This window comes from Treponema denticola (genome assembly GCF_024400535.1).
GTDB lineage: Bacteria > Spirochaetota > Spirochaetia > Treponematales > Treponemataceae > Treponema_B > Treponema_B denticola_C.
Genome location: NZ_CP038800.1, coordinates 346,029 through 461,371, shown reverse-complemented (window position 1 = coordinate 461,371; position 115,343 = coordinate 346,029). Strand labels below are relative to the sequence as shown.

General features: G+C 38.0%; 111 protein-coding genes and 6 pseudogenes (1 of these 117 only partly in view). 58 read left to right on the top strand and 59 right to left on the bottom strand.

The features are described from left to right. Both E4N78_RS02120 and fusA read right to left on the bottom strand, forming a co-directional pair. Window positions 1–1,132: the 5' portion of a fibronectin type III domain-containing protein gene (locus E4N78_RS02120; protein ID WP_370644999.1), read on the bottom strand. Its footprint begins 416 nt before the window's first position; the window shows 1,132 of its 1,548 coding nt (coding positions 1–1,132); it begins with the start codon at window positions 1,130–1,132; the stop codon falls past the left edge of the window. Between the two features lie 130 nt (window positions 1,133–1,262). Further along, window positions 1,263–3,314 (bottom strand): elongation factor G, encoded by a 2,052-nt coding sequence (gene fusA, locus E4N78_RS02115; protein ID WP_255811452.1) that lies wholly within the window; start codon window positions 3,312–3,314, stop codon window positions 1,263–1,265. Between the two features lie 340 nt (window positions 3,315–3,654). Between fusA and E4N78_RS02110 the strand changes: the two genes are divergently transcribed. From E4N78_RS02110 to E4N78_RS02090, 5 genes are all read left to right on the top strand, one after another. After that, window positions 3,655–4,827, top strand: a complete 1,173-nt coding sequence (locus E4N78_RS02110) for an OmpA family protein (RefSeq protein ID WP_255811451.1) — start codon at window positions 3,655–3,657, stop codon at window positions 4,825–4,827. Then, window positions 4,824–8,957, top strand: coding sequence for a hypothetical protein (locus E4N78_RS02105; RefSeq protein ID WP_255811450.1), 4,134 nt, complete (start codon window positions 4,824–4,826; stop codon window positions 8,955–8,957). Before E4N78_RS02110 ends, E4N78_RS02105 begins: the two co-directional genes overlap by 4 nt. Window positions 8,958–9,042: 85 nt before the next feature. Beyond that, window positions 9,043–9,261 (top strand): type II toxin-antitoxin system RelE/ParE family toxin, encoded by a 219-nt coding sequence (locus tag E4N78_RS02100; RefSeq protein WP_255812304.1) that lies wholly within the window; start codon window positions 9,043–9,045, stop codon window positions 9,259–9,261. Next, a complete protein-coding gene (locus E4N78_RS02095; RefSeq protein ID WP_255811449.1) occupies window positions 9,258–9,530 on the top strand; it encodes a helix-turn-helix domain-containing protein in 273 nt (90 codons plus the stop codon). Before E4N78_RS02100 ends, E4N78_RS02095 begins: the two co-directional genes overlap by 4 nt. Window positions 9,531–9,619: 89 nt before the next feature. Beyond that, window positions 9,620–11,173, top strand: a complete 1,554-nt coding sequence (locus E4N78_RS02090; RefSeq protein WP_255811448.1) for a hypothetical protein — start codon at window positions 9,620–9,622, stop codon at window positions 11,171–11,173. Between the two features lie 181 nt (window positions 11,174–11,354). Here the strand turns inward: E4N78_RS02090 and ychF are convergent, their stop codons facing one another. Continuing rightward, a complete protein-coding gene (ychF, locus tag E4N78_RS02085) occupies window positions 11,355–12,461 on the bottom strand; it encodes a redox-regulated ATPase YchF (RefSeq protein WP_255811447.1) in 1,107 nt (368 codons plus the stop codon). Window positions 12,462–12,641: 180 nt separating this feature from the next. Continuing rightward, a complete protein-coding gene (sppA, locus tag E4N78_RS02080; protein WP_255811446.1) occupies window positions 12,642–14,471 on the bottom strand; it encodes a signal peptide peptidase SppA in 1,830 nt (609 codons plus the stop codon). Between the two features lie 238 nt (window positions 14,472–14,709). On the opposite strand from sppA, the gene E4N78_RS02075 reads away from it, so the two are divergent. The 12 genes from E4N78_RS02075 (at window position 14,710) to E4N78_RS02020 (ending at window position 30,115) form a co-directional block, all read left to right on the top strand. Beyond that, a complete protein-coding gene (locus tag E4N78_RS02075; protein WP_255811445.1) occupies window positions 14,710–16,083 on the top strand; it encodes an L-cystine transporter in 1,374 nt (457 codons plus the stop codon). A gap of 10 nt (window positions 16,084–16,093) precedes the next feature. Then, window positions 16,094–16,381, top strand: coding sequence for a CC/Se motif family (seleno)protein (locus E4N78_RS13760; protein ID WP_370644997.1), 288 nt, complete (start codon window positions 16,094–16,096; stop codon window positions 16,379–16,381). A gap of 158 nt (window positions 16,382–16,539) precedes the next feature. Beyond that, the gene (locus tag E4N78_RS02065) at window positions 16,540–17,289 is read left to right on the top strand and encodes a FadR/GntR family transcriptional regulator (protein WP_255811443.1); all 750 of its coding nucleotides are present in this window, start codon (window positions 16,540–16,542) and stop codon (window positions 17,287–17,289) included. Then, window positions 17,253–19,007, top strand: a complete 1,755-nt coding sequence (locus E4N78_RS02060; protein ID WP_255811442.1) for an NAD(P)/FAD-dependent oxidoreductase — start codon at window positions 17,253–17,255, stop codon at window positions 19,005–19,007. The genes E4N78_RS02065 and E4N78_RS02060 overlap by 37 nt, the downstream gene beginning before the upstream one ends. After that, window positions 19,004–20,338 carry an NAD(P)/FAD-dependent oxidoreductase gene (locus tag E4N78_RS02055; RefSeq protein ID WP_255811441.1) on the top strand — a complete coding sequence of 445 codons (1,335 nt, stop codon included), beginning with the start codon at window positions 19,004–19,006 and terminating at the stop codon, window positions 20,336–20,338. The genes E4N78_RS02060 and E4N78_RS02055 overlap by 4 nt, the downstream gene beginning before the upstream one ends. Further along, complete coding sequence (locus E4N78_RS02050; protein WP_255803221.1) at window positions 20,328–20,684, top strand: DUF1667 domain-containing protein; 357 nt, start codon at window positions 20,328–20,330, stop codon at window positions 20,682–20,684. The genes E4N78_RS02055 and E4N78_RS02050 overlap by 11 nt, the downstream gene beginning before the upstream one ends. Next, a complete protein-coding gene (locus E4N78_RS02045; RefSeq protein ID WP_255811440.1) occupies window positions 20,681–22,240 on the top strand; it encodes an FGGY-family carbohydrate kinase in 1,560 nt (519 codons plus the stop codon). Before E4N78_RS02050 ends, E4N78_RS02045 begins: the two co-directional genes overlap by 4 nt. A gap of 367 nt (window positions 22,241–22,607) precedes the next feature. Beyond that, complete coding sequence (locus E4N78_RS02040) at window positions 22,608–23,318, top strand: DNA-binding domain-containing protein (protein ID WP_255811439.1); 711 nt, start codon at window positions 22,608–22,610, stop codon at window positions 23,316–23,318. Between the two features lie 272 nt (window positions 23,319–23,590). Beyond that, entirely contained in the window at window positions 23,591–25,693 is a 2,103-nt protein-coding gene (locus E4N78_RS02035; protein WP_255811438.1) for a methyl-accepting chemotaxis protein, read from the top strand. 9 nt (window positions 25,694–25,702) lie between these two features. Next, entirely contained in the window at window positions 25,703–25,840 is a 138-nt protein-coding gene (locus tag E4N78_RS02030) for a hypothetical protein (RefSeq protein WP_255811437.1), read from the top strand. Between the two features lie 363 nt (window positions 25,841–26,203). Beyond that, window positions 26,204–28,294 carry a methyl-accepting chemotaxis protein gene (locus E4N78_RS02025; RefSeq protein WP_255811436.1) on the top strand — a complete coding sequence of 697 codons (2,091 nt, stop codon included), beginning with the start codon at window positions 26,204–26,206 and terminating at the stop codon, window positions 28,292–28,294. Window positions 28,295–28,354: 60 nt separating this feature from the next. Further along, on the top strand, window positions 28,355–30,115 hold the full coding sequence (locus E4N78_RS02020) for an FAD-binding oxidoreductase (RefSeq protein WP_255811435.1): 1,761 nt from the start codon (window positions 28,355–28,357) through the stop codon (window positions 30,113–30,115). 87 nt (window positions 30,116–30,202) lie between these two features. Here the strand turns inward: E4N78_RS02020 and E4N78_RS02015 are convergent, their stop codons facing one another. From E4N78_RS02015 to murD, 9 genes and pseudogenes are all read right to left on the bottom strand, one after another. Then, on the bottom strand, window positions 30,203–31,819 hold the full coding sequence (locus E4N78_RS02015) for an ATP-binding cassette domain-containing protein (protein ID WP_255811434.1): 1,617 nt from the start codon (window positions 31,817–31,819) through the stop codon (window positions 30,203–30,205). Continuing rightward, window positions 31,816–33,501, bottom strand: coding sequence for an ATP-binding cassette domain-containing protein (locus tag E4N78_RS02010; RefSeq protein WP_255811433.1), 1,686 nt, complete (start codon window positions 33,499–33,501; stop codon window positions 31,816–31,818). The genes E4N78_RS02015 and E4N78_RS02010 overlap by 4 nt, the downstream gene beginning before the upstream one ends. 123 nt (window positions 33,502–33,624) lie before the next feature. Beyond that, window positions 33,625–34,200: an SAP domain-containing protein gene (locus E4N78_RS02005; RefSeq protein ID WP_255811432.1), complete on the bottom strand. Its 576-nt coding sequence runs from the start codon at window positions 34,198–34,200 to the stop codon at window positions 33,625–33,627. A gap of 147 nt (window positions 34,201–34,347) precedes the next feature. Continuing rightward, a complete protein-coding gene (locus E4N78_RS02000) occupies window positions 34,348–34,614 on the bottom strand; it encodes a type II toxin-antitoxin system Phd/YefM family antitoxin (RefSeq protein WP_370644996.1) in 267 nt (88 codons plus the stop codon). A 115-nt stretch (window positions 34,615–34,729) separates the two neighbouring features. Then, a complete protein-coding gene (rlmJ, locus tag E4N78_RS01995) occupies window positions 34,730–35,569 on the bottom strand; it encodes a 23S rRNA (adenine(2030)-N(6))-methyltransferase RlmJ (RefSeq protein ID WP_370644994.1) in 840 nt (279 codons plus the stop codon). A 3-nt stretch (window positions 35,570–35,572) separates the two neighbouring features. After that, the gene (locus E4N78_RS01990; protein ID WP_255811429.1) at window positions 35,573–36,976 is read right to left on the bottom strand and encodes an MATE family efflux transporter; all 1,404 of its coding nucleotides are present in this window, start codon (window positions 36,974–36,976) and stop codon (window positions 35,573–35,575) included. A 202-nt stretch (window positions 36,977–37,178) separates the two neighbouring features. After that, complete coding sequence (locus tag E4N78_RS01985) at window positions 37,179–37,616, bottom strand: flavodoxin (RefSeq protein WP_255811428.1); 438 nt, start codon at window positions 37,614–37,616, stop codon at window positions 37,179–37,181. Between the two features lie 35 nt (window positions 37,617–37,651). Then, complete coding sequence (locus E4N78_RS01980) at window positions 37,652–38,236, bottom strand: DUF3793 family protein (RefSeq protein WP_255811427.1); 585 nt, start codon at window positions 38,234–38,236, stop codon at window positions 37,652–37,654. Window positions 38,237–38,370: 134 nt separating this feature from the next. Continuing rightward, window positions 38,371–39,819: pseudogene (gene murD / locus E4N78_RS01975) on the bottom strand (UDP-N-acetylmuramoyl-L-alanine--D-glutamate ligase). 127 nt (window positions 39,820–39,946) lie between these two features. On the opposite strand from murD, the pseudogene E4N78_RS01970 reads away from it, so the two are divergent. Both E4N78_RS01970 and E4N78_RS01965 read left to right on the top strand, forming a co-directional pair. Next, a pseudogene (locus E4N78_RS01970) lies at window positions 39,947–40,126 on the top strand (Sir2 silent information regulator family NAD-dependent deacetylase); the annotation flags it as partial. An 8-nt stretch (window positions 40,127–40,134) separates the two neighbouring features. After that, on the top strand, window positions 40,135–40,554 hold the full coding sequence (locus E4N78_RS01965; RefSeq protein ID WP_255811426.1) for an Rrf2 family transcriptional regulator: 420 nt from the start codon (window positions 40,135–40,137) through the stop codon (window positions 40,552–40,554). Between the two features lie 75 nt (window positions 40,555–40,629). On the opposite strand, the gene E4N78_RS01960 is transcribed toward E4N78_RS01965, so the two are convergent. The 13 genes from E4N78_RS01960 to E4N78_RS01900 all read right to left on the bottom strand — a co-directional run bounded on the left by E4N78_RS01960 (window position 40,630) and on the right by E4N78_RS01900 (window position 56,146). Further along, window positions 40,630–45,297, bottom strand: a complete 4,668-nt coding sequence (locus E4N78_RS01960) for an Ig-like domain-containing protein (protein ID WP_255811425.1) — start codon at window positions 45,295–45,297, stop codon at window positions 40,630–40,632. Between the two features lie 164 nt (window positions 45,298–45,461). Then, on the bottom strand, window positions 45,462–46,280 hold the full coding sequence (gene fliP / locus E4N78_RS01955) for a flagellar type III secretion system pore protein FliP (RefSeq protein WP_255811424.1): 819 nt from the start codon (window positions 46,278–46,280) through the stop codon (window positions 45,462–45,464). Next, window positions 46,277–46,933 (bottom strand): flagellar biosynthetic protein FliO, encoded by a 657-nt coding sequence (fliO, locus tag E4N78_RS01950; RefSeq protein ID WP_255811423.1) that lies wholly within the window; start codon window positions 46,931–46,933, stop codon window positions 46,277–46,279. Before fliO ends, fliP begins: the two co-directional genes overlap by 4 nt. Before the next feature lie 17 nt (window positions 46,934–46,950). Then, window positions 46,951–48,150, bottom strand: a complete 1,200-nt coding sequence (gene fliN, locus E4N78_RS01945) for a flagellar motor switch protein FliN (RefSeq protein WP_255811422.1) — start codon at window positions 48,148–48,150, stop codon at window positions 46,951–46,953. Beyond that, a complete protein-coding gene (gene fliM / locus E4N78_RS01940) occupies window positions 48,143–49,177 on the bottom strand; it encodes a flagellar motor switch protein FliM (RefSeq protein WP_255811421.1) in 1,035 nt (344 codons plus the stop codon). The genes fliN and fliM overlap by 8 nt, the downstream gene beginning before the upstream one ends. 14 nt (window positions 49,178–49,191) lie before the next feature. After that, window positions 49,192–49,737 (bottom strand): flagellar basal body-associated FliL family protein, encoded by a 546-nt coding sequence (locus tag E4N78_RS01935; protein WP_255811420.1) that lies wholly within the window; start codon window positions 49,735–49,737, stop codon window positions 49,192–49,194. Between the two features lie 42 nt (window positions 49,738–49,779). Continuing rightward, window positions 49,780–50,499 (bottom strand): flagellar motor protein MotB, encoded by a 720-nt coding sequence (gene motB, locus E4N78_RS01930; RefSeq protein WP_255811419.1) that lies wholly within the window; start codon window positions 50,497–50,499, stop codon window positions 49,780–49,782. 1 nt (window position 50,500) lies between these two features. Then, window positions 50,501–51,280 (bottom strand): motility protein A, encoded by a 780-nt coding sequence (locus tag E4N78_RS01925; RefSeq protein ID WP_255811418.1) that lies wholly within the window; start codon window positions 51,278–51,280, stop codon window positions 50,501–50,503. A gap of 21 nt (window positions 51,281–51,301) precedes the next feature. Continuing rightward, window positions 51,302–51,499: a flagellar FlbD family protein gene (locus tag E4N78_RS01920; RefSeq protein ID WP_253682773.1), complete on the bottom strand. Its 198-nt coding sequence runs from the start codon at window positions 51,497–51,499 to the stop codon at window positions 51,302–51,304. 25 nt (window positions 51,500–51,524) lie between these two features. Next, complete coding sequence (flgE, locus tag E4N78_RS01915) at window positions 51,525–52,916, bottom strand: flagellar hook protein FlgE (protein ID WP_255811417.1); 1,392 nt, start codon at window positions 52,914–52,916, stop codon at window positions 51,525–51,527. Window positions 52,917–52,928: 12 nt separating this feature from the next. Then, window positions 52,929–53,438, bottom strand: coding sequence for a flagellar hook assembly protein FlgD (gene flgD, locus E4N78_RS01910; RefSeq protein WP_255803453.1), 510 nt, complete (start codon window positions 53,436–53,438; stop codon window positions 52,929–52,931). Window positions 53,439–53,449: 11 nt separating this feature from the next. Further along, window positions 53,450–54,820, bottom strand: coding sequence for a flagellar hook-length control protein FliK (locus E4N78_RS01905; protein ID WP_255811416.1), 1,371 nt, complete (start codon window positions 54,818–54,820; stop codon window positions 53,450–53,452). 255 nt (window positions 54,821–55,075) lie between these two features. Then, window positions 55,076–56,146: a DUF2871 domain-containing protein gene (locus tag E4N78_RS01900; protein ID WP_255811415.1), complete on the bottom strand. Its 1,071-nt coding sequence runs from the start codon at window positions 56,144–56,146 to the stop codon at window positions 55,076–55,078. 211 nt (window positions 56,147–56,357) lie between these two features. Here E4N78_RS01900 and E4N78_RS01895 point away from each other — a divergent pair, with 211 nt between their 5' ends. From E4N78_RS01895 to E4N78_RS01885, 3 genes are all read left to right on the top strand, one after another. Continuing rightward, complete coding sequence (locus tag E4N78_RS01895) at window positions 56,358–57,218, top strand: DUF4300 family protein (protein WP_255811414.1); 861 nt, start codon at window positions 56,358–56,360, stop codon at window positions 57,216–57,218. Between the two features lie 99 nt (window positions 57,219–57,317). Next, the gene (gene fliS / locus E4N78_RS01890; RefSeq protein ID WP_255811413.1) at window positions 57,318–57,758 is read left to right on the top strand and encodes a flagellar export chaperone FliS; all 441 of its coding nucleotides are present in this window, start codon (window positions 57,318–57,320) and stop codon (window positions 57,756–57,758) included. Window positions 57,759–57,769: 11 nt separating this feature from the next. Continuing rightward, window positions 57,770–58,243 (top strand): flagellar biosynthesis protein FlgN, encoded by a 474-nt coding sequence (locus E4N78_RS01885; RefSeq protein ID WP_255811412.1) that lies wholly within the window; start codon window positions 57,770–57,772, stop codon window positions 58,241–58,243. On the opposite strand, the gene E4N78_RS01880 is transcribed toward E4N78_RS01885, so the two are convergent. The 3 genes from E4N78_RS01880 to E4N78_RS01870 are packed head-to-tail and all read right to left on the bottom strand — an operon-like array spanning window position 58,240 to window position 60,699. After that, the gene (locus E4N78_RS01880; RefSeq protein ID WP_255811411.1) at window positions 58,240–59,154 is read right to left on the bottom strand and encodes a tetratricopeptide repeat protein; all 915 of its coding nucleotides are present in this window, start codon (window positions 59,152–59,154) and stop codon (window positions 58,240–58,242) included. The two genes, E4N78_RS01885 and E4N78_RS01880, sit on opposite strands and share 4 nt — an antisense overlap. Before the next feature lie 16 nt (window positions 59,155–59,170). Beyond that, complete coding sequence (locus tag E4N78_RS01875; RefSeq protein WP_255811410.1) at window positions 59,171–60,040, bottom strand: nickel/cobalt transporter; 870 nt, start codon at window positions 60,038–60,040, stop codon at window positions 59,171–59,173. An 8-nt stretch (window positions 60,041–60,048) separates the two neighbouring features. Continuing rightward, window positions 60,049–60,699: a DUF1007 family protein gene (locus E4N78_RS01870; RefSeq protein WP_255811409.1), complete on the bottom strand. Its 651-nt coding sequence runs from the start codon at window positions 60,697–60,699 to the stop codon at window positions 60,049–60,051. Between the two features lie 88 nt (window positions 60,700–60,787). On the opposite strand from E4N78_RS01870, the gene E4N78_RS01865 reads away from it, so the two are divergent. Next, window positions 60,788–61,207: a metal-dependent transcriptional regulator gene (locus E4N78_RS01865; protein WP_255811408.1), complete on the top strand. Its 420-nt coding sequence runs from the start codon at window positions 60,788–60,790 to the stop codon at window positions 61,205–61,207. Between the two features lie 4 nt (window positions 61,208–61,211). On the opposite strand, the gene E4N78_RS01860 is transcribed toward E4N78_RS01865, so the two are convergent. From E4N78_RS01860 to gltX, 5 genes are all read right to left on the bottom strand, one after another. Then, entirely contained in the window at window positions 61,212–62,123 is a 912-nt protein-coding gene (locus E4N78_RS01860) for a PSP1 domain-containing protein (protein WP_255811407.1), read from the bottom strand. Window positions 62,124–62,133: 10 nt separating this feature from the next. Further along, the gene (locus tag E4N78_RS01855) at window positions 62,134–62,694 is read right to left on the bottom strand and encodes a YaaR family protein (protein ID WP_255811406.1); all 561 of its coding nucleotides are present in this window, start codon (window positions 62,692–62,694) and stop codon (window positions 62,134–62,136) included. 9 nt (window positions 62,695–62,703) lie between these two features. Further along, complete coding sequence (locus E4N78_RS01850) at window positions 62,704–63,123, bottom strand: bactofilin family protein (RefSeq protein ID WP_255811405.1); 420 nt, start codon at window positions 63,121–63,123, stop codon at window positions 62,704–62,706. A gap of 2 nt (window positions 63,124–63,125) precedes the next feature. Beyond that, window positions 63,126–64,157, bottom strand: coding sequence for a M23 family metallopeptidase (locus tag E4N78_RS01845; RefSeq protein ID WP_255811404.1), 1,032 nt, complete (start codon window positions 64,155–64,157; stop codon window positions 63,126–63,128). Between the two features lie 196 nt (window positions 64,158–64,353). Beyond that, window positions 64,354–65,874, bottom strand: a complete 1,521-nt coding sequence (gene gltX / locus E4N78_RS01840) for a glutamate--tRNA ligase (protein ID WP_255811403.1) — start codon at window positions 65,872–65,874, stop codon at window positions 64,354–64,356. Window positions 65,875–66,060: 186 nt separating this feature from the next. Between gltX and ftsH the strand changes: the two genes are divergently transcribed. Together ftsH and E4N78_RS01830 are read left to right on the top strand one after the other, a co-directional pair. Further along, on the top strand, window positions 66,061–68,052 hold the full coding sequence (gene ftsH, locus E4N78_RS01835) for an ATP-dependent zinc metalloprotease FtsH (protein ID WP_255811402.1): 1,992 nt from the start codon (window positions 66,061–66,063) through the stop codon (window positions 68,050–68,052). Window positions 68,053–68,199: 147 nt separating this feature from the next. Beyond that, a complete protein-coding gene (locus E4N78_RS01830; RefSeq protein ID WP_255811401.1) occupies window positions 68,200–69,630 on the top strand; it encodes a cysteinylglycinase in 1,431 nt (476 codons plus the stop codon). 25 nt (window positions 69,631–69,655) lie between these two features. Here the strand turns inward: E4N78_RS01830 and E4N78_RS01825 are convergent, their stop codons facing one another. From E4N78_RS01825 to E4N78_RS01795, 7 genes are all read right to left on the bottom strand, one after another. Then, complete coding sequence (locus E4N78_RS01825) at window positions 69,656–70,669, bottom strand: hypothetical protein (protein ID WP_255811400.1); 1,014 nt, start codon at window positions 70,667–70,669, stop codon at window positions 69,656–69,658. A gap of 250 nt (window positions 70,670–70,919) precedes the next feature. Further along, the gene (locus tag E4N78_RS01820) at window positions 70,920–71,600 is read right to left on the bottom strand and encodes a DUF6966 domain-containing protein (RefSeq protein ID WP_255811399.1); all 681 of its coding nucleotides are present in this window, start codon (window positions 71,598–71,600) and stop codon (window positions 70,920–70,922) included. Window positions 71,601–71,634: 34 nt separating this feature from the next. After that, on the bottom strand, window positions 71,635–71,817 hold the full coding sequence (locus E4N78_RS01815) for a hypothetical protein (RefSeq protein WP_255811398.1): 183 nt from the start codon (window positions 71,815–71,817) through the stop codon (window positions 71,635–71,637). A gap of 33 nt (window positions 71,818–71,850) precedes the next feature. Beyond that, the gene (locus tag E4N78_RS01810) at window positions 71,851–72,501 is read right to left on the bottom strand and encodes a DUF4304 domain-containing protein (protein WP_255811397.1); all 651 of its coding nucleotides are present in this window, start codon (window positions 72,499–72,501) and stop codon (window positions 71,851–71,853) included. Window positions 72,502–72,770: 269 nt separating this feature from the next. Continuing rightward, a complete protein-coding gene (locus E4N78_RS01805) occupies window positions 72,771–73,268 on the bottom strand; it encodes a YfbM family protein (protein ID WP_255811396.1) in 498 nt (165 codons plus the stop codon). Between the two features lie 232 nt (window positions 73,269–73,500). Further along, window positions 73,501–74,076 (bottom strand): hypothetical protein, encoded by a 576-nt coding sequence (locus E4N78_RS01800; RefSeq protein WP_255811395.1) that lies wholly within the window; start codon window positions 74,074–74,076, stop codon window positions 73,501–73,503. Window positions 74,077–74,086: 10 nt separating this feature from the next. Next, the gene (locus E4N78_RS01795) at window positions 74,087–74,719 is read right to left on the bottom strand and encodes a hypothetical protein (RefSeq protein WP_255811394.1); all 633 of its coding nucleotides are present in this window, start codon (window positions 74,717–74,719) and stop codon (window positions 74,087–74,089) included. Between the two features lie 180 nt (window positions 74,720–74,899). Between E4N78_RS01795 and E4N78_RS01790 the strand changes: the two genes are divergently transcribed. The 11 genes and pseudogenes from E4N78_RS01790 to E4N78_RS01740 all read left to right on the top strand — a co-directional run bounded on the left by E4N78_RS01790 (window position 74,900) and on the right by E4N78_RS01740 (window position 84,223). After that, window positions 74,900–76,123, top strand: coding sequence for an ISAs1 family transposase (locus E4N78_RS01790; RefSeq protein ID WP_255811393.1), 1,224 nt, complete (start codon window positions 74,900–74,902; stop codon window positions 76,121–76,123). Further along, window positions 76,089–76,611, top strand: a pseudogene (locus E4N78_RS01785) (hypothetical protein). The gene E4N78_RS01790 and the pseudogene E4N78_RS01785 overlap by 35 nt, the downstream one beginning before the upstream one ends. Window positions 76,612–76,664: 53 nt before the next feature. Further along, window positions 76,665–77,214: pseudogene (locus E4N78_RS01780) on the top strand (hypothetical protein). Between the two features lie 15 nt (window positions 77,215–77,229). Continuing rightward, the gene (locus tag E4N78_RS01775) at window positions 77,230–77,769 is read left to right on the top strand and encodes a hypothetical protein (protein WP_255811391.1); all 540 of its coding nucleotides are present in this window, start codon (window positions 77,230–77,232) and stop codon (window positions 77,767–77,769) included. A 160-nt stretch (window positions 77,770–77,929) separates the two neighbouring features. After that, entirely contained in the window at window positions 77,930–78,391 is a 462-nt protein-coding gene (locus E4N78_RS01770; protein WP_255811390.1) for an ATP-binding protein, read from the top strand. 159 nt (window positions 78,392–78,550) lie between these two features. Then, entirely contained in the window at window positions 78,551–79,825 is a 1,275-nt protein-coding gene (locus E4N78_RS01765; RefSeq protein ID WP_255811389.1) for an ATP-binding protein, read from the top strand. A 78-nt stretch (window positions 79,826–79,903) separates the two neighbouring features. Then, entirely contained in the window at window positions 79,904–80,803 is a 900-nt protein-coding gene (locus tag E4N78_RS01760; protein WP_255811388.1) for a DUF4261 domain-containing protein, read from the top strand. A gap of 14 nt (window positions 80,804–80,817) precedes the next feature. Further along, window positions 80,818–81,882 carry an ankyrin repeat domain-containing protein gene (locus E4N78_RS01755; protein ID WP_255811387.1) on the top strand — a complete coding sequence of 355 codons (1,065 nt, stop codon included), beginning with the start codon at window positions 80,818–80,820 and terminating at the stop codon, window positions 81,880–81,882. Between the two features lie 55 nt (window positions 81,883–81,937). Continuing rightward, window positions 81,938–82,468 (top strand): hypothetical protein, encoded by a 531-nt coding sequence (locus E4N78_RS01750; protein ID WP_255811386.1) that lies wholly within the window; start codon window positions 81,938–81,940, stop codon window positions 82,466–82,468. Between the two features lie 101 nt (window positions 82,469–82,569). Further along, complete coding sequence (locus tag E4N78_RS01745; protein WP_255811385.1) at window positions 82,570–83,178, top strand: hypothetical protein; 609 nt, start codon at window positions 82,570–82,572, stop codon at window positions 83,176–83,178. Continuing rightward, a complete protein-coding gene (locus E4N78_RS01740; protein ID WP_370645022.1) occupies window positions 83,141–84,223 on the top strand; it encodes a hypothetical protein in 1,083 nt (360 codons plus the stop codon). The genes E4N78_RS01745 and E4N78_RS01740 overlap by 38 nt, the downstream gene beginning before the upstream one ends. Window positions 84,224–84,279: 56 nt before the next feature. Here E4N78_RS01740 and E4N78_RS01735 read toward each other — a convergent pair whose 3' ends face one another. The 15 genes and pseudogenes from E4N78_RS01735 to E4N78_RS01670 all read right to left on the bottom strand — a co-directional run bounded on the left by E4N78_RS01735 (window position 84,280) and on the right by E4N78_RS01670 (window position 96,813). After that, entirely contained in the window at window positions 84,280–84,762 is a 483-nt protein-coding gene (locus E4N78_RS01735; RefSeq protein ID WP_255811383.1) for a GNAT family N-acetyltransferase, read from the bottom strand. Between the two features lie 23 nt (window positions 84,763–84,785). After that, the gene (locus E4N78_RS01730; protein WP_255811382.1) at window positions 84,786–85,877 is read right to left on the bottom strand and encodes a DUF6892 domain-containing protein; all 1,092 of its coding nucleotides are present in this window, start codon (window positions 85,875–85,877) and stop codon (window positions 84,786–84,788) included. 176 nt (window positions 85,878–86,053) lie between these two features. Continuing rightward, a complete protein-coding gene (locus E4N78_RS01725; protein ID WP_255811381.1) occupies window positions 86,054–87,037 on the bottom strand; it encodes a DUF6630 family protein in 984 nt (327 codons plus the stop codon). Between the two features lie 171 nt (window positions 87,038–87,208). Beyond that, window positions 87,209–87,325, bottom strand: a pseudogene (locus E4N78_RS13755) (GNAT family N-acetyltransferase); the annotation flags it as partial. Window positions 87,326–87,333: 8 nt separating this feature from the next. Beyond that, entirely contained in the window at window positions 87,334–88,527 is a 1,194-nt protein-coding gene (locus E4N78_RS01720) for an ABC transporter permease (RefSeq protein ID WP_255811380.1), read from the bottom strand. 4 nt (window positions 88,528–88,531) lie between these two features. Continuing rightward, window positions 88,532–89,269, bottom strand: a complete 738-nt coding sequence (locus E4N78_RS01715; protein ID WP_255811379.1) for an ABC transporter ATP-binding protein — start codon at window positions 89,267–89,269, stop codon at window positions 88,532–88,534. A gap of 48 nt (window positions 89,270–89,317) precedes the next feature. Next, window positions 89,318–90,382, bottom strand: a complete 1,065-nt coding sequence (locus E4N78_RS01710) for an efflux RND transporter periplasmic adaptor subunit (protein ID WP_255811378.1) — start codon at window positions 90,380–90,382, stop codon at window positions 89,318–89,320. A gap of 15 nt (window positions 90,383–90,397) precedes the next feature. After that, window positions 90,398–91,747: a hypothetical protein gene (locus E4N78_RS01705; RefSeq protein ID WP_255811377.1), complete on the bottom strand. Its 1,350-nt coding sequence runs from the start codon at window positions 91,745–91,747 to the stop codon at window positions 90,398–90,400. 157 nt (window positions 91,748–91,904) lie between these two features. Continuing rightward, window positions 91,905–92,753, bottom strand: a complete 849-nt coding sequence (locus tag E4N78_RS01700; protein ID WP_255811376.1) for a BRO family protein — start codon at window positions 92,751–92,753, stop codon at window positions 91,905–91,907. Window positions 92,754–92,782: 29 nt separating this feature from the next. After that, window positions 92,783–93,085: a hypothetical protein gene (locus tag E4N78_RS01695; RefSeq protein WP_255811375.1), complete on the bottom strand. Its 303-nt coding sequence runs from the start codon at window positions 93,083–93,085 to the stop codon at window positions 92,783–92,785. Window positions 93,086–93,268: 183 nt separating this feature from the next. Further along, a complete protein-coding gene (locus E4N78_RS01690) occupies window positions 93,269–94,003 on the bottom strand; it encodes a hypothetical protein (RefSeq protein ID WP_255811374.1) in 735 nt (244 codons plus the stop codon). Between the two features lie 4 nt (window positions 94,004–94,007). Continuing rightward, the gene (locus E4N78_RS01685; RefSeq protein WP_255811373.1) at window positions 94,008–94,505 is read right to left on the bottom strand and encodes a hypothetical protein; all 498 of its coding nucleotides are present in this window, start codon (window positions 94,503–94,505) and stop codon (window positions 94,008–94,010) included. Between the two features lie 56 nt (window positions 94,506–94,561). After that, complete coding sequence (locus tag E4N78_RS01680) at window positions 94,562–95,356, bottom strand: hypothetical protein (RefSeq protein ID WP_255811372.1); 795 nt, start codon at window positions 95,354–95,356, stop codon at window positions 94,562–94,564. Window positions 95,357–95,392: 36 nt separating this feature from the next. Next, window positions 95,393–96,164: pseudogene (locus E4N78_RS01675) on the bottom strand (hypothetical protein). A gap of 193 nt (window positions 96,165–96,357) precedes the next feature. Next, complete coding sequence (locus tag E4N78_RS01670; protein WP_255811371.1) at window positions 96,358–96,813, bottom strand: DUF2004 domain-containing protein; 456 nt, start codon at window positions 96,811–96,813, stop codon at window positions 96,358–96,360. A 109-nt stretch (window positions 96,814–96,922) separates the two neighbouring features. Between E4N78_RS01670 and E4N78_RS01665 the strand changes: the two genes are divergently transcribed. Continuing rightward, window positions 96,923–97,636 (top strand): DUF4241 domain-containing protein, encoded by a 714-nt coding sequence (locus E4N78_RS01665; RefSeq protein ID WP_370645021.1) that lies wholly within the window; start codon window positions 96,923–96,925, stop codon window positions 97,634–97,636. Window positions 97,637–97,659: 23 nt separating this feature from the next. Here E4N78_RS01665 and E4N78_RS01660 read toward each other — a convergent pair whose 3' ends face one another. Then, complete coding sequence (locus E4N78_RS01660; protein ID WP_255811369.1) at window positions 97,660–98,325, bottom strand: DUF4272 domain-containing protein; 666 nt, start codon at window positions 98,323–98,325, stop codon at window positions 97,660–97,662. A 136-nt stretch (window positions 98,326–98,461) separates the two neighbouring features. On the opposite strand from E4N78_RS01660, the gene E4N78_RS01655 reads away from it, so the two are divergent. The 20 genes from E4N78_RS01655 to E4N78_RS01565 all read left to right on the top strand — a co-directional run bounded on the left by E4N78_RS01655 (window position 98,462) and on the right by E4N78_RS01565 (window position 112,927). Beyond that, complete coding sequence (locus tag E4N78_RS01655; RefSeq protein WP_255811368.1) at window positions 98,462–99,958, top strand: carboxylesterase family protein; 1,497 nt, start codon at window positions 98,462–98,464, stop codon at window positions 99,956–99,958. Window positions 99,959–100,052: 94 nt separating this feature from the next. Next, a complete protein-coding gene (locus E4N78_RS01650; RefSeq protein WP_255811367.1) occupies window positions 100,053–100,640 on the top strand; it encodes an SMI1/KNR4 family protein in 588 nt (195 codons plus the stop codon). 88 nt (window positions 100,641–100,728) lie between these two features. Further along, window positions 100,729–101,400 (top strand): hypothetical protein, encoded by a 672-nt coding sequence (locus E4N78_RS01645; RefSeq protein ID WP_255811366.1) that lies wholly within the window; start codon window positions 100,729–100,731, stop codon window positions 101,398–101,400. Window positions 101,401–101,455: 55 nt separating this feature from the next. Further along, a complete protein-coding gene (locus tag E4N78_RS01640) occupies window positions 101,456–102,025 on the top strand; it encodes a hypothetical protein (RefSeq protein ID WP_255811365.1) in 570 nt (189 codons plus the stop codon). A gap of 4 nt (window positions 102,026–102,029) precedes the next feature. Then, window positions 102,030–102,224 (top strand): hypothetical protein, encoded by a 195-nt coding sequence (locus E4N78_RS01635; RefSeq protein ID WP_255811364.1) that lies wholly within the window; start codon window positions 102,030–102,032, stop codon window positions 102,222–102,224. 36 nt (window positions 102,225–102,260) lie between these two features. After that, on the top strand, window positions 102,261–102,602 hold the full coding sequence (locus tag E4N78_RS01630; RefSeq protein ID WP_255811363.1) for a hypothetical protein: 342 nt from the start codon (window positions 102,261–102,263) through the stop codon (window positions 102,600–102,602). Next, window positions 102,602–103,453: a DUF2262 domain-containing protein gene (locus E4N78_RS01625; protein WP_255811362.1), complete on the top strand. Its 852-nt coding sequence runs from the start codon at window positions 102,602–102,604 to the stop codon at window positions 103,451–103,453. Before E4N78_RS01630 ends, E4N78_RS01625 begins: the two co-directional genes overlap by 1 nt. A 19-nt stretch (window positions 103,454–103,472) precedes the next feature. Continuing rightward, a complete protein-coding gene (locus E4N78_RS01620) occupies window positions 103,473–103,880 on the top strand; it encodes a hypothetical protein (protein ID WP_255811361.1) in 408 nt (135 codons plus the stop codon). 92 nt (window positions 103,881–103,972) lie between these two features. Then, entirely contained in the window at window positions 103,973–105,037 is a 1,065-nt protein-coding gene (locus E4N78_RS01615; RefSeq protein ID WP_255811360.1) for an ankyrin repeat domain-containing protein, read from the top strand. A 182-nt stretch (window positions 105,038–105,219) separates the two neighbouring features. Next, window positions 105,220–106,347: a hypothetical protein gene (locus E4N78_RS01610; RefSeq protein ID WP_255811359.1), complete on the top strand. Its 1,128-nt coding sequence runs from the start codon at window positions 105,220–105,222 to the stop codon at window positions 106,345–106,347. A gap of 104 nt (window positions 106,348–106,451) precedes the next feature. Beyond that, window positions 106,452–106,841 carry a hypothetical protein gene (locus tag E4N78_RS13750; RefSeq protein WP_370644993.1) on the top strand — a complete coding sequence of 130 codons (390 nt, stop codon included), beginning with the start codon at window positions 106,452–106,454 and terminating at the stop codon, window positions 106,839–106,841. A gap of 99 nt (window positions 106,842–106,940) precedes the next feature. Further along, window positions 106,941–107,669 carry a transglutaminase-like domain-containing protein gene (locus tag E4N78_RS01605; protein ID WP_255811358.1) on the top strand — a complete coding sequence of 243 codons (729 nt, stop codon included), beginning with the start codon at window positions 106,941–106,943 and terminating at the stop codon, window positions 107,667–107,669. Window positions 107,670–107,771: 102 nt separating this feature from the next. Then, entirely contained in the window at window positions 107,772–108,056 is a 285-nt protein-coding gene (locus E4N78_RS01600; RefSeq protein ID WP_255811357.1) for an ATP-binding protein, read from the top strand. A gap of 88 nt (window positions 108,057–108,144) precedes the next feature. Further along, window positions 108,145–108,693: a hypothetical protein gene (locus E4N78_RS01595; protein ID WP_255811356.1), complete on the top strand. Its 549-nt coding sequence runs from the start codon at window positions 108,145–108,147 to the stop codon at window positions 108,691–108,693. Between the two features lie 143 nt (window positions 108,694–108,836). Next, entirely contained in the window at window positions 108,837–109,055 is a 219-nt protein-coding gene (locus tag E4N78_RS01590; protein ID WP_255802903.1) for a helix-turn-helix transcriptional regulator, read from the top strand. 129 nt (window positions 109,056–109,184) lie between these two features. Continuing rightward, entirely contained in the window at window positions 109,185–109,514 is a 330-nt protein-coding gene (locus E4N78_RS01585; RefSeq protein ID WP_255811355.1) for a HipA N-terminal domain-containing protein, read from the top strand. Continuing rightward, window positions 109,511–110,461: a HipA domain-containing protein gene (locus E4N78_RS01580; RefSeq protein ID WP_255811354.1), complete on the top strand. Its 951-nt coding sequence runs from the start codon at window positions 109,511–109,513 to the stop codon at window positions 110,459–110,461. The genes E4N78_RS01585 and E4N78_RS01580 overlap by 4 nt, the downstream gene beginning before the upstream one ends. Before the next feature lie 114 nt (window positions 110,462–110,575). After that, entirely contained in the window at window positions 110,576–111,094 is a 519-nt protein-coding gene (locus tag E4N78_RS01575) for a PadR family transcriptional regulator (protein ID WP_002672603.1), read from the top strand. After that, window positions 111,091–112,068 carry a BtrH N-terminal domain-containing protein gene (locus tag E4N78_RS01570; protein WP_255811353.1) on the top strand — a complete coding sequence of 326 codons (978 nt, stop codon included), beginning with the start codon at window positions 111,091–111,093 and terminating at the stop codon, window positions 112,066–112,068. Before E4N78_RS01575 ends, E4N78_RS01570 begins: the two co-directional genes overlap by 4 nt. A gap of 97 nt (window positions 112,069–112,165) precedes the next feature. After that, window positions 112,166–112,927: a class I SAM-dependent methyltransferase gene (locus E4N78_RS01565; RefSeq protein WP_255811352.1), complete on the top strand. Its 762-nt coding sequence runs from the start codon at window positions 112,166–112,168 to the stop codon at window positions 112,925–112,927. On the opposite strand, the gene E4N78_RS01560 is transcribed toward E4N78_RS01565, so the two are convergent. Both E4N78_RS01560 and E4N78_RS01555 read right to left on the bottom strand, forming a co-directional pair. Continuing rightward, complete coding sequence (locus tag E4N78_RS01560; RefSeq protein ID WP_255811351.1) at window positions 112,881–113,990, bottom strand: sensor histidine kinase; 1,110 nt, start codon at window positions 113,988–113,990, stop codon at window positions 112,881–112,883. The genes E4N78_RS01565 and E4N78_RS01560 overlap by 47 nt on opposite strands. Further along, the gene (locus E4N78_RS01555) at window positions 113,990–114,556 is read right to left on the bottom strand and encodes a hypothetical protein (RefSeq protein WP_255811350.1); all 567 of its coding nucleotides are present in this window, start codon (window positions 114,554–114,556) and stop codon (window positions 113,990–113,992) included. The genes E4N78_RS01560 and E4N78_RS01555 overlap by 1 nt, the downstream gene beginning before the upstream one ends. A gap of 158 nt (window positions 114,557–114,714) precedes the next feature. On the opposite strand from E4N78_RS01555, the gene E4N78_RS01550 reads away from it, so the two are divergent. After that, window positions 114,715–115,236, top strand: a complete 522-nt coding sequence (locus E4N78_RS01550) for a hypothetical protein (RefSeq protein ID WP_255811349.1) — start codon at window positions 114,715–114,717, stop codon at window positions 115,234–115,236. The last annotated feature ends 107 nt before the right edge of the window (window positions 115,237–115,343 follow it).

Sequence of the window (115,343 nt, the reverse complement as noted above, 5' to 3'; positions counted from 1 at the left end):
TTCCGGAGATATTTTTTATCGGAGTATTAGGTTTTATGCTCTTCCATTCCGGATATGTCCCACTCCAATTAAAAGGACTATCGGCCGCTCTGATAAAAAACTCCGTATCGGTTTGCTCAGGCTGTTCATAATGGGCTTTTAAAATAAGAGGCCGCGACTTATTCCCGCCGGTATCTATTATGTTGGTTTCAATTCGTCCGCCCTCAGCCGGATATTTTTCAAATAGGGAAGAAATTTCCCAAGGCATCCCGAATTTGGAAAAAAAGTTAGTTACTTTAAGTTCATCCAGTAATCCGGAATAATTTAAGCCTACTAGAACATCGGAAGATGTCCCTAAAACCGAATATAGGATTTGATTGCTCTCCCTGCCCGTATCGGTCATATAAATAATACCTTCCGATCTTCCATTCATTCTATATTCTAAAAGGCCTGTGCTATCATCATATGTAATAAGATGATGACTCCAAATTTCCGGGATTATATTCGATTTTCCTGAGAGCCTGACATCTATTCCTTTATTATTTTTATCTTGCCATATATTTAAAAATGACCACTCCATTTTATTGTTAAAAATACCGGCAGCAATATTTTGGTACATAGTTTTTCTGCCGTCAACCAGGGATGTCCACCACCGTAAGATAGTGCTTCCGCTCTCGGTAGTTTGTGGGCATAGCCAGAATTCTATAGTAAATGATTTTAATATTTTTGATCCTGCAAAAAAAGCTCCCTTTGCCGGCTTTAAGATAAGACTTTCCTTGTTTGAATTATAAGTACAAAGGGCTGCCCCTTCTCCGAATTTTGCTTTATCGGCATCAAGATGAACAATGGAAGATTTTACTACACTGTAAGCTCCGGTTTCTTCAATAACATCTTTAGAATCAAAGCTTAAATACATATCCGTCATTTCGGTAATTTGTTGAGCAGAGGATGAAAGCCCTAAAGATCTAAAACCGAATTTGCCGTCCCTTTCTTCCACATTATTGGTATAAACTAAATTATTCCAACCTGATACCCCTCCAAAATTCAATGAACTTTCTTCAGAAACAAGGGTGCCCAAGAGAATATTTAAAAATATAAAACCTGATAAATAGCTTTTTCGCAAATTTAATTTAAATTTATACATAATCTGCACCTATTATCGGCAAAAAGTCTTCAATCGTCAATAAAATAAAGCCCTTTTTATAGTAAAAAACGGTAAAAGAGGCTTTATCGGTTAAAAAAATCGTTAATATCTTTTTTAGAATGAACGGCCTATCCTAAAACTAGCGCTTAATTTCAAAATGGCTGAAGCTCATGGTAAAGGAAGCCCTTCCTTGTGTGGCTGAACGGAGGTCGGTGGAAAAGCCGAACATCTTTGCCATGGGGGCTTGAGCGTGTACAATGTCGGTACTTGCCTTTGAATCCATGCTTGAGATTAAGCCTCCCCTCTGAGTGATTTGGCTCATTGCATCTCCGACGAATTCTTTGGGACTCATAATGTCCACAGCCATTACCGGCTCCAAGAGCACGGGGTCTGCTGCACTGCAAGCATCATCAAAGCATTTTGCGGCGGCGGCTTCGTAGGCGAAGGGGGTTGCCGTAAGTTCATTGTATTTTACCGAAACAAGTTCTACTTCGATATCGGTACAAGGATAACCTACCTTGATGCCGGAACTAAAGCAGCCTTCAATAGAACGCTTAACGGCTTCTAAAAGCTCTTCGGGGAGAGCATTGGTGCCGCCCGAACCGGACTTCTGGAAGGTTTTAACTTTTGAAACAAAGCGGTTTCCGCTTCCTCTTTCAAGGGGACGGACAGTAAGGGTAAGTTCAGCTTCATTGTCTTTTCCGCCCAGCTGCTTGCTGTATTTTTCGGTTTGAGTTTTTTCGGTAGTGATAGATTCCCTGTAAGTAACCTGCGGGTTTCCGACTCTGGCTTCTACCTTAAAATCATCCAACATTCGGCGGGTTAGAACATCTATATGAAGTTCTCCCATGCCGGAAATTATAAGCTGTCCCGTTTCACTGTCTTCGCGGCTTGTAAAGGTCGGATCCTCCTTTGAAAGAATTTCCAAAACTTCTTTTAAGCGGTCGCTTTCCGATAAGCTTTTAGGTTCTACCGAAACGGAAATAACAGGTTCGGGGAATTGCATGGATTCAAGTAAGAGAGGCTGTCCCTCGGAGCCCAGAGTATCTCCTGTCTGAGAGATTTTTAAACCGATAAAAACGGCAATATCCCCGGCTTGAACGGAATCCATTTGTTCCGACTTATTTGAATGCATACGCAGGATTCTGTTTACGCGTTCTCTTTTCTTTTTCCCCGTATTAAAAACTTGATCGCCCGATTTGATTTTACCCGAGTACATTCGGACATAGCAAAGGCTTCCTGCATCCTTATCATATTGAATTTTAAATACAAGGCCTAAGGGAGCCCCTTCCACCTTACACGGAACAGAAAGCTTTTCTTCCTTCTTGGGATTAAAGGCCTCTGCCGGAAGAACCTCATCGGGGGCGGGCAAAAAGTCGACGACTGCATCGATTAAAGGCTGAACTCCGATATTCTTTCGTGCAGATCCGCACAAAAACGGAATATAGTTTTGATTTAAAACCGCCTTTCTTATTTCTTTTTTGATAAGCTCTTCGGGAACATCTTTTCCTTCAAGGATGAGCTCGGTGATTTCGTCCGAGGCTGAAGAAATAGTATCGAGCATTTTTTCGCGCCATTCTTCCGCCAAGGCAAGGCGGTCTTGGGCTATTGCGGTATACTCGTATTTTTCGCCCTCGGTTGCGGCATCCCAGTGAATTTCTTTCATTGCAATAAGATCGATAACTCCTTCAAAGCTGTCGCTTGCTCCGATAGGAATTTGAACGGGCACGACTTCAACGCCGAATTTTTCGTGTACGTCTTTTAAAACTGCAAAAAAGTCGGCCCCGATTCTGTCCATCTTGTTTACAAAGCAAATGCGGGGAACCTTGTACCGGTCTGCCTGATGCCAAACTGTTTCGGTCTGGGGCTGAACTCCTCCGACTGCACAGAGAACTGCAACGGCTCCGTCCAAGACACGCAAGGAGCGTTCTACCTCGGCCGTAAAGTCTACGTGCCCGGGAGTGTCGATTATATTTATCTGAAAGTTTTTCCAATAAGTAGTGGTGGCGGCACTTTGGATAGTGATTCCCCTGTCCTGTTCTTGTGCCATCCAGTCCATGGTTGCTTGACCGTCATCTATTTCGCCTATCTTATGAATTTTTCCCGTATAAAACAAAATACGCTCGGTCGTGGTGGTTTTTCCAGCGTCTATGTGAGCCATTATTCCTATGTTACGCATCTTATCAAGCATTTTCACATTCTCCAAAATCTTATTTAAGCAAAAATAATAGCAAAAAATTCAAAAAAAAACAATCGGGAGAACAAATTTATAGCTTGACAAATCCTATCTTTTATTTTAATATGGTCAAATGTGTAACTTCTTAAGGACTTGTGTTATGTTTAATTTTTATCAAAATAACATCTCAATAGAAAAGGACTTTTACCCCCCCCCGAAGAAATTTAATAAATTAAAAAATATTTTAATAAATATTTTTTCTCTTTATTTCTTTAATCTTACTGTGAATCGGGTTTGCAGTAAGATTTTTTATTTTCAATACAAGATAGTTAAATACTTATTTATATTCCTCTTTATGCTTTGTATAAGACTTGCAGCACAGGATATGCAAAGCATACAAAACTCGCAGGATATACAAAATACCGAACAAGGCAGCAATAACCCCGCAGCAGATATTTCCGAAAAATGGTATTCCAACCTTTTTGCTTCAGCCGGCTTTCAAACCTTTATACCCATTTCCCTTTTAAAAGATTATACCAAACCTAAACCCGGCTACAGGGCGGCTTTCGGATACACTTTTTTCCGCTCAAAACAGCACACAATGCCGGTGTATCTGGAAACGGGGCACAGTGTTATCTTGGGTACAAACCCTCTGGTGCGAAGCTTTGACGCCGTGCCCATCACGGTAAACACCGCCTATGATTACTTTCCAATACGGCATCTTTCCGTTGGAGCATTTGCCGGCATCGGGCTGTATGTTTTGCAAATTCAGCACTATCAGACGGCTGTTGACCTTTTAACGGACAAAATGAAAATATCACAAGACGTAGACGGAGTTTTCAGTACAGGCATTAGTATCGGATCTAACATTTTAAACCGCAGCATCGAATTTAAAGCTGCTTTTTCTATCGATTTACTTTTGGAAAAAAGCCGTGCCGTTCCTCTGCCGTCTTTTCAAATATATGTGCGTGTTTACCCTGCTGATGTGTATGCCTACGCACGGCGTAAAAACAAGCCTGTACCGGTAATAATCGAAAAAGAGATTGAAGTTCCTGCTGAAAAACAGCTTGCACAATTTGATGCAATCTACGTGTATTTTACACCTGAAAGCGCAGAACTCGATGTAAATGCCAAAGGAGACATTAAAAAAGCGGCAGCCATCCTTAAAGAAAACAAAGATATATACATCTTGTTCGAAAGCTCTGCAGCACCTTTCGGTTCGCAAAGCGGCAGACTAAAAATAGAAGCGGAACGCATTGAGGCTGTGTCCGGCTATCTGCAAAAAAACGGCATCACACAAGACAGAATTATCTATAACGAGCCGAAAGACAAAAACCACAAAAAGGAAGACATGCCTGAAGAAGAGTTTTATACCCGATACCGGTATGTAAAAATACGCTTTGTACGGCTTCAATTTAACCCCAATGAGGGAGCAAACCTCTATCAACCGGTACATGAACAACCGGACGAAATAAACGGCCAAACTAATACCATAACAATAGAAACAACAAAGGGAGAAAACAAATGAAAAAACGAACATCTTTTTTGCGGACGGTGCTTGCATCACTAATCATCTTACCTACATTACTCTCTTGCAAAAACGTGATTAACGATCTTATTCCATCTAACGAACAGAAGCTTCTCGGATTGCAGCTAAAAAATGTTGAGAGGCATGTGTGCAGTACGGACACGGTTATCAGCGGTCATGCCGTTACCATAACCGTTCCGAAAGGAACCGATGTAACAAAGCTTTTGCCCGAAGCCGCCGTATCTCCTCAGGCTACATTTTTTCCCGTAACGCTGCGGTACTTACAGGAAGCCTTTCCCAGTACCGATGTACTCAAGCTCTCGCTGACCGTCGGAAGCTTTGAAAACATAGAAGCAATCGACCGCTGGTTCTTCGAGATGTATGAAGAAAACCCCGGCTTTAACATTCCGCAGCTTGTCTATCCCATTAATTTTTTAAGCCCCGTACCGCTTGCCGTTATAGGCGGACAGGGGAAAATAGAGCTGTATACCGTTAAAGTCCTCTATGATGACGGCACCGATCCGGCTACAGGTATACTGCCTCCGGGCGTACACGCCGAGAAAAACATCCTTTCGTTCAGCGTAGGCGAGCCTCAGCTGGGACAAAGCCTTATCGGTACAAATACCGTAGACTTTGAAGTAAAGGCAGGAACGGAAGTGCGCTCTCTTAATGTAACGGCAAGCGTTTCGCCGAATGCCGTTTTAATACCTCTTACCGAGCCATATTTGGTGCCGCTTTTGACAAGTTTAGGAATGGACCATTTAAGCGTGCTTTCCGGTTTTATTACTGCGGCGGACAAGGAAGCTTATTTACGCGCTCTTTTTGCTCCTGTTGATATATCGCATTTGAGTGTACCGCTTAATAAGCCTATAGATTTTACCAATCCCGTACAGTTTGCCGTACTGGGAAAGGATAAGGATGTAAAGCTGTACAAGGCAACCTGTGCACAGACGGTAACGGAAGCGGTGCTAAAAAACTTCGGCTTTTCAAAATTGAAAAACCCTGCATTGGTAAAAGACGGAGCAGTGCATATAGACCATGCAGCAAAAACCGTAACTGCGGAGCTCTTTTACCCGGTAGAATACTCAAATACCGGCTATGGTGCTTTTTCGCTGTATTGCGATGCAGTATACGCAGGAGATAAAGCAAAAATAGAATATAAGGGCGGGCGGTATAATACAACCAGAAAAATCCCATTTACGCCTGAAAACCCGTCAGGAGCACAGTATCACCTCGGTACAGCCGAAGCAAAGATTATCATTACCTTTGGAACCGAAAAAACGGAATACAGCCTCTTTATCTCGTTTAAAGAAGACCCCGATACGGTTCGCAGCATTACCGACTTCCGCTTTACCAAAGAAAAAAATAGTGAACTAAAAACGCTTTCGACTGCGGCTATCATAAACGATGGGCACGAAGGCACAATCACTGCAACAGTTCTGTACACCGGCAGTACAAAACCCGAAAACCTTATCCCTACCTTTATTACTCCCGGTACGGTAAAAGTAGACGGAACCGTGCAGGCATCGGGCAGTACCGCACAGGATTTTAGAAAAACACTTACCTATGTCTGTACCTCCCGCGACGGACAGTACACAAGGCGGTATACCGTCAAGATACGGTTCGTCTATGCAGAGCCTTCCCTGTCGGTTTTAAAAACTTTCCGTTTTCCTGCGGGCATCAACCCTCTTACCAAAGATTGCGAAGGCAGAATTGACCAAACGGCACGCACCGTACACATTACCGCCTGCTATGCCGGTCAAAAACCCGAAAAACTGATACCCGAATTTTCCGCGACGGGCGAGGTAACGGTAGACTCTCTTACACAGACCAGCGGTTCCAGTGTACAGGACTTTGAATACCCCGTGTACTATAAAGTAACGGCAACAGATGACCCTTCCGTATATACGGTATATCAGGTAATAGTAAACTTTGAATATTCGGCAGATTCGGGCTGCGAATTGACTGAGTTTAAGCTGTTGATGCAGGATAATCCTTCGCTGACGCAGGATGTAACAGCCTCTATCAGCGCACATTCGGGTACCGTTTATGCACTTTTGCCGCGCGGAGCGGATGTTACCAATCTTATACCTCGCTTTACCGCAAGAGGACGGGTAACGGTAGACGGCGTTGAACAGACCAGCGGAGAAACGGCTGCCGATTTTTCTTCGGTGATAGAATACAAAGTAACAAGCGAAAACGGCCTTTATACCAAAATCTACCGCGTAACCTTACAGCAGGCAGGCGGTATTATCTACGTTGACCCCAAGGCGACGGGCAGAAACAACGGCTCTACATGGGAAGACGCATTTACAAACCTTGAAGCGGCCATACAAAAGGCGAACGAGCTGCCCGACGGCGTAACCGCCGAAATATGGCTGAGTAAAGACTGTACCCTCAATAACAAACGGTACGAACTAAAGCGCACGCTCACCCTGCGCGGCGGGTTTACGGGCATCGAAACCAATGCCGACCAGCGGAACAAGGATAATAAGACCGTATTTCTTCGCGAAAGAAATGCCCACCCTGACGACATATTTTTCTCCGATACGGTAATACACGGAACGCTCACCTTTGACGGCATTGAGTTTAATAAGAACGGCTATGGACTGGTGTCCCCTCTTTACTATATTAAATGGGACAGCGCCGGAGAAAACTCCCTAGTTATCCAAAACTGTACTGTCCGCAGGACTACGGATTTTAATACCCGCATCTCCTCCCGTTTGGCCTCGGTTACGATAAAAGATTCGGAGGCTTCTAGCGACATTAGACTACCGAAATGCGATACCGTTACGGTACAAAATGTAAACATCGTCGGTACCAGTAACACGTACTTGTCCATAAGATGCGATACCGCTGCCGTCGATAATTACAGAGGCACCCTTCACATTTATAGCTCCTATGACGCTGAATCTCCGGCGCAAAAAGTAGTTATCAAAAACAGCCACTGCGACCTCGAAATTTCCGCAAAGGACATTGACGTTAGCAATTCGACGATATACGGTAAGTACAAGAACTTTGATGTTATCAGTCTTTACCGACTATTAGGATACTACAACATGGAGCTGTCTCCCGCCGCTTCTGCCTCCATTAAGATGAAAAACTGCGGCTTCGGCAATATATCGATTAAGAACGATAAAAGCGAAGTGCTGAAATTAAAAAATGTCGATATTACCGCTGTAACCATAGCCGATCTCTCTGTATCCAGCGGAAAGGTAATAACCGAACGGCTTAGCTGCTCAAATAAGCGGTATAACGACGACACGATAGGATCCTTAAAACTTCCTGCCTGTTCGGTAACAATGAAGAATTATACCTGTAGGGACACCATCGATGTTTCCTGCAATGAAAAGGACTTTAAGGCTATTATGGAAACCGTACCGGTACACACGGACATAGAGAATGTAACGGCGAAGACCTTAAAGTGCGGGTATATAACCAAAGACTTACGGACTATCAAAAGGGAGTACAGCTGCCCCCCGTATGTAGTCAAAGAAGGCGACTGGAAACAGATATATGCAGAACCGGTACCCTTTGCAAGCGGAGGCGCCCATACCCTAAAAGATGTTAAGGCGGAAGACCTCTATGTATCTTCAGGCGATTCCATTACGTTAAAAGGCGGCAGCGGGTATCAACCATTCCGGCTAAAAGGGCAGTTAAAAGGCGCTCTGTCGTTCTTTGGACGATGGAGTGAGGAGCAACAGTCGGATATAATATATAATGCCTGCGATTATTCGTCAGTCGTGTTAAATAACGAAACGACGCCGAACAGTACCATCAATATAGACAATATCGATATGGATGGAGAGTGGTTTAGGGCTCGGACGAATACCCTTTCCGTACGCAAAATGGAGCACTACTGGTTGCAGATGGGCTGTGTGGAACTGCAAGGACATAATAGCGTAACCGTCACAGACAGCAACTTCTTCAATTTAGTGCCGTTTTACGCATACTGCGACCAAAGGCCTACCCAAATACACCCCAGCTTCCTTGCCGTAGGCGGGACAGTGACGGTAAGCATGACAAACGCCCCCTTTGACGAGAACTTTGTCCAAGTGGCATCCGGCACCTGCTTCGATACCCATCTTAACCGTTGGTTACAGTGTACGGTTGCCGTCTGGAAAAAGTAAGTGTCCCGGAATAATTTCATCAAAACAAGATATGGTACTTAACATTATTGATTAAGTACCATATCTATATAATTCATATAGTAAAATATACCCTCTTGGTTTACCATTAGTTAGAAAAATTAATGCTAATTTATGGGAAATTAGAAGCTGCATTTCAAGCGGTATTGTAAGAATCTTTTTTACTATCGAAGACGCTTCTTTAGTTTTGCTTCATGGATTTATAAAAAAAACACAAAAAACACCGTACAAAGAATTAACGCTAGCTATCTCTCGATTGAGGGAATTTAAGGAGATGAATAAATGAAAGGAAAAGGACAATCATTTGGTGAATTTATGGTCGAACAAGGATTATATGAAGAAGCTCAAGAATTAGCAGCAAAAAAAATTCTTATATATCAATTAGAAGCTGAAATGAAAAATCAAAATATAAGCAAAAATGAAATGGCAAAACGATTAAATACTTCCCGAAGTGCTATAAATAATATTCTGGATACGGCGTATAACTCATCAATAGGCTCGTTAGAAAAAATGGCTTATGCGCTAGGTAAGCGTATATCGATAACATTGCAGTGAAATAAGCGATGTTTTTAAAAAATAAGTATTTTATAGAATAACGTTTTCATCTCTTTGAAAATTAACCTTAAATAGTATATAATGCAGTTATGAATCAAGATAGGGTTAAAGAAATTTTGCTTGAGACGGCGGATACGGAGCTTGAGTTTTCGGTTGTTTTTACGGGGAAGAGCAGCAAAAAGGTAAACGGGCTTTATAAGCCGGACACGCACGAAATTATTCTTCATAATAAGAATTTTGCGAATGATAATGAACTTATTTACACGGCTGTGCATGAATATACTCACCACAAGCAGTGTGAAAAAGAAGGCGGTTTTTATTCGACGCGGGTACACAGCCCCAAGTTTTGGACTCTCTTTCACAGCCTTTTGGCTGAGGCCGAAAAAAAAGGCTTTTATAAAATCACTCTTGAGGAGTCGCCCGAGCTTTTAGAATTAACCGATGAAATCAGACAAGTTATAATGGTAGAAGACGGTAAACTTATGAAAGAACTCGGCCGCCTGCTGGGAAAGGCCCGGCCTCTTTGCAAAAAAGCCGGCGTAAGATATGAGGATTATGTCGATAGGGTGCTCTGCCTTCCGAGGGCATCCGCAACTACTATCGAAAAAATCAGTGCCTACGATGTAAACCCAGCCATTGGTTACGAGGCGATGAAGTTTGTGGCCAATATAGGCAATGCGGAAAAAAGAGCTGAGGCAGAAGAAATGTTTTTAAATAAGACAAGCCCTGCAACAGTCCGGGGCACGATTTCTAAAAAGAAAGAAGAAGACCCGCGGCGAACCTTAGAAAAGGAAAAACGGCGTTTGGAAAAAACTATTTTAAGTCTTCAGGCAAAACTTGAAACAGTTGAAAGCCGGCTTGCCAATATGCCGATAAGCCCCTTTATAATCGCAGTGATTTTTTCTATCTTTATGTCCCTGCCTACGATTGCACAAAACTCTAATCCGATTCCTATTCCGTCCGTTCCTCCTATCCCCGGTATGCCGGAAATTCCTAAACCGAATACAATAAACCCTGTAATCCCTCAGGTTCCGGCTGCCCCGGAATTTTTAAAAACAACCAATCAGCCTAAGACTGAAAAAACCGTAACAAGAAAAAAAATAAGCCCTGCCGAAATGATAGAACGCTTAAACTCAAGCCAAGGCGGTGCTTTTGCAAAACGGCTGATGAGTACCCTAATCGAAAATGACGATCAGGGCTTTGATGTTCTAAACAAAATTATTGAAGAGCTTTCAAAGGATAATTTACAAGGATTCCCCATTCAAACCGCAGAATCCAAAAATAGAAAAAACGTTTTAATAAAGAATTTTAATTTTAACGGAAAAAATATATTGGAAGAATTCGGCTCCTTTGCCGTGTCCGGAATAACGGCCGATAAAAGTTTTTTTATGGCAGCAGAATCAAAGGCTGCGGCAGCAGGCCAAAAAAACGGAGAGCGGTTGTATATTTTTGCAAAACGGAACATAGCCGGAACCTACAAACTCTTTGTAGAAATAGACCAAGACACCAAAAATCACAGCTCTCTATTTTTTAAGTTTTTTAAAAATTCACCCTTTGATGCAAAGCTTGACCAAAATATTTTATTTTCTCAAATAAAGACCGATAGACTTGACTTGGATGCGGTTTTTGACCTAACCGAATAGTTAAGAAGAAACTATGTAAATTCATGTCAAAAAATAAAATGGAGTAAAAAAAGGAAGACTCGCTCAAAAGGAGGATAATGAGCGAGTCTAGTGAAAAACAGTGTGTATCGTTTGTGTGTGGCTTGAGTATACTTAAAACGGATAAAAATGTCAAGTATTTTTATTCAAAAATATCTAAAATTTACACATTAAATTTAAAGAACATAACATCACCGTCATTTACTACATAGGCTTTCCCTTCTTGACGGTAACGTCCTGCTTCCTTTATCTTTTGTTCACTTCCGTATTTTACAAAGTCATCAAAGCTGTATACTTCAGCCTTTATAAATCCCTTTTCAAAGTCGGTATGTATAACTCCGGCAGCCTTTGGAGCCGTATCCCCTGCATGAATCGTCCATGCACGGCACTCATCTTCTCCGGCCGTAAAAAAGGTTCTAAGCCCGATTAAGTGGTAGGCAGCCCTTGCAAGCTGTGAAAGACCCGATTCTTCTAAGCCTACCTCTGCTAAAAAGCTTAGGCGTTCTTCTTCACTTTCAAGGTCGGCTAATTCGGCTTCAAACTTTCCGCAAATTACAACGGTATCTGCCCCCTCCGATTCTGCAATCTTTTTAACCGCCGCTATATAGGGATTGTTGTCTTGAGCACCTGTTTCATCGACATTGCAAACATACATTTGAGGTTTCATTGTAATTAGATGGGTGTCGTAGATTGCATCTCTTTCATCATCGGTCAAGTCGGCAAGGCGGGCTCCCTTTCCTTCCTGCAAAAGAGGGCGAATTTTTTCGATAGCACGCATTACGACAGCGGCTTCTTTTTGAGCTTCCTTACCCATGCGGCTCGCCTTTTCGGCACGCTCGGCTCTTTTATCCAAACTTGCAAGATCGGCAAGAGCGAGCTCGATATTTATCGCTTCAATATCGGAAGCCGGATCTATTTTCCCCGAAACATGGACTATATCATCATTATCAAAACAGCGTACAACATGGGCAATAACGCCTACTTCTCTTATATGGGACAAAAACTGATTCCCTAAGCCCTCTCCCTTTGAGGCACCCTTTACAAGACCAGCAATATCCACAAATTCTACGGTTGCAGGAATTACCTTTTTTGGATTAAAATGTTCAGCCAATTTTTTTAAACGGGCATCGGGTAAACTTACAATTCCTACATTGGGGTTTATTGTACAAAACGGATAATTAGCAGCCTCAGCCGGTGCACTTGTAAGAGCCGAAAATATAGTCGATTTTCCTACATTGGGTAAACCCACAATTCCGCAATTTATAGCCATATCTCTTCCTCCATAAAAACTTTTTGCAGGAAATATCAATTTCCGAAAAGAGTTTTTTCAAGCGGTTTATTTATAAACCGCATACAAATAGTATGATGTTTGCTTGAAAAGCAAACTCAAAGATAAACAGTGAGGCAGTATTTGTGCCGAACTGTTTATCATACCTCCATTACTGCAAGTTTAGTTTTCCCAAATAAGGTATTCGGGGCTGTAAACATAGATGCCTTTTTTTGATTTTAAATTTAAAAAGTCAGTGAAGGCTTTGATGTCTGCAAAGTTCATCTGCGAAAGCGTCGAAACATCAATATCTTCTAAAATACTTTTTATCAAGGCTTCCGTAAAAGGCAGAGGCTTTTTTATTTCCTTTACGGAATATTGTCCGCTTATGTTTGCAAGCTCTGCAGCATATTTTACCGCCTCGTCCAAAGAGCCTAAAGCATCAACCAATTTTAAATTTAAGGCTTGTTCACCTGAATAGACACGGCCGCCGGCTAATTCTTCAACGGTTTTTTCAGGAAGATTTCTTCCCCTTGCAACGGTTTCGATAAAGGTCTTATATATGTGCATAACTTCCAGCTGCCTTACCTCTTTTTCTTCAGGAGAAGGTTCTTCTAAAACGGAATATGAGGGCTTTTGTCCCGAATAAACCAAATCGCTTGTTATGCCCAGATATTTTTTTACGGCTTCCTTAAAGGATGGAGCTGTAGCCAATACACCGATTGAGCCTGTAATTGTGTAGGGGCTTGCAAAAATATAATCTGCAGAAGAAGAAATCCAATAAGCTCCCGAAGCGGCAACAGACCCCATGGAAACTACAACAGGTAAACCTGATGCTTTAGCTCTGTCTACAGCCCGTCTTATTTCTTCCGAAGCAAAAACCTCTCCTCCGCCTGAATTTATTCTTACAACGATAGCTTTTACGGTCGGGTCATCTTGGGCAATATCAAAAAGTTCTACAATCTTGTAACTTACGGCAGAGTCATCTATACGTCCTGTACCGCTGGAAGAAATCGCTCCGTTCAGATGAATGACACCTATAGAATTTTGAGAGGGCATTTCTGCAAAGTTTGCATTATACGAAGTATAGTCTATCGTATTTACATTTACTGAAAATGTTTTACTATCGGCAAAGCCTACGTTTGCAGCGAACTCATCGACTGAAGCAATATCAGTAACAAAGCCTTCTTCTAAAGCGGCCTTCGCGCCGTTTCCTTCATATTTTTTTATAAGGGCATTATTGTTTTCTGCGAATGCCCTAATTTTTTCGGGCGGCATATTTCGATTTGCTGCAATATCCGAAGTGTACTTGTTCCATAAATCATCGAACATGGATTTTAAATTGGTTCTTACATTTTGAGAAAGGCTGTCCCGCGAATAAGTTTCTGCCATGCCCTTGTAGGTTCCGGCCTGTATCACATTCCACTTGATTCCGAATTTTTCTTCCAAACCTTTAAAAAAGACCGGACGGGAGGCAAAGCCTGCAAAGGAGACTTCTCCCAGCGGATCAATTCCTATTCGGTCTGCATAAGAAGCTAAAAAATAAGAAGGAATGGAATAGCCTACAGCATAGGCATATATTTTCTTACCTGAATTTTTAAAGAGCCTTAAAGCATTTCCTAATTCGCTTAAATGCCCCGATGAGAGGCCTCGCAACTCTGAAAAGTCCAAATAAAGGCTTGTTATACGCCTATCGGAGGCCGCATTTTTTATAGCTTTTACAAGGTCCGAAACGACTACTGCCGATTTTTTCCCGATTGCGGGAATGCCGGCCGAAAAAATATCGGCTTCCTTTTCTGTAAGAATTCCTGAAGGATTTATCATTAGGACGGCCTCATTCGGTACGCGCTCTACTGTTTTTGTGTTAGAGGGTATGCTGCCCATAACCCCCAAAAATGAAAAAAAGAAAAAGAAAAAAATGATGTTTATTATTATCAAACGTAAAATATTTATTCCACGAAAAAACGCCATAAAACAACCCGGCCGTTTTTTTTGTTCTTGGTTTTCCTGCATATTTGTCTCCTAAAAATACAATTTAAGGCATCATCATAGCAAAAAACCGGTTTTTTTTCAACTAAGATAGGTTTTTGCACATGGAAACAATTTTTACTAAAAAAGCGATAATCAACAACCCTCCGCACGAATAAAAGTTAAAACAAATCGGATATTATTTTAAACCCACCTAGTAAAAAATCTTGTATTATGATAAACTCGCTGCGCATTATAAAATACCACTATTTAGGAGTCTTAGATGGATATAATTTGGATATGCGGCATTGTAGCCGCAGCGTTGTTACTCATGTATGGAATTAAATACATGAAAAAACTTAATATGAGCTTTAATGTACGCGTAGTTACAGCTCTTGTTGTAGGTATCATCTTTGGTGCAATCCTACAGCTTACCGTTAAAGATTCGGCTCTGATAAAAAAAGCTATGAGCTGGATTACTTTAGTAGGAAGCGGTTATGTAAGATTGCTTAGAATGATTGTTTACCCTCTAATCATTGTAAGCATTACAAAATCAATTGCTACACAAAAACAAAACATCGGAAAAGCAGCCGGAAGAATTTTAGCTGTTCTTGTGATCACTGTTGCAATAGCAGCTCTTGTAGGAGCCCTTACAACTTCTGCATTCGGCCTATCGGCAGAAAATCTTACAGCCGGTGAAAGTGAAATTGCAAGAGGAAAGGCAATGGAAGGCAGACTTCATGACTTTGAGGCAAAACCGATTCAGCAGCAAATTCTTGAAATTATCCCGACCAATCCCTTCTACGCATTTTCAGGTCAAGGCTCAAATGCAACTTTGGCTACGGTTTTCTTCTCGGCAATGCTTGGCTTCGCAGCCTTATTCTTAAAACGAAGCAATCCCGACAGTGCAGACGTATTTATTAAATGGCTTAATTCTTGCTCCGATGTAGTAATGAGGCTTGTACGAATGGTTCTCCGCATTACGCCTTACGGAGTTTTGGCTCTGATGATTAATATCACCTCAACCTCAAATTTCTCTGAAATTTTAAGGCTTATAGGATTTATAGGAGCAAGCTATATTGCAATTATCATAATGTTTGTTGTACACGGATTATACTTGCTTACGGCAGGATTAAATCCCATAACATTCTTTAAGAAAAGTGTTTCAAACCTTATGTTTGCATTTACATCAAGGTCTTCCGCAGGAGCTCTTCCTCTTACCGTTTCAAACCAAGTAAATAACTTAGGAGTTCCGGAAGGTATCGCTAACCTTGCAGGAAGTTTAGGCACAAGTATCGGACAAAACGGATGTGCAGGAATTTATCCCGCAATGTTGGCAGTTATGATTGCTCCCACTTTAGGAATCAATCCATTGGCACCCGTCTTCCTTGTAAAGCTTATCGTAATTACAGCCTTGGGCAGTTTCGGAATCGTTGGTGTAGGAGGCGGAGCAACATTTGCCGCAATCATAGTTCTATCTTCAATGGGTCTTCCGATAACTCTTGCCGGTCTTCTTGTTGCTATTGAACCCCTCATCGACATGGGACGAACAGCCTTAAACGTAAGCGATTCTCTTCTTTCAGGCGTAATTGCAGCAAAAAGAACAGGCGAGCTGGATGAGGCAATTTATAACAGAAAAGAAATTATTGTTGAATAAGGAGTGATTTATGACAATAAATATTGATGACAAAGTTTTGGATTATTTAAAAAAAATCAATTCTAAGGCCATAACTATTGACCTTATAGGCTGTGCTTCCTGAGGCGTGGGAGAACCCCAGCCGGTCGTGTCACCGGTAGAGCCCAAAAAAGATAAGGAAGAATTCAAATTGATAAAGTCGGGGGATGTAGATGTTTATGTAAAAAATAAAATCAATGCATCAAACGATACTCTTTTTGTAAAATACAAGAAGGTATTATTCTCCGAAAAACTAATCGTTGAAGGCATAGTCTTTTAAAGAACCTTATTAAGTTATAACTAATAGCGGCAAAAAAGTCTTAAGGCTTCTGCCGCTTTTTTTATTTTTCTAAGATTCCGCAAATAAAACTTGACAAATTTTAGCCTCTATGTTAACATGTTGGTGGTAAGACCACAAACCAAGTATCGGGAGCTATTATGGAATCGGAGGAACAGACTTTAAAAAAAGAAAAAATCGCATCTCTTATTCAGGATAAAATTTTAACCGGTTTATTTTCAGCCGGAGAATATCTTCCTTCTGAAAGGGACCTTGCAGAACGCTTTGAAGTATCAAGACCTGTAGTACATGAAGCTCTTCTCAGTCTCCAGTCAAAAGGGCTTATAACGATGCGGCCGCGTCACGGATGTACTGTAAACGACTTTGGTTCTTCCATATCGGTGAGGCTCTTAGCCGAGCTTTATCGAAACAAGCAGATATCGGAACCCGAAAAGATTGAAGCCGGCCTTGTTGAATTTAGGCAGCTTATTTTAACTCATATTATAAAAAAACTTACAAACCGAATTTCAAAATTATCGGTAAAAGAACGCTTCCATTTTTTTCTACCTTTAAAAAATAAAATACACTTTTCTCAACCTGAGAATATTGAAATTTCAGCGATAGAAGACTTTGAATTTTACCGTACCTTAATAGATTTATCGGACAATCCTATTTTTCTACTAAGCTTTGAAACAGCAGAAGAAATTTATAAACACCAATTTAAACAATTTTTATGTGAAAATCTATCCTATGCAGACAGCATCCCTGAATACAAACAGCTTTTTTTTAATGCCCTCATCGAGGCGGACGAAGAAGATTCCATAAAAATAATGATAAAATTAACTCAGCCCGAGACATATAGGGATACGGATCTATGCAGCAAAAAGAAGATTTTAATAAAAAGCTCTTAAGTTTACAAAAAAAATTAAAACGGCTTAATCTCAGCGAAAAGGTTAAAATTTCCCTTGATATAAAATCCGTTGTTTTAGAAGGCGATGTTTCTTCAATGGAAGAAAGAATGGACGCAGGTTATGCGGCTGCCCGCTGCGGTTTTAAGGGGGTTGTAAACGATTTAACTATAAACGGCCGGGGTGAAGAACCTATGCATTTGCCCAAAATCAAGGATTCTCTTTTAGAGGGCAGGGATTTTGATGCGGTAATTATAGGCGGAGGAGTAATAGGCTGTTCTATTGCCCGCGAACTATCCCGCTACGATTTAAAAATAGCCCTTTTGGAAAAAGAAAGCGATGTTGCGATGCAGGCTTCGGGACACAATGACGGAATGATTCATCCGGGCTTTGCAGATAATCCTAAAAAAATAAAGGGAAGGCTTAACACCCGCGGGAATAGAATGTACACAAAGGTTTCAGAAGAGCTGGGCTTTGAAATAAACCGCTGCGGAAGTTTTTTTCTTTTTTACCATCCTATTTTAAAATTGCTCACTCCCCTAATGAAAAGAAGATGCCGCCTCAACATGGCGGACGGAGATTACGGTTACCGCTCCCGAGAAGCAGTAAAAAAAATAGACCCATTTATGACCGATAAAAACTACGGCGGCTTTTGGCTTCCCTCGGCGGGAGTCGCTTCGCCCATGAAGGTTACTATTTGTTATGCAGAAAACGCTTGCGAAAACGGAGCCGAGTTCTTTTTTAACACTGCCCTTATCGGCATCAAAAAAGAAGGCAACACTATTACCGAACTTATAACCAACCGCGGCATTTGCCGGACAAAACTTCTTATAAATGCCGCCGGGGTTTGGGCCGACAAGGTTGCAGGCCTTGCAGGCGACAGATTTTTTTCGATACATGCACGCAAGGGAACGGATGCTATTCTCGATAAGAAACTAAACGGTTTACAAAAAACAAGCTCCGCCATGCCGAGTCTTTTAAGGCTGCGCAAGGGGCACTCAAAGGGAGGCGGCATCATGCCCTGCGTTGAAGGCAATCTTTTAATAGGCCCTAATGCAGTAGAAGTTATGGATAGGGAGGACTTTTCTACAAAACCTGAAGCCCTTGAAGAAATAAAAAAACACTTAACGCTTAACTCAAAAGTTTCGCCTTCAGACATAATAACCTACTACAGCGGAACAAGGGCCTGCACATGGGAAGAAGATTTTATCGTCGAAGCTTCAGAGCGGGTCGACAACTTGGTACACGCTGCAGGAATTCAATCCCCCGGCTTTGCTTCCGCTCCGGCCATTGCGGAGGACATCGTAAAGATTTCCGTTTCAATTTTAAAGAAAAAAATAGATGTAAGTTTAAAAGAAAATTTTTCACCCGTCCGAAAGACTATGAAGCCTGTTTCCGAAATGGAAACTAATGAAAGGAAGGCTCTAATCGAAAAAAATCCCCAATACGGAAAAATCATCTGCCGCTGCGAACAGGTCAGCGAAGGCGAAATAAGGGATGCGGTCAACAATCCCCTAAATGTATTTACCCTTGATGCCGTTAAAAGAAGAGTAAGAGCCGGAGCCGGCAGATGTCACGGAGGCTTTTGTACTCCCCATGTTTTAAAAATTATTGCGGAAGAAAAAGGCATCCCGATAGAAAAGATCACAAAGAAGGGAGAGGGTTCCGAGCTTGTTCAGCCGATAGAAAACTTTGAAGCCTTTAGCGGAGGCGAAAAATGAAAGCACTTGCATTTACCGATTATGATGTCATCGTTATAGGCGGAGGCCCTGCAGGAATGGCCGCGGCTCTGGCTGCCTCAGAAAAAAATCCTAAACTGAAAATTGCCCTTATCGAAAGAGAGGGGCAGATAGGCGGCATCTTAAAACAGTGCATTCATGACGGCTTCGGTCTAATCCGTTTTAAAGAGCGCTTAACCGGCCCCGAATATGCGTGGCGGTATAAAGAAATGGCAGAAGCAAAAGAAAATATAGATATTTTTCTTTTTACCTTTTTAACCAAGCTAAAAAAAGAAGACGAGTTTTTTCTCTTGGAATTTACAAATCCCGAATACGGAATTTTTGAACTTAAAGCAAGGAGTCTTGTTGCAGCTATGGGCTGCCGCGAAAGAACGGACAGGCAGGTAAACATTCACGGGGAAAGGCCCGCAGGTATTTTTACGGCAGGACAGGCACAAGCCCTCATAAACCTGCACGGGTTTATGCCCGGGAAAAAATGCGTAATCTTAGGTTCGGGAGACATAGGTCTTATAATGGCCCGCCGCCTCACTCTTGAGGGGGCTCATGTAGAGGGGGTATACGAAATTAAACCTACCCCCTCAGGACTAAGCCGAAATATCGTGCAATGCCTTGAAGACTACGGCATTCCTCTCCATCTATCCGCGACGGTTACCGAGGTTGAGGGCAGGGAAAGGGTAGAAGCTGTAAAGATTGCCCAAGTAGATAAAAACATGAAGCCTATTGCAGAAACCGAAAAAAGAATCCTCTGCGATACCCTGATTTTAAGCGTAGGCCTAATCCCTGAAAACGATATACTGTCAAGTTTAAATGTTCCTATAGACGGAAGAACAAAGGGGCCCATCGTTGACCAGTTTATGCACACGGAAGCTGCGGGGCTCTTTTCTTGCGGAAATGCCTTGCATGTAAACGACCTTGTCGATTATGTTTCCGAGTCGGGAAAAATCGCAGGAGAAGCAGCCGCCGATTTTGCTTTAAACATGAGGTCCGAGGCTAAAACACTTTTGCCTTTAAATATCATCGGAAAAATTCTCTATGTTGTTCCGCAAAAAATTGATACTGAGGCAGAGGGCTCTATTATCTTTTATTTTAGAGCCGCAGAAGAAATACAAAACACTGACTTAAGCTTAAAAGCAGACGGCAAAACCGTCTTTGAGCGAAAATACGAAGAGCTTAAACCTCCTGAAATGGAACGCTTTATTCTGCCTTGCGAAAAATTACGAGGAGCCGAAAAGCTTGAAATAGTTTTAAGCGAATCTCCACAAAAAGGCATCGATACTTCATCGGAAAAAAAGGAGGCCGATAATGGAAACTAAAAGCTTTATCTGCACAGCCTGCCCCAGAGGCTGCCGCTTGAGCGTAAAAATCGAAAATGAAAACATCAGCGTTTCCGGGAATAAATGCCCCAAGGGTCTTTCCTACGGAAAATCGGAAGCTGTCTGCCCGATGAGAATTCTTACAAGCACGATAACCTCTTCGGTAGAAGGCTTTCCGAGACTTCCAGTAAAAACAAGCGTAGAAGTTCCCTTAAAAAACTTTTCAGAATATATGCATCTTATCCGCAAGCTTAAAGCGGACTCATCAAAAAGACCCGGCGACATCATCGTAAAAAACTTTGCCGAAAGCGGGGCAGATTTAATCGCAGCAGGAGGCTCCCTATGAAGACCATCTTAACGGTCGATTGCGGAACCCAAAGTTTGCGTACAATGCTCTTTGACTTAAAGGGGAATATCTTGGCGGCAAACCGCATTCCGTATAAGCCTCATACAAGCCCTCAACCTGCATGGGCCGAACAAGATGTAAAAGTTTACTGGAATGCTCTAAAAGAAGGCCTTGCTGTTCTTAAAGAAAAAGAGCCTCTTCACTTTAAAAATATTGCCGGAATGGGCATCTCTTCGATGAGGGCTACAACGGTTCTTGTCGGCAAAGACGGAAAGGTGCTGAGGCCCGCAATCGTATGGCTCGACAACAGAACTGCCAGAGGCCCCTATCATCCCAACCGTCTTATACGCACGGCTTTTCATGCTGCGGGAGTTTATGATTCTATAGTTACGGTTCAATCAAATTGTAAGATAAACTGGTTTAGAGAAAACGAGCCTGAAATATGGGATAAAACATGGAAGATGTTTTTTCTTTCGGGATGGTTTATTTATAAGCTGACCGGAAAGGCCTGCGATACCGTTTCCTCGATGGTAGGCTACATTCCCTTTGTAAACCGAAAAAGAACATGGGCAAAAAAATATTCGATCGAAGAAACTCTCATGCCCTTAGAAAACGAAAAAAGGCATGACCTTATAGAAAGCGGAAAAATAATCGGCACTTTAACGGACGAGGTTTCAAAAGAATTGGGACTCCCGCAAGGTATTCCTCTTGTTGCCTGCGGAAGCGACAAGGCTTGCGAAACCATAGGGGCAGGCGTAATAGATTCTTCCATGGCCTCTTTAAGTTTCGGCACAACGGCCACAATTGAAGTCTGCTCGAAAAAATACTTTGAATATAAAAAACTCTTTCCTGCCTACTGCGGCATTCTTCCAGATACATGGCTTTCGGAATTGGAAATCTTCCGAGGTTATTGGATGATAAGCTGGTTTAAAGAAGAATTGGGGAAGGAAGAATGTAAGGCAGCTGAATCTAAAGGAATAATACCTGAAGTTATTTTGGATAAACTTTTACATGCCTCGCCTCCGGGCGGAAGAGGCCTCATGCTCCAGCCTTATTGGGGAGCGAGTATCTTTGACCGCTATGCAAAGGGCAGCATCATAGGCTTCGGCGATGTGCACGGAAGAGATGACTTATACAGGGCTATAATCGAAGGCCTTGCCTACTCTTTGCGTGAAGGTTTGGAATTAATCGAAGCAAAAGGAAATTTAAGATGCGAAAAGGTTGCAGCCTCAGGGGGAGCTTCTCAAAGCAATGCAATCTGCCAAATTACCGCAGACATTTTAAACCGTCCCCTTGTACGGGGAAAAACGCCGGAAGCTTCATCCCTAGGAGCCGCAATCATAACCGCTGCAGGAATCGGAGAGCATGCTTCAATCAAAGATGCCGTAAAGGAAATGGTCTTATACGAAAAGGAATTTATACCGAATCCTGAACACCGCACCCTTTATGACGGCCTTTTCAGCGTATACAAAAAAATATATCCTGCACTAAAAGATATTTATAAGGATATACAAAAAGTAACAAATTATCCCGAAACAAAAAAGATGAACGGGTAAGATAGAATTGAAGATACAATTTTCCCTTGACAGCTCCGCTCTTTTACCCTATAATATTGACCATGATACAACACGGTATTTTATTAGAAAAAAAGTTGGACTTTTATTCAAAAACTACTAGACAAAATAAAAAAAATATGTATACTACCCGAATTTTTGGACAGCGGACAATTACTGCGTTACTTCACAAAAATTAGTCCTCAACTTATCAGAAGCGGCACGGATACCGCCGGTTCCAAGCTGCGGCAAGTTTTTCTTGTGCCTTGTACTTGCCTCGCCTATTTCAAAAAAGGATTTTTACAAACGCATCCTCGAATTTCTTTGCTGCCTTTGCGGTTAAATATAAAAACCTTTTTAGGAGGACTGTATGTTAAAATACGCACTTCGTGAGAATCTTCTCACACCGGATGAAAACGACTACATGGCACAAACAGCCGATGTGCGTTCGTTTTCTTTAGACGAGATCATTGACCTTATGATGGAAAAAGGTTCAACTCTGACCAAGGCGGATATAAAGGCAGCCTTGCAAATTTACGGCGAGGTGGTAAGTGCCCTTATCAAAGACGGAGCGGCCGTCAACACGCCTCTGATGAATACCTCTTTAAGCATATCGGGCGTGTTCAATGGGGCAACCGACAGCTTCGACAAAAAACGCCACTCGGTAAACTTAAATCTTACGGCAGGGCCGCTTCTTAAAGATGCTGCAGCCAAAATCAAGTGCGAAAAAACCGAAGCGGCAGATACAAATCCCTACATCACTGAAGTTACCGACCTCGTTTCCGGCAAGGTAAACGAGGTGCTTACCGCAGGCGGCATTGTGCAGCTGGTCGGTTCCCGGCTCAAGTTTGACCAAAAAGACGAATCTCAAGGCATTTTCTTTGTAGCCGAAACGGGAGAAGCGATACGGGCAACGGTAATCGCCGAGAACAAGCCCGCCCGCCTTATGGCAATAATCCCTGCAGATTTACCGGCAGGTAACCGGTATGTAGAAGTTCGAACAAAATATACTGTAGGCGGCAAGCCCCTTAAAAAAGCTAAAATCGGAAGATTTACAAAACCGCTTACACGGACAATATAAATACGGCCGGTTCACACCTGTAAGAGTGAGAAGCTCATACATATAAGGATGAGAAGCTCACTCCGACAAGGATGAGCGGCTCACTCCGACAAGGATGAGCGGCTCACTCCCATAAGGATGAGCCGCTCACACACATAATAATGAGCTGTTCACACACATAAGAGTGAACTCTTCACTCCGATAAGGATAAAAGGTTCATTCTTTAAACTAAAATGTGTAATAGATAGCAGGTAATTTGATTACACATTACACAAAAGGAGATTTTTTTTAACATGAACAAAATAAAACGTTTTTCAATGCGCAACAAACTGATGATTGTATTCGGACTGCTTATTCTTGCAGTCGGATTTACTCTTGCCCTCATAGCGGTACGTACCGCACGTAAAGCCGTAACCGAAAAGGTAGCGGCACACCTTATCGACAAGGCAACCGATACGGCTGAAATTATCGACGGACGCGTTAATACCTTTTTTCAGGTTTTGGAAGGTATTGCACGAATACCTCAAATTCGGGATGCATCGGTTTCTTATCAACAAAAAATGGATATTCTCATCAATGAAGCAAAATTTAATTCTATTCTGGAAGAGTTATATCTTGTTGATACGGATGGTATCCAATACTATTCTGACGGTACCAGCGATAATTATTCCAACAAAGAATGGTTTAAAGATGCGATGCAGGGAAAAAGAGATGCATCAGAGCCGTATGTCGACGAAACGGCAGATAATAAATTATTCATAACATTTTCTTTGCCTGTTTATGATGACAACAAAAATATAATAGGCGTATTGGGAGCAGATATTGCTGCAAAAGAACTTTCCAACGACATCAGTGATATTGTAGTCGGAAAAACGGGAGAATGTTATATTCTCGGTTTGACAGGAACTACGATTGCCCATAAAAATTTTGAAGCCGTAGAAAAACAGCTGAATATGATAGAAGAAGGCAAAAAGGAAAAAAGTCTTGCTTCTTTAAGTAAATTCTTGGAACATGCCCTTGCAACCGATAAAAGTGAAATCAGATACTATACTTATAAAGGCGAATCCTTCATCGCTTCTTATGCCGCAATGAAAACTACTCGTTGGAAGGTTATCATTAAAGCACCCGTTGAAGAATTTATGAATACGGTTGATGAACTGCACCTTAAAATGATTATCATCGGGTTAATTATTTTAGCCGCCGGTTTGGTTATCGTTTTCTTTGTTACCCGCCAAATGATAAAGCCGATAAAAGTTGTTGTAAACGCTTTAAAGGACATTGCCCAAGGCGAAGGAGACCTTACCGTTCGTCTTCCCGTACACGGCAATGACGAAGTAACCGATTTATCGGAATACTTCAATGAAACCATTTCCAAAATAGGTTCGTCGATTAAGCAAGTAAGTCTTAACAGCATCGATATGGAAAATATCGGCAACGAGCTTGCTTCCAATATGACCGAAACCGCCAGTGCCGTACACCAAATAAGTGCCAACATCGACGGTGTCAAACAGCAGGCTTTGACCCAAGCTGCAAGTGTTACCGAAACGGCTGCAACAGTAGAAGAAATTATCCGCACAATAAAACAGCTTAACGGCAGTATCGAAAATCAAGCAGCTTCCGTTGCCGAGTCTTCTTCAGCTATCGAGCAGATGGTCGGCAATATCGCTTCAATCACTCAAACTTTGGGTAAAACAAACAATGTAGTAAAAGATCTTGCAAGTGCTACCGCCGACGGTAAGGAAACGGTAACCAGTGCAAACAGCGCAACCCAGCGCATTGCAGAAGAGTCCGGCGGTCTATTGGAGGCTTCAAGTGTTATTCAGCACATCGCCAGCCAGACCAACTTGCTCGCAATGAACGCCGCCATAGAAGCCGCCCACGCAGGAGAAGCGGGCAAAGGTTTTGCCGTTGTTGCCGACGAAATCCGTAAGCTCGCAGAAGAATCAAGCACTCAAGGCAAAACAATCACGGCGACCCTAAAAGTTCTTTCGGGCGAGATTGAGGCTCTTTCTGCCTCTTCAAAAACGGCAGAAGAAAAGTTCAATGCCATTTTCGCTCTTTCCGAGCAGGTAAAAACGATGAGCCAAAACCTAATGGACGCTATGCGTGAACAAGAAAACGGCAGTAAGGAAGTTTTATCAGCTATCCGCGACATAAACATGGTAACGAACCAAGTAAACGACGGCTCCGCCGAGATGCTCCGCGGCGGCGAAAATGTAGCTCAGGAGATGCAAAAGCTCGATGAGCTTACGCGCGTCATCACCGACAGCATGAATGAGATGGCTTCCGGTGCCGTGCAAATCAGCAATGCCGTACAAGAAGTAAACGCAATAAGTCAAAAAAATAAGCAAAGTATTGAGAATTTGGCAAACGAGGTTTCTAAATTTAAGGTGTAAGTTAGGATTATGAAGAAAAAGAAACTTAAAACAAACCTTACGGGAAGGCACAAAACAAAGGTCTTAACCGATCTGATTGACCTAACCGTTAAGGCTATTCAAACTTCGATAGAAGAAACAAAAAGCCTCCTTAAAAAGCACCATTAAGAGGCCTGCGGATGTTTTTTGTATGCTCCTAGCATCTACCTCACCTATTTGCAAAAAGGCTGGTTACATTTGGCAAACAGCACAACTTTTTTACAAACAATCAACTATCTCATAAAACACGGAAAAAGATATTCCGTTTTATATACCAAAATGTCCTTTTCGGATTGGGACTCGCCAATCCAAACAAAACTAAACCCTTCCCTTTGAAAACCGGGGTTCTTAGGGGCGTAAGCCCCTAAGCCGCACTTTTCTTTTTTCGGGGTCATAGGGGTGCTTCTTTCTTTTGTCGGAAAAAAGAAAAAAGCACCCCTAATTGGGAGGATTTTTAAGGGGGACATCCCCCTTAAACTACAGGAGATTAATATGAAAAAACGTTTTTCACTACGAAACAAATTGATGATTGTGTTCGGCCTTCTTATTCTTACGGTCGGTCTTATACTCAGCGTTTTAGCAATCAGAACCGCCCGCAAAGCCGTAACCGAAAAGGTCGAGGCGCACCTAATAGACAAGGCTACCGATACGGCGGAGATTATTGACGGACGCGTAACTGCTTTTTGGCAGTTTCTTGAAGGTATTGCCCGTATGCCGATACTCCGAGACAGCACTCTTTCATATCAAGAGAAAACGGCGTATTTGATGAAAGAAGCGGCTTTTAATGAAAGAATAAAAGAACTGGATATAACCGATAAAAACGGAAACTTTTACTATGCAGGAGGTTCCGTTCAAGTAAGTGACAGGGAATGGTTTCAAAAGGCTCTTTCCGGAGAAAAATTCGTTACCGAACCGTACATAGAAAGAGCGACTGGAACACTTGTAATAACTTTTGCAGTTCCCGTTTTCGATTCCACCCATACCGTCGTCGGGGTTTTATCCGCCGATGTTGATGGTTTATGGCTTTCCGAGCAAATTAAAGACCTTGTTGTCGGGGAAACGGGAGAATGCTATATCATAGGTTTAACCGGCATAACGATTGCCGATCCCGACCCTGAAGTCGTAAAAACCCAAGAAAATAGCACGGAAAAAGCACAAACAGATGCTTCATATTCGAGTATTGCGGCATTTGAAAAACGGGCAATGACGGAAGTAGAACCCGATACGGGATATTTTTATTGGTACAAGCGGCTTGATATAGCAGCTTTTGCTCCAATAAAGTCTACCGGTTGGCTAGTCATAATTTCTGCCCCATCCGTTGAATTTATGGGGACGGTCAACTCCCTTCGCACTACAATGATTATTATCGGGGTAATCATCCTGGCGATAAGCCTCATCATCGTCTACTTTGTTGCCCGCGCCATGGTCAAACCGATAAAGATTGTCGTTACCGCGCTTAAAGACATCGCACAAGGCGAGGGAGACTTAACCGTGCGCCTTCCCGTGCACGGCAACGACGAGGTAACCGACCTCTCCAACTACTTCAATCAAACCATTGCCAAAATCGGCTCTTCGATTAAATCCGTCGGTGGAAGCAGTGAAGATATGACTAATATCGGTAACGAGCTTGCTTCCAATATGACCGAAACCGCCAGTGCCGTACACCAAATAAGTGCCAACATCGACGGTGTCAAACAGCAGGCTTTGACCCAAGCTGCAAGTGTTACCGAAACGGCTGCAACAGTAGAAGAAATTATCCGCACAATAAAACAGCTTAACGGCAGTATCGAAAATCAAGCAGCTTCCGTTGCCGAGTCTTCTTCAGCTATCGAGCAAATGGTCGGCAATATCGCTTCAATCACTCAAACTTTGGGTAAAACAAACAATGTAGTAAAAGATCTTGCAAGTGCTACCGCCGAAGGCAAGGAGACTATAGCTTCGGCCGGTGCTGTTACGCAAAAAGTAGCTGAAGACTCAGACGGCCTTTTAGAAGCCTCAAATGTTATTCAGCACATCGCCAGCCAGACCAACTTGCTCGCAATGAACGCCGCCATAGAAGCCGCCCACGCAGGAGAAGCGGGCAAAGGTTTTGCCGTTGTTGCCGACGAAATCCGTAAGCTCGCAGAAGAATCAAGCACTCAGGGTAAAACCATCACTTCAACACTCAAAGTATTGTCGGGCGAGATTGAGGCTCTTTCAGCCTCTTCAAAAACCGCAGAAGAAAAGTTTAACGCCATTTTCGCCCTTTCCGAGCAGGTAAAAATGATGAGCCAAAACCTGATGGAAGCCATGCATGAACAGGAAAACGGCAGTAAGGAAGTACTCACCGCTATCCGCGACATCAACATGGTAACCAACCAAGTAAACGACGGCTCTGCCGAAATGCTTCGCGGCGGCGAAAATGTTGCACAAGAAATGCAAAAGCTCGATGAGCTTACGCGCGTCATCACCGACAGTATGAATGAGATGGCTTCCGGTGCCGTGCAAATCAGCAATGCCGTACAAGAAGTAAACGCAATAAGTCAAAAGAATAAACACAGCATTGAAAACCTTTCTAAAGAGGTAGGAAATTTCAAGGTGTAATTTGACTTGCATTATTTTTCAAATAGGTTTAATATAGCTTTATAAAGGAAGAATAGACTTATGGGAAAAAGATATGAGTACAAGGATTTTAAACCGGTTTGGGAACAGGTACCGCCTCCAAAGGACTCTTTTAGAGAAGCTGCGAAGTGGGGAGACCCAAATGAATTTAAGGAGCCTAACGAAAGACTTTATAAATATATGAAAACGGTCTTCGGAATAGGGGATGAGATTTTTAAACAAAAGAGGTTTGAAGGACTTGAAGCTTTGCCTGAAAGCCTTCCCGTAAACCTTGACCAAAAACACATTGAGGCCTTAAAAGAAATTTTCGGAGAGACGGATGTCAGCACAGCCGTTAAGGACAGGGTATCGGTTGCTTACGGAAAAACCATGTACGATGCCTACCGCCTCCGTGAGGGCATCTTAGAAAACATAGCCGATGTTGTAGTATACCCCTCAAGCCATGACCAAATAGTTAAACTCGTAACATACGCAAATGAGCATATAATTCCCCTCTATGTGTACGGAGGCGGTTCTTCCGTTACCAGAGGCGTTGAGGCCGTAAGGGGCGGCATATCCCTCGATATGCGTAAAAACTTTAACAAGGTTTTAGCCTTTAACGAAACTGACCAGACAATTACGGTTCAAGCCGGAATGTCGGGGCCCCAACTTGAAGCTCACTTAAACAATGCTCAAAAAGAATTCGATGCAAAGATGGCCTACACTTGCGGACACTTCCCGCAATCCTTTGAATATTCCTCCGTGGGAGGCTGGGTAGTTACCAGAGGCGCAGGCCAAAATTCCACATACTACGGGAACATAAAAGACATAGTTTTTCAACAAACTTATGTAACTCCTGCGGGCATCGTTAAAAGCTACGGGCTTCCCGCCCATGCGGTCGGACCGGACATCGACGAGCTTATGATGGGGAGCGAGGGCTCTTTTGGAATTCTTACAAATGTTACCTTGCGCTTCTTTAAATACAGGCCGGAAACCCGCAAAAAGTTCAGCTTTATATTTAAAACTTGGGAAGACGGAATGAAGGCATGCCGTGAGATTATGCAAAACGAATCGGGCTTTCCCTCGGTGTTTAGACTTTCGGATGCGGAAGAAACCGACATGGCTTTAAAGCTCTACGGAGTTGAAGGCACAATAGCCGAAACTGCGATGAACCTAATGGGATATAAACCGATGAAACGCTGCCTCTTTTTAGGCTGGAGCGAAGGAGCTAAAGAATTTTCAAAGCAGCTTTACAAAAAGGTAAAGCGGATATGTAAACAAAACGGCGGACTTTTTTTAACGGGCAAGCCTGTAGACGGCTGGGAGCACGGCCGCTTTACGGATCCGTATCTAAGGGAATCATTACAAGATTACGGAGTAATAATAGACACAATGGAATGCAGCGTAACATGGGATATGATGCCGAGAGTTCACGAAGAGGTAAGAAGATTTGCAAAATCCCGCCCTCACACGGTATGCATGACCCATCTTTCTCATGCCTATCCGCAAGGGGCAAACCTGTACTTTATCTTTATAGGCCTTTTTAAAAACAAGGAAGAATATGTGGAATACCAGTACGGCATCTTCGATAATATAATGAAGGCAGGAGCGGCCATGAGCCACCACCACGGTGTCGGCAAGATGACGGCAGCTTGGGTGGAAGAATCCATAGGACAAACCAATTTTGAAATCTTTAAGGCCTTAAAAAAACACTTCGACCCGAACAATATAATGAATCCGGGCGGAACCCTTGGCCTCGATATGACGGAAGACCAAAAGAGAAAACCTAAATACGCCGGAAAAACTTGGGAGGAAGGCGTTTAAAAAACATTATAGGGAACCTCTAAAAACTTCAGCTTTTTAGAGGTTTTTCTTAAAGTTATTTTTAAATTTTAAACTTGTCTACAATTACTACCTTGTATCTTTTATTCTTTCCTCTATTTCGTCTTCATCGATTTCAGTGATACTTCCATCCTGTTTTGAAACGAATAAAATTTTCTGAAAGCGTTTTGCAGTCGAGATATTATTTGTAACGGCAGCGATTGCAGACTTTTTAGTAAAAATTAAATTAAACATCAAGTCTTCTATTTCCGTATTCACATTACGGGAAAACTCATCCAAAAGAACAACGGGACAATCGGAAGTCAAAAGCAAAATTCTAGCTAATGCAATTCTGCTGCGTTCTCCATCCGATACGGTTAAGTTATTCATATCCATAACAGTATCCAATCCCTCCGGTAAGGAGTTTACAAAATGAGATAATTTAAGTGCATTCAATATTTCCATTATATCGGAATCGGGAATAGCTTTGCCGAATACAAGATTGTCCCGCAATGAAATATTAAAAATATGTGGATGACTCCAAAGACAAGGAATTGTATTTGCACCTAAGGCTTTTAAATTATATGTAAGCGAACCTGAAAACTCCGCTTCATTCATAGTAAGGATTCGTAATAAGCTTGTCTTTCCCGAACCGTTTTGTCCTACAACGGCAATTCTATCCCCTTCATTTAGTTTAAAATCAATATTATTAAATATAAGTTTATCATTTTTAGCAAGCGAAACATTCTTTGCGTTAATCAGAGCTCCATCGCCATGAATGTTTTTCTTGTGATTGTTTTCACATTCTTCAATATAATTAAAATATTTTTTTGCTATAGGAACCGATCTTTTTATTTGTCTTGCCGCTAAAAAAATAGTTGACATGTTTTGATTAGCCAACGAAATAATAAAGATTATGTATAAAAGATTTGCCAAATTAACACCGGGCAATGTAAAAAGGCAGAAAACACTTATGACAATAGGAATAAAATAATTTTGGCCTTCAAAAAAAATATTTTTTACGGCTTCCAGTTTTTGAATCCTATTTCCGATTTTTAAAAGCTCTTCGTCTTTTTGTAAAATAGATTTTTCGCATTCCGATTTAATCGAATTATTTAATGTTAAAAAAATAGATTGAAATGTAGTTTTAACAATACCGCCGTAACTTATGCCCTCATCATCAAGTAAGTCGTAAGCTCCGTTTATTTGCTTATCCAAGTAAGTAATAAAGATATTAGCCGATATAATTATTACCAATAGAATAACCGGAAGAAATATGGATATTGACAATAAAAAAGCATTAAGAATAATAATATTAAAACAAGCAGCCGTAAATTGAAAACAAAAAGGAATAAGAACATTTATGTCTTGAGTATAGGACATTGTATAAAAGCCCTCTTCCTCTGCCTTACGGTTACTGTTTACCAAACTATGATGAAAGGCAGTTTTCATCATAGGCGGCAATGCACGATAAGTAATGGAATTATTTAAAATGAGCTCATAAATACTTTGGACTATAGCATACACTACAACGGATATCGACATAGCTAAAAGAGAAGCAAAGGGAAATCCGTCCAATATTTTATTAAGATTCATCCTTCCTAAAACAAGAAATATGGAATTACACACATTTAGAGCAAGTAAAAAAATAAGAAGAAATGTTAAACTCTTATAAAATTTTTTGTATAAAGTATAAACGGTTTTCATAAGTTCTCTCCTTTTTGCATATTCTGATATACCGAATTGTAAAAATCTTTTATCGGCGGATTCGTTAAAGCATATTTTGCTTTTATATCTACACGAATATTTCCGGCTTGAAAATAAAGCACCCGTTCAAAGTATTGAACATGTTCTTTTTTATGAGAAATCATAATTACTGTACTATCGGTTGACATTAGGTATTTTAAAAAGCTGTCTTCAACCGCAACATCCAGAGAGCTGAAAGTTTCATCAAGAAAAAATATTTGAGGCTTTTTAATAAGCTCTCTTAAAAGCGAAACCGTAACTCTTTCCCCGTCAGATAAAGTATCGGGATCAAGAACCGTATCAAGGTCATGTAAAAACGGAATAAATTCTGCAATACCCACAGAACGAATAAGAAACTTTAAGGTATCATCGCTAATTTTTTCAAGACTATTTAAAAGCAGGTTGTATCTTAATGTACCGGGCAAAACCAATCCTTTTAGATCAAGGAATGAAGTGTTTTGCAAAAAACTTTCAGAAGAGAATTCTTTTACTTCCGTAGTGCCGTAGTTTACTTGCCCTCTTTGATTATAGTCTGCACCCATAAGACAGTTTAAAAATACGGATTTTCCCGAGCCGGAGTCTCCTATGATTAAAACTTTTTCACATTGTTTAATATTTAGATTGATATTATTAAGAAGATATTGGTTGCGTAAGTTCACGGTTAATGAATTAACATTGATAACATCATAATTAAATAAAGCATTTCCTCTTTTAGCTTCTTCTTTTTGTAAAAGCTCTTCAATGGGTTCAATCATTGTTTTTAGATTTTTAATATGTTCAAATATGGAAATCGTACTCAAAGGATTCGGCAATAAAATAAAAAGCATATAGAAAGGCATTATCGTGTTCCCTACGCTCTTATTTTTAAAAAGAAACAAGGCAATCAGAAGAGAAAAAAGAGGTAAAACTTTTTGAATAATGCGTTCCAAATTATTCCGGCTTATCGCTATACCTTCCTTCTTTTTAAAAAACTCGTTACAAAGTTTATCCATTTTTGAAAAGATACCTTGTTCAAAATATTTATGCGAGTTTACCGAGCGGATATCCAATCGTCCGGAAACGGAATCTCCGAGTTCCTTGTACAAGGAGGGAGCGGTTTTTATTCTCAGCTTATCTATGTTCCGAATAAGGCGTAAAAAGAACCTATCTATTAAGAAAAATATAAATAATAATCCCAGTGATAAGACAGACAGCATCGCACTTACATAAAAAAGTTTTATAAAAATCAAAACACAAATTACAGCATTAAAAAAAAGCCTGTATATTTTTAAAACATCATTTATAAAAAACTCGGGATAACTTTGTAATGAATCTAAAACCTGAGCATAGTTTACATCATAATAATAAGTAAAGGGAAGTCTTAAATATTTTTCTACCATATCTTTTTTTATCTGCAATCTTCTACGCCCAAAACGGATAATTACAAAGCGCGCAAGTATATTGATAAGTAAAAGACCTGCAATTAAAACAAGAGTTTCTACAAGCGGTCTTGCTTGAATAGTTTTAAGGTTTAATAAATTTTCTTGAAATGCAAATAAGCGGGAAGAATATAAATCTAAAAGAATATATTGAACCCCGAGTAAAACAAGAAAAACAAAACACATATAAAAAGAGAAAACTTTTAACTTTGGTTTATTTGACATTAAAACCTCCTTATATAATTACTACACTTATTATTCTATTATATATATATATATATATATATTGTCAAGTTATATTTATAAGTTCAACTCCCTAAGTTATTATAATTCTTGTATCTGACAAATTTATTTATGGATGTTTATTTTTTTCCATGTTATATAATCTTTTTTTACCTTCATATCTTTTAGCATAGTCCATGCTTCCAAAGCGTTTTTTCTTGTTGCATTTTTTTCATTTGCCAGATAATCGCTTATAAAGTTATTAAATTTACAGGATGGAATTTGCGGAAGTTTTTCTTCAGTTTTATTTAATCGAATATATTCGCAAACGACATCATTATAAGTTATTTTTTCGCCATTAGAAAGCTTATTTTCAATCCAACGATTAAGCCAATATTTTGCGCCTGATTTCGGTTTTAATCCCGGAACTCGTTTATCCATTTCACTATTGATGAATTCCCATGTTTCTTTTTTGTTTCTAAAATTTTTAACATAACTATGATTATTCAATATGTCTATATTCCGGTTTTTAATCCGAAAACTATTCTTTTTATTTACCGTTCCGATTTCCAAAAATTGAATAATCATGTCTTCAAGCTGATCCTTTCGTGTTCTTGAATCAAAAGGAATTTTAAGCGACTTTGCTAGTGCTTTGAGTTCACTCATATACCAATATTTATTCTCAAATTCTTTTATTGTCATAGAATCTTTTGCTTATGTGCAGTAATTATTGTGTAACTGTATGCATTAACGGTTATAATAATTTTCCATAATCACATTTTGCATAAAATATATGCATTATAGTAACTATTTTTTTATTATCATCTTGCCTTATCAGTGATTTGAACATTATAAATCATATCGACTTTTTATTTCCTCTATAGCCTCATCAATACCGGACACCCTGCCGTTTTGTAAATCCATTTCTGCTTCTTCCAAATTACCATAAAGATTATTTAAAAAAGCATTTCCTTCATATGTTTCCATACTCATAATAACCATATCACCATAGCCATTTTTTGTTATAAAAATCGGCTCATTTGTTTTATGACAAAGATTTGAAATCGCACTCGTATTTTTTAAGTCGCGAATTGGTAGTATTTGCGGCATAAACACCTCCTAAAGGTATCATTATACCATAATGATACCTTTATGCCTATAGTAAATACTTTTTTATTTCACTATGAATTTTCACATAATCATAGGGAGAAAAATTAAAACTTATAGTTCTTCAATCTAAGCCGGCACTCACTTTCTCAATATATCCGCATATTTCTTTCAGTTTTTCTTCCAAACCCCATGGCGGATTTGTGATTAAAAAGCCTGAACCTTGCAGGCCGTACTCACTTTCAGAATCTATCTTGTTTGAAAAATGCTTGACTTCAATGTTTAATATTTTATTGTTCATGACCTTACTGATTCGGCTTTTTAAAGTTCGGCACTCTTCGGTTTTGTGATTCAATATAGGGTACCAAATTATAAAGATGCCTATAGGCCATTTTTTACAGACCTTTTCGACAGCCTCTGCAATCGCTGTATAGTCAGAATCGACTTCGTAGCTGGGATCAAATAAGGCAAAGCCCCGGATAGGAATAGGCGGCGTAAGTGCCTTGACAGCCTCATAGCAATCCCTTTTGTGTACATGAACATTTTCTGCACGCTTATAAAGTTCTTTTAATTTTTCAGCTTCGGCAGAATGTAAATCGCATAAAATCAAATTGGATTCTTTTTGTAAAAATGAACGGATGATTTCAGGAGAGCCGGCATAAGAGGAATTTTCATCATAATTTTTTAGGCAAAAATCCAGATAGACCTTAAGGTCCTCAGGTATTGGAAGAGGCAGTTTTTCTTTTTTATATAAATCTAAAAACCGGATTATCCCTTCTTCCGCTTCGCCGGTTTTTAAACTCCATTCGCTTAAAAGATTATAGGAAGCACTTCCTGCATTTAAATCGAAGGCAGTAAACGGCTTTTGCTTTTGGGTGTAGAGTTTTAAAAAAGAAAAGAGAGCCGAGTGCTTAAAAACATCGGCCTGATTTCCTGCATGAAAGCCGTGACGATAACTCAACAAATTTTAAACCCTCTTATTACACCAAGCCCCTTTGCGGTAGTGATATAGAATAACCATAAATTCGGATGCCTCCGCAAAAATATAAGAGGCCCAAACGGCAAATAAGGGAAGGTGTAAAATATTTACAACCAAAAACAAAAACGGGATTTGTACAAACCAGCGGGAACCCAAGCTGGAGTAAAGTATTGGCCTTGTATGCCCCGAACCCGAAAAGACCACAGCTAGCCCCAATCCCATAGATAAAATTATAAAGGACGGATAAAATATGCGGAGCATTAAACTTCCCTGTAAAAGCATTGACGGATCATTTGGGAAGAAAGACCGCAAAAAAGTTTGCGGCGTTCCCATAATTATGACTGCAAAGATTCCTACCACAGAGGCTGACATAAAAGCATTTATCTTAGAAGTAAGCCTTGCTTCCTTAACATTATCTCGGCCAAGGCTTTGCCCAACCAAAGTTGCTCCTCCCATATTAAATCCGAAAATAGGCATAAAGGCAAACTGTGAAAGCTTTCCGCCGACGCCTGCAAGAGCAACTGCATCGGCACCGTATACCGTTACGAATTTCATAATCGTTACCTGAGCAAAGCTGCGGACAAGTGAGTTAATGCCTGAAGGAAGACCTATGAGTAAAAGGTCGGTATCTATTTTTTTGTCAAGTCTAAAAAGACCTTTAAAGCTTATTTTTACCTTGCGCCTTCCGCTTAAGAGAATCAAAAATCCGTATAAGAAACTTATAGTTCGGGCTGTTACCGTTGCAAGGGCTGCACCAAAAACACCCATACCTAGGCCCGGGATATTTGTTCCGGGAATTATATCGAACATAAAAACAGGATCTAAAACCAAGTTTATGATGGTGGATATTATCATAATGTGCAAGGGAGTTTTTGCATCTCCGGTACATCTAAAAATCGTATTTACCGAATATGAAGAAAACATTACAGGAATAAAAAAGATTCTCAGCCATCCGTATTCTAAAGCGGAATTTAAAACTTTTTGATCCGGAAGAAAAAACCATAAAATCGGTTTTAAAAAAATGGCTAAAAGGAAAGCAGACATTATTGCAAGCACAATTTTAAAACTGATAGTCTGTTCGGCAATACGCTGAGTCTTTTCCATATCGCCTCGGCCGTAGTTTTGCGAAATCATCGACACGGAACTGGCCCCTGCGACCTCATTTAAAATGGTAAAAAGCATGTATATGGAAGAAAAAAGGGTAACACCTGAAAGAGCCGTTTTGGATATCTGTCCTACCCAAACCATATCGACAATGTCATAAAAGTTTTGCAAGCCTGCAGAAATCATCGTAGGATAGGCCAGCTTCCATAAATTTTTTGATATTTTTTTAGGTTTTAATTGAAAAGGTTCTTTTTCATACGGCAGTTCCGATTCGGGTAAATCATCCATAATTGCATACTCCATGATAGGTCTTCAAACTATAAAAGCAGTATACAAAAAAATAAAAAACAAGACAAGACGGACGAGAACCCCGTAGACTTTAAGGCTGTAAATATTCTTAAAAAGGCTTAATGCCATAATTAAACATTATGTATCAAGCCTTTTTAATTTTAAATTGATGTTTATATTAAATTCTAAAACATATCAATCTTTACTTTGCAAATCTCTCGCCGAATTCTTTGCATTTGTCTTTTCCGGCGGCAGTAGGAGCATCATAGATAATCAAGCCTTCTTCAAATAAGTCGGCCCCCTTATCTTTAGACCTTGCTTCCCAATTTCTCATCCATTCTCCGCCCGAACCTTCACCGGCCCATTCATACGAACCGAACAAGGCAATTTTTTTACCGGACAGTTTTCCTTCAATAGAAGCAAAGAAGGGCTCAAATTCATCCGGTTCAAGCTCTTCGGAACCCATTGCAGGGCATCCGAATGCAATCTTGTCATAATCATCAATACTCTTCGATCCGAATTCCGAAACGGTAAAAAGAGAAGCCTCTGCTCCGCCGGCTTTTAAGCCTTCCATAATGGACTCTGCCATAGACTGGGTGTTTCCAGTTCCGCTCCAATAAATAACAGCAATTTTTGCCATAAAAAACCTCCAATGGTTAAAAAATTAATCAAGGCTTAAGCACTCAACAAATCGTAAAGCCTTAAACCCTTTTCTATCTGCAAAGCAAAATGCTTTTTGCATTCATTATATTGCTCAAAGGTTTCAGCCGCCTTTTCAGCATCTGAATAAACCTTCCAGTAACCCGAAAAAATACAGCCCTCTCCATTCCGTCTATAATACTCCAAAACATCGTATACGGGATAACCTAAAAAAAGTCCTATCTCATGCGGAAAAGTACAGCATCTTTTACAATGCCTGTCTGTCTGTGAACTGTACATTCTGGATGCTAAAAGAGCCAGCATATCTTCTAAACTCATCTCCGGCGCATAACCGAACATTAAAAGAGCCCTTTTTACTTCTTCACTTCTAATCAAAGCTTCGAGAATATCTTTTTTATATAAAAGAATCTGTGCACCTCGCTCACAAGCACACACAACTTTAAGATAGAACCCCTTAGATTCAAGTAAATCCTTATCAAGCAAAAAAAATTGCTTAAAATCTTCCGCAGATACTGAAATCAAATTAGAAGGTTTAAGACCGGCCAAACAAGGGGCGCAAGAATAAGCTAAATTGTACTCGATGTTAGCAATATTCAACATAAAGATATTTAAGCACAAATTTCAAATAATGTCAACTATTGTTTACTAAATTTAAAAATAAAACCGTTCCATAGCCTATTCTACCTTTTAGTATATAATCTTCATTTCTCGGTATCAAGGCTTAATCAAAGCTATCAGCAAAATACTTCTTTTACCTTTTCTTTAAATTTATTTCCTCGGTCGAATTCGTTTTTAAACATGCCGAAGGAGGCCGCACCCGGCGATAGAATTACGACATCGCCTTTTTCTGCATTTTCTTTTAATGAAAACAAAAGAGAATCCAAGCTGTCAAAGGGGCCATTATATCCAATAACCTTTTCTTTAAGGAGAGGAATTAAAAGGTCCGTTCCGGTTCCTGCAAGAAGATATAGGCTTTTGGCAAGATTTGCTTTTTCGGCAAGCGGAATAAAATTTAAGTTTTTATTTGTTCCGCCGCAAATTAAGACGGGAGGCTTATCAAAGGCTTCTAAGGCGGCAGCAGATGCTTCGGGAATTGTAGCGGCCGTATCATTATAAAATTTTATTCCGTTTTTTTCATAAAAGAATTCCAATCGATGTTCAATACCCGAATACTCGTCCATAAATTTACGGATAAATTCGGATTGCTCTTTGATGTTATTATCTTTTAAGATGTCGTTGCCTTTTAAATTTTCAGGCTTATGAATTTTTTGATAAAGCAGAAGAGCAAGACCTGCATTCAAGACATTTTGTTTAAGTTTAAGCCCGGGAACTTTTGCATCCTTTGAAAGTAAAAGCCTTTCTCCATCACTTAAATTGCAAAGGCCTTCTTGGTTCTTATTAAAAAAAACACCTCGATATTTTTTAGCCGGCTTTTTTTCACTGTACCAAAAAACATTTGCCCTTGTTTCTTCTGCAAAAATTTTCCCCCAGCCGTCATCAAAATTACAGATTAGATAATCCGCTTCATCCATATTTTCATAGATTATTTTTTTATCGTCAACATATTTTTCCATTGTGCCGTACCAGTTTAAGTGGTCGGGCATTATTGGCGTGATAATCGCAATCTTAGGCTTAAGCAGTTTTTAATTTTTTAAATCGGCAAGCTGCCAACTGGAAAGCTCCAGAACTACAGGCGTATCGCAAGAAGTTTCTTCAAAAAAACTTAAAGGACTGACCGTAATATTCCCGCCCAAAAAAGCATTGTATCCTAACTTTTTAAGTCCGTAATAAAGAGCGCTTACCGTAGAGGACTTTCCCTTGCTTCCCGTTACCGCCAAAATCGGAGCCTTTGAAAGGGAAAGAAAAATCGAAACATCCGACTCTATTTGTTTTGCGGCTTCTAAAAAAACATTTCCTTCAAGTTTTACGCCTGGATTTTTGATGACAAGATCGGCTTCCCTAAAATCCTCTATTCTATGTTCACCCAACACAAATCGAATATTCTTAAAAGCGGAAAGTTTTTCGATTGACGGCCTTAATTCTTCCGAAGTTTTTAAATCGGTTACTGTAACCTCGGCTCCATATCGGGCAAAAAATTGAGCAGTCGCAAGCCCGCCCCCATTTAGTCCAAGCCCCATAACGGTTACTTTTTTATTCTTTATATTTTCTAAGCTTATTTGCATATCATCATTATAACAAAAAATTTTAGGAAGTGCCAGATGAGGAGGAATGGGACTTGTCGACAGAAGTGAATTCGTCTAAAATGAGAAGTCCGAAGGCCCTAGCACTGTTATAAAACAGGAGAAGGAAAACTTCGGCGGAAACACACCCGGAATTATAAAGTATCCGTTTTGGCAGATGACTGAAAAAAATCCGAATGCAGGTTATGCCTGCATCAATTTTGGAGAAGCCGCCGTGCCGCTTAAAATAGAAAAGAGATCTATCTGTATCAATGATGATATTGGCGAAGTCTTGAAGAAAATGGTATAATTGGAAATATGAAAATAAGTGTTCGTTTTACGGCAGCGGTCCATACTCTTTTGTGTATCCGGTATTTTGAAAAAGATATGCGCGTTACTTCGGATTTTATTTCTGCAAGTACGGGTGTAAATGCCGTTATCATAAGAAAAATTTTGCTTCAGTTACAAAAAGCGGGACTTGTAGAAACTGCCGCAGGTATTGGCGGATCGCACTTGGCTCAAGCTGCAGATAAAATAACGCTTCTCGATGTTTACAATGCAATCAATGAGGGCGAGGAAGAAAGGGATATTTTTAATTTTCATCCTAAGCCCAATCCTAAATGTCCTGTGGGAAGCAAAATTCATCTTGTGCTTGATGATAAGTTAGATGATGCCCAAAAAGCAATGAAGGATTCGCTTAGCAAAACAACTATTGCCGATTTAAGCAAAGATGTTTAACAATAAAAAACCTCGAAAAACTTCCGCTTTTCGAGGTTTTATTTGATTTTACTTTATCAGCGTTTAATGTTTATACTAAAATATATCAACTCTTATACCGGCCGAGATGTGGGGGGTAATCGACTTGATTACAGATAAATTGCTTGAGTCCACATCCGTAGGTATAAACCATAACTGTCCTTCAGTAAAAAACGAAAGTGAACTAAAGTACTTTTGCTTATAGAATTTTACACGTGGAAACTCAAGCTGCATAAGCAAGGCCGATAATACTTGAGGTCTTCCGCTCTGTGTGTCTGTAAAAAGAGAAAACTCAGCACCTAGAGCTACATCCATGTATAGCCATTTCCAATCGGGTCCAAAATAATAACCGAAGGGCATTTCAAATACATTTGCCAAAAGCTTTAATGAAACTATATGACCGCCATATCTGATTCTCTGGTTACCGTATATTACATTAAATTGACTTTGTAAAAACTGTCCATAATGAACTTGAAGTTTTACATTATCATCAAAGAAGCTCAAACCCATACCCACATTCCAAAGAGATGCACCCCAAAAAGCCGTTTCAAAATGTAAGCCTTGAATAAATTTTGGTAATTCATACCTTGCCTTATCACCTTTTCTCAAAAGAGCATGAACGCTTTCAAGCTCTATATCATCCGAGGATAACCCGCTGAATTCAATCGAATTATTATAGCGGCCTCCTGCACCGGGTGAGATAAGGGTTACATTGGGAATCGTCTTATCTATTTTAACTATTGTACGGCAGACTGCAATCTCCTTATTTTCCATAATAGCTCTTACTAATAGGAAGTGATTTCCTTGAGCCAAATCTTCAGTTTCAAGCCTATACTTCCAGTTAGCCTTAGAATTAATGGGAATAAATGTTTTTCCGTTATCAAAGCTTATTTCTATTTGCTTAAGTTTCTTTTCTTTAAAAGCCCTCTTATCCTCAGATGTTGCTTCTTTTGAGGAAACATGATTTTGTTCTTCCTCAGAAACGGTGTAACCTGCACGGCCTCTAAGGTAGGGTCTTTCAATCGCAAAGTCACCCATTGCAAAATTATCAATAGTAATCCAAGGACCTGATGTTTCATAATTTATAGTATGTATATTTGACGAGAGCACACCTCTTCCAGGCTGATTAGCTCTTAACTCAAGGTTATACTTTCCTTGAGAGATCTTTTCGGAATTCAACTTAAATGCTACATAACCTGTTTTCGATACGGGAGCTTTTTCAATTTCTTTTCCATCAATAAATAAAGAAGCTTCTTCAACTTTTTTGTCAAGGATTAATCTTCCATAAATATTAAACTCGCCCCTCACCGTCTCTCCGTTTAGAGGATATAATAGTTCAATTCTATTTTTATCTTTTTTGCGGTAAACATCGAAATTTATCGAAACATCATTAGTATTGTTAGCCTTATCAACCCCGCTTATCTCCAAGTTATATCTTCCTTCAGGTAAAGAGCTGATATCTATATCTTTTGCAAGAATAATGTCTTTTTCAAGCTTTATTTCTGCAAGTTTTTTAGGCACTGCAGTTCCGTCAAGGCTCTTAATTTTAAGCGTAACACCCTCGAGTGAAATATTATCATAAACATGGCCTGACACAAAAAGATTTGCGTCCAGCTTTGAGCTTGCCAAAGGATATTCAAGCTTTAATACCGGAGGTGTATTATCTATATTTATCAATGTAGAAAACAAAGAAGTCTGATCATAATTATCGGTAGCCCTAACAAATACAACATGAGAACCGTCATTTATAACATTGGTATTTACGCTGTAGTTCCAATTTTCTTTTCCTGTTGCAAAATTAAAAGTCGAACCGTTATCCAAAGATACCTCTATTTGCTTTATTCCGTTTTTATCAAGAGCTGTTCCGGAAATTACAGCTACATCTTTTACTGTATCCGAAATAACAGGACTACTGACACTAACAGCAGGGTTTTCAAGTGATACCCTTATTTTTCGTGTAACAGGCTCGCTTGTAACACCGTATATATCTTCTCCGTAAAGCGTAATCGTATGCTCATTATCGGTTAGGTCTTTTAACAAAATAGGAATCGAGAAGCTGTTCTTTATATCCATAGATTTATAAGCCCCGTTATCTATTTTGTAGTAAATTTTTGCAGGTGCATCATCATCATATACCATACCCGAAATTTCAAAGTCGTTTAGAATTATTTCATTTTCAGCAGGTAAATGAAGATCAACCCTAGGTGCATCAACCGAATTATCTATTTCAAAATTATAATTGCTAAATGTTTTGGAGTTTCCGGCTAAGTCCGTAAACCTAAACTGCATATCCTTACTTAAAGGTTCTTTTGCCGAACCTATAACGATATGAGGTAGGGTACTGTATTCAAAACTTTGCCATTCAGCACCTCTTCCGGCACCCTTGTATTCGGCCTTTACTCCGGGGAATCTGTCGCTTACCTTAAATGCAGAATAGATTGAACCGTTAACCTTATCTCCATTTGCAGGCAATACCATTACCGTTTCGGGGGCTTCACTATCTTTATAAAAAACCCTGTAAGCCAAGCTTTCCCTTCCTGCCATATCTATGGCTTTTACCGTAAGTAAAATAGGTCCATCAGGCTCATTGCTGATATTTATGATCTCATTAAATGAAGCAGCGAGTTTAACGGGTGCAGAATTACCGTCAAGGATGTATTCTACAGATTTAATTCCCGCACCGTCAGAAACCTTTCCTTTTAAAATTATAGAATTTCTTACAAAAGAAGGAGATTCAGCAGCGTCAAGACTAATTGAAGGTGAAGAAATATCCGAAAGAATATCTATTAAAGGCGAATTATAGGCATTTCCTTCGCTATCGGTAATTTTAAGCCCGGCACCCTTATAGGCTCCATCAACTTTTGCCCTTAATCTAATTAAACTTCCTTCAAATTCGGCTTCAAAGTTCTTATTGCCTATAATTTCTACCGATGCTATCTCTGTCCCATCCTTAGGCTGATAAACAGCAGATAAGGGTTTTTCACCCGTTAAAAGAATTTGATTGCTTTCAGTTATGTTACCGCTTGCCCAAACAAAACCTTCTTCACCGCCTCCGCCTGAAAGGTTTACAACTCTTACAACCAAGGTTTGTTTTGTAGTCCTTTCATACATATCCGTAGCCGTAACTGAGATTGTATAAAGCCCAGGCTCCGATTTTGCATGTACATTCGGCTTAATCACATATTCAGTCTGGCCTGCCTTCAAGGGGATTTCAGTTTCTTCAGCTCCGTTAAAGCCTGCTGAAAGAGATTTTAAACCTGCAGAAGCTCTTACAAAAACCGATGTTGAGCCTCTGGATTGTGCATTGTACATGGGTATAACGGTATCATTATTATCAAATAAGATTGAAGGAGCAGCTCCATCAGCCGTAAATTTTATAGTAATAGAGTCTCCTGCAATTCCTTTTTTATTTATTGCATATATTGTTAAACTGTGAGAACCTGCACTTATACCGCTTTCAAGCACTCCGAATCCTGCATCTGAGGGAGAGATCGATTTTTCTTCCCCTTTGTCTATTCTATATCTTATTTCAGAAGCCCCATATAAGTCATGTACTACGCCTGCAATGAACAAATCTCCGCTAATCCTATTATCAATTACGGGATTAAGCATTTCAAGCACAGGCTTGCCCTTAGACTGATCTATCGTAACGGTTTTTTTAGCGCGGACAATATTTCCTGCAATGTCTTTTGCCGTAATTTCAATTACTGCGGATTTTGCTCCGGTCTTGCTTACATCAAATTCCTTAATCCAATAATTATTTCCGGGGACAAGTTCAAATTCTCCTTTTTCATTATTACACTGCCATGAAAGAGAGGATAGCCCTGCAGAATCTATTACCTTTCCTGCAAATGAAAAAACGGGAGGCAATGCATCTGTGGAATCGGGATATATAAACTCAACTATAGGAGCCGTATTGTCTACAAAGAAGAAAAATGTATAAATTCCCACAGAACCCTGTTTATCTACGGCCTTAAACCAGATTACCTTAGGTCCATCCGGTATATCGTATGTGTCTAATTTTAAATAAAAATCAGATTGCTTTGTTTTCTTATTGTAGTAAAGCTTAACTTCTTCAAAATGCTCACCGTCATCTAAGGAGTATAAAAGCCTTTCTATCCCGTTTCCATCTTGGACTTTTCCCTCGATAGTTATTTTTCCTGAAACGAGCTCACCTACAGCTTTATTGGAAATTTCTGTTTGCGGAAGAAGCCGGTTTAAATAGAAGACGCTTTTTGCAGGTTTTCCTTTTACACCGTTAACATCAACGCCCCATGCTTCTATGGTATGAGCACCTTCTTCAAAATTTTCCGTATTTATAAAATATGACCAGAATTCTTTTCCCTTTGCTCTGTAAATATTTTCTCCGCCGTCAATACTTAATTCGACATAATCTACGGCATCATCGTCTACACATGTTCCAACCACATTTAAATTACTTGAAACGATATCTTCACTTCTCGGATTACTTATCCTAACAACAGGAAGATCGGAATTAGGGTCAATATACATATTAAAAGGGCCTACATAACCTTCATTTCCTGCGATATCGGTAGCCGTTATTATAATATTGTACTTACCCGCTTTTTTTGATGAAATATCAATCGATTGCTGCCAACTCTCTTTTGAAGTCATCTCCAGTTCGTCTATATCTTTTGATCCGCCGGCATAGATGCTTCCGAATAAGCAAGTCATAATTACAAAAAATAGTACATTTTTTTTCATAAATAAGTCTCCTAAAAAATCTTATATAACAACCGCATCATTATCGGTAAATATAACTAAAATCTTTAATATATCTATAAACACGTATAAAAATTAGATGGGTAATTAATTATTATATAATATACATACAAAATGTATAAAATATCAAGACATTTTCTCAAAATTTATAAAAAGGATTCAAATAATTTACCGAAAAGAAGTCCCCAGCCGTCCACCATAACAAAAAGGATTAATTTAAACGGCATGGAAATTTGAATAGGAGGCAGCATTATCATACCCATCGACATAAGTATACTAGCTACAATCATATCTATTATGATAAAGGGCAGGTATAAAAATATACCTATCTGAAAAGCTATCGTAAGTTCATGCAGAATAAAAGCTGCAATAAGAACATAGGTCGGAACATCTGCAAGGGTACTAGGTTTCGGCAGTTTTGCCATAGACATAAAAGTTCGGATATGTTCAGGATTTTTTTGCATCTGCTTATACATAAAGAGCCTAATCGGCTTTTCAGCCTCTCGATAAGCTTCTTCTATACCTATTTTACCTTCGCTCATAGGTTTATAAGCATTATTATATATTTGTGTAAAGGTAGGCCACATTATAAAAAGGGTCAAGAAAAAGGCCAGTCCGTTTAAAACTTGAGTTGGAGGAACCTGCTGAAGAGATAGAGCTCTTTTTACAAAGTCTAAGACGATACTTAAACGCAAAAAACTCGTCATCAACAATAGAATACTAGGAGCTAGAGAAATAAGGGTTATAAACAGCAATAATTGGACAGAAAAAGCGACCTCCTGACTTGTCGAAGGCTCTCTTATCGAAAAATCTATAAAAGGAATGCGTCCTGCCTGCCTATTAGGATCGGCATTTGTTCTTCCGGCTGTAGTTCCTTCAGGAAAATTATTTGCCTGCGAGAAAACCGCCAAGGGTGTAAAAAGAATCATCCCAAAAAATACAAAAATCAAGACCTTTCTTTTCATTCCTCTTCCTCCGTTGACGGAGTCCGGCCGGCATTGCTTAATCTTTCTCTTTGTGCAGCAAAAAAATCCGTATCAATTGTTTGAGGCTTATTAATCTTTGAATTTTTAAAAACCGAAGCAAGCATTGAAGCGAAATCTTGTTTAGGAGAAGAATTTCGGCGTTCTGCTTCAAAATTCATCGTATCAATTAATGTTTTATCTTCAACTTCTCCTATCTTATTTATAGAAGAATCACTGACCCCGACGATATATGCTTTTTCGCCAAGAGTTATTACATGCACGCTTTTACCTTGTGCAAGATTGATTGATGCTACAGTTTTAAGATACGGATCGTTTGCAGGAAAAACATTGGAAGATTTTTTTAAAAATTTTAACACAACATAGGCTAAAATACATACCACAAATAAAGAAATCAAAATTCTCAAAAGGCTTGATACTTGAGATTGAGTTCTTTCTGCAGTACTTAAATCAAATCCTGAATTAGGTTGAAATGCACCATCTTGAGGATTTGCCGTATTTTGATCCCTTGTTGCATCCAATAAAATCCTTGACTCATCGGGTATATCAGTCTTAGATTCGCCCTCATTGTCTGCAAACAAAAAAAATACAAAAAGAAAGAAAAAATTAAAAAAAATCTTTTTTCCCCACCTCATCAATGTCCCCGTCAATCTTACATGTCTGTTATCCGCTCAGCCGGAGATAGAATTTCAGTTATACGCACACCGAAACTTTCTTCTATAACTACAACTTCGCCCTTAGCTATCGGTTTATGGTTTACAAGAACATCTACAGGTTCACCGGCAAGTTTATCAAGCTCAATAATATGGCCTTCTCCCATTCCGAGGATTTCTTTAATCATACGTTTTGTTCGGCCTAATTCTACGGTCATTTCCATGTAAACATCCATGATAAGACCGATATTACCCTGCTCCTCTTGACTTACAAAACCTTGAAGAGGCGGAAATTGAACGGGCTGAACATTAGCACCCATTCCCATTTGAGGCATCATACCCATATTGCCCATAGCTTGCATATTCCCTCCTTGCTGAGGCGATCCTTGGGGCATACCGGAACCGAACATTTGCTGTGCAGAGCCGCCCATATTCTGAATAGTGCCCATTTGCATTCCACCCATCATTCCGTTTTGCATTGCTCCCGCATTTTGCATACCTGTCATATTCTGCATTCCTGCATCCATACCCATCCCTTGAGCTGCAGGATCAGGTCCTGCAATTGCAGATGCAATCTTATCCACAACATCTTCAGGAAGAATTTCCCATAACTGGTATACAGAATTATCTATTTTTATATTATATGTTATGCTTACAAAGTTACGCTGGGGTAATCTCATCATAGCCTTTGGAACATGTGAAGATTCTGAAGGTAATGAAGTAACACCGGCAAGACCTGAACGTTCAAGATAACTCAGCTCAGTACCTACATATTGGGCAACTGTCTCACTTATAACGGAAAGAGCCATATCATCTATTTCTACATTGTCTTCATGATTGACCAAACTGACTATTTTTTTTGCAAGTTCAGGGCTCATCATAAAGGCATGGTCGCCAACCATAGAACCGGAAAAGTCTACAATAGTAGCGACAACCATTTCAGAAACTTTTTTTAAGAAAGTTTCTCTATCCGAAAATTCTATTATCGGCTCAGAAATTTCAACCGTTTTTCCGGTCATTGACTCCAAATTCGAAGACAGCCCCGGAATATTTTCTTTTACAAATTGAAGTAAGGCATTCTTTTTAAAACTTGTCAAATCATCGCCCATACCTGCCGCAGGAGCAGGAGCAATTCCTCCTCCGCCGACTCCGGATAACAAAGCATCTATTTCGTCTTGAGAAATTGAACCATCACTCATACAACTCATCTCCTTCCGATGTTAATTCTTCGAATTCATCACCGCTAATATCTTCTATTTTTTCCAAAATCTGAACTGCCAATTTTTTACCCTTTACACCGGGCTGACAGAAAAACTTAGGTCTATTCCCTACAGTCAGCTTAAAGGGGTCTCCTACTCTGACATTGGGTAAGCGCACAACATCTCCGGCCCTTAAATTAAGAACATCTTTGATTGAAACATCCAATGAGCCTACCTCGGCAACCATATCCACTTCAACCGAAGAAAGTTTATCCTTAATTGCAGCCGCATACTGTCCCGTAGAAGCCCTTCTAACCGAAGAAAACCAAAACTGTGTCGATAACTTTGAGATAATCGGTTCAAGGGTAATGTAGGGAAGACAGATATTCATCATACCTTCTTCTTCTCCAACCTTGGTTTCCAAAGTTACCAAAAGCACCATTTCAGAGGGGGTTACAATCTGAACAAACTGAGGGTTGGTATCTATATTTCCCAAACGGGGACGTAAATCGACTACAGTTGTCCAAGCTTCCCTCATATTTGCGAGAATACGTACTATAACGCCTTCCATAACCGCACTTTCTATTTCGGTCAAGTCCCTCTGAACCTTTGCCCCTTGCCCCTTGCCGCCGAATAAGCGGTCTATAATTGAAAAGGTAACCGAGGGGTCTATCTCCAAAAGAGCGCTGGCCCTTAAAGGGTCCATGTTTATAATCGCCAAGGTAGTCGGCGTAGGTATTGATCTTATAAATTCTTCATACGTAAGCTGTTCTACAGTTGCTACGTGAACATGAGCCATGCTTCGCAGCTGAGCGGAAAGAGAAGTCGTTGTAAGACGGGCAAAGGTTTCATGCATCATCTGTACCGTCCTCATCTGCTCCTTAGAGAATTTATCGGGACGCTTAAAGTCGTAAATTTTTATTTTACGAGTGTCGTTAACGGCTCGAAAGTCCTCTGTATCCGTATCTCCTGAGCTTATTGCGGTGAGAAGCTGATCTATTTCATCCTGCGAAAGAACTTCTGTCATGGCTCTCCTATCCTTTATTGTTCAACAATATCGTATTGCGTGAAGCGAACATCCTTTATTTTATTTTTTGTAAGTACATTATCGTTTATTTCGTGTTTTATTTCAATCTTTATTTTTTCTTCCTGTCTTAATTCCGCAGTAGTTTTGCTCTTAAAATAGGAGCGTAGAAAGTCTATTATTTCTATTTTTCTTGCAGACAGCTCCTGAGGAGTAGTTTTATCATTATTTGTATAGCCTAATGCAACGTCAACTATCACGGTTGCGGGAATCCTGTCTGCAGTATGTACTTTTAGGATACCGATTGCCTGATACCATTGCAGAACATCCCTTGTTTCCCTGTACTCTTCGGAAACCGGTGAAATAGAATGAGAAGAACCTTTTTTATCTCTTATATTCATAGTAATAACTACAACGGTAACAATGAATATTAAAGCGACCAATACAATTGCTACCCATTTTATTAACATCGGTATAAGACCGGCCCCTCTTTTTTTGGTATCTACTGATGAAGTCATGTTTTCCTGAATATCATCGTCATCCATTAAGTCATTATCAGCCATAATTTTCTCCTTACTATTATAATCGGCACATTTTTATTTTTACTAAAAGTGTGCATCATCAAGAATAATTATATCGACCCGCCTATTGTAGGCTCTTCCTTCTGCCGTATCATTTGAAAAGATAGGGCGGGTGTCTGCGTAGCCTGCTACGGAAAATCTGGATTCTTGAGCTCCGAAGTCCGTAAGGCTGTGCAAAATATTTATTGCCCTTGCAGATGAAAGCTCCCAATTACTTTTCCATACATCCGGATCCGTCACACCGGAATCGGTATGCCCTTCAACCCTAAATCTATGAGAAGCCAAATCTTGTGAAGATAAAAACTGAGCAAGGTTTAAAAGCGTATCTCTGGATTCGGCAATATTAAGCTCCGCACTTCCGGGATAAAAGAAAACGTCCGATGCCAAGCTTATTACTATCCCCCTCTCATCGCTTGTAACTGCGATTTTGTTTGTTTTGATTTCGGGAGCAAAAAGTGAAACAGCTTTTTTTAAGGCACTTGCAAGCATCTTCCCTTTTTCCATTGAGGGCATGGAGCTTATTGTGTTTCCGAGGTCTGAAAGCCTGCCTGCAGAAACAGAAAGGCCGCCTCCTGTCGGGTCACCGCTTATTGATGCGGAAAGAGCCATGAGCTGAGTTACATCGACCTCAGACGGCTCAAAAAGCATTACGAAAAAGCAAAGCATGAGTGTAACCATATCTGCATAAGTGGTAAGCCATCCGCTTCCCGCGGAGCTTGCACCGTGTTTCTTTTTCCTTGCCATTTTAATCCTTTAATACTTCCGCCTCAATAGATTTTCGATCGGAAGGCGTCAAATATGTAACAAGCCTTTGAGCCAAGATTCGAGGGTTATCTCCGGCTTGAATTCCAAGTACGCCTTCTATAATCATTTCTTTGGATTTAACTTCCATATTGTTTTGATACATAAGCTTTGTTGCTATAGGAACTAAAAGCCAGTTCTGCATAAGAGAACCGTAAAAGGTTGTAACAAGAGCCGTAGCCATGTTAGGACCAAGAGCACTTTTATCATCCAAGTTTAACAACATACCGATAAGACCTATAACCGTTCCCAACATACCAAAACCGGGGGCGAGGGTTGCCCAAGCGTTTACTAAGGATATCCATGTGTTATGGCGCTCTTCCATTTGATTAAGCTCATTTTCCATAAGGGAGCGGATAGCCTCTCCGTCAATACCGTCAACTACGTTCCTTAAACCGGAGCGCATAAAGGGATCTTCAAAGTCTTCAATTTCTTCTTCCAAGGCAAGAAGACCTGCACGGCGGCTTTTTTCGGATAATGCAACAAAACGTTGAACCAGAGCTTTTTCACCGTAATCGGTTACCTTAAAAACTCTCGCAACAACCTTGAAGATTCCTATCGTATAGGATAAAGGATAGGTTAAAAAAAGACACATGTAGGAGCCGCCAATTGTAATGAACATTGAAGCCGGGTGAATAAGTCCTCCGGCCGAACCTCCGAGGATGGCACCGAATGCAACAACCGCTATACCTCCGAATATTCCTATAAACGACGCTATATCCATATCTACCCCTTTTTGCTTCTACTACAACTCATTTTTAAATACGCCGATTTTACGGCGGTAAGCGACTATGGACTCCAAAATTTCTTCAGGCCTTTCCTTAATTACATAATATTTTCCTGAAAGCATCTGCAAAGTAACATCCGGATTACACTCTATCGTTTCAATTTGATGAGGATTAATCCAATACTTTGTTCCGTTTAGCCGCGTTACCTGTATCATAAATAATACCCTATATTATACCATACTATCGTTTCAAGTTCAAGACTGTTTCAAGCATTGTATCTGAAGTTTGTATTGTTTTAGCTCCTGCCTGAAAGCCTTTTTGAGTTACGATCATGTCTACAAATTGGTCGGTTAAATCTACATTACTCATTTCGAGAGTACCGCCTATCAAAGAGCCCTTTCCGACTGTGCCCGATGTAGAAACATTTGCAATACCGGAGTTATTTGACTGAACATAGGTATTTTGTCCGGCTTTTTCAAGACCGCCCTGATTGGCAAAACCGGCCATAGCTATTTGACCCAGTTCCTGCCTTACCCCGTTTGAATAGACACCTGTGATAACACCGCTTTGGTCGATTCTAAAGTTTTCAAGATAGCCCATGCCGTATCCGTCCTGTTGATAAGCCTTTGTAGTACTCTTATCGGAAAACTGTGTAATGGTATTTTTTGATGTACCTATTTCTCCTAAATTTACATCCAAGGTTTGTCTGGTCGGAGCTCCGCCTTCTCCGGGGTTTGCTCCTAAAACATTAAAAGAAACTTGAACGGAAACCTTACCTGCGGGAGCGCTTACATTTCCTGCCGTGTCTGTAACCGAAGCAAGATGACCGTTATTGTCAAAGCGGACTATAAAGCTGTTTTCAACACCATCGGTTGTTCCGATTCCCGATCTGGTTGCCGCAGCTTCAGCATTTGTAGGATCGACATTTACCGTAGCCCTCCAAGCATTAACTTCTCCGGGTACTCTGGCAAAATCGATCTGAAGTTCATGGGCTTCTCCGAAGCTATCATAAACCTTAAATTCGGTAGACCAAGTAGATTCCAAAATCTGGGCTCTATTTGCATTTTCGGGTAACTCCGGTAATCTTTTATCAAGGTTACAAGCATAGTCTACACTCGTTGTTGCCTTTGCATCTATTTTTTGACCGATCGGAATAGTTAAGTCTTCAGTTTGACCTGAGGTATTGATAAGTCTAAGACCGTCAGCTTCTTCAGCCATCCAGCCTTGCACTCTCATTCCGTTTGCGGGATTTACCAAGGTTCCGTCTCTATCAAGACCGAAGGCACCGGCCCTTGTGTAAAAGGTTTTTTCTCCGTCTTTAAGAATAAAAAAGCCGTTTCCCTGTATTGCAAGATCGGTATTGACGCCTGTTGTCTGCAAGGCTCCCTGTGTAAAGATTGTATCAATGCTTGCAACCATCATTCCCAAGCCGACTTCTTTAGGGTTTACACCGCCAAGCTCCTCGGTAGGACGGGATGCCCCGCTTAGCTGCTGTGAAATTAAGTCTTGAAAGTTTACTCTTCCCCTCTTAAAACCTGTTGTATTTACATTGGCTACGTTATTTCCGATAACATCCATTCTTGTTTGGTGGTTTTGCATTCCGGTTACGCCCGAAAATAATGATCTCATCATAATTATTGCCTCCTAATTGTTTTCTGCATAAACTGTTTTAACGGCTGACCAGTTATACCAGTTTCCGTTTACCATAACTTCCGGATTTATACCGCGTGTTGCCGCTGAAATATAACCGGAAACCTGTGAAGACCCTAGGTCTAAGTCAACTTTTTTGCCGACGGCATTTACTGCCGATGAGCCTGTCATAAGCTCATTTAAGGCTGCAAAGTTTTTGTTCATATTGGTCATCTGCTCAAGGGATGAAAATTGAGCCATTTGCCCTATAAATTGAGTGTCTTCCATCGGAGATGTAGGATCTTGATGGGTTAGCTGGGCAATTAAAAGCTGAAGAAAATCGTCTTTTCCAAGCTGCTGTTTCGGAACCCTTGTTTCTGCAAAATTCTGCTTATTTAAGGTGTCAACCTGCATACCTAAAAGAGCTTTTTCTTCAGGACTCATCTCGGATTTAAAACCCTTCATCATTTCCGCCTGTTCAAGAGCGGTATTTATCATACTGTTATTAACATTGTTTACCTGCATAAACTACCTCTTTAAGCCAAAAGATCTACAGTCGAACCGTAGATGTAACTGTAGGTACTCAGATTATCGGCCGTTTTTTCAAGCTGCCTTAAATCTTGTTCTTGATTTTTATAGGCAAATCCTGCAAAAGATTCAAAATTTTCGGCAAAACCCTCTTGACCCGAAAAGCCCGACCAATTTAAATTAAATTCGGCAAATTCAAATCCGTTTTGTTTAAATTCTTTAGCCAAATTATCCAAATTTTTTTCAAAGGCATCGTAAGCTTCTTTCGAGGCAACAGTTACTGTTCCGGTAACCCTTTTTCCCTCGCTCAACTCTAAATTGATTTTTACGGCTCCCAGATTTTCAGGTCTTAGATGGAGCCTTATTTCTCCTGCATTATTGTCGCGGAGAACTATTTTTCCGGCTTGTACAAAGTCTGCTGCAGCTTCCCGTATTTCTTGAGTCAACATAGCAGAAAAAGTTTGGTTTGTTTTTTGAGCTTCGCTTCCGTTTTGACTGTTTTGAAGATCTCCGCCCTGTGATGTATTTTGAGCTTTGCCGCTAAAATCGATTACCATATCGACGGAATTGTCCGTTTCAACCCGAGACTCGGAAGCTGTGGTATGAATGGCAGCATCCGATTGGGCAGAAGGCATTGAGCGTAAATCTTCTACGGAAATCTTCAGTTTAGACTTGGAAACCGGCTTTTTGTTTAAATTTTCCTGTGCTGCCTCGGTTTGCGAAGAAAGTTTTTTTGATAAGTCTTTTTTATCGGCCTTGGATAAAAGCCCCAACTTTCCGGCTTGTGCCGCATTTTCATCATCTGAAAAAAGCTTTTTCTTTTCCGTTTTCTCGAATTTTTTTAAAGCCTCATCGGAAAAAAGAGAAATAGTTTCATCTTCTTTTACATCTTGCGGCAAAAAATCTTTAATTTCATCATTAAAATCCTCATTGAGAATTTTAAGCTCCAGCTCAGGCATGTTTTTTTGTACCTTTTGGGTATCTAAATTTTCTGAGTGCAGCTTACGGGTTTCGTTTTTAGGCTTTTTCGTTAAGTCTTTGGCCTCTTTTAGATAAGCTTCTTTGGAATTAAGCAGATTTTCAGCATCTATTTTCTTAGACTTAGGGTCTTCAGATGATAGATCCTTATTCTGCCTTCCTGTTTCCTTTTGAAGCGATAAATCCCTAATTTTGTCTTCCCTAAAACGGGCATCTTTAAATTGGGCTTCATCAGTCTCCTTGCTTCCATCCTTGGCGGCGGCAATCATCTTTTTGATCATTGCCAGGAATGAATCTCCATTTCTTACAGGTTCCGCATCAGCTCTTTTCAAGTCCTCAGAAGCTTTCCTTTCCGGTTCTTGTACCGGCAAAGCCTGCATACGAACATCAAGTGCTTGCATATGAACCTCCTATACATTAATCCTATATGTTACTTCAATAAATTTTCGGCTTATTTTTAAGGCGGGTTTAGGAAAAAAGAGAGCTTAAAGCTAAAGAAAATATCTAGAAATAAACCGCAAGGGACGCAAAGCGTTGAGCTTACGCTCAACTCCGCAAAGATGAATATAGGATTATATTATTTAGTAAAGTATAAAAAATTCTTTGCGATCTTCGCGGCCTCTGCGGTTAAATTTAATAAAATGATAGAGAATCTTTTAATCTTCTCTTGTTTTAAGAATCATCAAAAATGTATATATAAGGCCGAGGGCTAAAAGAATGTGTCCTATTCCGGCTATACCTGAAAAGGCTGCATCTTGGGCCTTTGATGTATAATTATTTCCTAAAATTGTAATAATGCCTCTTAAAAGCATGAGAACCACAGTAATAAGAACTCCCGTATTCCAAAAATGGTTAGCCCTTCTGACACAGGCAAGTCTTTTTTCGCTAAGGGCAGGGACCTGCTTAAATGCAAGGTAGGAAACTAAGGAAAGCACAGTACCCAAAATCAAAACATGGGCATGCATCAGGCTTAGATATGAGGTACCGTCAAAGGCATTGAATTTTGTAAATTCCCTAAAAAAGACGCCTGCAGCCAAGCCTAAAACCAAGTACACAAAAGAATTTTCCAAGATACTTTTTAAGCTGAATTTAGGTATAAAATGCTTAAACCCTACATATACGATTCCCACATAAGCCACAGTCTTGGGCATCATAAGAGCCCCTACTAGAGGCACGGTTTTTGAAAACAAGACAACAGGCAGATAGAACAAAAAGCTTAAGGCTGTTAATAAAGCCATGTGCTCCAAACCCGGGGTTTTTCTAGCCTTGTAAAAGAAGTAAATCAAAACTGCTCCAAGGGCTGCAAAGGGAATGTTTCGGATAATGCTCCAAGTATAGCTTGCATCAGCCATACCCCACTCGTTTTGAGGCATAAGGGTAAGCAGCAATCTTATCAGTGCTAAACCGTATATAAGAATATCTTTTGACTTGCTGCTTGTATTTGTTTTTACCTTATAATAATGGTAGAACATAAGATAAAAAATAGTCATTGTAATGGAAGTTATTAAAACTCCGATTGAAAGGTAGAAAGCATTTGCCTCAAAACCGCCCTTGTGCCACATAGAAATTACACGCGGGAGGAGGTGAAAAGAATCCCCTGAACCTAAAAGAAGAGCCATAAGCCCGAACAGCTTTGCCGTTCTATCCTTTTGTAACAAAAGCTTTATGCTTAGGGCCATAACCAAAACCAAGTAACTCAAATCAAAAATAGATTCAACGATGTACATAAAAACTCCTTATAGAATCAAACATAATGACGTATTGTCATTTTTTTTACATAACAATATAATGACAGCATGTCATTTTGTCAAGAGTTTTTTCAAATTTATTTGCAAATTTCTACCAAGTTTATTAAAATAATAATTTATGATAGAATACGGCTAAAGCAATAATTAAACTTAAATAAACATGAAATTTTATAAAATTCAGGAGACAATAATGAAAAGAATATTAACGGTACTTATACTAATGCTTATCGTATTTATATCATGCCAAAAGAATAGTGATACAAAAGAAGCTCTTATAACTCAAAATGAGGTACAAGACGAAAAGCCCTTATTTTCGAACATGAGTGACGGTGAAAGTATAAAAGAAGTTCAAGCTGTTTTGAATTCGCATTTGAAAAACGAAAATGCGGAAGCCTTTCTTAAAGGAGTTATCGACTATAATGAAACAATAGAAAAAACCGGCTTGACAAAGGGTTTTCAAAAAGAGCCCCCTGAATATGATGAGCAAAAAATAGACGAATTATGGAAATCTAAAAAAGGCAATTTTATCGGAACAAATTGCAGGATAAACGCCTTTATGCTTTTAAAGGATAATATTGAAATTAAAAAAGCCCCTATCGATGATGCTCTTTTGTTTATGGATAATGAAGCTATCTCCATAGGAAAAATATTTAATGATAACGATACTGAAAGATTTAAACAATTATTTTCGAGGGTAAAAACAGAAAATACAAAGGATATCCTCATTCATGCCCAAAAGATGAAAGAACATTTTACAAACATAGGTTTCGATGAAAATGCAAAAATGCTTTCGGTTGTTCTGCATGATAATTTGGACGGTGACTTTCTTTTTATAGGACACACGGGCGTATTGCTGCAAAACAAGGACACATTCCTGTTTGTAGAAAAACTTTCTTTTTCCGAGCCATTTCAAGCCGTAAAATTTGCCCGAAAAGAAGATTGCTATAATTACCTCTTTTTAAAATATAAACATTACCAAGACGAAGATACGGCAAAACCTTTTATCATGGAAAACAACGAACTAGTAGAATTGGATTTCTATAAAGAATAATCATAGTTTTTTAATTATATTCAATAAAAACATTTTACTAAAGGCCTTATTTTAAATACCGATAAGGTTAGAAGATGTATATTTAGTTTTGGAGGGGGTATGAGTTACAATAGTCAGGCTGTTGCAGCCTATAAAGAAACAAGCGTTAAAACAGCAAGTCCGGGTTCTCTTATTCTTATGCTTTATACCGAAGGTATAAAGGAGATTAATCTGGCAATTTCTAAGATGAATGTGCCGAAAATTCCTGCAAAAGACATAGAATCCATAAATAATCATATAATAAAGGCCCAAGAAATTATTACGGAACTTATGGCTGCTTTGGATATGGATATTGGGGGAGAAATAGCAGCAAATCTTCTTTCTATTTACTCGTATTTTAATCAACAGCTTTTAACTGCAAATTTAAAAAAAGACTATAAGCCCTTATTGGATGTAAGCTCTATGATGCAGGAGCTACATGATGTATGGAAGCAAATTATCGTAGCCCAGCCGGCACCTCAAAGAACACCCCTATCTGTCGGCGTAAACATAGCAGGTTAATGGAGAAAATTATGAGAAATTCATTAAGCCGCCAAGAAATTGACCAAAGGGTTGCTGTATTAAAACGGTTTAAAGCTCTTTTACAGGAGCAACGAAAAAAATTCAGCGATTACCTCATTGTTCTGGAAACTCAAGAAAGAAGTATTCACGAAGAAAACATAGATGCAATAGTTCATCATACTGAATTGGAGCAATCTATAATTGGAGATATCTTTACGATTCAGAAAGTTATAGATCCGATAGAGGAGATGTACCGTTTCGGTATGCCGGATAAAGATGACTCTGAGGTTGTAAGACTTAAAGCTGATCTTGAAAAACTTCAAGAACAAGTTATAGACCAAAACAAAAAAAACCGGCAGCTATTGGAATCCCGTATGGATAACTTGCGGCAAGAGATAATAGCTATAAGCCCAAATTATAGCTATGCAGCAAAAACATTTATCAAGCAGGAGAGCCGTGCAGGCTTAGTTGATATCAGCATTTAATTTTTACTCTTTAGGTATTCAATGTCTTCTTTTATAGATTGAGCCCTAAAAGAGTCAGGAGCCCTTTTTAGAGCATCTTCTAAGTATTTTATTATATGTGCAGCCTTAATATTGGGAAGATAAGAAGAAAAATATGCAATATTACATAAAACACCTTGCTCCTCATCAGGACTTAACAATTTCGTTTCTAAAACATTATTTAATTCGGCGATAATTTCATTGTATTTTTTTTGCTTCAGCAGAGGCTCTATATTTAATTGCATTCTTCCTATTACAAAGGCGCCTAATAGACCGCTTTCGTTTTGAGGATCATTGTTTATGCCGTCTTCAAAAAGACTTCTATATTTTTCGGAATCTACAAGGTAAACTTGATCAAAAAAAGTCTTTATCGCCTTTGTTTTATCAGGTCCGTTTATTGCTGTCAGACCCTCCCTCAAATTTTCAACATTTTTTCCTTTTTCTTTTAGCCCTCTTAGATAAGTTAAAAAATCCGAAGGGGTTTTAATATTTTGCGGAACTACGGCGGAATGATAAATATCTCCATACTTATTCATCAGACAAAGGTATGGCACTTCCGTAATATTATAATCGGAAAAAAGAACATAATTTTTTTCTAATTGAACAGTGTCGGCTGATTTTTCATCCTTAACTATGTCTATATTATAAAACATAAATTCTTTACTTATATTTGAAAACAAAGTATCGGTAAAAACATTATTTAAAATATCTTTACTTTGCGGATCCGTATCTGAAACGGTAAAAAGCATTAAACCATTCTTTTTTGATAAAAGAAGGTCTTTTTCAATAGTAGAGCCGTCGGTATTCCACCCTTTTTGAACACTCGAACAGCTTGACATAATCACTGCAAAAAAGACAAACAATAAAACATGTATAATTCCAATACTTCTCATATTAACTCCCTAAAACTTATTTTAACATTCTAAACAAACTAAGAATAAAAGGCAAGGATGTTGTGACCGAAATATACAATAAAAAAATATATACTCCTATCTGAAGAATAGAAGCTATTAGGGCCATAAGGTTTTCTTTATTTTTTAGTCTATAAAAAAGACCGGTTCTTCCGGCCCAAGCCAAATAAGCCGCAATAATTATTGGAATACTCATGCCAAGCGACATAGAAATTACGGAAAGGACTCCTAAACCCAAGGCATCTAAGCTTAAAGTTAAAACAAGAACAAGCATCGCTGCCGGACAAGGATAAATCCCGCTAAGTAATATTGCACCTAATGTAAGCTTTTTATTATTTGAATGTTTTTTTATGCAAATATCCCTCACAGCATCGATTATGCCGTAAATGGATAAAACTATTAATATCAAAAAAGAAATACCTTCCATATATACCATTGCATCATTTGAATGGGATAAGATAGCTCCCGATAGGCCTTTAAATATAAGCATCAAGACCAATGCAGCGCCTCCATGCATTCCGGCAAGGCCGATACTTGTAAAAAGAGGTTCTAGTTTATTTGCCTCCCTTGTAAGATAAAACGAAAAAACAATACTTTTACGATGACCGGGGCCTGCAGCATGCACTAATCCATAAAGAAAAGAAAGTCCCAATATTGGGATTAAAATACTTAAGCTTTGATTTTCTTTCCAATCTGCGATATAATCGCCAAGTTTTTGGCTTAAAACTCTTTGATATTTTAAAATATTTTCGGAAGGCCGGCTCTGGTATACAGGAGAAGGGGAATTTTTTTTGCCGGTAAATGGGTTTGCATATAAAAAGAAAAATTGAAAAATAAAAAATATAAAAAATATATATTTTGTTTTCATAATATTATCTAAAACCGGATTCTAATTTCTTTAGGATAGTAGGTGTTCAGCCCCGGAGCCCATTTATAATATATTCTATTATCGTCAATTGCACCCAGCGGATTATAATAGACAGGATAATCTTTATTTTCTATAATTTCATATGAGGGGCGTATAAGTTTAGGGTCAAAAATAAACTTTACGGCATTTTTATCGGGATAGGTTATGTCGCAATAAAAAGTATAATCATAGCAAGCTAAAAATACCTCCCTATTTTTAAACTCTTTTAAATCAAGAAAAAATCTATAACTAACGATGCCGTTTTTTTGCCAAACGGAAAATGAAGATTTTTCAATATTTTCAGGTGTAGTGCGTTTATTCCCTTCTCTTATAAAAATAAAATAATAGTAATTTTCCGTATAACGAAAGGCATTTTCATAGACATCGGCGGCTTCAACCTTACTAAAAAGGCCGTCTCCATTTAAATCATAACCGTTTATTATATCGGCACTAAAAAACCTGTCAAAAGTCCATGTTACATAAGCTCCTGCCAATTTTTTTTCTGAAAAAACAACTTCAATAGAGCTTGTAAACCACATATGAGGATGAGAAAAAGCAGGAAAGCCTATTAGGAAAAAGAATATTATAACCTGTACACTTTTTTTTAATTTTATCAACATAGTTCCGTATAAAAATAGAACAAATATTGTTATGATATGATACAAAAAACTTCTTGTTTTATCAAAGAAAATAGTGTATAATATGCTTATGAATAAAAGAAGACATACTGCAGGAACTATTACCTCATCTCAAGAAGACTATCTTGAAAGAATTTACGACTTATCTTTGATTGATGAACATGTAAGGTCTATAGATGTTGCCAGAGCTTTAAATGTTTCACGGGCGAGTGTAAACAAATCCCTTGGAGGGCTAAAAGATGAAGGCTACATTGAACAAGAGCCTTATGGAACGATTACTTTGACAAAAAAAGGCAGAGCTATTGCAAAAGAAGTGCGCACTAGACATAATGCTTTAAGGGCATTTTTAACTGAAGTACTTAAGGTAGATTATGAAATTGCAGATATAGATGCCTGTGAAATGGAACATGCAATAAGCAAACACACGGCAGACAGGCTCTATGCCTATTTAAAAGACCTTGGGATAGCTTCAAAAGAAACCTCCAAATAATTATTTATTGTACTTGCCACTTTCCGCCGGAATTAACCATACGCTTAGCAGGGAGAGATAGGATTCGTCCGTCCTCGCCTAGAAGAGATACCATATGGGTTAATAAGTTTACCTCTGTAATCTTAAATGTTGTACCGTCATAGAAAAAACGGGCTCCTTCGGGGGGCATGGATTTTCGTGCTTCCGTATACCAATCATATTCGTATGAAAGACAGCATAAAAGCCTTCCGCATTGTCCGGATATCTTTGAGGAGTTAAGGGAGAGATTTTGCTCTTTTGCCATTTTTATCGATACAGGCTTAAGCTTATCGGTTACACTATGGCAGCAATAAGGGCGTCCGCAGCAACCCAGTCCGCCTACAATGCGAGACTCATCTCTTACACCGATCTGTCTCAATTCTACGCGAATTTTAAAAACAGCAACCAGATCTTTAACCAATCGTCTAAAATCAATCCTTGTATCGGCACTGAAAAAGAATAAAACCTTAGGTTCATCAAACAAAAAATGACAGCCTATAAACTTCATTTCTAAGTTATTCAAGACAACTTTTTCTTTAAAAATCTTAGCGGCATCTTTTTCTTTTTTACAATTTTCATTTAAAAGAATTTCTTCTTCAGGATTTATTTTTCTGATAATTGTTACAACTTCATCAGGACAGGCATTTATAGGAGTTTTTACTATACCGCAAAGCCTTGCAACATCATTTCCATATCTTGTAGGAACAAGAACAAAATCACCGCTTTTAAATACTTCATGCTCAGGAGCTGTTGCATAGAAACTTTCTTTTGAATAATCTAAGCTGAGCTCATATAACGGATGAGGAAAGTCCTCAGGATTTGAACTCCGTTTTACAGGCTTTTGGTCCTTATCTTCAAGAGACTCAATATCGTAATTTTCATTAATATCGTAATCCATACTTATACCTCTATGTAGTCAAATCGACCAAAAGTCCTTTTACCTCGTCAAGTCTAGCCAAAATTTGAAGTTTTTCAAGTTGATTAAACAAAAGCTCTTTTGCTAAATTTTCGATTTTTTCATCAATAATCTTTACAATTACATAATTGCGCTGTTTTAGAGGGTTGAGGCCTCCTGAAGTTACCGCCTTTGCATCAAGAGAGTGAGCTACAGCAAAACGGACAAAATTTTTTACAGCTTTTTTATATTTATTAATTGTTTCGGTATTTACATTATCAGCTAAATTAGCGCCGCTTGAATACACATCATCCTGTAAGACGGCCAAAATATCGTCTACAGCTTTTTTTCTTTCTTCCGGGCTAAGTCCTTGAAGCTTTTTTTCATAATATAGCTCTTCAGAATCCTGAATACCTGCATCCAAGATAGTGTCTAAAAAGGTTTTTTGTTTTTTTGATTTGGGGCCTTCCGGTTTACCGGTTTGTTTTCTTTGGAGCTGGGAGTTCTGTGCTATTAGCGGAGCAGCCGTATTAAGAGCGGAAACATAGCTGCTTGTATCCACGGAGTTTCCCATAAGCTTACCTCATCTTGAATGAACAAGAGCTGAAGCTGCGAGTCCCTGTCTGTTTTTATATTCTTTTTCAGCCTTTTCAAATTCGTTTTGATTATCAACGGCAAAACAATAGCCGTGTAAAAAAACATTATCATCTATCCGTATTTTTTTTGTTAAAACTGAGCCTAAGATAAGCCCTGTAGACAAAACTACTACACTTTCCGGAGCTATAACATCGCCTTGAACCATCCCGCCTATGGTTATTGATTTAGCGTGTATATTTCCTCTTACCCTTGCATTTTCTGCAATGATGACCTTCCCCGGAGTATTTATATCGCCGTTTATATCTCCATCTACCCGCAAAAAGCCGGGAATACTTAAACTGCCATTTACAAAACTCCCAGGCCCTATAAGCGTATTAATGGAAATATCGTCAGTAAGATCTGCCATAGCTATTTTTTTCTTCCGGTATTTTTGATGTTTAGATATTTCATCGGGTCAACAACATCCGAGCCGATATGAACTTCATAGTGTAAGTGCGGTCCGGTAGATATACCGGTATTTCCTACATAGCCTATAACCTGCCCTTTTTGTACATGCTGACCTCTTGTAACTCTAAACGAGCTTAGGTGGGCATACCTTGTAAAAAAACCGTGTTTATGTTTGATAAGAATGTAATTTCCCCATCCCGGATCAGTTTCTACGTTAATAACTTGTCCGTCGGCTGTAGCCATTATAGGGTCTCCTGAACGGCCGGTAGCAAGGTCTATACCTGTATGAATATACCATTGTCCTGTAAAAGGATGACGGTTTTGACCGAAAGCCATTGTGATATGCCCTATGCCGCCCTTGATCGGCCATAGGCTGGGAATATCGGAAAAAAGAGCGGTTTGAGTGTCCATAAGCTTAGCCATTTCTTGTACAGGCTGAATTGTGTCCTGCAAATAGGCCGAGAGTTTTTTTAGCTCACTCACTTCTCTAGCCGTTCCTTGGGCCATCTCTTGCACATTGAACAAAAGCGAAAGATCGCTTGAGTCATCGGCTTCAGCTCCGGTTTCCATGATAGACTGCAAACCTAAGGATGTTAAGGTAGAAGAAAGAGTTGATTGAAAATTCTTTGCATTTTTTAACAAATCATTTGTTTCATTTTTTAAAACATTGAGACTTGCTTGGGTTTTTCTGGTTTCTTCTTTTAAGTTTGCAAGTTTACGCGCAGAAGCTATGGATTCGGTCGTAAACCAAAAAAATGAAGCTAAAATACCGACAAGCAAAACAGTAACAAAAAAAATTGAAAAGATGCTTGCTTGAAAATTTACAACTTTTCTTTGTGAATGCGGAACTACCATTATGGTCAGCTTTTTTCTTCCGCCATTAATAAATTTCATTATACCTTTAGATACGGCACTACAGCAAATTTTAAAAAAATCACTAAAAGCCCGCACTAAATTATTTTCTGCTTTTTTATATGTTCGTGTTCTTGACACTGCACAACCCCTTTAATTTATAAATCGCATTGTGATTATACCAATATAAATTATTAAAACCTTAATTTTTAATAATTATCGGAATTCTCCGATAATTTATCGGCTCTTTTAGTCAAATTATTTAGCACACAACCGACAACTTATTATATAATAAGAAAAGACTTTTGTAAATACCTCAGCCTTTTGATATTAAAATTTAAAACCTTTCCGCTATGGCTTTTTCGATGCGCTTAACAGCTTTTTCTATCCCTAAAATTTGGATTGAGCCTACAAGGGGAGGGCTTATTCTGCTGCCGGTAACGGTCATTCGGACAGGCATCATAAAGTCTCCCATCTTAATACCCATAGCATCGGCTTCCGCCCTAAAGACTTCTCCGCCAGCATGGTCGTCAAGGCCTACAATTTTAGGCATTACTTCGATTGCCTTTTGGAGAACTTTTTTTGTAGTTTTGGCATCAAGTTTTTTCGGTATTATTTCTTCTGCCGGAGGAACTGCCGGTTCTTCAAAGAGAAAGCGAACCATTTCGGTTATTTCGCTTAAAAGGTGAAGTCTCTCTTTTACCAAAGGCATTACCTTCATTAAAACTTCTTTTTGTTCTTGAGAGGGTTTTAAATAGGTTTGATTTTCAAAACGGCATCCGGCTTTTTTCAGATCTTCTTCATTTATCTTTCCGAAAAGGCCTGAATTTGCAATATAGGGCCATGTAAGAGCAAAGAGTTCTTCATCGGTTTTTTCCCGCATATACTGACCGTTAAACCACTCCAGCTTTTTATAGTCGAATACGGCCGGGGCCTTGTTTAAGTGCTTAATATCAAAGAGTTTTTCCAAGTCTAAAAGGCTGTACATATCACGGCCGTCTTCATAAGAGCAGCCCAGCATAGCGACATAATTGATAATAGCTTCTTTTAGATAGCCCTTGTTTCTGAATTCGTTGCAGCTGGTGGCTCCGTGCCGTTTTGAAAGCTTTTGTCCGTCATTTCCCATAACCATGGGCAAGTGGCAAAATTGGGGCGGTTCCCAGCCGAAGGCCTTGTACATTATAACATGCATGGGGGTAGATGGGAGCCATTCTTGGGCACGCATAACGTGGGTTATGCCCATGAGGTGGTCATCTACGATGTTTGCCAAGTGATATGTCGGGAACCCGTCGCTTTTTAAAAGGATTTGGTCGGGGTTTATATCTTCATTTTTCCATTCAATATCGCCTAAAAGGGCATCTGTAAATTTGGTGCTGCCTTCAAGCGGAACCTTTAAGCGGATAACATAGGGAACGCCTTCGTCCATTTTAGCCTTAATTTCTTCATCGGTTAAATTGCGGCAAGCCCTGTCATAGCCCGGAGGCATCTTGTTCATTGTTTGAATTTTTCGGATTCTGTCGAGCCTTTCCGAATCGCAAAAGCAATAGTAAGCAAAGCCCTTATCGACAAGCTCTTGGGCATATTTTCGGTAAATATCGAACCTTTGAGACTGAATGTAGGGTGCACAGGGGCCTCCCTTTGGTCCGCCTTCATCCCATTCAAGGCCGAGCCATTCAAGGGTATCATAAAGGTTCTGTTCATATTCTTCGCTGTATCTTGTTCTGTCGGTATCTTCAATGCGTAAAACGAATTTTCCGCCTTTTGAGCGGGCAAAAAGATAATTAAACAAGGCTGTACGGACTCCGCCTATGTGCTGAAAGCCGGTGGGAGAGGGAGCATATCTGACTTTAACTTGCATAGTTACAAAACCTCCTAACTGTTATAGATAATGTCAAGTTTATTAAGGGGCTTATTATACATTTTTTTAGCCTTAGGTGCAAGGCTTAGAAAAACTATATTTACCTTAGTATAAAATTTATTTCTTGATTTCCTATCGACTTTTTATTATTTTTTGTGTATTATAGTAAAATATAATGGAGAATGTATGAGTAAAAATAACGACGATAAAAACCAAAATGATCCGTTTAATTTTTTTAATTTCGAGCCGGACTCTGACGGGGATAATAAAAAGTCCCCAAAAAAACCTTTCTTTTCTTTATGGCTTTTAGCGCCGCTTGTAATTGTTCTTTTTGTTTTAGTTAATCAATTAATGATTCTCAATAGTTCAGCCTTGATTCCTTTTTCGGAATTCAAAGACCGAATTACCTCAGGCCAGATAAAAAAGGTTGTGTTAGGCCCTGTTTATTTTACGGGTTATACAAGCATCCAAGATGAAAATGAATCAAGCTCTTCCGTATTTTCTTTTTTATCCGTGCAGAAAAATACAAACGAATATACTACAGTAGGCATATATACCTCGGAATTTATAAACCTTTTAGATGAACACCATGTTGTATATAATGTTAAGCCCAAGGAGCGCGGTTATTTTATGGAAGTGCTCTTGCAATGGGTCATTCCTTTTGGAATAATTTTTATTATATGGCGTGCAATTATGAAACGCATGACTAGAAGTATGGGAGGACTGGGAGGTAGCTTTTTTTCTCCCGGGCAGACTAGAAGTGCTGCAATAGATGAGGGAAAAGTCGAGACCCGCTTTAAGGATGTTGCAGGCGTTGATGAAGCCAAAGAGGAGCTTATGGAGGTTGTCGACTTCTTAAAATATCCTCAAAAGTATACCGAAATTGGAGGAAAAATTCCAAGAGGCGTTCTATTGGTCGGACCTCCGGGAACAGGTAAGACCCTGCTTGCAAGAGCCGTAGCCGGTGAAGCCGGTGTTCCGTTTTTTAGGATAAGCGGTTCTGATTTTGTAGAGATGTTTGTAGGAGTAGGAGCTTCCAGAGTTAGAGACTTATTTAGACAGGCCAGAGAAAAAGCCCCATGTATTATCTTTATAGATGAATTGGATGCAATAGGAAAATCGCGTCATAATTCTTACAGTTCAAACGATGAAAGGGAGCAGACCCTAAACCAGCTTTTGGTAGAGATGGACGGCTTTGACAATAAAACAGGACTAATACTGTTAGCTGCAACAAACAGGCCTGATGTTTTGGATCCCGCTCTATTACGCCCCGGAAGATTTGACAGACAGGTTGTAGTTGACCGCCCCGATTTAAAAGGCAGAGAGCAGATTTTAAAACTCCACGCGGAAAGTGTAAAACTTGATTCAGATGCCGATTTAGCTTCAATAGCTCGTATTACTGCCGGATGTTCGGGCGCCGACCTGGCAAATATTATCAATGAGGCCGCTCTTTTGGCTGTTAGAGGCAAGCGAAAAAAAGTTGTAATGACCGACTTGGATGAAGCTGTAGAAAAAGCTATGATAGGTTTACAGAAAAAATCCCGCGTAATCCGTGAAGAAGAAAGAAAAGTAATAGCTTATCACGAGACAGGCCATGCCATCATAGGAAGCTTTACCGAAGGTGCGGATAAGGTACACAAAGTAACCATTGTTCCTCGAGGAACATCTACATTAGGATACACATTCCACATACCTGAAGATGACAAGCATATTGTAACCGAAAAACAGCTTTTGGCAGAAATAGATGTTCTCCTAGGAGGACGCGGAGCCGAACAAGTTACTTTCGGAATGGTTTCAACAGGAGCTGCAAACGATTTGTCAAGAGCAACCGACATAGCCCGAAGTATGATAATGGAATACGGTATGAGTCCGAAATTCAAGAATGTCGCTTTCGGCAAGAGGGGGGCAGGATACCTTGGAAACAATGAGCCCCAACTCGTCAGGGAATATGCAGAAACAACCCAGCAATATATTGATGAAGAAATAGCAAAAATAATAGATGAACGGTATGAAATAGTTCTAAAGATGCTCAACAGCAAAAAACATCTTTTGGAAAAAATAGCTTTAACTCTTTTAGAAAAAGAAACCATAGAGAGCGAAGAATTTGATGCCATAATCGCAGCTGAAAAAAATCAGGACTTATTTAAACAAGAAGATGAAACTATCGATAGAGAATAAGAGATTTTTTTGAATGATCGGATTTTGTCAGAAGTAATTCATTTTTTATTTGTATATCCGGTAATGCCGCATCTTGCCGTTAATCGACAAAAGATGTATACTCTAATTGTAAAGTAAGCATAACTTTAATATAATTTCGGAGGAATTATGAAATTTAATATTGCAAAACAAGGCGGTGTAGCTGCTCAGTTGGTTTTTGAAGACAAAATAGAAGGCGGCTATCTTAATCATTTGAAGGAAAAAGAATTATTTTCCGGAAAGGCGGAAGAGGTTTATTATACTCTCGACTCCAATCTTAAAGCCCAGCTTTTTATCGGTCTAGGTAAAGAAGAAAAAATTGACTTGGAAGTTTTAAGAAAAACCTTTTTTAAGGCAGCAAGTGAGCTTTTAAAGAACAAGGTAGAAGAAGTCGAGCTCAATATCCCTAAACTTAACAATCTATGTAATTATAAGATGGCTGAGGCTATTGCAGAAGGTATGCTCCATGCCACCTACAAATACGATAAGTTTAAAAGCGATCGTAAAGAGCAAACCGAAATTACGGTTAATTATAACCCTGAAAAAGGCAAAGAAGACAGGGCTGAAAAAGGTATAAACGAAGCTGTCAAGCTTATGGAAGCGGTTTTCTTAACCAGAGACTTGGTAAATCAGCCGGCAAATGTCATCTATCCTGAAACTCTTGCTAAAATAGCCAAAGAAAAACTTGAAGCAAAGGGAGTCAAGGTTACAGTCCACGGCAAAAAAGAAATTGAAGACCTCAAAATGGAAGCCTTCCTCAATGTAGCCAGAGCAAGCACCAAGGAGCCTAAACTCATCGTTATGGAATACTACAATAATCCCGGCTCCAATGAAAAAATCGCCCTTGTCGGTAAGGGCTTAACCTATGACAGCGGCGGATATGCGATTAAACCTGCTACAAGCATGGTTAATATGTTTACGGATATGGGAGGCTCAGGTACGGTTATCGGAGCAATGCACGCACTGGCTGACCTCAAAGCAAAGGTAAATGTTGTCGCTGTTGTTGCTTCTTGCGAAAATATGATTTCGGGAGACGGCTATAGAAATGGCGATATTATCGGCTCAATGAGCGGTAAAACTATCGAAATTATTAACACCGATGCCGAAGGCCGATTAACATTAGCCGATGCCGTTTATTATGCTACCAATAATTTGGGAGCGACTAAGCTGATTGACCTTGCAACCCTCACCGGTGCCTGTGTGTCAGCTCTTGGAGAACAGGTAAGCGGTGCCGTTACAAACAATGATGAGTTCTTTGCAGAGCTTGTTAAGGCAAATGAAAGAGCAGGCGAAATTGTATGGAGAATGCCTACTATCGAGTATTATAAAAAAATGAATGAATCGAAAGTCGCAGATCTAAAAAACTCGGGCGGAAAGTTAGGCGGAATGATGACGGCCGGTCTATTCGTCGGTTCCTTCATTGCAAAAGAAGATATCCCATGGATTCATATTGATATAGCCGGAACTGCCTACATTACCGAAAAATTCGGCTACCTAAAAGAAAACGCCACAGGAACTTTAGTAAAAAGTCTTTACTATATGCTAAGCAAAGAAGCTTAATCAGCTAGGTATACAGCCATTTTTTTTATTTGTGCCGAGAGTTAATACCCCGATGCTCTGCATCGGGGTTGTTGATTATTTCGGTAAAATCTGAAATCATTAAATTGAAATCATAATTCGGTGTTTTCTTTTTTTGTTTTTCTGCAATGGTTTTAAGAGCAATTAAAAAATACTCTGACAGTTTTTCTTTTTGCTGACTATGTGTTAATAGGCTGAATTCTTTTTCAAAATGAATGACTACCTCTATCTTGCCCGTATCTGCTTTAAAAGGCCCGTATTGAAATCTAGGGCGCAAGTAATATCCGTTTTCGGAAATCTCTTCTTTTGTGTATAGTTTCTGTAATTCTTTTGCGGCTTCTTGACTTGATAATTTGCGTCCCGATTCATCGATGATATAGTTTGTTTTACAATGAGCATTATCATAATAGCTGAAAGCACATTTCAATAAAATACAATTTACGGCTTTGCCGTATTTTTCGGGACGCATCTTTTTATTCAATTCGTTCTGAAGTTTTTCCTCAATGCTTTCTATAACCGGTTTTGAATTTTCATAACAGTTGGATATTGTACGCACAATCCAAACAGGATTTTTAGGAATCCAATTGCGTTGACTTTCAATTTTTATGTCTTCTATATTTTCGGTTACGGGGTAATCCCAACACACCGGTTGTTTTTTGTCTTTGCAGTCGGGAGCGGAATAATAGGAAGTTCTGCACTGCTCCATCGTAAATCCGGTTTTTCTTTTTGACCATATTGCCTCGACAAAACGAAGCTCTCCGAATCTGTTGCAAAAAAAGGTGCGGGGATTACCGTTAAAAAACACACCTCTTGACGCTTCCAATGGTTCATGGTTTCCCCAACCGATTACGGCAAGACATTCGCAAAGCCGCACCGCCTTGTTCCACCCCGATACGCTTTTATAATCCGCATATTTTAAAAATTCCGCAAAAAGTTTTTCACGCATGTTTTCAATGGAGTTTTGAGAATGTAAAAAATCTTCCAGTTCCGATAAGTCGTTAATTGCATAAATTTCGTTCATAGCCGGTTTCTTCTCTTTTTCTCCTTATCTATTATTCAAATTATAATTTATCCGTTTATACCGTCATTTTTGATATTATATTCTTTATCCATTGTCATAAAAGCTAAATGCCCCAAAAGATAATCAGGTTTTGCATCAAGATCGAAAGAGCAAGTTACACCGTTTGAGTCAAGTTCAAAATTAAGATATAAAATAAACAGAGATGCTCTAAAATTTGTTTAACAGCAATCCCAATTTCACTCATATTACCTTAAGACGGTTTAAAAATATTACCGTCTAATTTCCAATATTTGATTTTTGTATCGCCGCCGCATTTTTTGCAGCGAGAATTTTTAGATGCCGAAAAACCGATTCCGCTTTGTTCCGCAAGTTTTATAATCCGCTCTCTTTCTTCAACCAAGTCCGGAATATCCGGTATGAGGCAAGCGGAAATCAATTCTCCCATTTGGTTTTGTAAGACAGCTTCTTTTACCATTTTAGGTAAAAGAAGTGAAGCCAAATACGAATCCGTTTCTCTTTTGTGTATTTGTGAAAAACCGCAAGAGTCACACTGAATGCCGGTTAAGATTTCCCGTGTCCGGCTTTCTGCGAATATTTTTTCAATATTAATTTTTTTTCCTGCTTTTATTATATTTGCAATTCCGTAAGAAAGGCATTTAAGATATTCCATCAACTCATTTGCCCATGGTTCAGCCTCGTCGTTTATAGTATGATTATTTACCTTGCAAATCCAAATATCATTTATACTGCCCATTCCTCCGTAAGCCCCAAGATGATGCTCAACACTGCCTGTGCTTAAGTATTCTTCAATATCGGTTTCAATCCATTTTTGCCAAGTACAGGACGTTTCGGTAAACAATTGCTTTAAGGCTTGCAATGCATAAATATAGTATCTATCATTTTCTCTTAGAAAATCCGGAAATTGTTTCATTGTTATACTCCTTTTAGCGACGCTTTTTTCATTTTTATTTAAACACACCATAAATAAAAACACCGCCGACAACAGCGAAGAAAATACCGCCTGCAAAACCTATTATGCGGACAACAGGACGGCCCAAATAACGGCTTATCTGCCCCATTCCCCATTTACTTTGATAGTGTGCGTCCGGCGAATACAGCCAATCCCAATGCTCAATACGCTCGTCCATAGTTTATCTCCTCCTGTCCCATTTTTTTAAAGATTATTGAATAATTTCTAAACCATGTAAATATGCAAATTTGATTAAACTTGCGCCGTAAAAGTCCTCAAAATGTAAATCGATATTTTCTTTTGGAATTTCTTTTAATGAGTTATAAAACGAAATATATTTTTTCTTTAACTTATCTTCTTTGATGACTTTATTAAAATATCTTTCAGCCGGCTCTTTGCCGCCAAAATAGTAGATATAGTAGAGCAAAGCATACCCTTTTAATGAGCCGTTTAAAATTCTTTCAATATTTTTATTTGTATCTTCAAAGTCTGCAAATAAAGGCATAATGTGTTTATGTAATAATCCCGTAATTTGCGTTACGGTATCTTTATAGCTTGCACCGGTCAACTGCCACCAAGCACCCGCTTTTCTTCCGGCTAAAGAACTAAGCTCTCCGCCGTAAATAATTCCTTCACTGGTTATGCATGCTTTTTTCATAGCCTTTGAATAAATGTTGATATGCGGGATAAACTCAACACTAGATTCACAGTTGTATCTATTGGCTTGAAAATATATTTCAAAAATAATGTCTTTGTTATTTGCAATTTTTCGTAAAGTCTTTCCTTTACCTACCACTTTAAAGTCGGGGAAATTGCATGCTATTTCTTGCCATGCTTTTTCGCAAAGTTCTCTTGGTTTCATAACTTCTTCCTAAAACTTATTTCCAAAATTCTAATATTTCAAAATCTTCACAGTCAAATGCGGTAATTTTATCCCAATCTCTTTTTAAGATAATCCGTTAACAGTTTTTGAAATTTAAACATTTCATTATGGGTAATAACGGCGCCTTCTTTCCATTCGGTATGATCTTCATTCCATGTACGGATATCGTAGCTCGATTGCTTCTCACGCTGCTTTGATAGCTGCGGCGGTATAGTGCCGTTTTTGTATTTGTTATTGAGCTTCTTGTTTTAATAAATGGAAACCAAAACATTTTGACCTGCTTGGGCTGCTTCGTTATAAAAATCTTTAAGTCCGGCAAATGCACATTTAAGTTCATCTATAATTTCTTCTTTTTCATCTTCATAATCCCAGATATTCGGATACAGTTTATTTTCCTTACATTTTTGCATACTGAAGTTTTCCAAAAGAGAATCAATATCGGTTTCATTTAATTTTTTCACGATTAATGGTATGGTTTCCTTTTTTGTATATCCGATAAAATCTTCGCATTCTTCGAAAGAATTTACTCCGACAATTGCTTCACTGAGCGGGTTACCCTCTATCGGCTTTCCTGCTGAAACACCGGTAAGTACAAAATGTAAAACGTCCCACATTTTATCCATGTCGAATAAAATACAGTCTTCGGCTTCTTGCAGTTCTTCCGTAAAATCCGCAATATCTTTTTCGGTCATAAGTTTTTTTAAGTCCATATCACTTATGAGTTGATAGTTTGCAATCATTCCCATATCAAATTCTCCTTAGCTGTTATCTAAATTATCATTCTTGTGAATACTCTTGTCTTTTGTACTCCATTATTAAGATAATGTCAATCGAGAAGATTAAGAAATGGAATACTTGGAGCTGGCACGAACAAAAATTACCCGCATAAATATCGGTAATGACCTAATTATATATGCACCATGTCTTGCACCATACTCAACAACACATCTAAAACATTACCGGTTTTAATTAGAATAATCACCAAATGCTCGTAAAATCAGAAAATTGAGATACATTTTTAAGAAATATATCCTCATAGTGAACTGTCGTATTTTTGATGCGTATAAATCCAAAACCTGTATCATCATGAGGATAAGCAATAAATCCTAATTCATCAAACACAAAAAAACAATGCCCGTCAATTCCTTCATCCATCATCATTAATAAAGAGAACATAGCTATAACATCATAATCCGTAGTGAGAAATTTTTTGAAGCCTAAAGATAGGCAATTAGCATTATCGTAAATAGAAGCACTCATTGTTTTTATATATCCAAAATCAATCAGATATTTTTCTATGTATTTTATGTAATTGTTTATGTTGCTGTTATTTCGATTATATTCTTTTACTTTGAAAACATTAGAAACTATTATTATATTATTTGTATGTTTTCTAAAAAAATGCATAAAATAATCGACTATTTTATTTGCGCGAAAAATAGTAAAAGGCTTATTTCTTTTGCAATATCCTTTCCAGCCTTTACTGTCGGTATAAGAATTTAAATTTACCCATTCTTGAATATTAAAATTTGAGTTATCCATTATCGCGTTCATCTATCTATTTTTATCCAACCAGTTTTTGATAATATTTCTCCAATTGTTTTATATTCCGTGCTCTTTTTAAAGAATCGGCATCATTTTTATCCGTATAGGTCAGCCATTTATTATATAAGCCATATAAAATTTTCTGTCCGGCTTCGGTTAAATCGAGATTCGTATATAAGAGTTTTATAATTCGGCCTCCTCTGTCTACAGGATTTTCCTTTATCAGCTTTTTTTCATAGGCAAAATTAAGAAATGTAAGATTTTCTTCATATAGTTTATAAATAGTTTCGGGATAGCCTCTATAACTTTGAAATAAAAATCCTATATCAATGACAACTTCTTTTAGAAAATATAATTCATGGTAGACATAATTTATGATTTTTTCAAGGTTCTCCTTATCTTCAAGATTTGTAACTCCAATAAATTGATAATACTTCCAATTAAATAAATTTATCGGTTTAAAACAAGACAATATATTTTCAGTTTTTTCAAAAGTCGGTGCATAAAGGACATAAAATTTTTCCTGATACAGTACTCCGATTCGTTTCCCTGAGACAAGTACAATATACTCTTCAAAAATGGCTTCCAGTGAAAAATTATTTATTCCCTTGCATTGTTTTTCTATATATTGAGCAAATTTTTTAGTGGTCATTTATTTCCTCTCTCCTAATCCGAACATAAGTCATATCCGGTTTTACTTTATCAAATTATACATGATTTTACGGTATTTTTCTATATAGTAAAAATATAAAAACAACTACTCTGATATATAGAAAATCCCGATTAAAAATGATATAATATAAACAATATTTAATTGGTGAAGGGCTTTTACATGGCAAAAGAAACAAATACTTTAAAAGAATTTTTAGATAGCGAAATCTATTCGGAGCCACGGAAATCAATTTTACTAAAAACTGCCGATAATGTAGGTATGGAAATAGAAAATATATTTGATTACTTTAACGACATCAAAATAATTAGCAATCACGACGGATATTTTTACAGCGTAAAGGAAGCTTTAAAAATATTACTACTTGGACTTCTTTGTGGACGTAAAAATATTAGAGAGATACACGAGTGGGCAACTGAAGATATTATAAAAGAAAAACTTCGTAAAGAATTCGGAATAGAGAAAATACCTTGCTATTATTGGCTAACCTGTCTACTTAAATTGATAAACATAGACTCATTAAACGAATGTTTTATGAATATGGCTGAAGCTCTTATTAAAGAATACGGTACAGAAAAACCTCTTACAATAGCGATAGACGGAAAAACTATCCGTTCAACAGATAAAATGAGCAGCTATGAAAGTCCGCTGCACATAGTCTCTGCACAAGTTGCAGAATTCGGTATAACATTGGCACAAAAATGTGTTAAAGGAAAGACAAACGAGATACCAACCGTTCAAGCTCTTATAAAAAATCTTAATATAAAAGGGCATATAATCGTTGCAGATGCCTTAAATTGTCAAAAAGAAACGGCAAAAATCATAAAAGAAGGAAAAGGGGACTATTTACTGTCGGTAAAAGGGAACCAGCCTTTATTAAAAGCGGATATTGAAGAATATGTTCAAGATGAAATTCTAAGAAAACAAATGGACACGGCTTGTAAAAGTGAAAAAAATCGTGAAAGAGTTGAAAAGCAAACAGCCTTTTGCACAACTAATTTAGGTTGGATGGATAATACAGATGAATGGGAGGGGTTAAGCTGTATTGGAGCTATTCATTCAGAGTTTAAGAGTAAGAAAGGAAAGAGTGATGAATGGCATTATTATATTTCGAGCAGAAAACTTACAGCTCAACAGCTATTGGATATAGCAAGAAAAGAATGGGTTGTAGAAACCATGCATTGGTTATTAGATGTTCATTTTAGAGAAGACTTTTGTCGGCTTTTAGATAAAAATCTACAACAAGCCTTGAACATAGGACGGAAAGTGGCGTTAAATTTGGTCTCGCGATACAAACAAAAAAATGCACCTAAATCTTCTTTGTCACACATTATGTTTAAAGCTCTCATGGATATATCTTTTATCAAAAAAATATTACAAAATTGATTTCCATGATTCGGAGCTGATTCGGCTTACGGACCCGGCAAGTATTGAAGAAAAAATCAAGGATATTGAAATTTTCCGATTACATGATAGATTAAAACAACGTCAATTTTTATTGGAAGGTTTTACTTGTAAATTATCTACCGAAAAAGAACTGGCCGAATGGTATTTGCATCTAATCAAAGAAAATAAAAGCGATATTGTTCTTTGGACAAAAGAATTTTGGAAGTACAGTAATGATACGCCGGATGAATATCCTGACGGCGAATTTGCTCCGGAAGAAGAACTTGATGAAGATGAAAAATCAAAACTTATTTCAGTCGGCAAATATACAAAGTCATGTTTAGCCATGTATATGGTGGAATTCGATATATTAAAAAAATCATCCTGAAATTTTAGCAGATTATTATAAAAGGCTGCGTATTCCGGGTGCGGTCAAATATGCAAGAGAAATGAAAAAACTCTTTTCCCGAATATTCGGGGAAAGTTAAGCTTTTTTCAAGATTTGCTAATCCTTGCAAAAAGTTTTTATGGGAGGTATGAAATGGCACGATACGAACTTGGCGCAATTTACGAAATAGATGCAGGCGAAAAATCCTATTATGCCCGCCTTTTAAATTGCGATTTATACGGAGTATTCGCCCCCCTTTCCGGTGAAATATCAGAAGAAGCATTTGAGGATACACCGTACCGTCTGTATATTTCTACCGGTAGTTATGCAGTAAAACGAGGCTTTTGGAAAAAGCTTTTTCCTTCGCCCGATAAAACGGATATTGAACGCTGGAGCCGTCCTCTGCATTTAGTTGTATTTACACCTTGGGACATTGAAGGAGCCCTCAAGCGCCGAACTTCATTTGACAAATACGGCCATACTGAAATACTTGATGAAAAAAACTTATATTCAATGCCTTAAACAGGGCTTTATTTCAATCATTCAACCTATGTATGAAAAAATCCCTCAGTTCCTCAATAATTATTACGATGATTGGCCCGCAAGTGAAATTTACAGTGATGTTCTAACCGGCACCGCAGAACATCAACAAAAACAAATGAGCAATTTAAAGAAACTAGGATTTGATGTTTTGAAATATTAAAACAGGAGAAATAAAATGCTTACACTGAAAGAATTGATTAAAAGTCAAAAAAATTTTAATGAAAGCTTCTTTGCAGAAGTGTCGGATAAACTATGGGAAATCGGAGAAATAGAAGAAATTAAAAATCAAACCGATGAAGACTTATTTCTTTTTCATATTGCCGTTAACATCATAGGAAATTGGAAGGGTGACGGTTGGTGGGAATTTATCTGTAATTATCCTCAGCTTATCCGTTATGTTCCCGGCACATTGGCAGCATTAAAATTATCCGATATGAAAACAGCCTTTGAAAATGTGATAAAATGTTTCCCTGAAAATACGGTTTTTGAAGATTCGAGTACCTATGTAGATACGGTCAATTTTCTTCAAAATGTCAGATTCAAAATAAGCGATACATATTTAAATTCGGTTCCTGCAGATAAGAGAAAAGAAATGTCCGAGGCTTTGCATAAAAGCATTGATGACCTTGAATCTTTGACGGATAAACGCTGGACTTATGATGCAAAAAATGACGGTTGGTCAGATGTAATTGATTTTATCGGAGAAAAAAAATAACGGAGGAGATGATAATGCAGTATATCGGAGAATTAACAACATAAATAATAATTTGACAAAATGTGATAATGAAGACGATACTTATAAATTTAATGTACATTCAAATGTTTAATATAATTTAAAATTAAGGAGTTAAACGCGTTTGTAACCGCAAATATCTATGTATAACGACAGACTTGAAATATTGTCACACGGAGGTCTTCCAAACGGCTTAACTAAGAAACAATTTTTCGCGGGTATCAGTAAACCGAGGAATGCAACATTGATGAGGATTTTTCTAACTATGGGTCTGACAGAACATACGGGGCATGGAATCCCGACAATTGTTGAAAAGTATGGAAAAAAGGTTTTTGAAATTGAAAGTAACTATATCCGCTGCATAATTCCATTTGAAAAAGAAGTTATGACTGTGTTGACAAATAAAAATGTCGGTTTGAATAAAACAGAAAAAAGAGTAATTGAACTGTTAATAGAAAAACCAAGCTATACTTCCGCTGATCTTGCAGAAAAAATAGAAGTTTCCAAAAGAACAATTGAAAGGACTTTTAAAACTTTACAAGAAAAAAACATAATAGAAAGGATCGGTTCAAAACGTGACGGAAAATGGATTGTAGTAAAATAAAACAACCGAATCGCTCAAATTAGGAAAAACACCACCACCGTTACTTGAAATGGATGCAAAATAACTGCCAAAACGCCGAAGAATTTTCAACCAAAATGCCGAAAAAAATATTGCCAAAACGCCGAAAAAATGACATAATATATGCAGAGGTAAAGCTTAATGAAAGAATATAGAGCCCGCATAGTAGACGATATGTTAAAAGACAAACTTGAGTCAAAAGGAGCTGTTGTTATTGAAGGCCCTAAATGGTGCGGAAAAACCACAACAGCAATGCAAGTCGCAGGCAGTATATTGAGAATGGATGAACCAAGCAAAAGAGAAACAAATATCCAAATGTCTGAAATAGACCCCGGAAGATTGCTAAAAGGTAAGGCCCCAAGACTTATTGACGAATGGCAGATAGCACCAAAGCTATGGGATGCAGCAAGATATGAGGTTGATACAAGAGGTGAAGAAGGACAATTTATACTTACAGGTTCGGCAGTACCGATAGAATCAAGGGAAATAACTCATTCGGGAACAGGACGCTTTACATGGTTAATGATGAGACCCATGTCTTTATTTGAATCAGGAGATTCAACAGGAGAAGTAAGTTTAAATCAACTTTTTGAAAATCCTAATGTGATAGACGGTATGAATAATTTAAGTATAGAAAAATTGGCTTTTTTAATTTGCAGAGGAGGGTGGCCTTATGCCGTTGGAATGAAGGAAAAACCGGCATTACTCCAAGCTGAAGATTACTATGAAGCAGTCATAAAATCCGATATTAATAGAGCTGATGGTGTGAGTAAAAATCCGGAAAGAGTAAAAAGATTGATGAGGTCTTTTGCAAGAAATCAAGGAACACAAATTTCCAACACTATGCTGAGGGATGATATAATTTCAAATGATACGGAATCTTTAAATGAAGACACTATTGCATCCTATATTAACGCACTAAAAAATATTTTTGTGGTCGAAGATATGCCTTCGTGGAATCCTAATTTAAGATCAAAAACATCAATCAGAACTTCCGATACAAGATACTATGTAGATCCTTCAATAGCGGTCGCCGCTCTTGGAATTGGACCAAAAGATTTGACTAATGATTTAAACACAATGGGGCTGCTATTTGAAACGCTGTGTGTAAGAGATCTTCGAGTATATGCAGAAAGTATTGGAGGTAATGTTTTACATTATAGGGATAAATCAGGTTTGGAATGTGATACGGTAATTCATCTAAAAAACGGCAGATATGGTTTAGCAGAAATTAAACTGGGCGGCCAAAAATTTATTGAAGATGCAGCGGAAAACTTAAAATCGTTGTCAAATAAAATTGATACATCAAAAATGCCTGCTCCTTCTTTTTTGATGATAGTTATTGGAATAGGCGAGTTTGCATATAAACGAGAAGATGGTATTTTTATAGTACCTATAGGATGTTTGAAAAATTAATTTTTGACACACGATACCCATACTATGTGGAGGGAAAAAATATATGAATCAATTTCAGATTAAAAGAGAGGTAATACTATGAAAGAAAAAAAATCAAATGGAGAAGACAAGATTCTCAAACAGGATATGAGTCAAACTGCCGACCGTCCGGGTATGGTTTTTATGATTCATTTACTTATGGAAGAAAAATGTGAAATGCCCGAAAAAGAGCATATACATAAAATTATGTGTGAACATTTAGGCGAAACGGATTGTTTTTGTTATGACGGTAATATGGCGGGTTTTGCTCCCCAAAAATATTCCGTGCACTATGAAAAGGAAAAACTAAATGTGCCTCCGCAGCTCATTATTATGAACTGTTCTGAAATTGAAAAACCGATTATGGATGATGTTTCAGCTACACAATTATGGAATTGCCCGAACGGCAGCGAAATTCTGGAAACTTGTAAATATCAAGTAATGGCAACGGATATGTTGGCTGCCGGTTTAGATTATAAAGAAAGAGCGGAAATGCTGGTAAATTATGTTGAAGCATTAGTAAACATATATCCGTCTTGCAAAGCAGTAGTTTTCGAAATATCTAAAAAAATGCTGACGAGAGAAGATATTCTAAACTGCACATTGCCCAAAGAAATGCGCTTCCTCCATTATGCAGTCAATATCCGTTTTTTTAATATTCAAGGAACAAACGATATGCTGGTCGATTCACTCGGTATGAGCACCTTATTTTTACCTGATGTTCAATATCATTTTCACGGCTTGAACCCGAATGACGTTGTAAACCACGCATATAATGTTTTATCCTACATTTATGATAATGATAATCCGATAGAAGACGGAAATACAATAGCAGGCATTACGGACGGCAATATGAATTCAGATATAAAATGGAAAGTGCAATACGAAAATTCCCTCATACAGCCGATAAGAGAAGTCATAGACATTAATATGGGCGAATACGCTTCGGGAAACAGGTAAACAAGGATTTAAGTATGATAACAATCGGAAACATCGGCAGATTTGAATCTATACCGCAAATTTTAAAAGATGTACTAAATGAAAATATTTCTGCATTGGAAGAACATCTATTAAACGGGTGGAAGCTTAACAAAGCTATCAGAGTCGGCAAATACACCGAACTCTCTCCTTTGTATTTTGCATTGATAATGAGAAAATTTCAATCTATAAAATGGCTGACGGAAAAAGGAGCAGACCTCAATGCAAAGGAGCATCCAAGTTTTCTTCTCGCAGTGAGATATTGTAATGAAGAGGTAATAAGGTTTCTTGTTTCCCATGGAGCAAAGATAGATGTAACGAACAACGTAGGTTCGGAAGCTTTTTTAGAAGCGTACTATGGTAAACGTTTTGATAATCTTTCGATTATACAAGAACTTGGGCATACCGCAGCTAAATACGGCGGACAGCTCTTGCGTCACGCAGTCTCTGACCGTAATTATAAAATTCTGGAATTTCTAATTGAACACGGAGCAGATATTAATTACAATAAGTCCGATATGGTATATTCCGATCAATCGACTCCGTTGTGTGTAGCTGCAAGATATGTTGATTTGGAAATGTGTAAATTTTTAGTGAAGCATGGAGCGGATGTTACGATTGCCGAAAAAGACGGAATGCGTCCATATAGCATAGCTTTGGAAAAAGGCGATGAGGAAATGGCAGAATATTTTAAATCATTAGAGCCGCCTGAGTTTCATCAAACACAAAATAAATTAGATGAATTAAAACCATATAAATTGCCAAAGAAAATAATTGAATTTTTAAATAGTGAAAACCTACACTTTGATTTAGCGGATTCCGACTTTGGATATATCGAGTTCTTCAAGCTGATTGATACTATTCCATTTAAATTCGGCAGACAAAAATTATTAAGACTTTCCCGCTCTCTCGGAGATTACAGTCATATTTATATTGTCTGGAATCCGAAAACAAAAAAGATTTCAAGCTATGATATGGAGCATGAAGAGCTCATCGATTTGGCAGGCTTTGATGATTTTATAGAAAATATGACAAAGTATATGAACCGGATTTTGGAATAATAACTGATAATGAGATTGATAAATATATATCTGAAAGGGAGAATATAAGGAGACTATGGACAAAAGAATAATTGATAGAATCACTAAACTGGGCGGTAAATCTGCCTTTGAAAGCGAGAACTTGCTACGAAATATGGAAAGCATTAGCTTACCTAAAAGTTATCTTATGCAGGACTTTAGCGATTACTTAGAAAATGATTTACTCGATAGAATAAAGGCAGAAGGGATATTACCTGAATCGGAAATCCCATATCCAAGGATACAATACAAAACTGAAAAATTTACTCCTTTCACAAAAGGAACAGCCGACTATGATGAATACTCCGGGTTTATTCATAAAGAAAATGTAAGCTCAGTAATTCCTTGTGATGATTTAGAGTTTTTAATTATTGGCGAATCCAACTCTTATCCCAATTATTACTTTATATGCCTAAGCGATAAAGATATTAGCAATCCCAAAGTATACACTACAGATCACGAAGTATTCTTTAGAGAGATTGAAGAATTGGGTCGTTTCTCTGACTTTCTTAATTTATTCGTATCTGAAGATGAGTATAAAGTAGAAATCAACAAGCTGAGAGAATAGAAAGGCTATAAGAATAATTATGCGCAAATATTGCGATGATATGGACAGCAAAGCTATGTTTGATGAACTGCCTGACCCAAAACCTAAAAAGAAAAAACTCAATGAACATAAAACGCATAGATAGATATAATGACAAAAGATTCTCAAAGACTGTATTGTTTCAGCATGGTGCCTATGAGATTGATAGCGAACCGTACGAAGTTGAGATTATAGATTCGGAATGTGCGGTAATTCGCGGAAAAGACTCTGAAAAATATTTATCCTTAGCAGAGGAATTCCGTTTTCACGCTCCCCACATTTCACGGTTCATAAATTCTGATGGAACAACGATTTTAAAATTTCTTCCACAAAAACAATTTAGCCTGCCGTTGAATCTAATTCACCCTTCGCAGTTTTATGTGAGCAGACAAAAACTTCAGGCTATCCGTTCTTTTATTCAAAAAGCGGAAGACATTGTAGTTCCGGTAATTCGGATGAATGACCGCTATATTTCATTGGACGGGCATACCCGTATATATCTGGCACATGAACAAGGATGGGAAACGGTTTATGCCGTAATCTCTGATACAGATGACTGGATTTGGCGATTTGTTGAAGAGGCGGAAAAAAGATGTATTTATCGCCCGTCCGATTTGCAGTTGGTATCTCAAGAAGAATATGAAATATGTTGGAATGCGTTCTGCGACAAAATGTTTGGTAGAAAATCATAAACTAAAAGGAGACGATAGATTGGGAAGATTAATTTTTATTTTACTGCTTTCCGTTTCAGGACTTATTTTTTTAACGGTTATCTTCGGAATGTATATTTATATGAAACGAACCGTTTCCGGTGGAAAATCACTAATGGAAGAACCTGTAAACAAACAGACCGATACTACAAAAATGAGATTCAGTGAATTTTTGGTATATGCATCTGTCATACTTGGGGCGGTATTATTTGCCTTACAGGTGATAAAAAAGGGAGGCTCAGGATTTTCTAATTTGGCAACAGCTATCCTCCTGCCTCCGGTTATGGCTCTTTTTAATGCACGAAAGCGTACCGGAAGAAGTATTTTTATATTTATGGCTGTCGCAATATTTTCACTTTATATGTTTTTGGTATATATCATAATCAGTGTTCCGGTGAGGGCTCCGGTTTTTACGATTAACAACACAAAGATTAAGATGGCATATACAACTGTTGCCGATATAGTTGCAGACGGATTCGACATATATGTAAAACATGATAATCCTTCCGGCAGAGATTATAAAAAACTGCTTTCTTGCGGTGCTTTTAAAAAGTATCCTGCCGATAGAAGTATTCTCGTTGAAAAAGGATTCCGAAGAAATAATACTGCTATACCTTATGCTAATTATCTTCTTGTAAAAGACGGCTTTGTGATCGGGAGCATCGGTCTTTACGGTCATAAAAAAAAGGATACGGTATTAGAAGACTGTAAAATCATTCATTTAAAACTTGATGAATACTGCATTTCCGATGCAAGAGAAAATTCAATTCGTTATTGTCTTGATGATGTTGAGCTGCTCGTTCCATTGCAACAAGAAACATTGCAAGAAACATTCGATAAAAAACTGTGGTTAGTACCGCCAAGAAATACGAGAGACATAACTCAGCTGCACTACGGCATTAAATGGTCAACCGGAAGCGATCATCTCTTTTGGAATGAATACTTTGCTTATATTCATTTTAATGAAAGCAATAGTATGACAGGCTTTGAGATTTCAACCGAAATAGCACGTGATTGGAATGAATGAGAGCGCTCAGTCGTTATAATAAACCATGTATTTTATAATCTTACATCTCTTTTATATCATAGCTTTAACGCTGCGATAAGTTCTTCTCCATCCATATCTCCTGTTTCAACAAAACCGAATGAGCTATATAGTTTACGCGCAACTTGATTTTCAGGTTCATAAGACAACCAACAATATTCAGCTTTTCCGCAAGGAAAAGTCTTAATAAAATCTAGAGCCAATTTAACTGCTTCTTTTCCAAATCCATTGTTTTGATACGCTTTATCAATCATCAAGCGCCAAAGATTATAATTTCCTTTTGCTATTTTAGGTGCGTCAATCCAATAGTCATGAACATCAAAACCGATCATCAAAAATCCGACCGGTGTTTCATTGTCATATATCCCGAATGGAAATGCATAACCATTTGCGGTGATTGTAATGTAGGCTTCAATGATGCTTATATCGTTGGCAGCAACAAAGCTTTTCTGTGTTTTCGATACCCGCAGTTTCAGAATATCCCAAATGTTTTTCCCGTTTACTTTTTCCAAATGAAGCATACTATATCCTTTATGACTTAAATTTATTCTGCAATATTAATTCCTTTCTCGATAAGTTTTTTCTTTGCTTTTTCAGAAATATAAATAACTGTGCCGTCAATAAGTTTTAAGTTTGGAAACTGTGCCAACTCCTCATCAGAAATAGATTTAATATCAAATAAATTATCTTCGCCATCCCATTGCGGAATAAGCTGCATATTAATTTCATTTCCGCCATCAAGAAACAGCTGTGTTACCTTTGGAGCCAATTCAGCAGGAATTTCCAATTGCTGAAACCAGCTTTTTACTTCAGGTATCATTTTATCGTAGTAATCATCGGGATCTATTTCTTTTTTTGCATAATCATTACAAAAATCATATACATCAAATTTCGGTTTAAGCAGTTCTTGTTCATACATCAACTCTTGGATAACAGCAAGTTTAAAATTGAAGTTTGTAAATGTCAGTACTTTACCTTCTGCCTTTGGCTGTTTCCATTTACCGCTTGACACCCTCGGCGGTTTATACCAAAAACTTATATCCCGTATAGGTTCAGGTTCGGCACGTACCAAATCGGCTATCTCATCGGTTTTTGATTTTCTCAAACGCTCCTGAAAAGATATTGCGTCCAGAACCGAGTTTAATTTGCTCGACAATGAGCAATTTATTTTCCAGTTTCCCACTTTCATTTCTAAAAATATATAAGCTTCTCTCAATGTTTTTTGAGGTATAGCTTCCAAAATAGTTTTACCGTTTATCGTAAAAATCCCGGGAAACACCTGCTTGGGATTTACATCGAAAAACGAAAATTTTACTTTTTTCTCCCATTCCTTATCTTCACATATTCTTATGTCTAGTTCGCTGATACGTCCTTTGGAAACAAAACTTTTTATTCCCATATTATCCCAGATATATATTTCCTCTAAATCATCTTTACTTACTGTTCCATCAGGCGGCTTACGCAATACTTTTCTATATTCACCGAATTTCTCCGCAAGAATATCTATTGATAGGTTTTCAATAAACTCATCATTAATATACAAACCGTTTTTAGTTAAATTGATATGAAGTTTCTGTTGCGGCATGGCCGGTTGTTTATCCTGTTTGTTCGATTCCTTGCTTTTTATAATACTCATTTTATATCTCCTTACCATATAATATTTCTTTAATAGCTCTATTGACACAATACCGTCAGGGTTTATGATACATTGTTTTGAAATAGTCATAACTCGATCCTCTTCATCGGCAGATAGTGTAAAAGAAGTTAATATAAATATACAAAATGCAATTACTTGTTTCATTTTTCCCTTGATTACAGAGTGTTCACAATTTCAATCGTATTCTCAGATTGAAGCAGGCTGAACAGTTGTTTATAAGCATTTATGATTTTTTCTCTATTTTCTTTATCTGACAAACCTAAAATGTAGCAATCGCTATTTGTGTCGATAAGATATAATACCTTGTCACTCATCGCAGCAAGCCTACGGAAAACTTCCGGCGGTTCAAATTCCGTATCTTTATCCAAGTGAAGCATATTCGCTTTTATCTTTTTTGCTAATAGATTGTAACCGTATACAATATCTCCCACATCCGCCTTCCAATCGAACATTGCCAAATAGTTCAAATCTATAAAATCGTTTATCAAAGAGACACAAATATCTTCTTGCTCCAATGCTGTATGATATATTTTCTTGGCTTTTTGCGGAGATATGCCGAGTAATTTGCAAAGCGATAAAAAAGTTTGTTCCGTATCGGCAGGTAAGCTTTTGTTCCGGCAAGCAAGTTTTCCTTTTTCCTCCCAAATACGTCTGTCTTCTTCTTCAAGTATTTTTATTTGCAGTTGTCCGTATTGTGTTAAAACCGTTTTTATATTCTCAATGTTTTTTTTATCAAAAATAGGCTTGTTCTTCCCTATAAAATTGAACCACTCTTGTCCTGCCTCGCCTGTGATGTCATAATCATAAGAAACAATTTCACAACGATCTCCGATTCTCACAACGGCAAAGATCTCATCTTCACAATAATCAACCATACAGATACTTTCGGGTATAAATGCTCTGTGCCCGCCATTTTCGTAAAAGCGATTGGTGTATTTTGAGCTTTTGAGTGAAATACAATCATAAATATTTTGTGCTTTAATTTGTGTCTCCATCATTTCTTGAGCTTGACTCGAAAACTTTGCGTTGTTTTCCAATATCTGCCGAAAGAGTTGTATATCAAATGCCGACCCGCCTATGAGTTTTTCGTCTTTGTAGTACACCCACGATACAGTTCGGCCGATATTTTTTCCGTTCATATTCCATTCCTTTTTTTATTCGTGCGGAGGGTTTAATACCAGCCGTTTTTCGGCAACGCTCTGCGTCGGGGTATGTTGATTGTATCATTTTTCCTTATCATTTTTAAGGGGGAGAGATGGAAATCTAACAGTAGAAAAGAAGCCTTAAAAGCGATATAATATTATCCAACATTTTGCTATTTCAGGTACATCAATCCAATAGTCATGGACATCAAAACCGATCATCAAAAATCCGACCGATGTTTCATTGTCATATATCCCGAATGGAAATGTATAATCATTTGCCGTATTTTTGTTTATTCGCCGGCCAAAGCCAGAACAGGATCGAGCTTTGCAGCTCTTGAAGCCGGATTCATGCCGAAAAAAATTCCCACAAACACCGAAAACACAAATGAGATAGCGCATGCTCCCGTGCTTACGATGAATGATTGGCCCCTTACGTATTCTACGGCTATGCTTATTGCGATGCCGGTAAGTATTCCCGATATTCCTCCGATGAGTGTAATTGCCGCGGACTCTACAAGAAACTGCCGCCTTATGTCTGCAGGACTTGCACCAAGAGCTTTTCGTATGCCGATTTCCTGACGCCGCTCTGTAACCGTAACAATCATAATGTTCATTATACCTATTCCTCCTACGAGCAGTGAAATTGCAGCAATAGCACTGAGCATGACGCTCATAGTAGTCATTATTTCGTTCATCTGATCGATCATTGTTTGCATAGACATAACGTTTACCGAGTATGTAGAGCCGCTTAATTCGGCGCAGTACTCCTCTAATGAGCTTGCAAGTTCGGTAGCATATTCGGAACTTTCGGCCTGAACTATGACAGTAGAGGCGCTTGGGTTCGGCACGATTTTTTTTGCATAAAATCCGCGCGGAATATAGGCCCCATTACTCGTCTGTTCCATACCGGATGTTTGCTCTTTTAATACGCCTATCACTTCAAAACTGAAGGAAATATTATTAGATGCTGCAAGAATATATTTGCCGACGGCATCTCCTGAAGGGAAAAGGGCATCTGCAATCGTTTTACCGAGAATGATTTTTTGCATACCGTAATAATCTTCCGTAACCGTAAAAAATCTTCCCGATTCAAGCTGTATTCCGTACATTTCAAGATATCCTTGTTCTATAGCAGTACAATTTGTTGTCGAGCTTGTCTCGCCATAGGATAGCGATACATTCAGAGAATTTTTATACCAAATTTTTTTTATGTGATTTACGTTATCAAAAAGATCCTTTCTAAATGTTTCGTTGAAGTTAATCGAAGCGGAACTTGCCCCTCGGCGCATAAAACCGGATGAAATGCTTACGACATCGAGACCTGATGTTCCAAAGGTGTTTTTTATTTCTTGAGTGGAACTGCTTCCCATGCTGGTAATAACGATTACCGAAGCGACGCCGATAATAACACCGAGCAATGAAAGAATCGTGCGCGTTTTTTGCCTTCTAAAATTCTGGAGAGCGTTAGTAAAATCTTCAAACATTGCTTTATTCCTTTTCGTCCGATTCATCCGATACTTCACTAAAAGGCATAATGGGAACCTGATGTTCATCAGACTGAATATTTCCGTCAAAAATCTTTATGCACCGATCAGTACTAGCTCCAATTCCCGGATCGTGGGTAACAATGACAATTGTAGTTCCGCTTTCATTTATCTTTTTAAAGAGGTTAAGAACCTGAGCACCTGTTTTACTATCCAAAGCACCGGTCGGCTCGTCGGCCAAGATAATATGCGGTTTTGTTACCATTGCTCGTGCAATGGCAACACGCTGCTTTTGCCCGCCGGAAAGTTCGTTAGGCCTGTGAGAAAGCCTATTGCACATATCGACAAGCTCCAAAGCTTCTTTTGCAAGTGCAATGCGTCTTGCTCTTTCAACACCCTGATAACGCAGAGGAAGCATAACATTTTCTAAAACCGTCATGCTCGGAAGCAAATGGTACTGCTGAAACACAAAGCCGATCGTTTTATTACGCAGCATGGCAAGTTCTTTTTCAGTCATCTTTGCCGTTTCTTTACCGCCGATTTCCAATATACCGCTTGTCGGCCGGTCAAGACAGCCTATCATATTCATGCAGGTAGACTTTCCGGAACCGGAGGGTCCCATTATCGAAACAAATTCTCCCTGATCTATACTGAAGCTTATGCCGCGTAGGGCATGTACGACGCTTTCACCCATTTCATATAATTTTGTAACGTTTTCCATACGGATAATAGTTTCACCCATTTTTCAGATCCTAATAATATAATTTCGATTGCTAAAGCTTTACATCTATTACATCGGAGGCGGGCCGCCCATTGGTGCTCCGCCTCCTCCGGGAGCTCCGCCCGAAGAGCTCCTGCTGCCGGAGGAACCGCCGGGTCTGTTACGTGAACCGCCCGAATTTTTCGGAGAACTTTGCGCTTTTAAAACTTCTCCTCCGGAAAGCCCTTCTTCAATTTTTACGTATCCGTTTCCATATGAAGAAACCTTTACGCTAATTTTTTCACCTGTCGAAGCAAGCTGCACATAGGCCTGCCCATTTTCGTTTGCAACCGCATAAGATTCTACGATAAGATTCTCGACAGGATCAGTAATTCGGATTTTTCCCGTAAACGAAAAGTTGGGAAGGATCTCTTCAGGATATTCGTCTATGCGGATTTTAACCTTTACAACCGTGGCACCCCGGCTAGTAACTTCACCGATTGCCGGCCAGTTTACCACATAACCTTCTACCGTACCTTCGTATGCCGGAAAGGTAAATTCGACCTTTTGGTTTGTCTTCAATTTCGAAACGTCTTTTTCAGCAATTTCAACTTCTGCAGTAAGATAATCGACATTTACCAGTACTCCGACCGAATCTTTTGCTTCAAGCGAATCGCCCACGGAAACATTTAAGTTAGCAATAATGCCGTCGAATGTGGCCTTTACTTTGCGGTCTTCTATTTTTTGCAAAAGCGACAGACGCTGTTTTTTTTGCAGTGCCAGCTCCATTTGTGAGCCGGAAACCCTTGAAGATGCCATGCTGTAATCTAGCTTTGCAAGATTATATTCCTGTTCCGTATCATCAAGCTGAATAATAATATCACCTTCTTTTACCTTATCACCTTTTTGTACATAAACGCCCAAAACGGTGCCGGCACTTAAAGCCTTCAGAGTTTGCTGCTGTGCAGCATCTACAGTACCGGCAATTTCAATTACATTTTCGTAGGTTTCTTTTTTTACCGTGTAAACGGTGTTATCTTTTTTAGACGCATCGATAAGCGTTTTTGCGCCGACAAGACATGCAATAATTACCAGCAACGCTATACTGCTTCCGATTAAGAATTTCATTTTCCAAGAAAGCTTTTTTTTCTTCATAATAAATTCCTCTACTTATTGGATTTCATCATCTCGGCAAAACAGCAGTTTTGTCGTATTGTTGTAAATAATTAAATCGATGTCATTGATAAGCAGCCGAATGCGGTAGAGTTCTTTATTCGCGTACGAAGTTAAATATTCGCTTTCTGTAATGATTCCGGCTTTAAAATACGCATTCATATCTTTTTCCAGCTGAACATACATATCGTAGGTTTGAAGGTTTGTTTGTTTTGCCCAACGTATATCGTTAAGCGATTGTGTTTGCTCTACAACCGATGTATCATATTTGTCGGAAGCCGATTGCAGCTCAATTAATTCCTGCTGCTGTGAATACTCTTTTTTCTCAGCACTTAGCTTTGCCTTCCTAAATGTGTTCAGATCGACAGTTGCCGAAAGTATGTAAATAGGCGAACTTGATTTTTCTACAGGAACCGATATACCTGCATCTAGGCTCAATCCGTATAAACTTGCGCTTACTCCGGCATCCACCGTGTCAGCCTTTGTACCGGAAGAAGAAAGAGCTCGAGAATTCTGTATCGTATAACCTGCATTTGCACCGAGCGTAAAGTTTTTATCGGCCTTTCTCGCAAGAGAATTGTACGAACGAATCCATTCGGCCTCTTCTATTTTTTTGTAGTCTTCTTTTTTTAAGGATATAATGTCAACGGCCTCCACCGATTGAATGCTGTTGGGCAAAAAATCAGTTGCCTTTTGACCTTGCTCAAAGCTAGAGCCGCATTTTGCCGCAAAAACAGCACAGTTATGCTCAAGCGAACGAATTTTTGTTTCAACATTGTGCTTATCGGAAAGTACTTGCAGTTCGGCTTGGCGGTAATTCGAAGACGATTTTGAATAGCCTTTCGCCTTTATTTCCTCAAACTTCAAAGTGTTATCGTACAATGTTTTTTGTGCCTGAATAATGTCGTTTTCACATGTAAAGAGAGCCTTTAATTGCGAGTAAAATTCCTTTTCAGCTTCCAAAGCTCTGTTTTGCAGAATTCGTTTTGCACTTAAAAGAGTCCGCTCAGCCTTCATAAGTTTAAGCCGACGCTCTATTGCGCTGCCTGAAATAATATCTGCTGACAGAGAAAACTTTGTATTGTCAGAGTTATTTTGCCCGCCGGTAATTTTTATTGAAGAAGAAACATTTAACTTTAAATTCGATAAGGCTGGCAGAGCGGCCGTTACCGACGGTGAAAAAGAAACGGAAACACTGTTGTTTTGACTCGTAAAAGTTGCCGTACCTGTCGAAAGTTTGACGCTTAAGCCATTGTCTATTGAGGTTTCCTGTGAGGAAAGTTCTGCTTTTTTTACTTCCAGTGCGAGTCTTTGCAGTTCCAAATCATTTTCCAAATATTTTGCCAAATCCGGACTAGCAAGGAGCAGACTTGCGTTGAACAACAAAGTGCATAAAATAAAAAAAAATCGTTTCATATTGATAGGTAAACATTTTTTATTATCTCGGGTTACATGACTTACACACTAACTAAGCAGTACAACGGCCTAGCCTTTACCTCTTCATTTAATTTTTAGTTTTATCTTTTACCACGCCGTCTATAAGGCGTGAAAAATCTATTGCGTTTTTTGAATTAATTACGGGTTTTCCGGTTTCTTTTTCTATTTCTTTTCGTGTATTTCCTGCGATGCTTCCGCCGCGCCGTGCCGTTTTTTTATTTTCTTCAAGCCCCTTAGGATTAGTAGTATTGGTTAATTCAGTAACGGTAGCCTCTGCAAGCATATTAAGAACAAGCTCAAGTGTCGACATATTGTCTCTTAGGCTTTCTTTTTTGAGGTTCTTAAAATCCTTATATTGTCTAACGGTCATACCGCTCCATGCTTTAGATATTTCGTTTGTCAAAATAGCATATTCCCTGCCTTCTTTTACGCCATGGTCTTGCCATGTATCGGTAAGTTCCTTTCTTACCTGAATAGCTTGCAGGCGCTGATTTATCCATTCCCTAGTATAGCCTTTTTTAAGATAGGTTTCTAAAGCTCTATCAATTGTCAATTCCGGATCTATGATTTCATCAACTCTTTCTTTTCCCACCTCGGCGAGCCACATCTTAAAGGGCTCTGCCTTAGGTGACGGAATAGATTGTATAATCCTAAATATGCCTTGCATATCGGCTGTATCGGTTTTATACATTTTCCCATCTTTGGGAGATTTCATTTTCAGTTGGTTACAGATTGTAACCAACTCATTTCCTTCATCTTTCAACCTTTTTTTTAAAACTTTCCAATAATTATTGGGATTAGGGCTGTCCGTTAAGGCTCCCACAACATCCACAACACTAAAATACCACTCTTCTTTTTCGTTATCCCAAACGGAGCGTATTTTATTATCTTCAAATAACTTTACTTCGTTATCCACGATATCGTCCTCCTTAGCATCCGCCGCTTTTACAGCTTATATTTTTCAATCAGCTCCATCAGCACAGACGCGGTATCAATTTCTTCTGAAAGTAAATCGTCAAACTCTTCTTCAAGTTCATCTTGTCTATCACAAATCCATGATAAAAATTCTTTTGCTTTTTCATAGTTTTGATGAATAAAATAATATTCACCTAAAATACATTTCGCAGATGTAACACTGGCAAGATCATCATCGAGTTCGATTACCTTATTCAAAGTCTCCAATGCTTCATCATACAATTTTTTATCTAGTTGAAGAAGACCCTTTTTTAGATATAATTCTCCATTCATCTTTTTACCCCTATAAAAACTTTTTGCAAGGATTATTAAATCCTGAAAAGAGTTTTTTCAAATGTGTGCCGAAAAGCACACATATATAATAATACGATGTTTGCCTGAAAGGCAAACTCGAAGATAAACAGTGAGGCTGAATTTCTGCCGAACTGTTTATCGCACCTCCTTATATTTATTTTATCATTTTTTTACCGTTTTTGTAAGTGCTGTAATTATATTGTCCAGTGTTTCAGATACGGAATTAAAACCGGCTTTTTTTGCAGCCTTAGGAGTTTTTCCCAATGAAAATGATACGGCTTCTTTTAAAGCTTCTGCATCCGTTAGTGAAATAAGATTTTCTTTCACCACAGCATTCCCAAAATAGTCTGTAATAATTTTATCATCATTCAAAAGTGAATAACAATTGCTAATCATTATGCCGATATGAGAAAGTGTTATATAATCCCGTTTTTTCTGCATAAGCTCTATGATTACAGACCAAACTTCGGAAGTTTTCTTTAAATACCAAAGCAGGCTTGCTGCAGCTTGCCGTACAGAGGCATCCTGATGCACTAAAAATAATTCTCCGAGCTCACAAGCCTTTATTTTGAATTCTGTGTTTTCTTTTTTTGAGATAAAGTTTTGAGAATCTTTTACCAAATAAGCTAAATCAATATAACGCTCACAATATGTTTTAATCAAAAATAAATATTCCCATAACAGTTTCGGATCTTTTTCTGATTTTACTATTTTAAAAAGCTTTGTGTAATTTGTAGTTTCAGAAAACCAATCTCTTATCGGATAGGTATTCTTCGTACCTGTTTCCAAACAAGAGGCTTGTCTTAAAAACTTTATTCCTTTTGTTTTCATGCTAATATCGTTGCTTTGCGCTTGCAGCAATGCTTCATCTAATGCTTCTTTTGAATACTTTGTCATATCGTTACTCCATAGACAATTCAAAATAATACTTTGTAAACACTTTGAAAACGCTGTCAAAAAAATAAAGAGAAAAAATAACAATAATGGGAATGATGATAAGTTCAATGTAGTATACTTTAACCGAAATTGTATTTTGTTGAAAAATTTTTATTTTTCTTGTGAGCTGACTAATAGCTAAAAACAAATTCGTTATTATAAACGATACTAAAAATCTATACCCCTCGATAACAATATCAAAAGAAAATTTAAGAGTTCCGGTAAAAACTCCTGTCTTTGGGAAATAGTACCCGATGATATACACCGCAATATTTAGCATGATGTAGTTCAAAAAAGTTTTAAGATATTTATTTTCAATTTTCGGAAACAAATCGGGAAGTCCGCCCCAAAGAGGAGCTGAATCATTATATCTTCTTTGTTTTATCAGTGTGAAAAATCTTGTGATTAACACTATATCGGCTGTAAAAATTACCATTACTGTTGTAGTTACAATTTTATTCATAGCTCACTCATACCTATTTCTTCTAACTTCATAATATTTATCCTTTTTTAATTATATCATAGTATTTGTTCTTTGATAATCCTATCCAAATATAATTTATCTACGCTGATCCATTCAATGCTTTCTTTCCCATTTTTATAATTGCGATATTGGAATATCATCTCATCCCTTGTTTGAAATAACGCATTCAGAGTCCAATTTTTTTCTAAATCATCTATTTTACAATCAATAATAAGCTCATCAATTAATTCAAGTGCGGATAAATTAAATACATAGCATTTCCCTTCAGTGGTACAAAATATTCCGAAACTATCATTGATTTTCTGTACATTGGATAATGAATCTTCTTTAAATAAAGAATATGTCTTTTCAGCAATCGGTGTAAAATCCGAGGAAAAAATTTTAAAAAAAGCTGAATTGTAAAAATCAGCAAGCAAAGCATACTTATCGAAGCTAAACATATACAATAAGTTTTTAGGAAACTTATATATTATTTTCAGCTCATTTTGAGTTAATTCTATGCAATAATCTTGGGAGCCGTCCTGTCCCGCTGCAAAGGATACTATTATACGATTTTCTTCATTTAAACTTGTAAAAGCTATATCTGAATCGCTCAATTCATCTTCCATTTTTATAGAAGCAATTTTGTTTGCAGCTTTATCGAATACCATTATGCGTACACAATTTTCGTCCAGCCGTTTTGCAGCCCAAATAATCTTATTTGTATGAGGAGATTGATAGATAATGTCAGCTTCCCGGTTTATCATTTTTTCAATCTCGGCACTTGGTTTTCTGTTGATGTCCTCTAAAAAACAATCTTTAGTTTTGCTATAGAATTTAACATAAATCACAGTTCGTTCTTTCCTTAAAAATAATGGTTTAATTTTTTATCGGGGCTGTTGATTTGAAAAACCTGAAAAAGTATTAGGCAATGCATTTTCATAGACAAAACGGCTCAAATCATTTTCAATAAATAAGTTAAATGATTTATTTATAATATGTATTTGATTTTTCCCTATATCATGACAATATACAGAAGCTTCATATGGTCTGATATATAACTCATCCCCATCACTATTCAACCACAATTCCCCAATTTTAATATATTCCTCCCGTAATTCTAACATATCAAAATCAATAAGAATACCTTCCATTTTTAATTGCGAAATACAATAAAAAAATGTAATCACATCACTATGCAATAATTTATAAAAGAATGATGAGGTTAATTTTTCTTCGGTTAAATTATTTTCCACAACATCACTTTTCAATAAGTGTTTTTTTATTACGGCAAACAAGTTAGGGTAACCTTGCTTCAATTTGGTAAATTTCAAGTCAAAATCAATAATAGCAACTTTGTCACAGTTCAAGGAGATATCATCTATTTGCTTTCTCCATCCTTCCATATAATTGACTTGTGAATTTTCGTTATAAGATTGATTTATAGATTTTAAGTATTCACGAGCCGCATTTTGAGATATTAGTGCGGCACCCATTAAACCTTGTGACATCTTAGGTTTTATCTTTAAATACCACCGCGGCGACAAAAAATTGTTTTGCAAATTTTTCATTTTGTTTCCACCAATCAATCCATTCTTCGGGTAGGAATAGTCCTTCAGATAAATGTTTTAGCCCGTTTATTATATTATTCGTTTCCATAATGACTTCTACTACAAACCTCCATATTTGATTTTGCAGGGGCACGAATCAACAACCCCGACGCGAGCGTCGGGGTATGTTGTTCTCATAAGGTGGTTGCAGTCGGCTTTAATACCCTTTGTTACGACGCAAGCGTCGGGGTATTAAACCCTCCGCACGAATAAAAAATTTTTTACATTGATATTTCCTACTGCTAACTTTCCCAATCAATGGATATGATCTTTGCATCTTCACCGAATTTTACGCAGAGTATTTCATCGCTTTCATCAGGTGCAATCATAAAATCCATTGCGATGTGCGGCTGTTCACTGTCAATCCATAAGTCTACATTCGTTACCGTCATTTTACTTACAAACTCGGTAATATCGCTCGGCAAATCTTCCAGTCCGCATTCTTCAATATGAAAGTCGATATAGTAACTGTCATCTTTTAAATATGTTATCAGCACTTTTCTTGCATCTTTTATTTTATTGTCTATATTCGCAAGAAACTGTGCATAAAGGTCGAGTATGCCGGTAGACGGTTCTACATTTTTGCCGAGCCAAAGCCATGTGTCTATCCCCTGAATCTCTTTTTCCCAAATTACTTCCACATCATCTGTTGTTGCAAGATTCAACTGACCGAAGTATTTATGTTCTATTTTTTTCATAGTTTAACCTCCCATCCATCTATTCAGTATATCAAAAGATTAGACTTTTTTCTATAGACATATAATGATAAATATTATACTATTCAATGACTATATGGAGGTCTATACGATGATACCGGAAAAAGAATGGGTTGAAAAATATGAAAAAGTGAAGGAGCTGCTTAAGTCTCCTGTGCATTACGGTAACTTGTTTTCTCAAGATGAAGTACAGGGGAAAAAGTTATTTATATTGCCGATGGGAACCGTGCATTTTCCTACGGGAAATATTCTGGTGCGTGATCCGCTTGTCTACCTTGACAAAAACGAGGAGCCGTATCTGCAAAAAGTACCTACAGGAATTTTTCCATTAGAAACTTTAGTTGCCGAAATAGAAGAAGACCATTACCGGTATGTTGCAACACGGGTAAGGTTCTCCGATGAAAAGGCTGCCGTGTATCGTGAAGCCTTGATTGGTAATGAAGATTTGGATGACGTCGATGAAGAAAGTTTTTTCGGGTTTAATGTCGATGCAGGACTTGCAACGGTTGTCGATGTAAAAGCACGGGATGCCTATTGCGATTTTGAAAGCCGTTGGGTAAATGAAAACCCCGACAAAAATATATACGACGATTATTTTGCAAAAGAATTTGAAAAGAGTTATTCCGCAAATCCACGCTTTCAACGCGACGGCGGGGACTGGATTAACTATCCTTTAGAAGGAACGGACTTGACCGTTCCCATGATACAAAGCGGTTTCGGTGACGGAAAATATCCGGTATATTTCGGCTACGATAAAAACGATGCCATCTGTGAGCTTGTCATCGAATATATTTTCGTCAGATAAAAATAGCGATGCAGTAAAAAGGACTACGTATCCATCGAAATATCGAACCAATCGCTTTCTTCGGAAATAAGCCATTCAAGTCCGCGCCTTCGTTCCATTAAAACATCGGGATTTAAGTCTTTGATTTCCGTTTCGGGGCGGAGCCGCTTTTCTTCCGTTGCCCAGTGGTAACGATAGTGAAGATCAAGCATATCAAGTATTTCCTCTATCCCGCGTAACTTACATTGTGCTTTAAACGCAGTTTTTCCATCGGTGTCGCCGACCAGCTTTATCGCTCTCTCCACATCACAGATGTCATTCGGATATGAAATATCTTCAACCAGGCCCAAAGCCCACAGAAGCGACCAATAAGCTTCATAAGTCCAACAGACATCGATGACATCCTGTTCGCTGTATGTTCCATCAAAAAGCCGTTTTTCTTTTTCCAAAAGGCAGTCCGATACTTCATATTTTTCAAGCAAACTTAAAAAAAGCTCCTTCGATTCTTCATACCCTTGCTCATTATGAATATCTTCAGCCAACTGAATCGACAAAAGACATGCGATGGCTCTGTCGCAGATTTCTTCAAGGCTTTTAAGCTTCGACTCTTTTGATGATTCCCGCAAAGGTAGTTCTTCCATACAGGCAATGCCCATTCCCTTTATTTTTGCATTCGATTTTTCACGCCGATCTTCAGGTTTTATGTACATAATAATTCTCCTTTATTTACCGGTACTATTATATCAAAAAATAAGATTGCTGATAACCCGTAGAAAAAACACCATTGAAAATGGTATAATGTTAGCAAACAGTTAGAGAGATTTCATAGAATAAAGGAGATGCAAAATGAAGATATTACAGACAGAGATTGGCAAAGCATATGCGAATGTAGTCGGAAAAACGAAAGAAGGTACGCCTGTGTATTCTATATTGAGTGTGCCTTATGCACGAGCAGAAAGATTTGAATATGCTAAAATTCTTGATAAACAAGACTATTCACCGGATATGATAATTAATCGTAAAGAAACAGTATGTTTTCCACAAAGGAAATATACTCTGTTTTTTAATATTTTTATGAAGCACCATATGTTACGACCGGAATTTCAACCGTTAAAAGATACTCAAACGGAAAATGCATTTGTAGTAAATATATGGGCACCCGAGAATTTTACGGAAAGAAAACCGGTAGTTGTATTTTTACATGGCGGAGGCGAAGGGTCGGGAACAGTTCCGATATACACAATGGAACATATTGCCGAACAAGGTGTTGTAGCAGTTACAATTACTTATCGAATAGGAAATTTCGGATATATGCCTGTTTTCGATAAGGGAGAAATAAAAGCTTCTCTTGCTTATCTTGATCAGCAAACAGCTTTAAATTGGATTTATAATACTATAAGTTCTTTCGGCGGGGATAATACAAATATTACGCTTATGGGGCATTGCGGCGGTGCAGTTGCAGCGCTGTATCATTATTTAAATCCTGTAAGTAATAAACTGTTTCATAAATTAATCCTATGTGCAGGGAATGTCCCGATATTGTCGGAATTTGATTTTGCAAAAAACGAATATACAAAAATGCTGTCAAAAAATCATCTTAAAGGACTTGAAGAACTAAAAAAACTGTCAGCCAAAAAATTGATGAAACTAAAAGGAGGACAGAATGATATTGTTGACGGTATATTCTTTGCAGAGCACCCAATGAAATTATTAGAGCGGGGAAAATTCCCTTGTATGCCCGTTTTAATAGGCTCTAACAAAGATGAATTTTCTATGATTGAATTACCTATGTTTTATAAGGCTCTCGGAATCACAAAGAAAAAGAAAAATTTAAAAGATGTTCTTTTAAAAAAATACGGTGAGTTTGCAGAAACGCTCGAATCCGAATTTAAATCGGAAGCAAATGGAATTGTAGATTTACAGATTCAAATAATGGAATTGCTGATCTTTCATTCAAGTGCGTTGTTTCTTATGGAAACGTTAGGCAAAAAATGCCCTGTATACGGCTATAGAATGAACTATATCCCTCATTTGTATAACGGACTGCGAGGTTCGTATCATGGGGCGGAGCTGGCATTTTTCTTTGGAACCATAGATAAAATGAATATACCCATTACCAATGAAAATAGAAAAGCAGTTATTTCAATTCAGAAGGACTGGATCGAATTTATAAGGACGGGAAAAATGGAAGACCGGACTCTTTTTAATGAAACAGGAAAAATTACGGAATATGATAAAGATATTAGAACTATACCGTTTCCGCATGCACATCTTATTCATCACATTCAAAATAGCGGCATTGCTGATAAGCTACGAAAAGAATATATCCGTAACCGTAGATAATCAACATACTCCGGCGCAGAGCATAGACGAGGAACATCAGATATTAAACCATCCGTACGAATAAACTTCGGAGCGGTAAAAAGAGGAGAAAGTTATGCAACTAATTGATCAGATCAAACAGATAGAAAAGTATATATGTGAGCATTTTGAAGAATGGGATTTGGATGATCCTGTCGAAGAAGAATATCTGGACGACTATCAGGAAATTTCCGGAGCTTCAGAGGAAGAGATATCAGCCTTTGAGGAGAAGCTCGGTATAACTTTGCCGGAAGACTTCAAAGAACTTTACCGATATAAAAATGGAAGCAAATATTTAAGCATTTTTCCCTGCGTTATAGATGAAATAGAAATGCCGTTTAATCTGATGAGCTTACAGACTGTAACAAACGCAAAAGAACATTTTCAAAACCGAGACGCGCTCTTAACGGAATTTACGGATTATTTTACAAACGAAGATATTGAAAATATGAAGGACAGCAGGATTAAACCCTATCTCTTTAATAAAAAATGGATTCCCTTTGCAGAGTACTGTGACAGCTGCTTTTTGATGTTGGATTTTGATCCGGATACAGCGGGAAAAGAAGGTCAGATTGTCTGCTATATCCATGATCCTGATAAAGTGGTTTATGCAGCGCCGAGTATTACGGAATTGCTTGATGGGATAATTGAAGAGATTAATTGAGACAAGCTAACTTTATGATTTGAAAATAGTTGAAAGGAAAATGTCAAATGTTAAAAATAGAAAAAAGATTTTATGGAGAAGAATTAAAATGGATAAACTACAATATATCAGAGAAAATGAACAGTTAAATATTCTGCTTATGAATGAATGTGATATTTATTTTTATAAGGAAACAGGAGATACTCAGTTTTTGGAAAATAATGAAGAATACTCTCTTGGATGTAAGTCATTTGCACAAGATGGCAGCGGAGGAGAATATGTTTTTCTTGAAGACGGAAGTATAGGCTTTATCGGAAGTGAAGGTGAAGTTGGGCGAGCGGCAGAAAGCTTAGATGACTTATTGACATTTTTAATCTATACCGGCTGTATTTCCGATTTTAGTTGTAAACATATTTATAAAAATAAAGAGCTGTTAAAAACTTATTGTAATGGATATATATCAAAAATAAGGGAGAGATATAAGGCTCAAAATAAGGATTGGGACAAGGTGCGAAACGATATTGCAAACAGTCTGTCGCTTGTTTTTTCTCCTGATAAATTAGAGAATGTTACAATGAAATTTTATAAAGCAGCAACAAGAGAACCGATATTTTCCTGTAAGTATCTTGACGGTAAAGAAGAGTATATTTGTGATTCTATACTTTCGGATATTGTAGGAGTATGGACAATGGAGCTTGTGGGGATGAGCAGAGAAGAAATTGAAAATTACAATCAACAACCCTCCGCACGAATAAATAATACAGACAGAAGGCAGGGGTAAGGCAATAAACGATTAACAGACAAACCATTAGATATGTAGGAATTTTGGAGGAACTATGAATGAGATTGAGAAATATAGAATATTGAGTGCTGGAAAAGCTTTTGGTCACCGTGCCCAAATTGCTTTGTTGTTGCTTGATAGCAGTACAGCCTATGAAGAACTTAAAGAGGAAGCGGCACAAACTTCAGTTGCCGGAAGTTACGGTTGTACCGGAGGTTTTCCATCCGAAATACTTGAAAGAATAATAACAGAATTGATATGCCGCGATACACGTAATAGTTGGTATCTGCCAGACAATGTAAAATTTTGGGACAGGCGTTTCGGCAGTCTGTTTGAGACCAAGTTTTTTTGCTATGATGATGATGTAGAAACTTGGAGTAAGATACTTTACAAATTCTTTGTAAAACTCAAGTGGATGCCGAAAAGAGAAGATTATACTTCAACAAAAAGCTATAATAATGTTTGGGGATATTTTGCAGAACTTTTAGCGATTGTAAAACAAAATAATCATCCCGAATTTGATAAGTATTATGAAATTGCAATCAAAAACGGAATGAATGCAGTGATTTTGGAAAGAAAATTAAAAGAGCTGTCTGAAATAAAACAGTCCTTTATCGGAATTTAAATCAATGAAAGAAAAAACTTTGGTTACTCTTAAAGATGAAATATATTTGGAATATCCGTTTTCTGATGACATGCCTATGGTTTACTTAGGCGAGATAGCTAATATGCCTGGACATGGAATTTTTATAGGTCAATCCGGAAAATGTTATTTTGGGTATCATATTTCAAATTTTAGAGAATTAAGCGAAAATGAGATATAAAAATATTAAGACAGAAAATATTTGGAGAAGTTTACAATGAATAATCAGATGGATTTTGTACTGCCTACTTTATATGATAAATTCTTATCAGAAATGGGAGAGGATGGAGAATTTACAATAGAGGATACCGGAATCATTTTATATTCAAAGGCGGATTTGGTAGAAAGAAATACTACTTATCAGATAGAAGAATGGGAGCCGGATTTTTTTATGATTGGACAGGACGGTGACTTGGCTTTCTTTATAAAAAAAGATGCTGATGATACTATTTATATGAATGATTTGGGAGCCTTGGGTTCAATTGAAATTAAGCGTATAGCCTCAGATGTGTATGAGTTTGTCAAACATGTAGGTGAGGGGATTGATTGGAGAACTTAATGGAATTAATTGAATACATACGGCTAAGAAATAAAATGACACAAAAAGAATGGGAAGACTCTTTTGAGAAAAAGGAAAAAGAGATTATTGTTCTAAGACACGAAGGCGGCGGCGGAAGTTTGAGAAACGGTTTTTGGGACTGGGCTGCTTATTTCTTAGCTTATGTGGACTGTGAAACAGGTGAACTGCATAAAGAAGAAGGGCGTATAGTATTTCCTGTCACAGATAAAGAAAATTTGCCATATCAATTTGAAGACGAAACTATTTACAAATTAAAGGTGCGTGCAAAGCTTCCTGAGGAAGTTCCAAACGGTGCACTACCGGCAAAAAAACATTTTTTAGTTGTGGAAGTTCTTGAAAAAAATGCGGCTTGTAAGGAATTGGAAGAAATACTTGCAGAGTATAAAAAAACTATAATTTTACAAGATGATATATTAGGTGAACTGATTTATGATAAACAAATTAAAAGTTTTCAAGGAAGTATTATTTGGCAGGATAGAAAAATAAATATTACATTAGATGTAGATAAGGATAATAAGGGTGAAATAACAAAGGCTAAAAAAGCTCTGAAAACAATGGTGTCAGAACAGGCAAAATGGGATGCAGACCTGCGTAGTTTTGCTGCAAAAAAGCTTACTAAACTCGCCTGCGAATGGGCAGAATCTGATGATGAAACTTCTGAAATTACAGAAGAAAGTTTTGCAAAAAGAATTAGCCTCAATTCAATTTGTATGACATCAGGCGGATCATTTTCTGCTTATTTTGATGATGACGACCTTTTCTTCGGGCATTGTATAACAGTATGCGGAAGCTTAAAGAAAGGGATTATGTCGGCTGATATGGAAGGGTAAGAAAATATAAGGAGAAGCGATGGAATTTATCATAGCTGAGGAGGGTGTTCCTCAAAGCATCAGTTGTGAGGGGGCAACGATAGCATATTATGGAAGTGAGATAGAATTTCATTATGAAACAGTGCTGCCGCATGGAGATGATGTTTTTTCTGCAAAATTACCGCTGTTAAATATTAAACTTCCATTTTGGATATATGGAAGAAATCTGATATTTTTAGATGCGTATTATTTATTGGCGGAAACGGTAAAAAAAGATACTTGGGATCCCATAACAAGCATGCTTATCAATATCCATACAGGAAAATATGCAAGTTTGGAACACTGGTACAACAACATATCGGTTAAGGAAAAAGAAGTTGAATTAAAAAACGATTATGACGGAAAATCTATGGTTTTAAAAGATGTTAATGGGCTTAAGTGGGTTTAGAAATGTAAAATATACAAGTGTCAAATACTTTTGATACCCACATAGTATAATGGAAACTTAATAATTTTGAATTATAACTAAGGAGAAGAACAATGGCAAAGAAAAGAATTACCTTACCTAAAAATTTTGATGAACTGATTACAGCAGGAGATGTTGAAGCTCTTAAAGCCGTCTATGATAAATGTAAGCTTACCGCTCATAACGGCAGATACAGCCTCAATACGGCACTTCATTTTGGAGGTGTTCCTGATGAGCTTGTTATCTGGTTAGTAGAACAGGGTTTAGATGTAAATACTCCTGATTATTATGGGCGTACACCATTATATAAACATGCCACTCTGGGGAGAGATACTGTAAAACTGCTGTATGAATTAGGAGGAGATATACAAAAACCTGATACATATGGGAGTACACCTCTGCATACGGCAGCAGGTTTTTTCCGACCTAAGATAGTAAGTTTTTTGATTGAAAAAGGTGCAGATGTTAATGCAAAAGATGATATGGGACGAACTCCGCTAGCCGAAACCCTTGCTGTTTGCAGAAATATTAATATTGCACAGGCGGCAGAAATTGCAGAAATGTTAATAAAGGCAGGTGCTGAGGTAACGACTGAAATGGCGGAAAGAGTTGAAATAATCGGTAAGGATTTTGAATTTCACAGAGAAAACTTTAATAAAGATTACTTGGCTGAAACAGAAGCAGGGCTTGAGAAACTCTATGCACTGTTTGATGTAAAGCCTGCTCCAAAACGCAAGACACATGACGGCGTTTCTCCCATTATTGTAAAGACGGGTTCTTGGAGAGAACAATACGATGAACTTTGGGAGAAGCTGATTCCTTCAAGCGGAGCTGCAAAAACAGTACAGGGAGAAATTATCCGTATAACAGGCAGGGTGCAGGATGAGCTATTTAGAAACGGCGGAGTAAACTGGGATAAAGATTATAGAAATATGCTTAATTCTCTGCCAAATTATTTTGCTTCAGGCACACCGCTTTCTGAGGAAGAACTGAAAGAGACCAAAGAGCTGATTTCAAGCATACGTGCAAACGGTGAGGATGAAGAAGTTATAACAGAGCGTTTGCGTGAACTTTCGGTTCTCTGGGTATTGTTAAATCCTACTCTTATTCTTTTAGGCAAAACAAATTATAACAGATGATTGAGAATATAAACTTATAAAAATAGTTCTTTGAGGCGGCAAAATGACCGGAGAAATCTCACACAAGTATTTTTTGTTCTCTTATAAATAAGCAATAGGAAAAGATGGAATAAGCCGTATTATCTTATTGAAAAACAAGAGAAAGAAAACAACTTTGATGCGAACATAAAAGGAGAATGTATATGAATATTTTTAAACCAATAGTCATTTTATTATGTATTGTGTGCAGTGTAATTTTTTTAAATGCCTGTTCTCATATTAAAGAAGATAGTGAAATGATAATCAAATATTTGAATAATAGATTTGGTAAGGATGCATATACCATTAAGAAAGATAAATATTATCGCCGCTGGCTTGTGACATTAAATGAATATCCCGATCTCATCATTTTTTATACTGTTTCCCGTGATCCTCTTTCCATGACATCACCATCTATAAGAACGAATTTTGATGAGATTTTCGGCGAGTATATCATTGAGGAATACAAAAAAAATTATGAACTTGGTAATGATGAGATTTTTTGGGAAATCCCTATAAATTTTATATACTATACGAAAGTACATTCACTTGAAGAATTGAAAATTCCTTATGATAGAGCGATGGAATTTATTGCATTCGTTTCTGAAAAACATCCGATGCTTATTGATGAGAGATTACTAAACATACGAATGGATATTGACGGCATCAGACTGAAAGGTGTTGCCGATAATGATAGCATGATATATCAAGATATTTCTGAAGTAAAAAAAGATGGGCTTAACATAAAATCCTATGAAGATATTTATAAGGAATTGAAACCGCAATTAAAAACGCATTCGGATAATCCGAATGGATTTACATTTCATGCAGATATTGGAAGGTCTTTTATTTTAGGCAGTGATACATTTGAAGATTGTTTCTTTAAAAACCTTATTATAAAGCAAGGAACGATTGAAGAATTAAAAAACATCATTTTGCAACCGGGGGAAATAAGTAACTCTTATGTTTTTAAAAGTGATAATCAATATGAGTTTACAAATATAACTTTACAAGCTAAAAACTTATCGGATTCACCATGTTCTTTGCTTGAGGCAACGATTATCAAAGCAATTATAGATGATGCAAAAGAAATATATATTGAACCGGTATGGATTGATCTTGTTTTTGATAAACGGAGAGAATGGAAAGAACCTTATGAAATACTAGGAGTTGCTCCTCCAAAAACAGAGAAAGAGAATATGGAAGGTGTACAATATAAAAATATTAAGATTTTATTTGAAATGAATCAATATTACAAAGAAGTTAAAAGGATTACATTAACCTTTCTATAAGTAAGCAAAACTAAATAAGCAGCACTTGTTAAGAAATGTATTAGAATTGTGAACGGAGAGATGATAAATGGCAATAGACGGTGTAAAAATTATAGACAGTGACGATGGGTATGATAATGATTACTGAATGGATAGAAAGAATAAAGCGAAAACACAATTGTAAAGCACATTTTGGGAGTGATAGTTTTCGAATGAAAGACTGTATCATAGCTCCGGTCCATCTGATTCCGGAGGAGATTTATGATAATCAAGAGTTTGATTTCTATGTCAAAACAAAATATGATGTTTACCTGCTCCGTATTATAAATAATGAATCTAAGAGCGGGATTATTTATCCGGCAAAACTTAGCGGTATTATATATATCATAAGCAATTTACCTATTAGCAAAAACAATATAACCGAATCTATTCAAAAAACTCTAAATCGATTAGAGGAATATGGCTTTCCAAATTTAAAGAACTCAAAATGCAACATCGCATTTCAAATAGAGTGATAAATAGATAATGACGATAAGTTGCTCTTTCTATATTGAATTTTGGGGAGCATAATAGTATAATAATCATGATAAATGCTCCCCAAAGGAGAAAAGATAATGCCGACAAAATATATGGATATGAATCAATACTTGCAAGAAACTGCAATGCTGGATTTTTCAAATCCGGACATTCAAAAATTAATAGAAGTGAAACATTGGAAGGAACAAAATAAATTTGACTGCCTTAAAGCTATTTATAACTTTGTAAGAGATGATATCGCATTCGGGTATAATACAGATGACGGTATCAGCGCATCTAAAGTTCTTAAGGACGGATACGGTCAATGCAATACAAAAGGAACACTCTTCATGGCTTTGTTGCGTGCCTGCGAAATTCCTTGTCGAGTTCATGGTTTTACCATAGACAAACAATTACAGAAAGGAGTAATGAGCGGATTTGTTTATAAAAATGCACCGAAGAATATATTTCACAGTTGGGTTGAAGTATATTTTGAAGATAAGTGGTATGAACTTGAAGCCTTTATACTGGACCAAAAGTATTTATCAAAGCTGCAAAAACAATTTGCAACCTGCAACGGTTCTTTCTGCGGTTATGGTGTTGCGGTAAAAGATTTCCGGCATCCGATAATTGATTTTGACAGGAACAACACGTACATACAAAGCGAAGGAATTACTCAGGATTTTGGAGTATGGGATTCTCCGGATGAATTGTTGAAACATCATCATCAGGAAATGTCAGGAATAAAAGCCTTTGCTTACAAACATTTAGGAAGGCATTTGATGAACTGCAATGTAAAGAAAATAAGAGCGGGAGCTACTCTCTGACGTTTGATTTGACTTAATAAATAGAATGGAATATGATATAATTTTATTCAAATCAATTTGAATAAAATTAATTTGAATCAAACTATTAATGAGGATATACATATGTTCATTGGAAGAGAAAAAGAATTATCATATCTAAATGAATTTTATCAAAAACCCGGAGTCGGAATGACTGTTATATACGGGCGCAGACGTATCGGTAAATCTACCCTTATTTCGGAATTTGTGAAAGATAAAAAGGTAATTTTTTATACAGCAACCAAAGTGGGCAAAGAAAGAAATCTGGAGTTATTCTCAAAACAGGTAACGGATGTATTTTTAGCAGGCATTCAAGATATAAGCTTTCGTACAATCAGGTTATACGGAATGGTTCGACTCTTTGCATGATGAAAAGACGGTATTAGTATCACTTGACGAGATGTATCAATAGTCAGTGCTTGTATGGAATAAAGCGTTGAAAAAGGAGTTGTAAATTATGAGAAGAATAACATTTCAATGCAATAAATATTCACCCGGTGTATTGTATATTATGGTGTTATTCGGAGTAACTCTTGGGCTTTTGACTTTTTATGCATTTCTTGTGTTTTCCGGTATTGAAAAAGGACCGGAACATGGGCCGGTATATTTTAGAGAACATCCCATGCATGCTGTTTATTTGATATTCGGCTTAATTCCTATTGCTATGTCGCTGCCGGCATGGATTGCCGCAAAATGTTGGAGCAGCAAGGAGGAAGAAGCACAGCTTGACCTATATGAAGATCATGCCGTTTTATATTGGAAAAATAAAGAATTACACATCAAAAAGGGAGCATTAAATATTAAGATTCCCAAACCGCAGCCTTATTGGTATAAAACTTACGTATTAAAAATACCGAGACACAGAATAGTTTTGGTCGGCTCCGTAAAAGAAACAAAAGAAAAGAGAAGAAGGCAGCTTTCTTTGGATATTGCAATAGAGGAACTGTCTGCTTACAAAAAAGTAAAAAGCCGTGTACATAATGTAGACAGGTTACAGAAATATTAACTATTTTAAAATATACCCTACCGGGTATATAATTGCTTCTGATTAAATAATTATACCTGTTAGGGTGTATTTTAGCGCTAATTGCTTGACATTATACCCTAAAGGGTGTATATTCTTCCTATAATAACTTCAAAAGAGGCAATATGAATAGGATAGCGGAATTCATTAAGACCAGCAGAAAATCTGCCGGTTTGACACAAGAAGATTTTGCGATGAGAGCCGGTCTTGGACTTCGCTTTGTCCGTGAATTGGAGCAAGGAAAAGAAACCGTACGCATGGATAAAGTGAATGTTGCACTGGCGATGTTCGGTATGGAGGCCGTCCCGGGAAAAAAGGAAGGTGTAACTTCGGCAACCAAATAAGATTGCCTCGTTAACCGTCGAGTTTGCTGACCGCAAACATCGCATATTACAATGTGCGCGTTACGCGCACCAGTGCAACAGTTTTCGAGAATTGATATTCTCTCAACTGTTCCATTTTAAGGAATATAAATGAAAAACATATTCAGAACTGCGGATGTCTATGTATATAATAACTTTGCCGGAAAACTGAGCGAGACTGATGAAGGATATTCTTTTTCTTACGATAAAACCTATATCAAGGCAAGTAACCATCCGGTTTCATTGACACTTTCGATACGTGAAGAACCTTATAAATCAAAAACATTATTTTCTTTTTTTGACGGACTGATTCCTGAAGGCTGGCTTCTTGATATTGTAAGCCGTAATTGGAAGATAGATACCAAGGACAGATTTGCATTGCTTTTAGTTGCTTGTAAAGACCCTATCGGAAATGTCAGTATCAGAGAGGAAAAGATATGAACTGTATGTGTTGCGGAAAGCCGATAAAAGACAATAATGAAAGTAGCGGCTGGCATAAAACATGTATAAAAAAATTTTTCACAACAACCGTTATTCCGGAAATTGAAATAACAGACTCAGTGCTGGAAGAACTTGCAAAAGAAAGCACCAATAAAGGCTATACTATTCCGGGTGTTCAGAAAAAACTTTCATTACATCTTTCAAAGGAAGTTTATCCCAGATTGACTGTTGTGAATTACCCGACGGGATATATTTTAAAACCTCAAGTAAAAGAATTTCGTGCATTGCCGGAGGCTGAACATATTGTTATGTCTATGGCAGATAAAGCTAAGATTAGAACCGTTCCTCACGCTCTTGTAAAAAGCAAAGACTCTTATGCGTATATTACAAAAAGAATCGATCGTGTTTTTTCAAAAGATTCCAATGTAAAGCTGATTGCTATGGAAGATTTTTGTCAGCTTGATTTAAGATTGACTCAAGATAAATATAAAGGCTCTTGCGAACGGTGCGGAAATATAATTAAAAAGTATTCATCCCGTTCAGGCCTTGATATGACTGAACTATTTTATCGGCTGGTATTTTCGTTTATTGTTGGAAATTCCGATATGCATTTAAAGAATTTTTCCTTGATTGAATCGGAATATGGTTCAGGAGAATATCATCTTTCCCCTGCGTATGATTTGCTTCCGGTAAATGTAATTATGCCTGAAGACAAGGAAGAATTTGCTCTGCCGATAAATGGGAAAAAAAGAAATATTCATCGTAAAGATTTTCTTATCTTTGCAGCCGGTTGTGGAATAGCAAAACTTGCAGCGGAGAAAATGATTGAACAATTAATATCTATGGTGCCTATATTCATTGACATGTGCCGTAATTCTCTAATGCCTCAAGATATGAAAGAAGCCTTTATAGAATTAGTCGATAAAAGAGTATCTGTTCTAAGGTAGATTGGGATATGGTAAAGTTTGTAATTTTTTACTGTCAATACTTTTTGTAAAAAATAATTGATTTTTTTTAATTTTTTACTTGACACAAGACTATTCTAGAACTATAATATAATTATGAAAACATCATTAACGGAAGAATTAATATTAGGAATTCTTGCAGAGCATTCAGCGCATGGATACAATATTGAGAAAATTATTGAAATGCGAGGTATGAGAAAGTGGACTGATATAGGTTTTTCATCAATATATTATGTACTGGATAAACTTGAGAAGAAAGGCTTGGCTTTCAGTAAAAGAACCAGAGGAAAAGAGAAAAAGGAATTTTCAATAACAAAACAGGGCTTAAATGTATTAAAAGAGGAAACAAAAAAACGCATTGAAGAACGAATGCCGTCAAATACTCATTTTATGACAGGACTGGCAAATAGCTCTATATTAAATAATGCCGAAACCTTGCAATCATTAATTAAAAGAAAAATACAATTAGAACAGGATTTAGCAGATCTTAAAGAAAAGATAAATAAAGAAAACTCACCCTCTCTTCCTGCTACACGATTATTTCATTTAAGTGAAAAGTTAATTTTATCGGAACTTGAATGGTTAAATAAAGAAATAGGAGAACTGAAAAAATGAAATTAAATATTAAACCTTTTATAGGACAGCATTGCGAATCAACCGCAACAGGAACTCTTCTAAATCAGCTTGGAGCAGAATTGAGCGAACCTATGCTATTCGGACTTGGAGAAGGACTGGGATTTATTATATGGAAAATGAAATCTATGAATATACCTTTTATAGGAGGAAGAATTAAACCTGATTTATTAACACAAAATATAGTAAAAAATCTGGGATTAAGACTTGATGTCAAGGAAACATCTTCAAAAAGTAAAGCTTGGAAATCTGTAAAAGAATTATTGGATAAAGGAAAAGCAGTCGGCTTAAAATTAGATTGTTATCATTTAGAATACTTTACAAATCCAATTCACTTTGCAGGGCATTATGTTGCCATAATCGGTTATGATGATAAAAATGCATTCTTAGTTGATACTGCTCAGCAAGGATGTGAAGTGAGCAGTTCGCTAAAGAGTTTAGAACTAGCACGAAATGCAAAAGGCTCTATGTCATCAAAAAACTTGTTTTATGTAATTGAAAAAGATAATAAACCGATACCTATCAAAAAAGCCGTAATGACAGCCATACACAATAATGCAGCAATATATTTAAATCCTCCGATAAAGAATTTAACATATAAGGGAATTTACCGGGCAAGCGAAGAGATCATCAAATGGTTTGACAGTTCAAAAACTATTGAAGAAGATTTTGGAATGACTGCCATGCTCATGGAAAAGGCGGGAACAGGAGGCGCTCTATTTAGAAATTTATATCGTGATTTTCTAAAAGAAGCATACACCTTAACAAACAATGATAATATTAAAACAGCTTACATATCATTTGTAACAATTGCTAAAAATTGGTCGGAAGTTATTGTATTATTAAAAAAAACATCTGAAATCAAAGAAAGGAAATATATTTTGAAAGCCTCAGAAAAGATGAAAGAGATTTCAGTAAAAGAAAAAGAAGTAATGCAGTTATTAGCAAATGCATAATTCAAAAGAATTATATATCCGATAGTTGGAGCAAAAGAAACCGTACGCATGGATAAAGTGAATGTTACACCGGCGATGTTCGGTATGGAGAAAAAACATGGAAAAACAAGCACTTTTAAATCAATGGCTGCATGAGCAAGAAACAGCTCATATTAAAGGTTGGGATTTCTCTCATATTAGAGGAAGGTATAAAGAAGAGGACGATCTTCCATGGGATTTTGGAAAAATCATAAAATCTTATCTGAGTGATACCGATTATTTATTGGATATGGAAACAGGCGGCGGAGAATTTCTTTTATCTTTTATGGCCAATGCTAAACACACTGCTGCAATTGAAGGCTATGAACCAAACATCAAAATATGTGAAGAAAGACTTCTTCCTTTAGGGATAAATTTTAAAGCATGTGACGGCGGAGATATCCTTCCTTTTGAAGATAATTACTTTGACATTATTACTAACAGACACGGTAAATACAATGTAAATGAGATTAAAAGAACTCTTAAAAAAGGAGGAGTATTTCTTACACAGCAAGTAGGTGCTGAAAATGACAGAGACCTGGTAGAGCTTTTAATTGGCAATATTGACATTCCGTTTCCGGAAGCTTATTTGAATATTGCAAGGCAGGAGTTTACCGATAACGGATTTGATATTATAGAAGAAGCTGAAGTCTATAGGCCGATAGAGTTTTATGACGTAGGTGCACTTGTCTGGTTTGCGAGAATCATTGATTGGGAATTTCCCGGTTTTGAAGTGGAGAAATATCAGAAGAACCTTTTTAAAGCGCAGGAAATTCTTGAGAAAGAAGGTGTAATTAAGGGAAGGATTCATAGATATTATTTTGCGGCAGCTGCATTATGATAACTGTACCTTTTTCTTCTCCGCTTTCGGCAGAGACTGAACCGCCTAGCACTTGCATAATACTTTTAACGATAGAAAGCCCCAATCCCGCCCCGCCTGCACTGCGGACATGAGCTGCATCTCCGCGGTAAAACCTATCAAAGATATGCGGTAATGCATCTTCTGCGATTCCCGGACCATTATCCGAAATAGAAATAATATAAGAATCCCTATATTCAGCCGAAAGTGTGATGTGTGCATTTTCTCCTGCAAATTTTACGCTGTTGGAAATAATTATTGTACAGGCCTGATGCAGCAGCTCCGCATCGGTATGGATAGTTTCAACCTCTATATGAGTATCGAAGCTTACGCCGGGCGCATATGTTTTTGTTTTGTCTACGAGCCTTTCAAACAGCGCTGGGATGGAAAGAGGCGCAGCCTTAATCTTGATACTGCCGTTTTCAAAACGGGCAATACGCAGCAGATTTTCGATGATCGACTGCATAGAATGAGCTTCGCGGATCAGCACAGAAAGCGAGTGCTCCAGCCTATCGGGATCGTCTTTTCCCCAACGACGAAGCATATTCGCATGACCGAGTATGACGGCAATCGGCGTTTTTAACTCATGAGAAACATCGGCTGTAAACTGCCTTTCTCTTGCAAAATCGGTTTGCAGGCGGGAAAGCAGGTTGTTAAACGTCTTTGCAAGTTCATCAAAATCATCCCCTTTGTCCGTAACAGGCAGCCTTTCACCGAGATTGGATGCTCCGATTTCAAAAGGTTTTGCAAGATAATCGTCAGCACCGGAATCAAGCCTGCTGACCTTATCAAATGTTTCTCCACGTGCTGTAAGCATAATGACCGGCACGCTCGATGTCTTTCTAATACGCCTGAGCACTTCAAGCCCGTTCAGTTGAGGCAGCATAATGTCAAGCAGAAGAATATCGGGAGTATCGCTTTCAAAAAGTTCAAGAGCTGTTCTTCCGTCGCCGGCGTGTAAAACGCCGTAGCCCTCGTGTTCCAATTCGAACCGTAAGAAATCAGCAATTCCTTCATCGTCTTCCACAATCAATACTTTGTTCATCAATCATCCTCCTCAAAACGAATATACTCACTGTAATGATTGTGAGTCATTTTGCCGTGTTTTTCTTTATCCTTATGAGAATGAATATTCAAAAATTCAAATCTGTATTCTTTGTTACAGTGTATATCATCGAAATGAGAACTATACAAAGGAATATGGTTAAAACTTTTTGCTTCAGGTAAATCGATGTAAAATGGAGCATCTTTTTCTGTACCGAAAACAAAGGAAACATCCACCAGTATTTTCATTTTGTTTCCGGCCTTATTAAAGGAAAGAACTGCAGCGGCCGGCAGCGGATTTCCGTTTATGCGGATAAACTTTTTTTGCAGGGTCCGCGGCTCGACAGGGATATTGAATCTTATTTCTATTTCAAGATAATTGCCGGACTCGATTTCGCTTTCTATTTTGGTAACATAAAACAGCTCAGCGGCCGAGGGCAGACGCTTTCCGCGATACCGAAGTGTTTTGCAGTCATCATCATGTTTTTCTGCAAAGGCTGCCGCATAAAGCATAAAATATATAAGTGCCGCCGCAATAAAGACGATACGTTTTCTATTCTTTTCCATAAACATATTATACAATATTTTTGCCGTCTTGTGTCGTAATTTTAGATTAAAATTTTTTAATCTTTTTACAAGCCACCTTTCATGATACAAATAAAAAAAATCGGTATATTTACTGCGGACGGTGAGAGTAACCGTATCAATTTTTAAGGAGCATACAGATGAATAAAGGTATTGCAAAAAAAGCAAGGGTAATTACGATTGCACTATTCTTGTTGGGAGGCTCGGTTTTTGCAGATTCGCATAAACCGAATTCGAAAGAGGGAAAGCACGGTCACGGTAAAGGGTTTACCTATAATAAAAGATCGGCAGACAACAAGGCTGAGATTGGAACGGCAGGATATCAACTCATAGGAGATTGGGTATTTCGCGGCACCGATAAGGCCGTAAAGGTAGAGTTCGACCGCGATGGTACAATGGAAATCAAATGGTATCAAGGATTTGATTCGGAAACGGAATGGGAAGGGTTTTGGACGGCAACGGATACCGAAATCACTTTTACCGTAAAAATAAAAGAAACGGAAACATGGATAAATGGTGCAAAAAAAGAAGTCCGCGAAAATATAAATGCAACATGGAAAATCCAATACTCAATAACCGATGATACGCTCACACTGACAGGAAGCGATTTGCCTAAAGAACTTGCAAACCTGCAACTGTCACGAACCGGCCGATGGCATTAGCAAAAAAGCACACGGGTAAGTGCCCGTGTGCAAAACCTGCCGTCCGTCTATCGGCTATTTAATTGTAATAAGAGGGACCTAAAGAGCTCCTTTTTTCAGTTATTAGA

Coding starts and splice junctions, on each gene's coding strand:
- E4N78_RS01900 (WP_255811415.1), bottom strand. CDS start 56,146: ATGTACATCGTTGAATCTATTTTTGATTTGAGTTACTTGGTTTTGGTT.
- E4N78_RS02090 (WP_255811448.1), top strand. CDS start 9,620: ATGAATCAAGATAGGGTTAAAGAAATTTTGCTTGAGACGGCGGATACG.
- E4N78_RS01645 (WP_255811366.1), top strand. CDS start 100,729: ATGGATAAACTACAATATATCAGAGAAAATGAACAGTTAAATATTCTG.
- E4N78_RS13750 (WP_370644993.1), top strand. CDS start 106,452: ATGGGTATGATAATGATTACTGAATGGATAGAAAGAATAAAGCGAAAA.
- E4N78_RS01660 (WP_255811369.1), bottom strand. CDS start 98,325: ATGTACATAAAACCTGAAGATCGGCGTGAAAAATCGAATGCAAAAATA.
- E4N78_RS01595 (WP_255811356.1), top strand. CDS start 108,145: ATGAGAAGAATAACATTTCAATGCAATAAATATTCACCCGGTGTATTG.
- E4N78_RS01875 (WP_255811410.1), bottom strand. CDS start 60,040: ATGAAAACAAAATATATATTTTTTATATTTTTTATTTTTCAATTTTTC.
- E4N78_RS01730 (WP_255811382.1), bottom strand. CDS start 85,877: ATGAGTATTATAAAAAGCAAGGAATCGAACAAACAGGATAAACAACCG.
- E4N78_RS01655 (WP_255811368.1), top strand. CDS start 98,462: ATGAAGATATTACAGACAGAGATTGGCAAAGCATATGCGAATGTAGTC.
- E4N78_RS01810 (WP_255811397.1), bottom strand. CDS start 72,501: ATGAAACCAAGAGAACTTTGCGAAAAAGCATGGCAAGAAATAGCATGC.
- E4N78_RS01570 (WP_255811353.1), top strand. CDS start 111,091: ATGAAATTAAATATTAAACCTTTTATAGGACAGCATTGCGAATCAACC.
- sppA (WP_255811446.1), bottom strand. CDS start 14,471: ATGCAGGAAAACCAAGAACAAAAAAAACGGCCGGGTTGTTTTATGGCG.
- E4N78_RS02110 (WP_255811451.1), top strand. CDS start 3,655: ATGCTTTGTATAAGACTTGCAGCACAGGATATGCAAAGCATACAAAAC.
- E4N78_RS01550 (WP_255811349.1), top strand. CDS start 114,715: ATGAATAAAGGTATTGCAAAAAAAGCAAGGGTAATTACGATTGCACTA.
- E4N78_RS01695 (WP_255811375.1), bottom strand. CDS start 93,085: ATGAATGGAGAATTATATCTAAAAAAGGGTCTTCTTCAACTAGATAAA.
- E4N78_RS01710 (WP_255811378.1), bottom strand. CDS start 90,382: ATGAAGAAAAAAAAGCTTTCTTGGAAAATGAAATTCTTAATCGGAAGC.
- E4N78_RS01725 (WP_255811381.1), bottom strand. CDS start 87,037: ATGAACGGAAAAAATATCGGCCGAACTGTATCGTGGGTGTACTACAAA.
- E4N78_RS01620 (WP_255811361.1), top strand. CDS start 103,473: ATGGAATTTATCATAGCTGAGGAGGGTGTTCCTCAAAGCATCAGTTGT.
- E4N78_RS01590 (WP_255802903.1), top strand. CDS start 108,837: ATGAATAGGATAGCGGAATTCATTAAGACCAGCAGAAAATCTGCCGGT.
- E4N78_RS01575 (WP_002672603.1), top strand. CDS start 110,576: ATGAAAACATCATTAACGGAAGAATTAATATTAGGAATTCTTGCAGAG.
- E4N78_RS01885 (WP_255811412.1), top strand. CDS start 57,770: ATGAGAAATTCATTAAGCCGCCAAGAAATTGACCAAAGGGTTGCTGTA.
- E4N78_RS01560 (WP_255811351.1), bottom strand. CDS start 113,990: ATGAACAAAGTATTGATTGTGGAAGACGATGAAGGAATTGCTGATTTC.
- ychF (WP_255811447.1), bottom strand. CDS start 12,461: ATGGCTATAAATTGCGGAATTGTGGGTTTACCCAATGTAGGAAAATCG.
- E4N78_RS01935 (WP_255811420.1), bottom strand. CDS start 49,737: ATGGCTGATAATGACTTAATGGATGACGATGATATTCAGGAAAACATG.
- E4N78_RS01720 (WP_255811380.1), bottom strand. CDS start 88,527: ATGTTTGAAGATTTTACTAACGCTCTCCAGAATTTTAGAAGGCAAAAA.
- E4N78_RS01870 (WP_255811409.1), bottom strand. CDS start 60,699: ATGTTGATAAAATTAAAAAAAAGTGTACAGGTTATAATATTCTTTTTC.
- E4N78_RS01865 (WP_255811408.1), top strand. CDS start 60,788: ATGAATAAAAGAAGACATACTGCAGGAACTATTACCTCATCTCAAGAA.
- E4N78_RS01665 (WP_370645021.1), top strand. CDS start 96,923: ATGATACCGGAAAAAGAATGGGTTGAAAAATATGAAAAAGTGAAGGAG.
- E4N78_RS02005 (WP_255811432.1), bottom strand. CDS start 34,200: ATGACAATAAAAGAATTTGAGAATAAATATTGGTATATGAGTGAACTC.
- fliM (WP_255811421.1), bottom strand. CDS start 49,177: ATGACAGAAGTTCTTTCGCAGGATGAAATAGATCAGCTTCTCACCGCA.
- E4N78_RS01635 (WP_255811364.1), top strand. CDS start 102,030: ATGAAAGAAAAAACTTTGGTTACTCTTAAAGATGAAATATATTTGGAA.
- E4N78_RS01610 (WP_255811359.1), top strand. CDS start 105,220: ATGAATATTTTTAAACCAATAGTCATTTTATTATGTATTGTGTGCAGT.
- E4N78_RS01685 (WP_255811373.1), bottom strand. CDS start 94,505: ATGAATAAAATTGTAACTACAACAGTAATGGTAATTTTTACAGCCGAT.
- E4N78_RS02075 (WP_255811445.1), top strand. CDS start 14,710: ATGGATATAATTTGGATATGCGGCATTGTAGCCGCAGCGTTGTTACTC.
- E4N78_RS01850 (WP_255811405.1), bottom strand. CDS start 63,123: ATGGCAGATCTTACTGACGATATTTCCATTAATACGCTTATAGGGCCT.
- fliO (WP_255811423.1), bottom strand. CDS start 46,933: ATGAGGTGGGGAAAAAAGATTTTTTTTAATTTTTTCTTTCTTTTTGTA.
- E4N78_RS01690 (WP_255811374.1), bottom strand. CDS start 94,003: ATGACAAAGTATTCAAAAGAAGCATTAGATGAAGCATTGCTGCAAGCG.
- ftsH (WP_255811402.1), top strand. CDS start 66,061: ATGAGTAAAAATAACGACGATAAAAACCAAAATGATCCGTTTAATTTT.
- E4N78_RS02040 (WP_255811439.1), top strand. CDS start 22,608: ATGTTAAAATACGCACTTCGTGAGAATCTTCTCACACCGGATGAAAAC.
- fliP (WP_255811424.1), bottom strand. CDS start 46,280: ATGAAAAGAAAGGTCTTGATTTTTGTATTTTTTGGGATGATTCTTTTT.
- E4N78_RS01985 (WP_255811428.1), bottom strand. CDS start 37,616: ATGGCAAAAATTGCTGTTATTTATTGGAGCGGAACTGGAAACACCCAG.
- E4N78_RS02010 (WP_255811433.1), bottom strand. CDS start 33,501: ATGTCAAATAAACCAAAGTTAAAAGTTTTCTCTTTTTATATGTGTTTT.
- E4N78_RS01750 (WP_255811386.1), top strand. CDS start 81,938: ATGGACAAAAGAATAATTGATAGAATCACTAAACTGGGCGGTAAATCT.
- E4N78_RS01735 (WP_255811383.1), bottom strand. CDS start 84,762: ATGCTTCATTTGGAAAAAGTAAACGGGAAAAACATTTGGGATATTCTG.
- E4N78_RS01980 (WP_255811427.1), bottom strand. CDS start 38,236: ATGTTGAATATTGCTAACATCGAGTACAATTTAGCTTATTCTTGCGCC.
- E4N78_RS01905 (WP_255811416.1), bottom strand. CDS start 54,820: ATGCAAGCACTTGATGTTCGTATGCAGGCTTTGCCGGTACAAGAACCG.
- E4N78_RS02055 (WP_255811441.1), top strand. CDS start 19,004: ATGAAAGCACTTGCATTTACCGATTATGATGTCATCGTTATAGGCGGA.
- E4N78_RS01650 (WP_255811367.1), top strand. CDS start 100,053: ATGCAACTAATTGATCAGATCAAACAGATAGAAAAGTATATATGTGAG.
- E4N78_RS02105 (WP_255811450.1), top strand. CDS start 4,824: ATGAAAAAACGAACATCTTTTTTGCGGACGGTGCTTGCATCACTAATC.
- E4N78_RS01830 (WP_255811401.1), top strand. CDS start 68,200: ATGAAATTTAATATTGCAAAACAAGGCGGTGTAGCTGCTCAGTTGGTT.
- E4N78_RS01600 (WP_255811357.1), top strand. CDS start 107,772: ATGTTCATTGGAAGAGAAAAAGAATTATCATATCTAAATGAATTTTAT.
- E4N78_RS01815 (WP_255811398.1), bottom strand. CDS start 71,817: ATGGACGAGCGTATTGAGCATTGGGATTGGCTGTATTCGCCGGACGCA.
- E4N78_RS01895 (WP_255811414.1), top strand. CDS start 56,358: ATGAAAAGAATATTAACGGTACTTATACTAATGCTTATCGTATTTATA.
- E4N78_RS01765 (WP_255811389.1), top strand. CDS start 78,551: ATGAAAGAATATAGAGCCCGCATAGTAGACGATATGTTAAAAGACAAA.
- E4N78_RS01605 (WP_255811358.1), top strand. CDS start 106,941: ATGCCGACAAAATATATGGATATGAATCAATACTTGCAAGAAACTGCA.
- E4N78_RS02050 (WP_255803221.1), top strand. CDS start 20,328: ATGGAAACTAAAAGCTTTATCTGCACAGCCTGCCCCAGAGGCTGCCGC.
- fliN (WP_255811422.1), bottom strand. CDS start 48,150: ATGAGTGATGGTTCAATTTCTCAAGACGAAATAGATGCTTTGTTATCC.
- E4N78_RS01880 (WP_255811411.1), bottom strand. CDS start 59,154: ATGAGAAGTATTGGAATTATACATGTTTTATTGTTTGTCTTTTTTGCA.
- E4N78_RS01860 (WP_255811407.1), bottom strand. CDS start 62,123: ATGGATTACGATATTAATGAAAATTACGATATTGAGTCTCTTGAAGAT.
- gltX (WP_255811403.1), bottom strand. CDS start 65,874: ATGCAAGTTAAAGTCAGATATGCTCCCTCTCCCACCGGCTTTCAGCAC.
- E4N78_RS02045 (WP_255811440.1), top strand. CDS start 20,681: ATGAAGACCATCTTAACGGTCGATTGCGGAACCCAAAGTTTGCGTACA.
- E4N78_RS02030 (WP_255811437.1), top strand. CDS start 25,703: ATGAAGAAAAAGAAACTTAAAACAAACCTTACGGGAAGGCACAAAACA.
- motB (WP_255811419.1), bottom strand. CDS start 50,499: ATGGCAAGGAAAAAGAAACACGGTGCAAGCTCCGCGGGAAGCGGATGG.
- E4N78_RS01555 (WP_255811350.1), bottom strand. CDS start 114,556: ATGGAAAAGAATAGAAAACGTATCGTCTTTATTGCGGCGGCACTTATA.
- E4N78_RS01800 (WP_255811395.1), bottom strand. CDS start 74,076: ATGAACGCGATAATGGATAACTCAAATTTTAATATTCAAGAATGGGTA.
- flgD (WP_255803453.1), bottom strand. CDS start 53,438: ATGCAGGTAAACAATGTTAATAACAGTATGATAAATACCGCTCTTGAA.
- E4N78_RS01745 (WP_255811385.1), top strand. CDS start 82,570: ATGAACATAAAACGCATAGATAGATATAATGACAAAAGATTCTCAAAG.
- E4N78_RS01670 (WP_255811371.1), bottom strand. CDS start 96,813: ATGAAAAAAATAGAACATAAATACTTCGGTCAGTTGAATCTTGCAACA.
- E4N78_RS01640 (WP_255811365.1), top strand. CDS start 101,456: ATGAATGAGATTGAGAAATATAGAATATTGAGTGCTGGAAAAGCTTTT.
- E4N78_RS01565 (WP_255811352.1), top strand. CDS start 112,166: ATGGAAAAACAAGCACTTTTAAATCAATGGCTGCATGAGCAAGAAACA.
- E4N78_RS01580 (WP_255811354.1), top strand. CDS start 109,511: ATGAACTGTATGTGTTGCGGAAAGCCGATAAAAGACAATAATGAAAGT.
- E4N78_RS01760 (WP_255811388.1), top strand. CDS start 79,904: ATGAAAGAAAAAAAATCAAATGGAGAAGACAAGATTCTCAAACAGGAT.
- E4N78_RS02095 (WP_255811449.1), top strand. CDS start 9,258: ATGAAAGGAAAAGGACAATCATTTGGTGAATTTATGGTCGAACAAGGA.
- E4N78_RS01790 (WP_255811393.1), top strand. CDS start 74,900: ATGGCAAAAGAAACAAATACTTTAAAAGAATTTTTAGATAGCGAAATC.
- E4N78_RS01770 (WP_255811390.1), top strand. CDS start 77,930: ATGTATAACGACAGACTTGAAATATTGTCACACGGAGGTCTTCCAAAC.
- E4N78_RS01820 (WP_255811399.1), bottom strand. CDS start 71,600: ATGAAACAATTTCCGGATTTTCTAAGAGAAAATGATAGATACTATATT.
- E4N78_RS01965 (WP_255811426.1), top strand. CDS start 40,135: ATGAAAATAAGTGTTCGTTTTACGGCAGCGGTCCATACTCTTTTGTGT.
- fliS (WP_255811413.1), top strand. CDS start 57,318: ATGAGTTACAATAGTCAGGCTGTTGCAGCCTATAAAGAAACAAGCGTT.
- E4N78_RS02020 (WP_255811435.1), top strand. CDS start 28,355: ATGGGAAAAAGATATGAGTACAAGGATTTTAAACCGGTTTGGGAACAG.
- E4N78_RS01990 (WP_255811429.1), bottom strand. CDS start 36,976: ATGGATGATTTACCCGAATCGGAACTGCCGTATGAAAAAGAACCTTTT.
- E4N78_RS01960 (WP_255811425.1), bottom strand. CDS start 45,297: ATGAAAAAAAATGTACTATTTTTTGTAATTATGACTTGCTTATTCGGA.
- E4N78_RS01920 (WP_253682773.1), bottom strand. CDS start 51,499: ATGATACAGGTAACGCGGCTAAACGGAACAAAGTATTGGATTAATCCT.
- E4N78_RS02060 (WP_255811442.1), top strand. CDS start 17,253: ATGCAGCAAAAAGAAGATTTTAATAAAAAGCTCTTAAGTTTACAAAAA.
- E4N78_RS02015 (WP_255811434.1), bottom strand. CDS start 31,819: ATGAAAACCGTTTATACTTTATACAAAAAATTTTATAAGAGTTTAACA.
- E4N78_RS01805 (WP_255811396.1), bottom strand. CDS start 73,268: ATGGGAATGATTGCAAACTATCAACTCATAAGTGATATGGACTTAAAA.
- E4N78_RS02025 (WP_255811436.1), top strand. CDS start 26,204: ATGAAAAAACGTTTTTCACTACGAAACAAATTGATGATTGTGTTCGGC.
- E4N78_RS01615 (WP_255811360.1), top strand. CDS start 103,973: ATGGCAAAGAAAAGAATTACCTTACCTAAAAATTTTGATGAACTGATT.
- E4N78_RS01755 (WP_255811387.1), top strand. CDS start 80,818: ATGATAACAATCGGAAACATCGGCAGATTTGAATCTATACCGCAAATT.
- E4N78_RS01855 (WP_255811406.1), bottom strand. CDS start 62,694: ATGGGAAACTCCGTGGATACAAGCAGCTATGTTTCCGCTCTTAATACG.
- E4N78_RS01625 (WP_255811362.1), top strand. CDS start 102,602: ATGGAATTAATTGAATACATACGGCTAAGAAATAAAATGACACAAAAA.
- fusA (WP_255811452.1), bottom strand. CDS start 3,314: ATGCTTGATAAGATGCGTAACATAGGAATAATGGCTCACATAGACGCT.
- E4N78_RS02065 (WP_255811443.1), top strand. CDS start 16,540: ATGGAATCGGAGGAACAGACTTTAAAAAAAGAAAAAATCGCATCTCTT.
- E4N78_RS02035 (WP_255811438.1), top strand. CDS start 23,591: ATGAACAAAATAAAACGTTTTTCAATGCGCAACAAACTGATGATTGTA.
- E4N78_RS01775 (WP_255811391.1), top strand. CDS start 77,230: ATGCTTACACTGAAAGAATTGATTAAAAGTCAAAAAAATTTTAATGAA.
- E4N78_RS01740 (WP_370645022.1), top strand. CDS start 83,141: ATGCGTTCTGCGACAAAATGTTTGGTAGAAAATCATAAACTAAAAGGA.
- flgE (WP_255811417.1), bottom strand. CDS start 52,916: ATGATGAGATCATTATTTTCGGGCGTAACCGGAATGCAAAACCACCAA.
- E4N78_RS01715 (WP_255811379.1), bottom strand. CDS start 89,269: ATGGGTGAAACTATTATCCGTATGGAAAACGTTACAAAATTATATGAA.
- E4N78_RS01825 (WP_255811400.1), bottom strand. CDS start 70,669: ATGAACGAAATTTATGCAATTAACGACTTATCGGAACTGGAAGATTTT.
- E4N78_RS01795 (WP_255811394.1), bottom strand. CDS start 74,719: ATGACCACTAAAAAATTTGCTCAATATATAGAAAAACAATGCAAGGGA.
- E4N78_RS01925 (WP_255811418.1), bottom strand. CDS start 51,280: ATGGATATAGCGTCGTTTATAGGAATATTCGGAGGTATAGCGGTTGTT.
- E4N78_RS01585 (WP_255811355.1), top strand. CDS start 109,185: ATGAAAAACATATTCAGAACTGCGGATGTCTATGTATATAATAACTTT.
- E4N78_RS01630 (WP_255811363.1), top strand. CDS start 102,261: ATGAATAATCAGATGGATTTTGTACTGCCTACTTTATATGATAAATTC.